This window comes from Nocardia jiangxiensis NBRC 101359, from assembly GCF_000308615.1.
Taxonomy (GTDB): domain Bacteria; phylum Actinomycetota; class Actinomycetes; order Mycobacteriales; family Mycobacteriaceae; genus Nocardia; species Nocardia jiangxiensis.
The window spans coordinates 461,374-574,903 of record NZ_BAGB01000041.1 but is presented as its reverse complement, the minus strand read 5'-3'; the positions used below and the strand labels follow the sequence as shown (position 1 = coordinate 574,903).

At 66.9% G+C, this 113,530-nt stretch carries 111 protein-coding genes, 1 pseudogene and 1 riboswitch (1 of these 113 cut by a window edge); of the genes and pseudogenes, 64 read left to right on the top strand and 48 right to left on the bottom strand.

The annotated features are described in order from the left end of the window. The first annotated feature begins 86 nt into the window (after window positions 1–86). On the top strand, window positions 87–614 hold the full coding sequence (locus tag ON40_RS16725) for a gluconokinase (protein WP_040824356.1): 528 nt from the start codon (window positions 87–89) through the stop codon (window positions 612–614). Here ON40_RS16725 and ON40_RS16720 read toward each other — a convergent pair. The 3 genes from ON40_RS16720 to ON40_RS16710 form a co-directional block, all read right to left on the bottom strand. Further along, entirely contained in the window at window positions 602–1,504 is a 903-nt protein-coding gene (locus ON40_RS16720) for a dienelactone hydrolase family protein (protein ID WP_040823439.1), read from the bottom strand. The two genes, ON40_RS16725 and ON40_RS16720, sit on opposite strands and share 13 nt — an antisense overlap. 81 nt (window positions 1,505–1,585) lie before the next feature. Then, complete coding sequence (locus tag ON40_RS16715; RefSeq protein ID WP_040823436.1) at window positions 1,586–2,002, bottom strand: MarR family winged helix-turn-helix transcriptional regulator; 417 nt, start codon at window positions 2,000–2,002, stop codon at window positions 1,586–1,588. After that, window positions 1,992–3,368 carry an MFS transporter gene (locus tag ON40_RS16710; protein ID WP_040823433.1) on the bottom strand — a complete coding sequence of 459 codons (1,377 nt, stop codon included), beginning with the start codon at window positions 3,366–3,368 and terminating at the stop codon, window positions 1,992–1,994. Before ON40_RS16710 ends, ON40_RS16715 begins: the two co-directional genes overlap by 11 nt. Before the next feature lie 182 nt (window positions 3,369–3,550). Between ON40_RS16710 and ON40_RS16705 the strand changes: the two genes are divergently transcribed. Beyond that, entirely contained in the window at window positions 3,551–4,963 is a 1,413-nt protein-coding gene (locus tag ON40_RS16705; RefSeq protein WP_051193255.1) for an amino acid permease, read from the top strand. 109 nt (window positions 4,964–5,072) lie between these two features. Here ON40_RS16705 and ON40_RS16700 read toward each other — a convergent pair whose 3' ends face one another. Beyond that, a complete protein-coding gene (locus tag ON40_RS16700; RefSeq protein WP_040823430.1) occupies window positions 5,073–5,927 on the bottom strand; it encodes an NAD(P)H-binding protein in 855 nt (284 codons plus the stop codon). A gap of 190 nt (window positions 5,928–6,117) precedes the next feature. Then, window positions 6,118–6,474 carry a hypothetical protein gene (locus tag ON40_RS16695; RefSeq protein ID WP_040824350.1) on the bottom strand — a complete coding sequence of 119 codons (357 nt, stop codon included), beginning with the start codon at window positions 6,472–6,474 and terminating at the stop codon, window positions 6,118–6,120. Window positions 6,475–6,613: 139 nt separating this feature from the next. On the opposite strand from ON40_RS16695, the gene ON40_RS16690 reads away from it, so the two are divergent. After that, complete coding sequence (locus ON40_RS16690) at window positions 6,614–6,973, top strand: ACT domain-containing protein (RefSeq protein WP_040823427.1); 360 nt, start codon at window positions 6,614–6,616, stop codon at window positions 6,971–6,973. Between the two features lie 36 nt (window positions 6,974–7,009). Here the strand turns inward: ON40_RS16690 and ON40_RS16685 are convergent, their stop codons facing one another. Next, window positions 7,010–8,365: a wax ester/triacylglycerol synthase domain-containing protein gene (locus ON40_RS16685; RefSeq protein WP_040823424.1), complete on the bottom strand. Its 1,356-nt coding sequence runs from the start codon at window positions 8,363–8,365 to the stop codon at window positions 7,010–7,012. 126 nt (window positions 8,366–8,491) lie between these two features. Beyond that, window positions 8,492–10,114: an FAD-binding protein gene (locus tag ON40_RS16680; RefSeq protein ID WP_040823421.1), complete on the bottom strand. Its 1,623-nt coding sequence runs from the start codon at window positions 10,112–10,114 to the stop codon at window positions 8,492–8,494. A 218-nt stretch (window positions 10,115–10,332) separates the two neighbouring features. On the opposite strand from ON40_RS16680, the gene ON40_RS16675 reads away from it, so the two are divergent. Further along, on the top strand, window positions 10,333–10,581 hold the full coding sequence (locus ON40_RS16675; RefSeq protein WP_040823419.1) for a hypothetical protein: 249 nt from the start codon (window positions 10,333–10,335) through the stop codon (window positions 10,579–10,581). Here ON40_RS16675 and ON40_RS16670 read toward each other — a convergent pair. Further along, a complete protein-coding gene (locus ON40_RS16670) occupies window positions 10,565–12,562 on the bottom strand; it encodes an APC family permease (RefSeq protein WP_040823416.1) in 1,998 nt (665 codons plus the stop codon). The two genes, ON40_RS16675 and ON40_RS16670, sit on opposite strands and share 17 nt — an antisense overlap. Window positions 12,563–12,944: 382 nt before the next feature. Here ON40_RS16670 and ON40_RS16665 point away from each other — a divergent pair, with 382 nt between their 5' ends. Next, window positions 12,945–14,159: a PucR family transcriptional regulator gene (locus ON40_RS16665; protein WP_040823412.1), complete on the top strand. Its 1,215-nt coding sequence runs from the start codon at window positions 12,945–12,947 to the stop codon at window positions 14,157–14,159. Window positions 14,160–14,192: 33 nt separating this feature from the next. Further along, entirely contained in the window at window positions 14,193–15,095 is a 903-nt protein-coding gene (locus ON40_RS16660) for a class I SAM-dependent methyltransferase (protein WP_040824348.1), read from the top strand. On the opposite strand, the gene ON40_RS16655 is transcribed toward ON40_RS16660, so the two are convergent. The 4 genes from ON40_RS16655 to ON40_RS16640 form a co-directional block, all read right to left on the bottom strand. Next, window positions 15,096–15,743: a hypothetical protein gene (locus ON40_RS16655; RefSeq protein WP_040823410.1), complete on the bottom strand. Its 648-nt coding sequence runs from the start codon at window positions 15,741–15,743 to the stop codon at window positions 15,096–15,098. It abuts the gene before it with no gap. Between the two features lie 119 nt (window positions 15,744–15,862). Then, a complete protein-coding gene (locus tag ON40_RS16650) occupies window positions 15,863–16,429 on the bottom strand; it encodes a TetR/AcrR family transcriptional regulator (protein WP_040823406.1) in 567 nt (188 codons plus the stop codon). Window positions 16,430–16,491: 62 nt separating this feature from the next. Continuing rightward, a complete protein-coding gene (locus ON40_RS16645; RefSeq protein WP_040824347.1) occupies window positions 16,492–16,773 on the bottom strand; it encodes a hypothetical protein in 282 nt (93 codons plus the stop codon). Window positions 16,774–16,898: 125 nt separating this feature from the next. Then, complete coding sequence (locus ON40_RS16640; protein ID WP_040823403.1) at window positions 16,899–17,096, bottom strand: hypothetical protein; 198 nt, start codon at window positions 17,094–17,096, stop codon at window positions 16,899–16,901. 435 nt (window positions 17,097–17,531) lie between these two features. Between ON40_RS16640 and ON40_RS16635 the strand changes: the two genes are divergently transcribed. After that, entirely contained in the window at window positions 17,532–17,765 is a 234-nt protein-coding gene (locus ON40_RS16635) for a DUF397 domain-containing protein (protein ID WP_051193176.1), read from the top strand. A gap of 91 nt (window positions 17,766–17,856) precedes the next feature. Next, window positions 17,857–18,747 carry a Sco1979 family transcriptional regulator gene (locus tag ON40_RS16630; protein WP_040823400.1) on the top strand — a complete coding sequence of 297 codons (891 nt, stop codon included), beginning with the start codon at window positions 17,857–17,859 and terminating at the stop codon, window positions 18,745–18,747. A 159-nt stretch (window positions 18,748–18,906) separates the two neighbouring features. Here the strand turns inward: ON40_RS16630 and ON40_RS16625 are convergent, their stop codons facing one another. Continuing rightward, window positions 18,907–19,146, bottom strand: a complete 240-nt coding sequence (locus ON40_RS16625; RefSeq protein ID WP_235747973.1) for a hypothetical protein — start codon at window positions 19,144–19,146, stop codon at window positions 18,907–18,909. 445 nt (window positions 19,147–19,591) lie between these two features. Between ON40_RS16625 and ON40_RS16620 the strand changes: the two genes are divergently transcribed. Next, window positions 19,592–20,449 carry an acyl-CoA thioesterase domain-containing protein gene (locus ON40_RS16620; RefSeq protein ID WP_063713018.1) on the top strand — a complete coding sequence of 286 codons (858 nt, stop codon included), beginning with the start codon at window positions 19,592–19,594 and terminating at the stop codon, window positions 20,447–20,449. A 20-nt stretch (window positions 20,450–20,469) separates the two neighbouring features. Here ON40_RS16620 and ON40_RS16615 read toward each other — a convergent pair whose 3' ends face one another. Continuing rightward, a complete protein-coding gene (locus ON40_RS16615) occupies window positions 20,470–21,300 on the bottom strand; it encodes a phosphotransferase family protein (RefSeq protein WP_051193175.1) in 831 nt (276 codons plus the stop codon). A 511-nt stretch (window positions 21,301–21,811) separates the two neighbouring features. On the opposite strand from ON40_RS16615, the gene ON40_RS16610 reads away from it, so the two are divergent. From ON40_RS16610 to ON40_RS16585, 6 genes are all read left to right on the top strand, one after another. Continuing rightward, a complete protein-coding gene (locus tag ON40_RS16610) occupies window positions 21,812–23,206 on the top strand; it encodes a lipase family protein (protein ID WP_040823395.1) in 1,395 nt (464 codons plus the stop codon). Window positions 23,207–23,773: 567 nt separating this feature from the next. Further along, complete coding sequence (locus tag ON40_RS16605; RefSeq protein WP_051193174.1) at window positions 23,774–24,817, top strand: alpha/beta hydrolase; 1,044 nt, start codon at window positions 23,774–23,776, stop codon at window positions 24,815–24,817. A gap of 323 nt (window positions 24,818–25,140) precedes the next feature. After that, on the top strand, window positions 25,141–26,367 hold the full coding sequence (locus ON40_RS16600; protein WP_040823393.1) for an esterase/lipase family protein: 1,227 nt from the start codon (window positions 25,141–25,143) through the stop codon (window positions 26,365–26,367). Window positions 26,368–26,500: 133 nt separating this feature from the next. Beyond that, window positions 26,501–27,499 (top strand): alpha/beta hydrolase, encoded by a 999-nt coding sequence (locus ON40_RS16595; RefSeq protein ID WP_040823391.1) that lies wholly within the window; start codon window positions 26,501–26,503, stop codon window positions 27,497–27,499. Window positions 27,500–27,744: 245 nt separating this feature from the next. Then, window positions 27,745–29,130 carry an ABC1 kinase family protein gene (locus ON40_RS16590; protein ID WP_051193173.1) on the top strand — a complete coding sequence of 462 codons (1,386 nt, stop codon included), beginning with the start codon at window positions 27,745–27,747 and terminating at the stop codon, window positions 29,128–29,130. Window positions 29,131–29,222: 92 nt separating this feature from the next. After that, the gene (locus ON40_RS16585) at window positions 29,223–29,993 is read left to right on the top strand and encodes a hypothetical protein (protein ID WP_040823389.1); all 771 of its coding nucleotides are present in this window, start codon (window positions 29,223–29,225) and stop codon (window positions 29,991–29,993) included. A 14-nt stretch (window positions 29,994–30,007) separates the two neighbouring features. On the opposite strand, the gene ON40_RS16580 is transcribed toward ON40_RS16585, so the two are convergent. Further along, a complete protein-coding gene (locus tag ON40_RS16580) occupies window positions 30,008–30,592 on the bottom strand; it encodes a TetR/AcrR family transcriptional regulator (RefSeq protein WP_040824333.1) in 585 nt (194 codons plus the stop codon). Between the two features lie 94 nt (window positions 30,593–30,686). On the opposite strand from ON40_RS16580, the gene ON40_RS16575 reads away from it, so the two are divergent. The 3 genes from ON40_RS16575 to ON40_RS16565 all read left to right on the top strand — a co-directional run bounded on the left by ON40_RS16575 (window position 30,687) and on the right by ON40_RS16565 (window position 32,572). Next, complete coding sequence (locus tag ON40_RS16575; protein WP_051193171.1) at window positions 30,687–31,556, top strand: NmrA family NAD(P)-binding protein; 870 nt, start codon at window positions 30,687–30,689, stop codon at window positions 31,554–31,556. Between the two features lie 142 nt (window positions 31,557–31,698). Further along, window positions 31,699–32,148, top strand: a complete 450-nt coding sequence (locus tag ON40_RS16570) for a MarR family winged helix-turn-helix transcriptional regulator (protein ID WP_040823386.1) — start codon at window positions 31,699–31,701, stop codon at window positions 32,146–32,148. Between the two features lies 1 nt (window position 32,149). Next, a complete protein-coding gene (locus tag ON40_RS16565; protein ID WP_040823384.1) occupies window positions 32,150–32,572 on the top strand; it encodes an organic hydroperoxide resistance protein in 423 nt (140 codons plus the stop codon). A 55-nt stretch (window positions 32,573–32,627) separates the two neighbouring features. Here the strand turns inward: ON40_RS16565 and ON40_RS55495 are convergent, their stop codons facing one another. Next, window positions 32,628–33,251, bottom strand: a complete 624-nt coding sequence (locus ON40_RS55495; RefSeq protein WP_040823382.1) for a TetR/AcrR family transcriptional regulator — start codon at window positions 33,249–33,251, stop codon at window positions 32,628–32,630. Window positions 33,252–33,327: 76 nt separating this feature from the next. On the opposite strand from ON40_RS55495, the gene ON40_RS16555 reads away from it, so the two are divergent. Beyond that, window positions 33,328–34,176, top strand: a complete 849-nt coding sequence (locus ON40_RS16555; RefSeq protein WP_040823380.1) for an oxidoreductase — start codon at window positions 33,328–33,330, stop codon at window positions 34,174–34,176. Window positions 34,177–34,407: 231 nt separating this feature from the next. On the opposite strand, the gene ON40_RS16550 is transcribed toward ON40_RS16555, so the two are convergent. Next, a complete protein-coding gene (locus tag ON40_RS16550; protein ID WP_040823377.1) occupies window positions 34,408–34,839 on the bottom strand; it encodes a DoxX family protein in 432 nt (143 codons plus the stop codon). A 96-nt stretch (window positions 34,840–34,935) separates the two neighbouring features. Here ON40_RS16550 and ON40_RS16545 point away from each other — a divergent pair, with 96 nt between their 5' ends. Next, the gene (locus tag ON40_RS16545; RefSeq protein WP_040824329.1) at window positions 34,936–35,496 is read left to right on the top strand and encodes a TetR/AcrR family transcriptional regulator; all 561 of its coding nucleotides are present in this window, start codon (window positions 34,936–34,938) and stop codon (window positions 35,494–35,496) included. 30 nt (window positions 35,497–35,526) lie between these two features. On the opposite strand, the gene ON40_RS16540 is transcribed toward ON40_RS16545, so the two are convergent. Both ON40_RS16540 and ON40_RS16535 read right to left on the bottom strand, forming a co-directional pair. Beyond that, window positions 35,527–35,964 (bottom strand): MarR family winged helix-turn-helix transcriptional regulator, encoded by a 438-nt coding sequence (locus ON40_RS16540; RefSeq protein ID WP_083895682.1) that lies wholly within the window; start codon window positions 35,962–35,964, stop codon window positions 35,527–35,529. A gap of 113 nt (window positions 35,965–36,077) precedes the next feature. Beyond that, on the bottom strand, window positions 36,078–37,241 hold the full coding sequence (locus tag ON40_RS16535) for an epoxide hydrolase family protein (RefSeq protein WP_040823374.1): 1,164 nt from the start codon (window positions 37,239–37,241) through the stop codon (window positions 36,078–36,080). Window positions 37,242–37,584: 343 nt separating this feature from the next. Between ON40_RS16535 and ON40_RS16530 the strand changes: the two genes are divergently transcribed. Together ON40_RS16530 and ON40_RS16525 are read left to right on the top strand one after the other, a co-directional pair. Continuing rightward, on the top strand, window positions 37,585–39,171 hold the full coding sequence (locus tag ON40_RS16530; protein WP_040823371.1) for a GMC family oxidoreductase: 1,587 nt from the start codon (window positions 37,585–37,587) through the stop codon (window positions 39,169–39,171). Window positions 39,172–39,583: 412 nt separating this feature from the next. After that, entirely contained in the window at window positions 39,584–41,206 is a 1,623-nt protein-coding gene (locus ON40_RS16525; RefSeq protein WP_085997734.1) for a hypothetical protein, read from the top strand. A gap of 13 nt (window positions 41,207–41,219) precedes the next feature. Here the strand turns inward: ON40_RS16525 and ON40_RS16520 are convergent, their stop codons facing one another. Together ON40_RS16520 and ON40_RS51865 are read right to left on the bottom strand one after the other, a co-directional pair. Further along, on the bottom strand, window positions 41,220–41,528 hold the full coding sequence (locus ON40_RS16520) for a hypothetical protein (RefSeq protein WP_040823368.1): 309 nt from the start codon (window positions 41,526–41,528) through the stop codon (window positions 41,220–41,222). 141 nt (window positions 41,529–41,669) lie between these two features. Continuing rightward, window positions 41,670–41,864: pseudogene (locus ON40_RS51865) on the bottom strand (MmyB family transcriptional regulator); the annotation flags it as partial. Between the two features lie 113 nt (window positions 41,865–41,977). Here ON40_RS51865 and ON40_RS16515 point away from each other — a divergent pair. After that, a complete protein-coding gene (locus ON40_RS16515) occupies window positions 41,978–42,622 on the top strand; it encodes an enoyl-CoA hydratase-related protein (RefSeq protein ID WP_051193169.1) in 645 nt (214 codons plus the stop codon). Window positions 42,623–42,735: 113 nt separating this feature from the next. Here the strand turns inward: ON40_RS16515 and ON40_RS16510 are convergent, their stop codons facing one another. Next, window positions 42,736–43,134 (bottom strand): PPOX class F420-dependent oxidoreductase, encoded by a 399-nt coding sequence (locus ON40_RS16510; RefSeq protein ID WP_040823367.1) that lies wholly within the window; start codon window positions 43,132–43,134, stop codon window positions 42,736–42,738. Between the two features lie 73 nt (window positions 43,135–43,207). After that, a complete protein-coding gene (locus tag ON40_RS16505; protein WP_040823365.1) occupies window positions 43,208–43,684 on the bottom strand; it encodes a hypothetical protein in 477 nt (158 codons plus the stop codon). A 321-nt stretch (window positions 43,685–44,005) separates the two neighbouring features. Between ON40_RS16505 and ON40_RS16500 the strand changes: the two genes are divergently transcribed. After that, window positions 44,006–45,286 carry an FAD-dependent monooxygenase gene (locus tag ON40_RS16500; protein WP_245567830.1) on the top strand — a complete coding sequence of 427 codons (1,281 nt, stop codon included), beginning with the start codon at window positions 44,006–44,008 and terminating at the stop codon, window positions 45,284–45,286. Between the two features lie 141 nt (window positions 45,287–45,427). Beyond that, entirely contained in the window at window positions 45,428–45,913 is a 486-nt protein-coding gene (locus ON40_RS16495; protein WP_040823362.1) for a DinB family protein, read from the top strand. A 12-nt stretch (window positions 45,914–45,925) separates the two neighbouring features. Here the strand turns inward: ON40_RS16495 and ON40_RS16490 are convergent, their stop codons facing one another. Together ON40_RS16490 and ON40_RS16485 are read right to left on the bottom strand one after the other, a co-directional pair. Next, window positions 45,926–46,732, bottom strand: coding sequence for an endo alpha-1,4 polygalactosaminidase (locus ON40_RS16490; protein ID WP_040823361.1), 807 nt, complete (start codon window positions 46,730–46,732; stop codon window positions 45,926–45,928). A 15-nt stretch (window positions 46,733–46,747) separates the two neighbouring features. After that, entirely contained in the window at window positions 46,748–47,170 is a 423-nt protein-coding gene (locus tag ON40_RS16485; RefSeq protein ID WP_040823360.1) for a PaaI family thioesterase, read from the bottom strand. Window positions 47,171–47,235: 65 nt separating this feature from the next. On the opposite strand from ON40_RS16485, the gene ON40_RS16480 reads away from it, so the two are divergent. Continuing rightward, window positions 47,236–47,883, top strand: coding sequence for a TetR/AcrR family transcriptional regulator (locus tag ON40_RS16480; RefSeq protein WP_063713016.1), 648 nt, complete (start codon window positions 47,236–47,238; stop codon window positions 47,881–47,883). A 104-nt stretch (window positions 47,884–47,987) separates the two neighbouring features. Here ON40_RS16480 and ON40_RS16475 read toward each other — a convergent pair whose 3' ends face one another. The 10 genes from ON40_RS16475 to ON40_RS16435 form a co-directional block, all read right to left on the bottom strand. Further along, the gene (locus ON40_RS16475) at window positions 47,988–48,518 is read right to left on the bottom strand and encodes a class IV adenylate cyclase (protein WP_040823357.1); all 531 of its coding nucleotides are present in this window, start codon (window positions 48,516–48,518) and stop codon (window positions 47,988–47,990) included. A 62-nt stretch (window positions 48,519–48,580) separates the two neighbouring features. Beyond that, window positions 48,581–49,009, bottom strand: coding sequence for a hypothetical protein (locus ON40_RS16470; RefSeq protein WP_040823355.1), 429 nt, complete (start codon window positions 49,007–49,009; stop codon window positions 48,581–48,583). Then, window positions 49,006–49,482, bottom strand: a complete 477-nt coding sequence (locus ON40_RS16465; protein WP_040823353.1) for a DUF7674 family protein — start codon at window positions 49,480–49,482, stop codon at window positions 49,006–49,008. The genes ON40_RS16470 and ON40_RS16465 overlap by 4 nt, the downstream gene beginning before the upstream one ends. A gap of 38 nt (window positions 49,483–49,520) precedes the next feature. Beyond that, entirely contained in the window at window positions 49,521–50,084 is a 564-nt protein-coding gene (cyaB, locus tag ON40_RS16460) for a class IV adenylate cyclase (protein ID WP_040823351.1), read from the bottom strand. Further along, the gene (locus ON40_RS56065; protein WP_083895680.1) at window positions 50,085–50,462 is read right to left on the bottom strand and encodes a WXG100 family type VII secretion target; all 378 of its coding nucleotides are present in this window, start codon (window positions 50,460–50,462) and stop codon (window positions 50,085–50,087) included. Between the two features lie 396 nt (window positions 50,463–50,858). After that, the gene (locus tag ON40_RS49870; RefSeq protein ID WP_083895679.1) at window positions 50,859–50,996 is read right to left on the bottom strand and encodes a DUF397 domain-containing protein; all 138 of its coding nucleotides are present in this window, start codon (window positions 50,994–50,996) and stop codon (window positions 50,859–50,861) included. Between the two features lie 114 nt (window positions 50,997–51,110). After that, window positions 51,111–51,317, bottom strand: a complete 207-nt coding sequence (locus ON40_RS16455; protein WP_040823349.1) for a DUF397 domain-containing protein — start codon at window positions 51,315–51,317, stop codon at window positions 51,111–51,113. After that, window positions 51,314–52,210, bottom strand: a complete 897-nt coding sequence (locus ON40_RS16450) for a helix-turn-helix domain-containing protein (protein WP_040824318.1) — start codon at window positions 52,208–52,210, stop codon at window positions 51,314–51,316. Before ON40_RS16450 ends, ON40_RS16455 begins: the two co-directional genes overlap by 4 nt. 922 nt (window positions 52,211–53,132) lie before the next feature. Continuing rightward, window positions 53,133–53,999: an alpha/beta fold hydrolase gene (locus ON40_RS16440; protein ID WP_040823345.1), complete on the bottom strand. Its 867-nt coding sequence runs from the start codon at window positions 53,997–53,999 to the stop codon at window positions 53,133–53,135. Window positions 54,000–54,098: 99 nt separating this feature from the next. Continuing rightward, window positions 54,099–55,457 (bottom strand): MFS transporter, encoded by a 1,359-nt coding sequence (locus ON40_RS16435; protein WP_040823342.1) that lies wholly within the window; start codon window positions 55,455–55,457, stop codon window positions 54,099–54,101. A 345-nt stretch (window positions 55,458–55,802) separates the two neighbouring features. On the opposite strand from ON40_RS16435, the gene ON40_RS16430 reads away from it, so the two are divergent. From ON40_RS16430 to ON40_RS49865, 4 genes are read left to right on the top strand one after another with little or no spacing between them, the layout of a single operon-like run. Further along, a complete protein-coding gene (locus ON40_RS16430; protein ID WP_040823341.1) occupies window positions 55,803–56,387 on the top strand; it encodes a TetR/AcrR family transcriptional regulator in 585 nt (194 codons plus the stop codon). Then, window positions 56,384–57,565: an NADH:flavin oxidoreductase gene (locus ON40_RS16425; RefSeq protein ID WP_040823338.1), complete on the top strand. Its 1,182-nt coding sequence runs from the start codon at window positions 56,384–56,386 to the stop codon at window positions 57,563–57,565. The genes ON40_RS16430 and ON40_RS16425 overlap by 4 nt, the downstream gene beginning before the upstream one ends. Window positions 57,566–57,610: 45 nt before the next feature. Further along, entirely contained in the window at window positions 57,611–58,372 is a 762-nt protein-coding gene (locus ON40_RS16420) for a glucose 1-dehydrogenase (protein WP_040823336.1), read from the top strand. A 50-nt stretch (window positions 58,373–58,422) separates the two neighbouring features. Beyond that, entirely contained in the window at window positions 58,423–59,067 is a 645-nt protein-coding gene (locus ON40_RS49865; protein ID WP_083895678.1) for a GNAT family N-acetyltransferase, read from the top strand. Here ON40_RS49865 and ON40_RS16410 read toward each other — a convergent pair. Beyond that, entirely contained in the window at window positions 58,988–59,350 is a 363-nt protein-coding gene (locus ON40_RS16410; RefSeq protein ID WP_040823333.1) for a DUF1304 domain-containing protein, read from the bottom strand. The two genes, ON40_RS49865 and ON40_RS16410, sit on opposite strands and share 80 nt — an antisense overlap. Before the next feature lie 84 nt (window positions 59,351–59,434). Continuing rightward, complete coding sequence (locus ON40_RS16405; RefSeq protein ID WP_040823330.1) at window positions 59,435–60,013, bottom strand: TetR/AcrR family transcriptional regulator; 579 nt, start codon at window positions 60,011–60,013, stop codon at window positions 59,435–59,437. Between the two features lie 129 nt (window positions 60,014–60,142). Between ON40_RS16405 and ON40_RS16400 the strand changes: the two genes are divergently transcribed. Beyond that, window positions 60,143–61,159, top strand: a complete 1,017-nt coding sequence (locus ON40_RS16400) for an ornithine cyclodeaminase family protein (protein WP_040823329.1) — start codon at window positions 60,143–60,145, stop codon at window positions 61,157–61,159. A 180-nt stretch (window positions 61,160–61,339) separates the two neighbouring features. Continuing rightward, a complete protein-coding gene (locus ON40_RS16395) occupies window positions 61,340–61,993 on the top strand; it encodes a YbdD/YjiX family protein (protein ID WP_040823327.1) in 654 nt (217 codons plus the stop codon). 12 nt (window positions 61,994–62,005) lie between these two features. Here the strand turns inward: ON40_RS16395 and ON40_RS16390 are convergent, their stop codons facing one another. Further along, on the bottom strand, window positions 62,006–63,226 hold the full coding sequence (locus ON40_RS16390; RefSeq protein ID WP_040823326.1) for an ROK family transcriptional regulator: 1,221 nt from the start codon (window positions 63,224–63,226) through the stop codon (window positions 62,006–62,008). A gap of 136 nt (window positions 63,227–63,362) precedes the next feature. Then, window positions 63,363–64,859, bottom strand: a complete 1,497-nt coding sequence (gene xylB, locus ON40_RS16385) for a xylulokinase (RefSeq protein ID WP_040824316.1) — start codon at window positions 64,857–64,859, stop codon at window positions 63,363–63,365. A 119-nt stretch (window positions 64,860–64,978) separates the two neighbouring features. On the opposite strand from xylB, the gene xylA reads away from it, so the two are divergent. The 8 genes from xylA (at window position 64,979) to ON40_RS16345 (ending at window position 73,613) form a co-directional block, all read left to right on the top strand. Then, the gene (gene xylA / locus ON40_RS16380; RefSeq protein ID WP_040823325.1) at window positions 64,979–66,145 is read left to right on the top strand and encodes a xylose isomerase; all 1,167 of its coding nucleotides are present in this window, start codon (window positions 64,979–64,981) and stop codon (window positions 66,143–66,145) included. Window positions 66,146–66,597: 452 nt separating this feature from the next. Continuing rightward, entirely contained in the window at window positions 66,598–68,052 is a 1,455-nt protein-coding gene (locus ON40_RS16375; protein WP_245567829.1) for a sensor histidine kinase, read from the top strand. Continuing rightward, on the top strand, window positions 68,049–68,459 hold the full coding sequence (locus tag ON40_RS16370) for a roadblock/LC7 domain-containing protein (protein ID WP_040823323.1): 411 nt from the start codon (window positions 68,049–68,051) through the stop codon (window positions 68,457–68,459). The genes ON40_RS16375 and ON40_RS16370 overlap by 4 nt, the downstream gene beginning before the upstream one ends. Before the next feature lie 10 nt (window positions 68,460–68,469). After that, window positions 68,470–68,841: a DUF742 domain-containing protein gene (locus ON40_RS16365; RefSeq protein ID WP_040823322.1), complete on the top strand. Its 372-nt coding sequence runs from the start codon at window positions 68,470–68,472 to the stop codon at window positions 68,839–68,841. After that, on the top strand, window positions 68,822–69,439 hold the full coding sequence (locus ON40_RS16360; RefSeq protein WP_040823320.1) for a GTP-binding protein: 618 nt from the start codon (window positions 68,822–68,824) through the stop codon (window positions 69,437–69,439). The genes ON40_RS16365 and ON40_RS16360 overlap by 20 nt, the downstream gene beginning before the upstream one ends. Then, the gene (locus ON40_RS16355; RefSeq protein ID WP_040823318.1) at window positions 69,436–70,719 is read left to right on the top strand and encodes a cytochrome P450 family protein; all 1,284 of its coding nucleotides are present in this window, start codon (window positions 69,436–69,438) and stop codon (window positions 70,717–70,719) included. Before ON40_RS16360 ends, ON40_RS16355 begins: the two co-directional genes overlap by 4 nt. After that, the gene (locus tag ON40_RS16350) at window positions 70,716–71,942 is read left to right on the top strand and encodes a cytochrome P450 family protein (RefSeq protein ID WP_040823316.1); all 1,227 of its coding nucleotides are present in this window, start codon (window positions 70,716–70,718) and stop codon (window positions 71,940–71,942) included. Before ON40_RS16355 ends, ON40_RS16350 begins: the two co-directional genes overlap by 4 nt. 75 nt (window positions 71,943–72,017) lie before the next feature. Beyond that, window positions 72,018–73,613, top strand: a complete 1,596-nt coding sequence (locus ON40_RS16345) for an AMP-binding protein (protein ID WP_083895676.1) — start codon at window positions 72,018–72,020, stop codon at window positions 73,611–73,613. A gap of 62 nt (window positions 73,614–73,675) precedes the next feature. Here ON40_RS16345 and ON40_RS16340 read toward each other — a convergent pair whose 3' ends face one another. Together ON40_RS16340 and ON40_RS16335 are read right to left on the bottom strand one after the other, a co-directional pair. After that, the gene (locus ON40_RS16340; protein ID WP_040823315.1) at window positions 73,676–74,860 is read right to left on the bottom strand and encodes an acyl-CoA dehydrogenase family protein; all 1,185 of its coding nucleotides are present in this window, start codon (window positions 74,858–74,860) and stop codon (window positions 73,676–73,678) included. A 141-nt stretch (window positions 74,861–75,001) separates the two neighbouring features. Next, on the bottom strand, window positions 75,002–75,853 hold the full coding sequence (locus ON40_RS16335) for an LLM class F420-dependent oxidoreductase (protein WP_040823313.1): 852 nt from the start codon (window positions 75,851–75,853) through the stop codon (window positions 75,002–75,004). 315 nt (window positions 75,854–76,168) lie between these two features. Between ON40_RS16335 and ON40_RS16330 the strand changes: the two genes are divergently transcribed. The 3 genes from ON40_RS16330 (at window position 76,169) to ON40_RS16320 (ending at window position 79,195) form a co-directional block, all read left to right on the top strand. After that, the gene (locus tag ON40_RS16330) at window positions 76,169–77,170 is read left to right on the top strand and encodes a zinc-binding alcohol dehydrogenase family protein (RefSeq protein WP_040823312.1); all 1,002 of its coding nucleotides are present in this window, start codon (window positions 76,169–76,171) and stop codon (window positions 77,168–77,170) included. A 114-nt stretch (window positions 77,171–77,284) separates the two neighbouring features. After that, window positions 77,285–78,175, top strand: coding sequence for an expansin EXLX1 family cellulose-binding protein (locus ON40_RS48185; RefSeq protein ID WP_157186308.1), 891 nt, complete (start codon window positions 77,285–77,287; stop codon window positions 78,173–78,175). 87 nt (window positions 78,176–78,262) lie between these two features. Next, window positions 78,263–79,195, top strand: coding sequence for an alpha/beta fold hydrolase (locus tag ON40_RS16320; RefSeq protein WP_083895675.1), 933 nt, complete (start codon window positions 78,263–78,265; stop codon window positions 79,193–79,195). Here the strand turns inward: ON40_RS16320 and ON40_RS16315 are convergent, their stop codons facing one another. From ON40_RS16315 to ON40_RS16305, 3 genes are all read right to left on the bottom strand, one after another. Beyond that, window positions 79,196–80,884 carry a bifunctional metallophosphatase/5'-nucleotidase gene (locus ON40_RS16315; RefSeq protein ID WP_245567827.1) on the bottom strand — a complete coding sequence of 563 codons (1,689 nt, stop codon included), beginning with the start codon at window positions 80,882–80,884 and terminating at the stop codon, window positions 79,196–79,198. 157 nt (window positions 80,885–81,041) lie between these two features. Then, a complete protein-coding gene (locus ON40_RS16310) occupies window positions 81,042–83,045 on the bottom strand; it encodes an SDR family oxidoreductase (protein WP_040823311.1) in 2,004 nt (667 codons plus the stop codon). A gap of 338 nt (window positions 83,046–83,383) precedes the next feature. Next, window positions 83,384–84,049: a biliverdin-producing heme oxygenase gene (locus tag ON40_RS16305; protein ID WP_040823309.1), complete on the bottom strand. Its 666-nt coding sequence runs from the start codon at window positions 84,047–84,049 to the stop codon at window positions 83,384–83,386. A gap of 723 nt (window positions 84,050–84,772) precedes the next feature. Between ON40_RS16305 and asnB the strand changes: the two genes are divergently transcribed. From asnB to ON40_RS16285, 4 genes are all read left to right on the top strand, one after another. Next, window positions 84,773–86,617 (top strand): asparagine synthase (glutamine-hydrolyzing), encoded by a 1,845-nt coding sequence (gene asnB, locus ON40_RS16300; protein WP_040823308.1) that lies wholly within the window; start codon window positions 84,773–84,775, stop codon window positions 86,615–86,617. A 242-nt stretch (window positions 86,618–86,859) separates the two neighbouring features. Next, window positions 86,860–88,452, top strand: coding sequence for an FAD-dependent monooxygenase (locus ON40_RS16295; RefSeq protein WP_051193167.1), 1,593 nt, complete (start codon window positions 86,860–86,862; stop codon window positions 88,450–88,452). 68 nt (window positions 88,453–88,520) lie between these two features. Further along, window positions 88,521–89,747 (top strand): cytochrome P450, encoded by a 1,227-nt coding sequence (locus ON40_RS16290; protein ID WP_040824306.1) that lies wholly within the window; start codon window positions 88,521–88,523, stop codon window positions 89,745–89,747. Window positions 89,748–89,771: 24 nt separating this feature from the next. Beyond that, complete coding sequence (locus tag ON40_RS16285) at window positions 89,772–90,530, top strand: TetR/AcrR family transcriptional regulator (RefSeq protein ID WP_245567826.1); 759 nt, start codon at window positions 89,772–89,774, stop codon at window positions 90,528–90,530. A gap of 34 nt (window positions 90,531–90,564) precedes the next feature. Here ON40_RS16285 and ON40_RS16280 read toward each other — a convergent pair whose 3' ends face one another. After that, window positions 90,565–91,962, bottom strand: coding sequence for a threonine/serine exporter family protein (locus ON40_RS16280; RefSeq protein WP_245567860.1), 1,398 nt, complete (start codon window positions 91,960–91,962; stop codon window positions 90,565–90,567). 261 nt (window positions 91,963–92,223) lie between these two features. Here ON40_RS16280 and ON40_RS16275 point away from each other — a divergent pair, with 261 nt between their 5' ends. After that, entirely contained in the window at window positions 92,224–94,155 is a 1,932-nt protein-coding gene (locus ON40_RS16275) for an acyl-CoA dehydrogenase family protein (protein WP_040823307.1), read from the top strand. A gap of 56 nt (window positions 94,156–94,211) precedes the next feature. Further along, the gene (locus tag ON40_RS16270) at window positions 94,212–94,853 is read left to right on the top strand and encodes a phosphatase PAP2 family protein (protein ID WP_051193165.1); all 642 of its coding nucleotides are present in this window, start codon (window positions 94,212–94,214) and stop codon (window positions 94,851–94,853) included. Here the strand turns inward: ON40_RS16270 and ON40_RS16265 are convergent. Both ON40_RS16265 and ON40_RS16260 read right to left on the bottom strand, forming a co-directional pair. After that, complete coding sequence (locus tag ON40_RS16265) at window positions 94,835–95,713, bottom strand: nuclease-related domain-containing protein (RefSeq protein WP_245567825.1); 879 nt, start codon at window positions 95,711–95,713, stop codon at window positions 94,835–94,837. The two genes, ON40_RS16270 and ON40_RS16265, sit on opposite strands and share 19 nt — an antisense overlap. Window positions 95,714–96,023: 310 nt before the next feature. Continuing rightward, a complete protein-coding gene (locus ON40_RS16260; RefSeq protein WP_040824298.1) occupies window positions 96,024–97,718 on the bottom strand; it encodes a GMC oxidoreductase in 1,695 nt (564 codons plus the stop codon). A 156-nt stretch (window positions 97,719–97,874) separates the two neighbouring features. Here ON40_RS16260 and ON40_RS16255 point away from each other — a divergent pair, with 156 nt between their 5' ends. The 15 genes from ON40_RS16255 (at window position 97,875) to ON40_RS16185 (ending at window position 112,892) form a co-directional block, all read left to right on the top strand. Beyond that, complete coding sequence (locus ON40_RS16255; protein WP_051193164.1) at window positions 97,875–98,507, top strand: CDP-alcohol phosphatidyltransferase family protein; 633 nt, start codon at window positions 97,875–97,877, stop codon at window positions 98,505–98,507. A gap of 43 nt (window positions 98,508–98,550) precedes the next feature. Beyond that, complete coding sequence (gcvH, locus tag ON40_RS16250) at window positions 98,551–98,949, top strand: glycine cleavage system protein GcvH (protein WP_040823304.1); 399 nt, start codon at window positions 98,551–98,553, stop codon at window positions 98,947–98,949. 178 nt (window positions 98,950–99,127) lie between these two features. After that, complete coding sequence (odhI, locus tag ON40_RS16245) at window positions 99,128–99,604, top strand: oxoglutarate dehydrogenase inhibitor Odhl (protein WP_040823302.1); 477 nt, start codon at window positions 99,128–99,130, stop codon at window positions 99,602–99,604. Window positions 99,605–99,617: 13 nt separating this feature from the next. After that, the gene (ftsR, locus tag ON40_RS16240) at window positions 99,618–100,418 is read left to right on the top strand and encodes a transcriptional regulator FtsR (protein WP_040823300.1); all 801 of its coding nucleotides are present in this window, start codon (window positions 99,618–99,620) and stop codon (window positions 100,416–100,418) included. Window positions 100,419–100,500: 82 nt separating this feature from the next. Then, entirely contained in the window at window positions 100,501–100,974 is a 474-nt protein-coding gene (locus tag ON40_RS16235; RefSeq protein ID WP_040823298.1) for a bifunctional nuclease family protein, read from the top strand. Between the two features lie 150 nt (window positions 100,975–101,124). Then, window positions 101,125–101,712: a MerR family transcriptional regulator gene (locus ON40_RS16230; protein WP_040823296.1), complete on the top strand. Its 588-nt coding sequence runs from the start codon at window positions 101,125–101,127 to the stop codon at window positions 101,710–101,712. A 159-nt stretch (window positions 101,713–101,871) separates the two neighbouring features. Beyond that, window positions 101,872–101,967, top strand: a riboswitch (glycine riboswitch). 163 nt (window positions 101,968–102,130) lie between these two features. Beyond that, on the top strand, window positions 102,131–104,962 hold the full coding sequence (gene gcvP, locus ON40_RS16225; protein WP_373281914.1) for an aminomethyl-transferring glycine dehydrogenase: 2,832 nt from the start codon (window positions 102,131–102,133) through the stop codon (window positions 104,960–104,962). A 279-nt stretch (window positions 104,963–105,241) separates the two neighbouring features. Further along, on the top strand, window positions 105,242–105,766 hold the full coding sequence (locus ON40_RS16220; RefSeq protein WP_040823293.1) for an MSMEG_0572/Sll0783 family nitrogen starvation response protein: 525 nt from the start codon (window positions 105,242–105,244) through the stop codon (window positions 105,764–105,766). Between the two features lie 30 nt (window positions 105,767–105,796). Beyond that, window positions 105,797–106,693 (top strand): carbon-nitrogen hydrolase family protein, encoded by an 897-nt coding sequence (locus tag ON40_RS16215; protein WP_040823291.1) that lies wholly within the window; start codon window positions 105,797–105,799, stop codon window positions 106,691–106,693. Continuing rightward, window positions 106,686–106,991, top strand: a complete 306-nt coding sequence (locus ON40_RS16210; RefSeq protein WP_040823288.1) for an MSMEG_0570 family nitrogen starvation response protein — start codon at window positions 106,686–106,688, stop codon at window positions 106,989–106,991. The genes ON40_RS16215 and ON40_RS16210 overlap by 8 nt, the downstream gene beginning before the upstream one ends. Continuing rightward, the gene (locus ON40_RS16205; RefSeq protein ID WP_051193163.1) at window positions 106,988–108,280 is read left to right on the top strand and encodes an MSMEG_0569 family flavin-dependent oxidoreductase; all 1,293 of its coding nucleotides are present in this window, start codon (window positions 106,988–106,990) and stop codon (window positions 108,278–108,280) included. Before ON40_RS16210 ends, ON40_RS16205 begins: the two co-directional genes overlap by 4 nt. Continuing rightward, window positions 108,277–109,335: an MSMEG_0568 family radical SAM protein gene (locus tag ON40_RS16200; protein WP_040823285.1), complete on the top strand. Its 1,059-nt coding sequence runs from the start codon at window positions 108,277–108,279 to the stop codon at window positions 109,333–109,335. The genes ON40_RS16205 and ON40_RS16200 overlap by 4 nt, the downstream gene beginning before the upstream one ends. A gap of 1 nt (window position 109,336) precedes the next feature. Continuing rightward, window positions 109,337–110,782, top strand: coding sequence for an MSMEG_0567/sll0787 family protein (locus ON40_RS16195; RefSeq protein ID WP_040823283.1), 1,446 nt, complete (start codon window positions 109,337–109,339; stop codon window positions 110,780–110,782). Window positions 110,783–110,907: 125 nt separating this feature from the next. Further along, window positions 110,908–111,756 (top strand): carbon-nitrogen hydrolase family protein, encoded by an 849-nt coding sequence (locus ON40_RS16190; RefSeq protein ID WP_040823281.1) that lies wholly within the window; start codon window positions 110,908–110,910, stop codon window positions 111,754–111,756. 29 nt (window positions 111,757–111,785) lie between these two features. Continuing rightward, entirely contained in the window at window positions 111,786–112,892 is a 1,107-nt protein-coding gene (locus ON40_RS16185) for an MSMEG_0565 family glycosyltransferase (protein ID WP_040823279.1), read from the top strand. 70 nt (window positions 112,893–112,962) lie between these two features. Here the strand turns inward: ON40_RS16185 and ON40_RS16180 are convergent, their stop codons facing one another. Beyond that, a protein-coding gene (locus ON40_RS16180) for a VWA domain-containing protein (protein ID WP_245567824.1) crosses the window boundary here: on the bottom strand, window positions 112,963–113,530 show its 3' end. 1,031 nt of this gene lie beyond the right edge of the window; the window shows 568 of its 1,599 coding nt (coding positions 1,032–1,599); its start codon lies off the right edge, out of view — the gene reads right to left on this strand; the stop codon is at window positions 112,963–112,965.

Below are 113,530 nucleotides of genomic sequence, written 5' to 3'. Positions count from 1 at the left end.
GTCCGATTCCGTCCGAACGCCCGGTCGTGATCGGGGGGCCGGTGCCGGGACGAGCCGGTGCGTGCGGCGTGGTTATGGTCACCCGCATGACCACATCGCAACCCCTCATCGCCGTGATGGGCGTGTCCGGATCCGGTAAGACCACGGTCGGGGAGCGACTGGCGACCGCCCTCGGCCTGGCCTACGCCGACGGCGACGATCTGCATCCGGCGGCCAATATCGCCAAGATGACGGCCGGGATCCCGCTGGACGACGCGGACCGCCTGCCTTGGCTCGACGCCATGGGCCACTGGCTGGCCGCGCACGAGGACCGCGGCGCGGTGGTGAGTTGCTCGGCCCTCAAACACGAGTACCGCGACCGCCTCCGGGCCGCGGCGTCCGGTTTGTACTTCGTCGCGCTGGACGTGCCGCGCGCGGAGCTGGTTCGCCGAATGACAACGCGCACCAGACATTTCATGCGCGTCGAACTGCTGGACTCCCAGCTGGCCATCCTGCAGCCGTTGACCGCACAGGAGTACGGGCGCACCGTCGATGCCACCCGCGACGTGGACACCGTCGTGCACGAGGTGCTCGCGGCCCTCGATCCGGGCAGCGCCGGAACTCAGCCCAGGTAACGCCCGTACCAGTCGGTGACGCGCCGCCACGCCTCCGCGGCCCCGGCGGCGTTGTAGCGCGGGCCGGTGTCGTTGAAGAACGCGTGGTCCGCGCCCTGCGCGATGAAGGTCTCGTGCGGCAGACCGGCCTGCTGCAGTGCGGCCTCGGCGGCGGGGCGGGTGGCACCGACCCGGGCGTCGAGCGATCCGTAGATCGCCAGCACCGCGGCCTTGGACCGGGACAGATCCCCGCCGGCCGGGAAGGGACCGTAGAACGGCGTGGCCGCGGCGATATTCGGCGTGCCCGCGGTGAGCAGCATCCAGGTCAGCCCGCCGCCGAAACAGAATCCGGTCACGCCCAGCTTCTTGTCCGGCACTCGGCGCGCGAGCTCCTGGACACCGGCCTGCAGATCCGCGACGAACCGGTCCTGCGGGATCTTGCTCAGCGCCGCGGTTGCCGCTGCGGGCTCGGAAAACGTTGCGGTGCCGCCCTCTTCGGACAGCAGGTCGACCGCCAGGGCGCTGTAGCCGATGCCCGCGAAACGTCCGGTGACCGAGCGGATGAAATCGGTGAGCCCGGTGTTCTCGTGGATCACCAGCACACCCCCGCGCGGGTTCTTCGCCTGCGCCCACGCGGCCTGCAGGGTGCGCCCCTGTGGGCCCGCGAAGGTGACGGCGCTGGATTCGAGCGCACCCGCCGCTCCGGGCGGACCCGAGGCGGGAGCGGCCGAGGATGTCGAATGTGCCTGGCTGCTACTCTGATTCGTCGAGCAGGCCGCCAGTAGCGCCGAGGCCGCGGCGGCCCCGAGCCCCATCATGCCCAGGCGACGCAGCGCCTCGCGTCGATCGAGGATGCCGTCCGCGTGATCGGTCGCGATCTCCTCGGCCATGTACTGCTGCAAGGGGGTCATGGGGCACACCCTATTGCGCGAATGCGGCCGCAGGTGAGTACTCGAGCTCGAGGTTTGCTGTGGACCGGATCCGCGACGGGTTCAGCGATCGAGTTTGCGCAGCAGGTCGCGCAGCGTGCGCAGGTCCGATTCCGACAGTGCGGCAATCGATTCCGGTGCGGGGTCGTGCGTGGCGAGGGCGTCGGCCACCACCTGGCCGCCGAGTTCGGTGATGGAGACGACCTTCGTGCGCCGGTTGGCCGGATCCACCGAGCGCAGCACCAGGCCGCGTTCCTCGAGGTCGTTGACCGTCACCGTGGCGGCGGGCGCGTCCATCGCGGCCGCGGCGGCTAGTTCCTTGACCGTCATCGGCCCGCAGCGCAGCTGGCGCAGGATCTTGATCCGGCTGAACGGCAGTCCCGTGCGTTCGGTGATGGCCCGCTTCCACTTGTCGCGGGTCCCGACGGTCTGCAGCAGCATCCGCCACACCTCGTCGGGAGTCGGGACGTCATCCGGCATGGGTGGGAACTTTCTGTTCGAGCAGATGGGCGACCCCCTGCTGGGAGCGCCGGGCCCAGCCGGTGCTGGCCGAGAAGCCGAGCACGATGACACCGACCGCGAGGACGGCCAGGACCCACCACAGACTCGCACCGGTCAGCAGGCCGCACAAGGCCACGCCCAGGCTGACGCCGATCTGGCGGCTGGTGGAGGCCACCGCCGAGGCCGCGCCGGCCTGATCCAGCGGCATCCCGCTCACCGCTGCGGTGGTGATCGGCGCGTTGACCGTGCCGAAACCCACGCCGAATACGGCGAACATCAGGATCAGCGCCCACACCGGCGTATCGGCGCGCAGCGTTGTCATCGCGACAGTGGAGATCGCCAGCAGGGTGCCCGCGACGACCAGCGACGGCCGGGTGCCGTAGCGGCCGACCATCCGACCCGACAGCGGCGAGCAGATCAGCATGCCCAGGGCCATGGGCAGATACAGCAGACCGGTGTGCACGGCCGAATAGTGCCGCGTCCCTTGCAGATACAGCGAGGCGCTGAACAGGAACGCTCCGAGGCAGGCGAAGGCGCACACCGCGATCATGGTCGCCGAGGCGAAGGGGAAGCTGCGGAAGAAGCGCAGGTCGACAAACGGCGTGTGATGTCGCCATTCCACGTAGCAGAACGCCGCCAGCGCGATCGCGGTGATGATCAGCATGATCGGCTTGTGCTCGATGAGCCCGAACACCAGCGTGAACATGACGACGATGGCCAGCGCCTGCCCGAGCGGATCGATGCCGCGAGCCTTGGACGCCTTGGACTCGGGCACGAACAGCGTCGTGAGCACCAGGGCGATCGCGCAGATCGGCAGGTTGATCCAGAACACCGACTGCCAGCCCAGCGCATCGATCAGCACCCCGCCCACCATCGGCCCGAGCGCGGTGGACACGCCGACCACCGCACCCCAGACGCCGACGGCGCGGGCGCGCTCGACGCGGTCGGTGAAGACGGTGGTGATGATGGACATCGCCACCGGGTTGAGCATCGATCCGCCGATGGCCTGGACGAATCGCGCGCCGATCAGCACATTGATGGTCGGTGCGAGGCTGCACAGCAGCGAGCCGATCGCGAAGATGGTCAGTCCGATGCGGAACATCCGCCGACGGCCCCACCGGTCGGCGGTCGCGCCCGAGAGCATCAGCAGACTCGCCAGAGTCAGGGTGTAGATGTCGACGATCCACTGCAACCGCGACAGCGGCGCGTGCATCTCGCCGCGGATGGACGGGATCGCGACGTTGACGATGGTGGCGTCCATCGACGAGATCAGCAGGCTCAGGCAGCACGTCACCAGCACGATGGTCTTGCCGCGCGCGCTCAACCCCGCAACAGTTGTAGGCACACAAGCATTGTGAAACTACAATTGTTCCGAATGCAATCAGTAGTTGTTATGGAGTGCACCACTGTCGCCACTGTTGTCGCGTCATGGAGTGAACCCCGCGATAGCTGCGTGGTGACAGGGTGAAACATTCGATATGGCGTACTGCGAGCTGAACGCTCGCCCGGTACGTTCATCCCATGACGATGGACCGGAGTGCGGCGCCGGGCACGGTGACCGCAGAACCCGTGGACGAGGAAGAAGGCTACAAGCGGGGCCTGAACCCGCGCACCGTGCAGATGATCGCGATCGGCGGCGCCATCGGCACCGGCCTGTTCTGGGGCGCGGGCGGCGCCATCGAACAAGCCGGTCCGGCGCTGATCCTGTGCTACCTGGTGGCGGGTGTGGCGATCTTCGTGATCATGCGAGCACTGGGGGAGCTGCTGACATATCGCCCCGTATCGGGCAGTTTCGCGGAGTACGCACACGAATTCCTCGGGCGCTTCGCGGGATTCGTGACCGGCTGGACGTACTGGGCCGTGTGGGTGAGCACCTGCATGGCCGAGATCACGGTCGCCGGAAATTATGTCCAACGCTGGTTCGCGGTGCCGCAGTGGGCGACCGCGCTGGTGGTGCTGGCCGTGCTGTTCGCGGCGAATCTGATCTCGGTGAAGTTCTTCGGTGAGGGCGAGTTCTGGTTCTCCGCGATCAAGATCTTCGCCATCATGGCGATGATCGTGATCGGCATCGGCGTGCTGGTCATCGGATTCGGGCACGCGCCGAATCCGTCCGTGACGAATCTGTGGGCCGATGGCGGGGTCTTCCCGAAGGGGCCCTGGCAGGCCCTGCTGGCGTTGCAGATCGTGGTGTTCGCCTATGTCGGTGTGGAATTGGTGGGTGTGACCGCGGGAGAGGCCCGCGAACCCCGCAAGACGCTCCGCAAGGCGATCAACACCCTGCCGCTGCGGATCGGGCTGTTCTATGTCGGTGCGCTGGTGATCATCATGTCGGTGCTCAGCTGGACCAGCTTCCATTCCGGCGAAAGCCCGTTCGTGGCGGTCTTCGAGAAGGTCGGCATCCCGGGCGCCGCCGACCTGATCAATTTCGTCCTGCTGACCGCGGCGCTGTCCTCCTGCAACTCGGGCATCTACTCCACCGGACGCATGCTGCGCAGCCTCGCGCAACACGGTGAGGCGCCGCGCGGGCTGGGTGTGCTCAGCAGTCGGCAGGTGCCGTACGCGGGCATCATCGCCTCGGCCGCGGCGATGGTGATCGGCGTGATCGTCAACGTGATCTCACCGAAGCAGGCGTTCGCCTACATCACCTCGGTCAGCACCATCGGCATCATCGTGGTGTGGGGTGTGATCCTGGTGTGCCACATGGTGTATCGCGCGCGCGTCCGGCGCGGGCAACTCCCGGCCTCGGACTACCGCCTGCCCGGTGCGCCGGTGAGCACCGTCCTGGCCCTGGCCTTCCTGGGCCTGGTCGTGGTCCTGCTGTTCTTCACCGACAGCGGTCGCACGGCGATCATCGTCGGCGTGGTGTGGACCGTCCTGGTCTGCGCCGGATATCCGGTGGTGAACAGTCTGGTGCGTCGCCGGGAATCGCTGAACGCCTGAGTTCTTCGATCGGGGCCGCCGATTCGCAGCACGAATCGGCGGCCCTTTCTCGTCTGCTCGCTCATGTCGCGGGACTCGGATTGCGCTCGAGCCCTCGCTCGGATCGGGTTCAGGCAGTAGCGAATTCGTCCCGATGCGCCCGTGCCCAGTCCCGGAAGGTGCGCGGTGCGCGGCCGGTGATCTCCTCGACGTCGGGATGCACCACCGAGGTGAACGCCTCGAGTGCGGTGGCGCGCAACGCCATCACCGCATCGGCCATCGTCTCGTCCAGATCCGCGCCCAGTAGTCCGGCCCGTGCCTCGGACGGCGTCGTCTCCGCGTAGCGCAGCGGTCGGTCGAGCACCTCGGCCAGGATCGCGGTCTGATCGGCGGGGGAGAGTGGTTCGGGACCGCTGAGCGTGCGGATCCGGCCGTCGTGGCCGGATTCGGTGAGCACCACGGTCGCCACCGCCGCGATGTCCTCGGGATCGATGACGGCGATGCGCCCCTGTCCGAACGGTGCGCGCACGGTGTCCTGCGTGCGCACCGTCCCGGCCCAGTGCAGGGCGTTGGACATGAAACCCAGGGGCCGCAACATGGTCCACGCCACCCCGCTCGCGCGCACCGCCTGTTCCCCGGCGCGATGCCAGGTGGGGATCGGATCGTCGGCGGCGGGATCGCCGGTGCGGCCCGAGGACAGTTTCACGACATGACTCACCCCGGCGTCGGCGGCCGCCCGCGCCAGGGTGGCATCGTGCGCGGCCAGATCCGGCCCGGTGGTCAGCAGGAAGACGCGATCGACCCCGGCCATGACGCCGTCGACGCTGTTCGGATCCGCCGGATCACCCCGCACGACGTCCACGCCTTCGGGGAGTGCCGCGGTTTCGGGACGTCGGGTCAGCGCCCGCACCGGCACGCCCGAGGCCAGCAGGTGATCGACCACCGCACGTCCCACGGTGCCGGTCGCTCCGGTTACCAGAATCATGGGAGAACTCCTCTGTGCTGCTCACGGCGGGTACGTCCCGCCCGCAGACCAGGTTGCCGACCGCCGCCGCATCCGGTCCACGCAGACGGTCGTTCGCCGCGAAATCCTCCGCCTCCGGTCCGAATCCGCGCCGGATCACCATCCGCTCGCCGAGCAGGAGCCGAAATCCGCCGACCCTCGCCGTGCGCGTTCAGCTCGTGACGCTGCCAGTGCCGATCGAGAGGTAGGCGAGGGTCACGACCATCAGGAACCAGCCCGCGCCCTGCCAGATCGGCCAGGCGCGATGCTGCCGCCAGACGCGGTACGTGCCGACGAACGCGCCGATCGTGCCGACCACCAGCACCAGGCCGGGACCGCCGATGATCGCCGCCTGCGAGGTGCCGTCGCAGAAGGTGCGCGGTGACGGCCCGCAGGACTCGCGCCTGCTCGCCCACTCATCGATCGCCAGGAACAGCAGCGCCGCGGCGACCAACACGCCCACGCAGTACCCGACCGCACGCCGGTACATGCCCGGATCGTGCCAGCGCTTCTCGACGTCGTCGACCATGATCACGCACCTCCTCGGGCTGTGGATCGCCGGACCGCGCGCACTCCAGTGTCGTCCACTCCACCGGTACATCCGTGCACCGGGCCCGCACCTCGGGCCGTGCGCCGGGAGCACGCGTCGCGCGGCCTAGGATGACCGGATGAGCGTCCAGCGGCTGCACGTCGTCCCTTCCCGATTCGCGGTCGAATACGTCGCGGAGGCAACGTTTCCCGAGGACGACGAGTGGATCGCGCTGGTCCGGGCTCCCGAGGGATTGACCGTGGTCCGCGATGCGCCGCCGTGGGCCGAAGGGGAGATCTGGATCGGTCTGTACGGCGACCCTGCCAGGCACGGCCGGGACACTTCCATGCCCGCCGCGGTCGTCGGACCGCTGACCGAGGCGGGCATCCCGGTCTTCGTGACCTCCACCTACCACGCGGATCTGGTGCTGGTCCCCGAACATCGCCTCGTCGAGGCCAAGGATGCGCTGGAGCAGGCCGGACACCGCATCGACGGCTGAAAGCCCTGGCGCACAACGCGTCCGCGACAGCAGATCTCAGGCGAGGGCGGCCAGCTCGGCGAAGGCCTTGCGCAGCAGGTCGCAGTAGACGTCCGGATCGGTGACGATCGCCGGATCGCAGGCCACCGAGACCGCGAAGACATCACCCGCGCCGACGAACGAGTGCGCCAGCGCGATGTCCGGATACACCGGCGGCAGCATGCCCGCGAACCGGAATCGGCTGTCCAGCAACGACAATGCGGTATCCGAATCGCAGCGGATACTCGTCAGAATCGTATGTGCCGGTGGGAGCGGCGGCGGGTCCGCGGGTGGCAGGGTGCCGAATTTCGTCCGGTACGTGCGACTGGGCATGCCGTCGATCAGCTGCAGCCGGGCCAGCTCACGGGGGCTCGACGCCGATCCGCGGCGGGCCCTGAGGGTTTCGTCCACGGCGCGGGCGCGCGCGGCGATGTCCGTCTCGCCGGGATGCAGATCCACCACGTCGGCGCCGATCCGATTCACCCCGAGCACCTGCTCGCCGGGAATCGCGATCGTGACGAAGGCCGACAGATCCTCCGGGCACGGCAGTGTGTGTTCGTCGAAATAGCGTTGCAGCGCAAGCGATATCGCTGTCAGCCCGATGGCGGTGACGGTGACCCCGGGGGTGCGCACCGACGCGAGATCGAGCGGGACGGTGCGCAGGGCACGGTCCGGGCCGATGCGCTGATTGAGCACCGTCCGGGTACGTGCGGAGATGACCGACCAATCGGCCTCGCCCTCGGGCACCGTGCGCCGACTCAGCGCGCGCGCTCCGGCCAGGAATCGCACTGTGCGCCAAGGTATCCGGATCGCATCGGCCACCACGGCGGGCCACAGCCGGGGATGTCGCGCGGCGCTGGGCTGCCCCTCGATCCGCACCGGCGCGGGGTCGGCCGCGAACAACGCCTCGCCCAGCGAGGTCATCGCCGGGCCGGCCAGCAGCGCATGGCTGGTGTGCATCATGACCACGGTGCCCGCGCCGCTCAGCGTCCCGATGCCGCGAACTCCCGGAAACACGTGCAAGCGCCAGGCGCAGACCCGCGCGTCCAGCGGCTCGGTCAGGACCTTCGCCATCCGGTCCTGGCATGCGGCCCAATCCAGACCGTCGGGATGCGTGACGACATGACTCTCGATCGAGCTGTCATCGATCGCCCAGAACGGATGCGTCAGCCCGCCCGGCGCTTCGACGATCCGCCGCCGCAACGGCTCCAGCGCCGCCGCTCGCGCACCGAAGTACTCGGTGACCTGTTCGCCGGTGGGGGCAGGGCCATCGCCACTGTCGAACACCCACCACATCGGCCAGTCGGTCATCCGGCCCGACCGCGCCAGATAGAAGAAGGCCGCGTCATTGGCCATCAGCTGTGATTCGCGCATCCGCTGCTCTCGTCGATCCTCGATTGCCCAGAACTGTAGCGTCCACGCCGGGTGCGCGAGCGCCGGGAGCACGAGACGGGCGAACGGGATGAACGGCTCTCGGGTGCGGCCGGGTATCGCCGGTGGTCAGTTCGCGCCTGCGGACGGCCCGCCGACTTCGGACGGCCGGGCCGATACCGAATGCCCGGCGCGTCGGCCGGAGAACACGCAGTCCGCGATCGACAGGCCACTGACATAGGACTCCGAACAGATCCCGATCGCGGTGCGCCCCGCCGCGTACAGACCCGGAATCGGCTCGCCCGTCGTCGATCGCACCGCACCGGTGTCCTCGTCCACGGCCAGGCCGCCGAGGCTGAACATGGGGCACGGATTGGTCAGTTTCGGCCGGACCGAGACGTCCAGCAACGTGTAAGGACCCCGTTCGATCGGATGGGTGAACTCACTCGGTTTGCCCATCGGATCGGGTTCGCCGTCTGCGATGGCCGCGTTGTGTCCGCGGATCGTCGTCGCCAATCCCTCCGGGCCGACCCCGGCGCGGCGCGCCACCTCCTCCACGGTGTCCGCGCGAATCGCCGAGGTGCGCAACAGCGATTCGGCCTGCAACCGCTGGAACCAGATGGCCTCGTCCGCCAGCTGCCCACGAGCGCGCCGCATCATCTCGGCGTCGACCAGCAGCCAGCCCTTTCCGCCTTGACCGCGGACCAGGGCGTTGCCGACCGCCGCACCGTAACGGGTCTCATCGATGAACCGCTGCCCCTGCTCGTTCACCAGCAACCCGCCGTAGAACGCACTCGGCGGCGCGATGAATCGCCACGCCGAGACGTTGTCCATCCGCTCGGCCACACCACCGGCCGCCACGCCGAGTTCGATACCGGATCCGTCGTCCCCGGTGGTGCCCAGCGCCAGGCCACCGGTGTATCCGGGCGCGTACTGCTCGAGCAGTTCCCGGTTGGCGATATAGCCACCCGCACAGAGGATCACGCCACGGTTGGCGCGAATCCGCACCTCACGCGAATACCGTCGCTCGAGCGCGTCGAGCCGACCTTCCAGCACCCGGCGCAAGGGCGGATAGTAGATGCCGGGCTTGGCGGCGATCGCGGCCATCGCGGCGAACCGCTTGCGGATCGCCGACGGCGCATCGGCCATGGTGCGCGCCCGGACGCCGATGATCCGGCCGTCGTCATCACTCTCCAGCGCCACCACCCTGGTGTGCGGGCGCAGTTCGACACCGGCGCGCATCGCGGCGCGGGCGAGCGGCTGATAGATCTTCTTGCCCGACGCGCCCTTCCCCTTCGCGCGATGTCCGCGCTGCACGGGCGGCGTCACGGCGCGGAATTCCCCGGAACATTCACTGCCGGAGTAGTACAGGTAGTACCGGTTGTCCGGATACGAGGTCTTGTACGGACACACCGACGCCTCGAACGGCACACCGTGCCCCATCAGCCACTCGATCATCTCGGGACTCGAATCGACGAATCTCCGCAGCGTCTCGGGCCGGACCGCGTCGCCGACCTCGCGGGTCAGGTAGGCGAGCATCGCCTCGGGCGTATCGCTGATCCCGGCTTCGCGCTGAATCGCGGTGCCGCCACCCGCGTAGACGATGCCGCCGGACAGTTCGGTGGCGCCGCCGCCGTTGAAGCGGTCCACGGCCAGCACCTGCGCTCCCGCCGCCCGCGCCTCCAACCCCGCACACGCACCGGCCGCACCGAAGCCGACGATCAGCACGTCCGTGGTCAGATCCCACACCATCGCGATTCCTTCTGTATCTGGAACATGTCTCCGGGCTGGTCGCCAGGGGGTGAGTGGTCAACAGGTACTGGCGGTTCGAGCATCACCGTGAACTATAACGTGTTCCAGTTTACCGGCCGATCCGGCGAACGGCGTGGCGGCGTGCGACGCAAGAGTCGCTGAGCTGGATCGGAACAGCTCGGTTGGACGGCCGACCGGCTATGTGATTGAAAGGAGTCATGGTCTGGGGGGTGCTCGTCGTCGCGGTCGCAACCGCGATTCTGTTCTCCTCCTTCTTCACCGAGACCTGGGCCCGTGAGGCCGCGCAACGTGCCGAGGCTCCCGATCTCCCGGCACACACCTACCGGTCACTGCGCAGCAGACAACGGCACATGCAGGCGGTCACCCGCTGGTTGCGGGTGGCCGCGGTGCTGTACCTGCTGATCGGCCTGTTCGCGGACTGGTTGTGTCTCACCCTGGTCCGGTGATGCCGCGACGGATCTCGCCGGGGCTGTGCTGAATTCGTTCGGATGACCGCGACCGCGACGAGCGCAGCTGATAGGGCACGCTGGTCACCATCACGCCGGGCACGAACAGCAGCCGCGCCTTGAGCCGCAGCGAACTCTGGTTGTGCAGCAGGTTCTCCCACCAGCGGCCCACCACGTACTCGGGAATGTAGATCGCGACCACATCGCGCGGACGGGAGGTCCGCACCCGCTTGATGTATTCGATGATGGGCCGGGTGATTTCGCGATAGGGCGATTCGACCACCTTCAGCGGGATCGGCACCCCCGCCTTCTCCCAGTCGCGCGTGAGCTGGCGGGTATCGGAGTCGTCGACGTTCACCGAGATCGCGGTGAGCGTGTCGGGCCGGGTGGCGCGGGCGAACTGCACCGCGCGCTGAGTCGCCTTGTGCCAGCTGGAGACCAGCACGATCGCGTGCACGCGGCCGGGCAGCGTCTCGAGCTCGTCGGGGTCGACGTCGAGTTCGGCGCGCACCCGCGAATAGTGCCGATGGATACTCGCCATGATCGCCACCAGCACCGGGATCGCGAACACCACCAGATACGCGCCGTGGGTGAATTTGGTGACCATCACCACGACCAGCACCACGCCGGTGAAACAGGATCCGAAGGCGTTGATGATCCGCCCCCGGTGGATGCGCGCGCGCTCGGCCGGCGTCTTCGCGGTGCGCAGCTCCCGGTTCCAGTGCCGCACCATGCCCGCCTGACACAGCGTGAACGAGGTGAACACGCCGACGATGTACAGCTGGATCAGTCGCGTGGTCGAGCCGTGGAAGGCGTAGATGAGCCCGCCCGCGACGACAGCCAGCAGGATGATGCCGTTGGAGAAGGCCAGCCGATCGCCGCGGGTGTGCAGCTGGCGGGGCATGTACCGGCGCTGGGCCAGGATCGAGTTCAGCAGCGGGAAGCCGTTGTACGCGGTGTTGGCCGCCAGGATCAGGATCAGGGCCGTGGTGACCATCAGGTAGTAGAACGCGATGCTGTGCCCGCCGAACACCGCCGCGGAGATCTGCGCGATGACCGTCTTCTGCGCATCGGTGTTGCAGTTGCCGGGGAAGTTGGTGATATCGCAGGTGTTCTCGGTGACCCTGGTGTGCGAGATCATCGCCAGGGCCGTCACGCCGCCGAACAGCGCGATGGCCAGCCCGCCCATCGCCGTCATGGTGCGGGCGGCGTTGAGCGCCTTCGGTTTGCGGAATGCCGGGACGCCGTTGGAGATGGCCTCGGCCCCGGTCAGGGCGGTACAGCCGGAGGAGAAGGCCCGCAGCAGCAGGAACGCCACCGCGGCCGAGGACAGACCGACCTGTTCGGGGCGGATCTCGTAATGGGCGCTTTCGGCGACCGGCGCATGCCCGGACATGGTCTGCCCCAGTCCGACGACGGTCATCACGAGCACGCCGATGACGAATCCGTAGACCGGGATGGCGAAGGTCCGGCCGGATTCCCGGACGCCGCGCAGATTCATCGCGGTCAGCAGGGCGATGAAGCCGATATTGATCGCCACCCGATACGGATTGAGGTCCGGCAGCGCGGAGATGATGTTGTCCACGCCGGAGGCCACCGACACCGCGACGGTCATGATGTAGTCGACCAGCGACGCCGCGGCGACCACGAGTCCCGCACCGGGGCCGAGGTTCTCCGCGGCCACCTCGTAGGATCCGCCGCCGGAGGGGTAGGCCTGCACGACCTGCCGATAGGACAGCACCACCACGGCCAGCAGCACGGCCACCGCCGCGGACACCCACCAGGCCAGATGCAGGTAGAGCACGCCGCCCAGAGTGAGGATCAGCAGGATCTCCTGGGTCGCGTACGCGACCGAGGACAGCGCGTCGCTCGCGAAGATCGGTAGGGCGATGCGCTTGGACAGGAGCGTCTCACCGAGTCGATCACTGCGGAACGGGCGCCCGAGGACTAATCGCTTCGCGACATCGATCGGTGAAACCACGATGAGCCAGCCTAAGCGGGAGCAGTTGCTGTTGGGAAACCGGCAGGGACGTAGATGGATAAATATTGTGGCGTGAACCGTACGGATCCTGTCGGTATCGGGTCCCTGGGTCCGGCGATTCACTATTGTAGGCCGCTCGCAGCACGGGTACCGGCCGAAACGCGGGCTGAGCTAACTTTCAGTCACTACCGCATGTGTATACGTGTATTGATTTCGGATGCGAGCTACCGCAAGACGTCGCTGAGGCCGATTGTGACCCGTCACAGACTCAGTATGGGTGGATGCACCCGGGCGACAAGGCCCGCGCTTGTCTGTTCAGGACGGAAGTATCGGCCGATACTGTAATCGGTGCGCGATTACCGCGGGCGCGGAAGGAGCCACCATGACCGTCACACCCTCGGCCGTCGATCTGACCGTCTCCGGACGTCCGGTCTCCCAGCCGCTGCAGGACGTCTGGAGCCTGTCACGGCAGATGGTCGATCACTTCATCGCCAATGTCGCTCCCTGCGGCACGCTGCCGGACGATGTCCTGCACGGCGACGTCGCCACCATCACCCGGCTGTGTGTGGAGATGACCACCAGCATGCTCGACGGCGGTGACATCGCCGCGAAGACCGAGCGGGTGCAGGCCGCGGCCGCCGAGTGGGCCCGCGAAGGCATTCCGATCGACACCATCCACCGGGCGGTGCACGAGGGCTTCAACATCGGTTTCGATCTGGTGTTCGCGCAGGCCACCGCCGAGGACTACGACACCGTGCTGGCCACCGCGCGGCGGATGCTGGAGATCCTGGGCACGCTCACCTCGACCGTCTCGGTGGCGTACGTCAAGGAGTACCGCGCGGTGGTGAGCGAACACCACACCGCGGTGCACACGCTGACCTCCGCACTGCTGGGCGGACATTCCAGCGCGACCATGGCCCGCGAATGCGGTATCGAGATCGCACCCTCGTACCACGTTCTGGCCCTGTCGATTCCGTCGCATCCGGAGGAACGCAACCCGCGCGTGGACCGGAAGGTCGTGGCCCGCCGCAAACTCCGACGGGTACAGGCCGAATTGGCCACGCGCTGCGGCGAATCGGTGCTCTCGCTGTTGAGCGTGGACGGCGGCACGGTGCTGATCCCCGGGAACACCCTGGACAGTGCGCAACTCGACGAACTGGTGACCTGCCTGTCGCGGGCCGCGCAGGTGCCGATCCGCGCCACCGCGGTGCGCGCGAAGGCCGCGGAAATCCCCGACGGCGCGGACCGCGCACACGAACTGCTGGACATCGTGCATCGGCTCGACTGTGTGGACGGACTCTACCGATTCGACGATCTGGCCCTGGAATACCAGCTCACCCGGCCCGGACCCGGCCGCGAATATCTGGGATCCCTGCTGGACCCGCTGGAGAACCACCCAGACCTGCTGACCACCCTGCAACGCCATATCGCCAACAACCTCAACCGCGGCCGCACCGCGCGCGGACTGCACGTGCACACCAACACGATCGACTACCGCCTCAAGCGTGTGGGACAGCTCACCGGATTCGATCCGAATCAGCCCTCGGGGCTGTGGTATCTACGATCCGCCCTGGTGGCGCGTAGCTATCGAGCGTAGGCACGTCCCGGCGCGATCGGTACCGTGGGGATCATGCGTACCGAGGGAGACTCCTGGGACATCACCACCAGCGTCGGATCCACCGCACTGTTCGTGGCCGCGGCGCGCGCACTGGCCGGACGGGATCCCTCGGCCCTGGCCGTGGATCCGTTCGCGGAGATCTTCGTTCGCGCGGCGGGCCCGGAGTGGTCCCCGATGCTGGACGGCGGCGAGCCCGCCGAATTGCTCGCCGAATCCGAATTCGGCCGAGCCTTCCAGGAATTCCAGGCCGCCCGCACGCGCTACTTCGACGATTTCGTGGCCGCGGCGATCGATGCGGGCATCCGGCAGGTGGTCATCCTGGCCGCGGGCCTGGACGCGCGCGCCTATCGTCTGCGCTGGCCCGAGGCCACCATCGTCTACGAACTGGATCGGCCGCAGGTGCTCGAGTTCAAACGAGAGACCTTGGCGGCCAACGGGGACAAGCCGCTCGTCGACCGCCGTGAGGTGGCCGCCGACCTGCGGCAGGATTGGCCGGGGGCGTTGCGGGAGCAGGGATTCGATCCCGCGCGGCCGACTGCCTGGCTGGTCGAGGGACTGCTCATCTATCTCCCGGCCGACGCTCAGGAGCAACTGTTCGACACCATCGATGCGCTCAGCGTCGCGGGCAGCCGGGTGGCGGTGGAACAGATGGACCCGCTCCCCGAGGAGGCGGCCGCGGCCATCGGGCAGATGCCCGACGAGACCGAGACCGGCGGCAACGGGCAGTGGACCGCGCTGATCTACAACGAACCGCGCAGTGAGGTCACCGCCTGGCTCACCGCACACGACTGGCGGGCCGAGCGGACCGATGTGCCCGATTATCTTCGGGCACACGGCCGCCCGGCGCCGAACCGGGATCCGCGGGAGGGGCTGGTGCCCGCACTGGTCAGCTTGGTGACCGGGATCCGGGCGTGATCACTTGCCGCTGGGATGGCCGACCTTCGCCAGTGCGGTGGTCCAGTCACCCGCGATGGCGCTCTGGGCGTCGGTGAGCGCGACCTTGCCCGAGCACACCAGCGAGTGCAGCTGATTCTCCACGGTGTCCTTCGGGTTGTTGGGGCCCGCACCGGGCTTGTGTCCGGGCGAGGGCGGCTCGACCCAGAGGTTGCGCGCGTCGTTGGGATCGCCGCCGAGTTCGAGTGAGATCAGGTGGTCGTATTCGGCGTCGTGCAGAGATCCGGTGTAGCCGTACGACTTCGCGTTGGCGTCCTTCTCCCGGCCGGTGATGTTCGCCGGTGGCCGGATTGTGGAGGTGTAGCCGCTACGACAGATCGTCTGTGCCTGCGTGTCGGCGGTGACCTTCGGATTGGTCGCTCCCGGAGTGCAATTCGGGTCGGGCAGTGGCTGCCCGTCCGAGGACTTCCCGAAATGACATGTGCCGGGGGCGGGTTGGGCCTGGACCGTATAGGTGCCCGACGGTCCTGGACCGGCCGGTACGGAGGTGGCGAATTTGGCGTTGGCGGGTTTGACCGCCTGGGTAACCGATTTCGTGGTCTGTGCGGAGCAACCGGCGACGAGAATCGGTACGAACAGCGAGATCATCAGGGTCTTACGCGCGAACATGAACTTCCCTCTTGCCGAAGAGCAACTGCGCCCTCATTGTGCGGTATCGGCGGGGACACGCGGCTACTGGACACGCGCTCAGTTTGCTGTGAATCGAAATTCGGTGGCCAGCACTGATTTCAGGCGTTGCTCGCGGTCCGGTCGTAGATGTCCAGCGCGAGGGAAACGGCTGCGGCGCGGCACTGTTCGTCGGTCAGCTCGACATCGCCCATCATGCCCACACTCCAGGAGATCGCCAGAAGCGCCTGGCGCGCATGGAAAATCGCCAGCGGATCGCGATCGGCGCCGGTGACGGCGTCCGCGACCTGCCGGAACTGATACCGCAGCGCCGATCCCACGCCGAGCCGCCGGAACGCGGCCTGGTTCTCGTACATGAAGCGGGTCATCTCGCGCCCGGTGTCGTGCAGCACCATCCCGTAGCGCCGCAGGATCTCTCGGCCGGTATCCCGGCCGGGCGGCTGGGCGGCGGCCCAGGTGAGGATCTCCTCGACCCTGGTCCGCAGATCGTCGGCCAGGCTGACGACGATGTCCTCCTTGGCGGGAAAGTGATAGTAGATCGCGGCCTTGGTGATGCCCAGGCGCTCGGCGATCTCCCGCACCGAGGTCTGGTCGTAGCCCTGCGCGGAGAACAACTCCATTGCCAGCGTGCGGATTCGGTCGCGGGTGTCGGTGCGCCGACCTGCCACCGTGCCTCTCCCATCATTGCTCGACGACCGGATGGCGCCGACTGTATCCGCAAGGTTGCCGGCTACGACCCCAGGAGCGAATTCATCAGGGTGCCCGCGCTGGTCGCCACGACACCGCCGATCAGCGCCCCGGCCACCATCTTCGGTGATTCGACGCGGCCGTTGTCCCACTTCTCCCAGCCGAAGCGGGCGCCGGCGAAGATGAGCGCGGCGCTGCCGGACAACAGGGCGAACCAGGTGCCGTAGTGCAGCAGTTGCATGAACTTGCTCGCCAGGGGAGGAGCCTCGGGCGTCGGATTCGAGACCTGGGCGAGAACCACTTCCTGTACAGCTGTGAGGATCATGATGCCCTCGTTCCGCGAGACCGATTCGGATGATGCGTCATATCCCATGGTAGGGCGCATCACTCGACGAATATCGCCGGAATGACCTGCTGTGGAGCAGCTTTCGCGTTTACCCGACTTGACGCTTACTCGTCGTCCAGGCCGGCGGACAGATAGGCCGCCGCGGCGATCCACTGGCGGCAACCGAGGTGGCGGTCGTGCGCGTGCAGGATGGCGCGGGCGCGGCGATAGGTCAGATCCCAGGGCTCCACGGTGCACTCGCCCGGCGGCGCCATGCTCGCGGCGCGCTCGCGGGTGCCTTGCTGCTGAATCACATATGTCATGGGACGCCTCTAGCCGTTCGCTCGTGCATTGCGGTGGCGATACTGGCGCGGGAGCCCAACTCTCCGGCGTTGTCCGGCCATGTCGTCCTGGACGAGTTTAGGACTCCGTACAGTGCAGATGCAAGTACATCTGCACTGTCGCAGGGCGGTGTTTCAGGGGCGCGAATTTTGTGAAATCTCACCCATCTGGAAGTTCACAACCGACCAACCGGTCGCTATTGCGAGAATTGTCGCAGCTCAGAAGCTATTGACATGTCAAGATCAAAACTCTTGCCGTCCTTGTCCTTTCGGTCGGGTGAACCCTCGATCCGAAGCAATCGGCGTGCTATCGTCAGATCGTCGGTTCATTTGCAAGAACATTTGCGCGAACATCTGCAAGCACCGGCAGGGCCGCCGAGGGCGGCAGGTTCGGAATCGTCTAGCGAGGAGACAGAAATGGCCGAGAGCACAGCAGCAGGCATTGGTCGCACGTCCGACCTGGCATGGCGTAAGAGCACCTTCAGCAACCCCAGCGGCAACTGTGTCGAGGTTGCCGATATGGCGAACGGCCTGGTGGCCGTGCGTAACTCCCGCGATCCGGAGGGGGCCGTATTGGTCTACACCCGTCCGGAAATCGACGCATTCCTGCGCGGCGCGAAGAGCGGGGAATTCGACGATCTGGCTGGGTGAGCTGTAGCATTACCTCGGCGCGGTGTCGGTTTGCGACGGGGTCTGGGTGGCCTGCACTGCCGTTGGTCGTCGAGCATCGGAGTGGATTTCAATGGTCGCAGAACCCGGCCGGATCGGCCGTGTGGAATCGCTTGCCGCCGAACGTGGTCCAACGGCGCTACGGATCGCGGTCGGCGGGCAGCTCCGCAAACTACGCGAGCAGGCCAACATCACTCGCGAGGCCGCCGGCGAAGCCATCCGTGGCTCGCACGCCAAGATCAGCCGACTCGAGCTGGGGCGCACCGGTTTCAAAGAGCGTGACATCCGGGATCTACTGACTCTCTACGGTGTGAACGACGCCGTGGAGCGCGAAACGTTGCTCGAACTCGTTCGCAAGGCGAACCAGCCCGGATGGTGGCATCGATACAGCGACCTTCTGCCGCCGTGGTTCGAGACGTACCTCGGTCTCGAACACGCGTCGAAGTCGATCAGAACCTTCGAAGGGCAACTCGTTCCCGGGCTCTTGCAGACCGAGGAGTACACGCGCGCGGTCGTCGCGCTCGGACACGAGAGCGTGGATACCGCGCGCCGGGTCGAGTTGCGCAAGCGTCGGCAGGAGATCCTGGATCGGCGCGGCGGGCCGACGCTGTGGGCGGTCATCGACGAGTCGGTGTTGCACCGGCCGATCGGCGGCACCGAGGTGTTGCGGGCACAGCTGGAGCATCTGGTCGAGGTGTCGTCCTGGCCGAATGTGACCATCCAGGTGCTGCCGTACGCCGCGGGCGGCAATGCGGCGGCGGGCAGTTCGTTCACGATGTTGCGGTTCGCCGAGCCCGAACTGCCCGACATCGTGTACCTGGAGCAGTTGACCAGTTCGCTGTACCTGGATCGGCAGCAGGATCTGGAGATGTACCGCCAGGTCATGGACCGGCTCAGCGTGCAGGCCGAGCCGCCGGATCGGTCGCGGCGGCTGATGGCCGAGGAAGCCGAGAAGCTGAAATAGCCGAATTCGGGCGAGCATTCCGGGTCGTACGCCCGGAATGCCCGAATGCGGTCGAACTCGCGTCGGCGGGCCCTGGATCGAACGGAAACAGTCGACGACGGAACCGTCGGTATTACTCGGCGGCCCCGTCGTCGACGGTGTACTTCCTATATATCTGTATTACTGCTTGATGCAACTGGATGCGATGCGCCAGAACGCCTCTGGCTGCAACGACGTGAAATTCCAATCGTTCATCATCGCGTGCGCGGTGCTGACGATCCGTTCGACATCGAAATCGTCACGTGTGGCCGCGCCGGTGGACTCGACCGCATCGATGACGAAACGGGTTGCGGTCTCCCGCGAATAAACATTGCGCTCGGTCCGGTTTCTATCAATGATTCCGAGCCGGCCGAGGTCCAATGGCTGGTTCATTCGAACGCCCCTGACGCCACGCCGCGGGTGGGCTGGTGACCGGAAATTGGCTCCTGGTTCACCCTACGGCTGTCTGGTAGTCCCCTGTACTGCCTTGCGGTTCGAGTCTAGGACCGTGTAGCGAGCATATGCAAGTACATCTGCAACATCGATTGTGCAGTCGCAGTGCGCGTTTCGGGTGCTGTCGGATTGCTGTTCGGCGGTGTCGTTGTCGTGCGGAGCCACAGTGACCGCATTGTTGTGTTGCTATCTGGACGCCAGTTCAAATCTGCTGCGAAATCGCTTCGGCGCCAATCTCGCGGCGCGGTGGTACGAGCATGTTCCGGCGTCCTGCGGAGGGTGCGATGAGAACACGTTTCACATGCGTGCTATATCTGCCTGAGAAGCAAGATCGGTTACGCGGTGACCGGGAGAACGGGCAGGACGGGGCGCCATGAGTGAGCTCGCGAGCGATATGTACGGCTACTTCGACGCGGTGGGCGACCGATTCGCGCCGCGTGCGATAGCGGCGAGTCAGTGGTCGGCCGAGCAGGTGGTCGGGCCGGCGCTGTGTGGGCTGCTGGCGCGGGAACTCGAACGGGCGCACGGCACGGACGGTTTCGTCCCGGTGCGGTTGACCGTCGACATGTTCAAACCCGCGCACATGCGAGAGCTCACGGTGACCACGCAGCGGGTGCGCGACGGTCGCCGCATTCGGCTCGCCGATGCCACGGTGCTGGAGGACGGCGTACCCGCTGCGCGGGCGTCGGCGGTGTTCCTGCAGCCCTCGCAGGAACCACCCGGGGTGATCTGGAAGCGCGAACAGCAACCGGTTCCGCCGCCGCTGGACATCGCGCCGCTCTCGCACGGGCCCGATGCGCCGCTGTGGCGCAGTGACGGCTCGGGTGAGTGGTCCCGCGTGCCCTCCGAGCACGAGGACGCCGGTCGCAAACGCAGCTGGCAGAACCCGGTCCCGGTGGTGGCGGGCCAGGAGCTCTCGCCGTTCGTGCGCGCCGCGATGGCCGGCGAACAGACGAGTATGGTGACCAACTGGTCCGACGCCGGGGTGGGTTTCATCAACACCGATCTGACGATGGCGCTCGCCCGCATGCCGATCGGCGCGGATATCGGCCTCGAGGCCGACAACCATCTGAGCGAGCGTGGCATCGCGGTCGGCAGCGCAACCCTGTTCGATCGCCACGGCGCGTTCGGCACCTGCATGATCACGGCGGTGGCCAATGCCGCGCGGCAGATCACCGCGAACCATCTGGACGGCGTGATCGCCGCTCGGGCGAACGGCGGTGCGGCCTAGACCCTCTCGGGCGACGAGGCTCAGGACATGGCGCGATGATCGGCCCAGCGGCGCGCCGCGTCACGCAGGCTGTGCGTCCAGACGTTCGGACGGCGATGCGCGGTGGTCTCCCATTCTGCCGCGAGCGCCGCGGAGAACGCCCACAGCTGATGCCGGGTCGCGGTGTGCCAGGCCGGGGTTCGCGCCGCCCACTGTTCGGCCTCGGCCGGTTCGTGGCCGGCCAGGATGAGCCAGACGATCCAGCACGCCGGATCGATCCAGGCGGCGCCGCGGGTGGCCCACGGCCAGTCGACCAGCCGGGCGTCGCCGTCCTCGTCGATGATGACGTTGGAGTAGTTCCAATCGGTATGCAGCAGTGTGGATCCGGCGAACAATGTGCGTTCGTCGGGGTCGGGTGCGTAGCGACCCCACCGCTGGACCGCGTCGTTGATCTCGAGGTCGGCCGGGCAGGGCAACTGCGCGAGCGCGGTCATCGTCCGGGCCGTGGCCGCGAGTTCCGCATCGATCCGGTAGTCGGCGAAATGGCCCGGAAGGTAATGGAATCCGAGCAGATCCCAGCCTCCGGCGGTAACGTGCCAGCGCATCGGCGGACCGATCGGGAACACGTAGGACCACAGGTTCGCCTCGCGGCGTTGTGACCACACCTCCGGATCGTCCAGCGGAATGCCCTTGACGAAGGTGCGTTCGCTCGCGGTTTCGATCACGGCGGCGAGATGACTACTGAATCCCGCGTTGACCGGATCCACCCGAAGGATCGGGCCGGTCAACACCTCGACCGCGGCCCGCGCGGTCTCCGGTATCTGCTCCCAGCTGTGCCGCAGCGGCGAAACCTGCACGCGATCGACTGTCACTCTCGAAGATCTACCGCGAATTCGCCACTCAGGCAAGCCAACTCCGAATCCGTATTTGCCGATGCACGATCGGATGCACATACGCTCGCTCGCCAGGTCGAGGATCGGATGATCCGATTGCTTACCTACGATTATCGCCGCAGGTGAGGGGTTTGTTAGTGCGGTCGAGGCGAAAAGTGCGACAGTACGGAAATAGCGACCGGTCGGTTGGAATCATAAAGTTTGCTGACGGTGTGCCGTGCATCGGCGCGTGCGCTCTCTGCTCCGGATATGTCCGTTGCCGCGACGGGGGAGTGCGCGCCGATGCGGCTGTGATCCCTTGCTGTAGCTGCGATTCGGCTGCGGGTGTGGCGATCTCGAACCGGACTCACCGTGCATACGATCGGAAAACGACGAGCTGGCAGGACATTCGGCCGACGTACGCTCGAACGACGCGGTGTGGCGGGCTCATTGTCGGGGATGGGTGCGCGGTTGGAAGCGCACCGGGGTGAGTCCGTCTTGGGGGTGCGTGATGCGTACTTGGCGTGTCCTGCTCATCGTGTTCGTACTGGTCTGCGGCTCGGCCACGGCCTTCGCACACGCCGGGCCGATACCTGTCGGTCCACCGAATCCGCCGGCGCCTCCGGCGATTCCGTCGCTGCCCGGTATCGATGCGGTGCAGCAGTGGATCGACGCGGTGGTGCCCGCGCCGCCGATCGTGCCGCCGTCGGATCCGATCGCGGCCCCGCCGGGTACCCCGGTGGAGCTGGCGCGACTGCAGCAGGCGGTGATGCCCTCCGACGTCGGGGATCCGATGTTCGACGGGTGGCCCGCGAACCTGGCCGCCGAGGCGCCCGGCGCGATCATCGCCGTCCGCGATGTGACCGCGACGGCGGCGCCGCTGTTGGCGGTGCCGGTGCGGCAGGTACTACTGCTGAAATTCCGGACCACGGACGCCTACGGCGGACCCTCGTTCGGCACTGCCACACTGGTGATTCCGGCCGCGGCGTGGGCCGGGTCGGGGGAGCGGCCGGTGGTGGTGAACAACCTGGCGATCGATGCGCTCGGACGCGCCTGCACCCCGGGATACACCCTGGCCCACGGCTTCAACGCGCATTCCAGCCTCGGCGACGACCTCCCGCCGACGACGCAACTGGCGGTGCTGCGCGGATACGCCGTGCTGATTCCCGATCACGAGGGACCGCGGATGGCCTATGCCGAACCGTATGTCGCCGGACATGCGGTACTCGATTCGATTCGCGCAGTCCGCAACCTGCGCCCGGAAGAATTCGGGGCCAGTCGTTTCGCCATGCACGGTTATTCCGGCGGGGCCATCGCCACGCGCGGCGCGGTCGCGCTGATCGGTTCCTACGCACCGGAATTGGCGACGGTGATCGTCGGTGCTGCGCTGGGCGGGGTGCCCGCCGACTACCGGATGCTGGCACGCAGCATGAACGCGAATCTGGCCTCGGGTGTATTCCTGGCCGCGACGTTCGGCGTGGCCAGGGAACGTCCGGAGATCCTGTCCCGGATGAACAATCTGGCGCGCTGGGCGGCGATCTCACCGTTGAAGGACACCTGCGACAGTACGTTCGGCGCGGCCGGCGTCCTGATGCTGCCCGCCGACGTGGCCGCGGACATGCCCGATGCGCTGCACAGCCCCCTGGCCGACCGGATCTACACGATCACCGCCATGAACGGGATGAAATCGCCTGTGCCGCTGTACGTCTACCAGGGTGAGCAGGAGTTCTGGATCCCGGCCGAGGGTGCTCGGGACTACTACGCACAGCAGTGCGCGCTCGGGGCGCGGGCGGTCTACCGGAGTGTGCTGGGCGAACATCTGATCGCCGACGCGCTCGGCTATCCCGAGGCCGCGGCCTGGGTCGACCAACGGCTGCAAGGGATTCCGGCTCCCGACGGGTGCTGAAACCCTGCGCATCCCGGCCGGGTTCGGGCGATCGCAATGTGGCGTCCGGGAATTCGGTGTGAAAGCGGCCGGAAACGCATCCCGATCGGCATTTGTGTGTCACCCCTAGGCGTTCGGCGGGCAATTCATGAATTGTCATCGGATCGCTGTCGTACCGCCCACGAACCCGTTCCGTAGCCGTATCGTTATCTGCACGCGGAGCCGGTGTTTGCGCGGTCGGCGCCGCGAAAAGGTGTCGGCACCGTACCCGGAACAGGAAGGAGTGCGCCGGTCCGGTCGTCACACCAGCCACCGCCGGGTGGTGCCCCGAAACCACCCACCCGGCAGCGCACGTACGCACCACGGCAACTGGACTTCCAACCCCTCCCGCCCTCCGGTGCATGTGCGGGTGGACCCGACCCGCCGGACGCAACCCTCACCCCAGCGTCCGGCGGGGCTCCGCGCCCGGTCATTCCCCTGTGACCACCGAGGATGCTTTGCCTTGCCCGAAGGAGTACGTGTGAGCACCGCCAGGACGGATCGGGATCATGCGCGCGGGCTCGTGCGCGACGTCGGTTCCGGCGTGTTATGACCGTTCGTACGTCCCTCGGTGCGGTGGCGGCGTTGCTGGCCACCGCGATCCTCGCCGCGCCCGTCTGCGCCGATCCGGTGCCTGCCGGTCCGCCCGCCCTGGGTGCGGCGTCGAGTCGATCGGCCCTGGTGCGCACCGAGACTCGCGGAGCGCACTGGGAGCGCCTGTACGTGCGCTCGGCCTCGATGCGCCGGGTGATCCCGGTCGACGTCCTGCGCGGCGCGGGCCCGGGACCGCATCCGGCGTTGTATCTGCTGGACGGCGTGGACGGCTCGCCGACCTCCGACTGGCTGACCAAGGGACATGCCGCGGAATTCTTCGCGGACAAACCGGTGGACGTGGTGCTGACCGGTGACGGCGTCGGCAGCATGTACAGCGACTGGGAGCATTACGACCGCACCCTGGGCCTGAACCGGTGGGAGACCTTCCTGATCGATGAGCTGCCGCCGATCGTGGAGTCCTATCTGCACACCGACGGTCGCCGCGCGGTCGCGGGCGTCTCGATGGGCGCGCAGGGCGCGATGATGCTCGCGCAGCGGCATCCGGGTTTCTTCCGCGCGGTCGCCGGGATCAGCGGATGTTATTCCACCGCGGACAATGTCGGCGAGGCGGTCACTCGTATCACCGTGGCCTCGCGCGGCGGAAATCCCGAAAATCTGTGGGGGCCGCCGAATTCCCCGGCCTGGCTCGCGCACGACAGCTTCCTCGGTGCGGCGACGTTGCGCGGCACCGCGATCTATCTCTCGGCCGCGACCGGTGTGCCCGGTCTGCCCGATCTCGAGGCCATCGCCGATGCGCCGAACGTGCTCGGCGCACTGCAACAGTCCGGCGGCGGCGTCGCACTCGAGGCCGGTGCGTTGGCGTGCACCGAGCGGTTCGCGGAACGTCTTGCGCAACTGCGCATTCCGGCGACGGTCGAATACGAGCCGACCGGCACGCACGCGTGGCAGTCCTTCACCGACGAACTTCCCGCGGCATGGAATGCCATTGCGAAGGCATTTCACGGTGAGGCCAGCAGAATCGCCGTCGAGGCCCGCTGAGGAGTCGAACACCGGGCGGTTGTCGCCGCGCAGGATCGCAGTGTTCGTGATTGTTTCGTGATGGGAACGGAATTCCGGTCCGGCGGGTATCGCTTCCGTCAGTGCGGTGTGCGCCGGGGCGGTCCAGCTCCGGCAATGTATTCGCCCGGGATTGTGGACTCTCACCGGCACTGCCGAGCGCACTAGTGAGATTTCGAAGAGCCCTGGTCACACCATATCGAAGCCCTGTTGCCGGACCCTAGCGTGAGCCCAGTTCGGATGCCCGCACATCGCTTCGCGGGCAACGAAACCGAGAACGTCGTGGTTCTGCAGGAAGGTTTGGAATGAGACGAACTACCCGCGCCCGGTCCTTGCGTGCTGTGGTCCTCATGGGTGTCACGCTGCTCACCGTGGGCTTCGGCTGCGCCGGGGCGAATGCCGATCCGGCGCAGGCGCCGGCTCCGGCCCAGCATCCGACCGGGCAAACGCTCGCGGACTTCATCGCCAAGGGTCTGAAGAACAAGGCCGCCAAGCCGATCGTCGACACCGGTAGTGCCGGTACGGGTTCGGCCTGCACCTCGGGCAGCGGTGCGGGGTCGGGGAACGGCTCGGGCGACTGCTACGGCGGTTCGGGCTCGAGTTCGGGTTCGCAGGGCGGAACATCCTCCGACACCGTCGGTTACGGCCCGGCGAGTACGGCATTCCTTGCTGCCTTCGGCTATTCGCTGCTGCATCCGAATGTGGCTCCGCCGGGGACCAACGACTGGAACTGCAAGCCGACCGCGCAGCATCCCGAACCGGTGGTGCTGGTGCACGGGACGTGGGAGAACGCCTACGACAACTTCGCGTACGTCAGCCAGCCGATCAAGGATGCCGGGTACTGCGTCTACACGTTCAACTACGGCGAGTCGAATCTGCTGGCCGGTGGCGGACTGGGATCGGTGCTGCCGGGCGCGAACGGCACCGAGAACATCCCGGACTCGGCCAAGCAGCTGGCGACCTTCGTCGATCGCGTGCTGGCCTCGACCGGTGCGCCGAAGGTGAACATCGTGGGCCACTCGCAGGGCGGGGCGATGTCGCGGTGGTACCTGAAGTACGAAGGCAGCGCGGCCAAGGTCGATCACGAGATGACCTTCGGCGCCACCAATCACGGCACCACGCTGGACGGTATCGGCGCACTCGGCCGGGCCATCAACAACTTCGGCATCGACGTGCTGGGCCTGATCGAGATCTTCGTCGGACACTCCGGAATTCAGCAGACCGTCGGCTCGGACTTCGTCAACAAGCTCGACGCGGGCGGCGACACCGTGCCCGGGGTGAACTACACGGTGGTGGGCACCCGCTACGACGAGGTCACCACCCCGTACAACCTGACGTTCCTGCAGCCCGGCCCGGGTGCGACGGTGCACAACATCACCCTGCAGGACGGTTGTGATCAGGACCTGTCCGATCACCTGACGATGATGTACTCCCCGCGGGTGTTGTCCATCATCCTCAACACCCTCGATCCCAGCGTGCCGTTGAAGTGCACCTTCAACCCGTGGCTGCTCGGCGGCGGCGGGAAGCTCTGACGGCCGATCCTTCCATCGTGCGTGTGCCTGCCGGGCGAAGCGAATTCCGCTGCCCGGCAGACATACGCGCGTCGCACCACCCTTTCCCGGTACGGGCCGGGGAACAGTACAGAGAGTTCCGATGATTCGAAATATGTTGCGTACCGGCGTTCTCGCGGCGGTGGTGAGCGTCGCGGCCGCCGTATCGACCGCAGCGCCGAGTGCGGCCGAGGCGCCCGACGGCTCGGCCGTCACCGGCACCTGGGCGGTGAACGCGAATACCGTTCAGCTGCGGGTGCATTCGGCGGCGATGAACACCAACATCATGGTCAACGTCCAACGACCGGTCGATCCGAAGGCGCCCGCGGGCGTGCTGTATCTGCTCAACGGCGGTGGGGGAGGGCAGGATTCGGCGACCTGGCAGCGCAATACCGATGTGCAGCGGTTCCTGTCCGGTAAACAGGTGATCGTGGTGCAGCCGGTCGGCGGCCGGTGGAGTTACTACACCGACTGGCGTGCGCGCGATCCGAAACTCGGCCTGTACGAATGGACGACGTTCCTCACCGAGGAACTGCCGCCGCTGATCGCGGCGAGCTTCGCCACGACGGGCGCGAACGCCGTTGCGGGACTGTCCACTTCGGGCACCTCGGTGCTGCAGCTGCCGATCGCGAAGCCCGGCCTGTACCGCGCGGTGGCCGCCTACAGTGGATGCGCGCAGATCAGCGATCCGATCGGCCGGGAATTCGTCAAACTGGCCGTCGAGGACTGGGGCGGCGGCGATACGCAGAACATGTACGGACCCGACGACGATCCGATGTGGGCGGCCAACGATCCGTACCTGCATGCCGCCGGGTTGCGCGGGCTCGAGCTGTTCGTCTCGAGCGGGTCGGGCATTCCGGGGATGTACGACACCTACAACGGTCCGCACATGCTGCCGGGAGTGTCCGGTTACGCCGATCAGATGGTGATCGGCGGCGTCATCGAGGCAGCGGTGAACTGGTGCACGCACAATCTGCGGACCCGTCTCGGGCAGCTCGGCATCCCCGCCACCTTCGACTTCGAACCGGCCGGCACCCATTCCTGGGGTTACTGGCAGGACGCGCTGAAGCGATCCTGGCCGGTTCTGGCGGCCGGACTCGGCGTGCCGGTGTGAACCGGCACCCCGGCGACGGGCCGTACACTCTGTGCCGTACACCTGGATGCCGGTGTTCGGGAGGGTGCGGCATTCGGAGCGGCGATGTCCGTGGAGCCGTGCTCCCGGCCGTTCCGGCCGGACCCGTCGAGGCAGGTGAGTGATACGGACGAGGTGGTCGAAGCGATGCGGACGGCGAGCGAGGAGATGGTCGCGATATCGGACAGCGCGCAGTGGAACGGCCGCGCAGGTGCGGCGGTCGCACGGTGACGGCGGGATCGGCGACGGCCTCGGCTCGGTCCGACGAGCAGGTGGTCCGTCCGGCCCTGGAGAAATTCGGATTCGCCGAATTCCGGCGCACCGCGGCCATCGGTACGGTCCTGGGCGGCTGTGTGGTGCGCCGGGTGGTGCGCGGTGGGCTGCGTAAGGCCAAGCGCCGGCACGCCATGGCCGACGGTGTGGTCGACGGCTTCGAGGCGCTCGGTCCGATGTTCGTCAAACTGGGCCAGCTGATCGCCTCCTCACCCGGTGCGTTCCCGCCCGAACTGGCCGATGCCTGTCTGCGCTGCCTGGACGATGTGCCGCCGTTCCCGGGTGTCGACGCGCGCAAGATCGTCGAGGCCGATCTGGGCCGTCCGATCGACGAGCTGTTCCGCGAGTTCGACGACACCCCGTTGTCGGCGGCCTCGGTGGCGCAGGTGCACGGGTGTGTTCTGGCCGACGGCCGTCCCGCCGTGGTGAAGGTGCAGCGGCCCGATATCGCCCGGCGCATGATCGTCGATCTGCGCGCGGCGTTCCGGCTGGCCCGGATGATGGAGCGCCGTTCGGAGAACGCCCGGGTCGCCAATGCCGGTGGCGTGGTGCGCGATCTCTACGAGACGACCGTCGCCGAACTGGATTTCCGGAACGAGGCGGGCAATCAGGTTCGCGCCCGGGAGAATCTGCGTGCCTTCGGCGACAATGCCAGTGTCGCGATTCCCGAGGTGTATCCGGAGTACTCGGGTCCGCGGGTGTTGTGCATGGAACGGATGAGCGGGCTGCCGCTGGACCGGTTCGACGATATCCGCGCGGTGCATCCGGATCCGGAGCTGCTGATTCGCCGGTTGGTCAAGGCGTGGCTGGAAAGCGTTGTGGTGCACGGGCTTTTCCACGGTGACGTCCATGCGGGCAATTTGTGGCTGCTGGACGACGGGCGCGCGGCGATGCTCGATTTCGGCATCGTCGGCACGATGTCGCCGCCGTGGCGGGATTTCGTGCGCGCGCTGTTCCACGCCAGTGCCATCGACGGCGATTTCCGGCCGGTCGCACGGGCGTTGCGGGAGCTGGATCTGGTCGAGGCGGACGCCGGTGACGATGCGACCATCGGCCGACAGCTGGCGACCGCGCTCGCGCCGGTGCTTTCGGGCAAGCTCGCCAAGCTGGATATGGGTAAGGTTGCCGCGCGGTTGATCGAATTCGGCAAGCGGCGCGGCGCTTCGGGGCCCGAGCAGCTGATTCTGATGGGTAAGCAACTCGGCTACTTCGAACGCTATGCGGTTGCGCTGGCGCCGGGGTGGCGTCTGGGGCAGGATCTGTACCTGTTCCGCAACGTATTTCCGGAAGAGGTGGCCGCCAAGGCCGCCGCGGAGGGCATCGAACTGCCTGCGGACTAGTTGATCTCCGGCCTGTCGATCCCGGTGGTGGGCTACGGTGCGTACCGGATCGATCTGCAGGCCAACCGATCATGTGCCGACGGAGGACAGCGATGAACGGGCCCGAAACCTATAGCTGGGAGATCACCTACACCAGGTTCGACGGCACCAGCCGGGTGGATCACGGTGGGGGACAATTCGGTTCGCCGGAGGAGGTCACCGGGCGCATCTGCCGCACCTTCGTGGAGGTCGGCACCGCGCTGTTCGACATCACCTGCGACGACGTCACCGAACAGCACTATCACGACGTACTGGACGCCCGGGTGGAGGACCGGCCCGATCCCGGACAGCCGTTCGAGCACCTCGGCGCGGTGATACTCGATCACGAAGGCGCGGAGCGGATGTCGCTGACCGCGCGGCTGGTCTATCGCTCGGTGACCGAGGCCGCGGTCGAGGAGTACCGGGAGCAGCTGGAGGAGTGGGAGCGCCGCGACACCGAACGCCGGGCCCGTCGGGCCAAGGCCGCCGCCGACGCGGGGCGGCCCAGCATTCAGCCGCTCGATCCGCGGTTGCGCAGCCTGATCAGCAATTTGCAGGTGGAGGCCGACACCGTCCGCGAGGAGATCTTCACCCCCGACCACTGTCGCGAGCAGCTCGCGCTGGCCGAGAACACCGTGGCCGCGGCCATGGCGGCGCAGAACGCCGCCGAGGCGGGCGGGAACGTCGCCGAGGCCGCGCACGCTCGTGCCTACATCCAGCGCTGGCGTCCGCGCATCACACGCTGGGCCAGCATGCTCGAGTTGACCACCGAGGCCTACATGGACGCCGCCGCGGTCGATGCCGAGGCCGAACGGCTGGCGAACATCCCGCCGTCGCCGGTCTGAGGGCCGCCGGAGACTCAGTGTCGTCGGGGGGTGGCTGACGAGCCGGGTGGGCGTAGGCCGTCCAGGACGATGGTGACGCGGCGGGCTCGGTCGGTGTCGTCGGGAGCGGGGTGGGCGTCGACAGCCAGGACGGCGGCGGCGATGGCGTGGACGTCGGCGAGGTCGACGTCGGCGCGGATGGTGCCCTGAGCTTGGGCTCGTTCGAGCAGGAGGGTGAGTTCGGCGTCCATCTGCCGACCGGCCTCGCGCATCTCCTCGGTGCTTCCGGCCTCCTCGAAAACCGCTGCCATGGAACGGTTGTCGCGGGCGTTGGCCACGGTGGCGGTGAGAAAGGCGATGAAGGCGTCGCCGGGATCGCGCTCGTCCCGCAGACGTCGGGCGAGCTCGGTCAGCTCGCGGAGGCGGTCGGTGATGATCGCGGCGAACAGGGCCTGCTTGGTGGGGAAGTGGCGGTGCACGGTGCCCTGGGCGACGTTCGCGCGTCGGGCGATCTCGCGCAGATTCGCCTGTGGGCCGAGGTCGTCGAAGGCGGATCGGGCCGCAGCGAGGATCTTGGCGCGGTTGTCGCGCGCGTCGGCACGCAACGGTCGATCGGTCACCGGCACACTCCGATCTGGCAACCGGGTCATCTGACCCGTATAGTTTCAACCGGGTCATCTGACCCGCTTCGTTTCGCAGAATACAGGAGTTCGCATGTTTCTCGTGACCGGTGCCGGTGGTGAACTGTTCGGTCGGCCCGTTCTGGACCAGCTGCGTCATCTGGTTCCCGAGGCGGACATCGTCGCCGGGACGCGTGATCCGGAGGCTGTCGGTGTGCGCACCGCATCCGGAATTGCCGTGCGGCGCTTCGATTTCGATGAACCGGACTCGATGGCAACCGCATTCGACGGAGTGACGGCGGTGCTGATCAACGGCACCAATTACGGCACGCCGACCCAGCATCGGGGTGTGCAGCACGCTGCGGCGATCCGGGCGGCGGTGGCGGCGGGCGTGGCACGCATCGTCTATCTGAGCTGGCCCGATCCTGAGCGGTACGCACTGCCGATGATGTCCGACTTCGCGGCTTCGGAAGCGTTGCTGCGCAACCTGTCCGCCGATGCGACGATCCTGCGCACGACGTACGGCTTGGCTCAGACGGTCGGTCGAGATGTGACGACGGCTATCGCCGTCGGAACGCTCGCGGCCCCGGCCGGACGGGCGCGCACTGCACCGGCTCATATCGATGACCTGGCCGAGGCTGCCGCTCGGGTGCTCGTCTCTGATCAGCATCGCGGCCGGCGCTACACGCTGACCGCCGCGGACAGCATCGACTGGGATGATCTGGCGAAGCTCGCGTCCACGATCGCGGCGAAGCCTGTCGGCTATCAACCCGTCGAGGACGAGCAGTTCCTGAATACGCTTGCCGAGCAGGGGATTCCGGGGGAGTTGGCCGAGGTCCTGCTGGGTGTGTATCGCGCGTTCCGCAGTGGATGGACCGGGACGTCGACCGGGGACCTCGCCGAGATCCTGGGCCGCGCGCCGCGCCCTGCTCTGGATGCCGTGTCCGCGGTTGTCTCCGGCTGACGTGATTCGGCGGCCCCTCGGGGCGGTGGGCTACGGCCGTTGTGGTGCGCGGTCGCCGCGGTGGTCTCGACACGGGCCTGGGATGGTGCGGCTTCGCAGATAATGGTTGTGCACAACTAAGTTGTGTACTACATTGTTGTGTGTGACCGATCAACTGGCTCTGGATCAGCAACTGTGCTTCGCGCTGTACTCGGCATCGCGGTCGATGACGGCGGTGTACCGGCCGAAGCTCGAGGCGATGGGGCTGACCTATCCGCAGTATCTGGTGATGCTGGCGCTGTGGGAGCAGCGCGAAGGTCGCAGCGTCGGTGAGTTGTGTGCGGCGCTGGGGTTGGATTCGGGAACATTGTCGCCGCTGCTCAAGAGGCTCGAGGCGGCCGGTTTGGTGACACGGAATCGTTCGGCGGCCGATGAGCGCCGCGTCGAGATCGAACTCACCGAATCCGGTCGGCGGCTGCGCGCCAAGGCCTGCGGTCTTCCCGCCGAGATCGGCGAGGCCGCCGGAATGTCATCGGAAGATATCGGGACGCTGTACCACCTGTTGCAGCGCCTCAACGGCGCACTGAGCGCCAACACCGCGAAGGAGAACTGAGATGCAGGTCCTGTACACGGCAGAGGCGCTGTCCACCGGCGACGGACGCAACGGCCAGACCCGCACCACCGACGGCAAAATCGATGTGGCGCTGTCGATTCCGAAGGAGATGGGCGGCTCGGGCGAGGGCACCAACCCGGAGCAGCTCTTCGCCGCCGGTTACGCGGCGTGCTTCCACTCCGCCCTGCGCCTGGTCGGCGGCAAGGCCAAGGCGAACATCGACGACTCGGCCGTCGGTGCCCGGGTCGGCATCGGCTCCAACGACGCGGGCGGTTTCACGCTCGAGGTGACCCTCGAGGTCTCCCTCCCGCACCTGACCCGCGAGCAGGCCCAGGAACTGGCCGACACCGCCCACCAGGTCTGCCCGTACTCCAACGCCACCCGCGGCAACATCGACGTCCGCGTGGTCGTCGCGGAGGACTGATTTTCGGATATTCGGGCCGCATCGTCATGGACGATGCGGCCCGTTGTCGTCGGCGTCAGGGGTTGTTGTCCGGGATGACGCGGTGCCAGATTTCGGTGCAGGTGCGGGCGGTGGTGGGGAGTTGGTCGGGGGATTCGACGGTGGTGCGGTAGAAGGTTCGTTCGGTCATCCAGCAGAGGGATTGGGCCAGGGCGGGGGCGTCGGTGGGGGCGGGGCCGTCGGGGAGGCCGGCGCGGACGAGGATCAGGGTCAGGGCGTCGCGGCTGGTGGCGATGGCCTCGGTCCACAGGTCGCCGATTTCGGGGACGAGCGCGGAATATTCGACGGCGGTGCGCATGACCGAACCGTGTTCGCGCCACATGCTTTCGGTGCCTTGCACGGCCAGGGCGATGGCCTCGCGCGGGGGTAGATCGGTGTCGGCGGTCGGTACCAGGGCGGTGGACCGGAGCTGTTCGAGGGTGCGGGCCACGAGTGCGGTGAGGACCTCGTTCTTGGAGCCGAAGTAGAAGTACAGCGAGCCGCGGGAGATGCCCGCGCCGCGAGCGATGTCCTCGACGGTCATGGCGTCGGGCCCGGGCTCGGCCAGCAGGGATTCCGCGGTATCGAGGATGGCTTTCTCGCGCAGCTCGCCCTTGCGCAGGGTGTCGCGGTGTCGTCGGCGGGACGTACTGGTGGCCATGCAGCCGAGGGTACCGTCCCGGACAGCATAATCTACGTCACGTGCAGAAAAATCAACGGTGTGTAGACTTTGCGGCATGGCGAAACTCTTTCTCATCACCGGTGTCAGCAGCGGGCTCGGTCGCGCCTTCGCCGCGGGTGCGCTCGAAGCAGGTCACCGTGTGTGCGGCACCGTGCGCAAGCCTGACGACGCGGCCGCGTTCGAGGCCCTGGCGCCGGGGCGGGCGTATGCGCGGCTGTTGGATGTCACCGACGAACAACAGGTGTTCGAGGTGGTCGCCGAGGTCGAGAACACGCTCGGCGGGATCGACGTAGTGATCGCCAACGCCGGATACGGCGTCGAGGGCGTGTTCGAGGAGACGCCGCTGTCGGTGTTGCGAGATCAGTTCGAGGTCAACGTTTTCGGGGCCGCGGCAACCATCCGCGCGGTACTGCCGGGGATGCGTGAGCGTCGCAGTGGGCACATTCTGGCCGTCACGTCGATGGGCGGGCTGATGACGGTGCCGGGGTTGTCCGCGTACTGCGGCAGTAAATACGCCCTGGAGGGGATTCTCGAGACCGTCGGCAAAGAGGTGGCCGGGTTCGGAATCCGCGTCACCGCAATCGAACCCGGTTCGTTCCGCACCGATTGGGCGGGTCGGTCCATGGTTCGCGCCGAACGTGCCATCGCCGACTACGACGAGTTGTTCGACCCGATCCGCACCGCGCGTCAGACCGCCAGCGGCAACCAACTCGGCGATCCCGTCAAGGCCGCAACTGCGGTGCTGGCCGTTCTCGATGACCCGAATCCACCGGCGCACCTGCTGTTGGGTTCCGATGCCCTGCGCCTGGTCACCGCGGGCCGCGCATCCGTCGATGAGGACATCGCGACCTGGGAGACCTTGACTCGTTCCACCGATTTCCCCGACGGTGCGCAAATCCGCTGACATGTGCGGCAAGCGCATCGCCGGCCATCCGGCAATGCGATGAACCGGGCGTAGCCCGAAGCGCGGTGCTCGCCCACCGCCGGACTGGGCACCAGGCCATGAGAGTGTCGGTGCGAAACCTCGGGCCCACGCAATCGCCAGGTGACCATCGGTCGAATCCTGTTGCCTGCGTGGGCCCGACGAGCTGCGACACCATCGGCGTGATGTGAACACCTTCTCGGAGAAGGGGATTCAGAACGCGGCGACGACGCAGGCGGCGATGAACAGAACTTGTAGCGCCGTACGTGCCGGGAGTGGAACGGTTTTCAGGCCGACGTGGGCGCGTGCCGCGCGGACATTGGCCGGGAACATCAGCACGAGTAACGCCACGAGGCAGGATGCGGCGACGGGTGCGACCGGTGGAATGAGAAGACCTGCGGCACCAGCCAATTCGAGTATTCCGGTCAAGGTGACCAGATTGGCTGCGGCGGGTAGGCGCGGGGGAACCATCTCGATGAGGGCGTCGCGCCGGGGCTGTAGGAAATGGGCGCTGGCGGTCAGGACGAACATTGCCGCGAGGCCGAGGCGGACGGCGTGCGGCCAGGAATCGAGCCAGCCCGGGAGCGGTAGGCCGACCAGGCGGGCGATGCCGCTGACGACCACGAGAACGATGAAGGGTGCCATCAGGGTCTCCTGAGTAGCCGATGAATCTTGACGCTGCCTAGATTAGGCTCGCACGCGAAACTTGTCAATGTCTAGATTGTGAGTGATGATCATCGGGTGACCAGGAACCGCTATCACCACGGAGATCTGCGGGCGGTATTGCTGGCCGAGGCGGCCGAGCAGATCGCGGCCGAGGGCATCGATGCGGTGTCGCTACGCGCCCTCGCGCAGCGCGCCGGAGTCTCGCACGCGGCCCCCGCTCATCACTTCGGCAACCGCCAGGGCATGCTGACCGAACTCGCGATCGAGGGGTTCGGCCTGCTCGCCGACGAATTACACAGTGCCGGAGCCGATTTCCGTGAGGTGGCGATCGCCTATATTCGATTCGCCCGCGTGCACCCGGGCCACTTCGAAGTCATGTTCCGCCATGACCTGCTCGACACCAGCAATGAACAACTGATCGCCGCCCGAACCCGCTCCGGTGCGTACCTGCGCGAGGGCGTCGCGGGTACCGGCGTGCCGCCCGAACGCCGCCGGGACGTGGAACTCGCCGCCTGGTCCCTGGTCCACGGTTACGCCTCGCTGTGGCGCGAAGGCGCACTGGCGGATTCGCGACTCGGCGAAGGCGACCCCGAAGAACTCGCCCGTCGCATGCTCGCGACCGTCGAATTCGGTTGAGCCACGACCGGACTGGGTATCCAGCTCCCTCTACGCCGGGAGGGCGGCCTCGGCAATCGACTGCAACGAGGTTCGCAGTGTCCGAAGGCTCCGATCGGTGAGACCGGCGAGCAGAGGGGTCATCACATCCTCGACAATGGCGTTGCAGCGTCGCACGACCTCGTCGCCCTCCGGGGTGATCCGGTGCAGAATCGCCTTACCGACGCCGGGCCTGCGCTCGAGCAGCCCTCGCTGTTCGAGGCGGGCCACCACCGCGCCCGCGGACTGATCGGACTGCCCGGTGAACAGCGCCAGCGCGTGGGTCGAGGAATCCGGCTCGGCCACGACGGCGAGCAGAATTCCCCACTGCGGCAACGTCATCCCCGCCCGAGCGAGCGCTGCTTCGCAGGCCATCTGCTTGCGCAGCTGCGCCCGCCGCAGCAGCATCGCGATATCGACACCGTTGGGCACGTTCTGGTCGGCTCTCATTCGCACAGTGTAGGACTATCTCCTACCCCTTATATAAGGACACGTATATGCGGGATCGGCTCCCGTCGGATCCGGGTGTAGCCGCGCCGCAGACGTCCGGCAACCGGTGGAAATCAGGTGCGGTAAGGGCGGAAGAAGGTGCGCAGTTCCTCCGCGTAGAACTCGGGCTCTTCGAGCGGCGCGAAATGCCCGCCGCGCGGGGCCTGGGTGAACCGTGCGAGGTTGGTGGTGCGCTCCAACCACGTCCGCGGCGCCCGGCTGATGTTGCCGGGGAACAGCGTGAAGCCGGAGGGGACCTCGACCCGGCGGGCTTGCTGCGCGGCCGGGATCTCGCCGTTCGCACGATACATCCGCATCGACGAGCCGATCGTTTCGGTGAGCCAGTAGATCGTGACGTTGGTGAGGATCTCGTCCATGGTGAAGGACCGCGAGATGTCGCCGCCGCAGTCACTCCAACCCCGCAACTTCTCGACGATCCACGCGGCGAGCCCCGCCGGGGAGTCGGTGAGCCCGACTGCCGCGGTCTGCGGTTTGGTGCGATGCATCGATATGTAGGCGCCCTCGGCCGTGCCCCAGGCTGCCATGTCCGCCATCCAGGTGCGCTCCTCGGGCGTCAGGTCGGTGGGGTCTCCCGAGTAGACCGGCACCCCCGCGTCCATGCGGTGGACGGCCGTGACTCGTTCGGGGTGGTTCAGCGCGAGGAAGTTGCTCACCGAGCTGCCGATGTCGCCGCCGACAGCGCCGAATCGCCGGTAGCCGAGGCCGTCCAGCAGCCGGGCCCACAGATCCGCGACGGCGATCGAATCGAGCGGCGGGCCGGTAGGACGGTCGGAGTACCCGTAGCCGGGCATGTCGGGCACGACCACGTCGAACGCGTCGGCGGGATCGCCGCCGTGCGCTCCGGGGTCGGTCAGTAGCGGTATGACTTTCGTGTAGCGCCAGAACGAGTCCGGCCAGCCGTGGCAGAGCGCCAGCGGCAGCACCGGGCCGACCGGATTGACGGCCCGAGCGTGCACGTAGTGAATGCCGAGCCCGTCGAGCCGGGCGCGGAAGTGCGGGAATTCGGACAGTGCCTTCTCCTGGGCTGCCCAGTCGAAGCCGTCGGCCCAGTAGGCGACCAGCTCGCGGAGGTAGGCGAGATCCGTGCCGAGTGACCAGCCGACGTCCTCGGGCGCGTCCGGCCAGCGCGTGGCCCGCAGCCGGGCGCCCAGGTCCGCGAGCGCCTCGGGGGAGGACCGGATGGTGAACGGCTCAGCAACGAACGCGGATTCGGGCACGGCTACCTCACTCCTGTGGCGTGCAGTACCGCGCGAGGCGGCACCATCGGCCCCGCCCGCGGGCTTGTCGCTCGTGATTGACCAGGGGTTCCAGGCCATCGCGGGGCAATATCTATTGGTCAGTATATACCAAGACATATATGAGGGCTGATCATGATGCGATGAACTCGCTCGCCGCATGCTCGCCACCGTCGAATTCGGTTGAGCGCCTTCACTCGAGCGGTTGGCGGGCAAGCGCTGTCGCCGCGAGCGTCGGCGAAATCGCACCGCCCGGCGTGGCGCATTCCCGCCGCGATGATGGTGAATCTCTCGTATCTTCTCACCAGGCGTACGAAAGGCGGCGATGGTGACCGAAGATGTCGGTGCGGATTATGTGATCGTGGGCTCGGGGTCGGCGGGAGCGGTGCTCGCGGCGCGACTGAGTGCGGATCCGAAGCGGTCGGTGGTGGTGCTGGAAGCCGGTAAGGCGGACAAGGACAAGTTCATTCGCATACCCGCCGGTTTCGCCAAACTGTTCCAGGGCGATTACGACTGGAACTATGCCACCGAACCGCAGCCGGGGCTGGACGGACGGTCGGTGTACTGGCCGCGCGGCAAGACCTTCGGCGGCTCCTCGTCGATGAACGCCATGATGTGGGTGCGCGGATTCGAGGCCGATTACGACGACTGGGAGCGGGCCGCCGGGCCCGACTGGGGATTCGCTTCGGCGGTAGAGCATTTCCGCACCATCGAGAACGTCGAGGGGTCCGCTCGCGACGATCACGGCATCGCCGGACCGCTGCACGTCTCCCACCAGCGCAGCCCGCGCTCGTCCACGTCGGTATTCCTGCGGGCGGTCGCCGAACGCGGCCACACCGTGGAGGAGCCGAATCTTCCTGAGCCCCAGGGCTTCACGCGGACCATGGTGACCCAGCGCGGTGGCCGCCGCTGGAGCACCGCCGACGGATATCTGCGTCCGGCGATGAAGCGCGACAACCTCACCGTGCTCGCCGAGGCGACCGCGACCCGGGTGCTGTTCGACGGGAATCGTGCTGTGGGCGTGGAGTATTCACACCGCGGATCGCTGCGGACGATCACCGCGCGCAAGGAGGTCATCCTGTGCGGCGGCGCGATCAACACTCCGCAACTGCTGATGCTCTCCGGCATCGGCGACCGCGCCCAGCTCGACGAACACGGGATCGAGGTGCGTGCGCACGCCCCCGAGGTCGGCGCCAATCTGCAGGACCACCTCACCGCGGCGCTGGGATACCGCGTGGATTCCGATTCGCTGTTCGACGCCGAGAAACCGGTCCAGCTGCTGAACTATCTGCTGCGTCATCGCGGCATGCTCACCTCCAATGTCGGTGAGGCATACGGATTCATCCGCAGCTCGGCCGAACTCGAATATCCCGACCTGGAGCTGGTCTTCGCTCCGGCGCCGTTCTTCCACGAGGGTCTCGCGGATCCCACCGAACACGCCGTCGTCCTGGCCGCGGTGCTGCTGCGCCCGCACAGCCGCGGCACGATCACGCTCGCCTCGAAAGATCCGCTGGCCAAGCCGCTGATCGACCCGAAGTATCTCAGCGACGACAGAGACCGCACCGCACTCATGGCCGGTCTGAAGGCATGCTCCGAACTGGCCGATACCGCCGCGATGCGAGAGGTGCTGCGCGGCCTGTGCTACCCGCCGGACGCGCCCGGCGCACCGGAGTCGGAGGAGACCCGGGCCAAGACCCTCAACGGCTACTCCCACACCCTCTACCACCCGGCCGGCACCTGCCGGATGGGTTCGGATGAGGGCAGTGTGGTCGATCCGCAGCTGCGAGTGCGCGGCGTCGAGGGCTTGCGAGTAGCCGATGCGTCGATCATGCCGGTCCTGGTGCGTGGACACACTCACGCCCCGACGATGTTCATCGGTTCGCAGGCCGCCGAATTGCTCACTGCCGAATAACTTTTCGCGAATCGGAGGCGATCGGCGCTTGCCGATCGCCTCGGCTCGTCGGACACCCACCCGGAGAACGGAATTCGGAAGGCCGGCGGGTGATGAACACCACATGCAGTGCCCGCGGATTGCCGGGAGCGGAACGGTTTTCCGGCCGACACCGGCGCGAACGGCGCGGGCATCGGCCGTGCCGCTGTTGGTGACAACCAAATTGACAGCTGCCCAACTGTGCATCAGGATCAATCGGAGTCCATGGACAATCGCCAGTGGACGAAGGCTGTTGCCTTCCCTGGCAACAGCTTTCGAACGTGGGTTCTGACGAATGATCGAGGTAGTGACATCTCGGCCGCAAACTTCCGCCGGGGTGTCGGAAGATGTGCGGCACGGGCGTGGCCGGTCGGGGTGGGCAGCGTTTGCCGCGGTGTTGAGCGGCGTGGCGTTGCTGGCATGGCGGGCGGCGCAGTACGGCAACTGGGTGGTGGACGATGCGGGAATCACGTTCGCCTACGCGCGCAGCGTCGCCGCAGGTCTGGGGCCGGTGCTGCAGCCCGGGGCGGAACCCGTCGAGGGGTTTTCCGATCCCACGTGGCTGCTGGTGCTCGTGGTGGGCAAATGGTGCCATCTGTTCGACTCCGGCTCTGTTTTCGGCATCCCGGACTTCGTCCTGTATCCGAAGGCGATCGGGCTGCTCTGCTGTGCCGGAATCCTCGTCGCCTGTCACTTTGCCGCGCGACGGGTGACGCGGTGGCCCGCGCTGGTCACGCTCGTCACCGCCGTTGTGCTGGCGTTGATTCCGTCGTTCGTGATCTGGTGTTTCTCCGGTCTGGAGAACGCACTGTTCGCGCTGAGCGTATGTGTTCTCGCCGTTCGCCTGTTTCTGGCGGTGTTGGATGAGCGGTTGTGGACCCCGGTGGTGGCGGTGACAGCCGGGGCGCTGGCGGCGTTCGCGGCGTTGACTCGGCCCGACGGTCTGATCTACTTGGCCGCATACCCGTTGGTTTCGGTACTTCTGGTTCGGCGTGCCACCTGGCTCACCGCACCTCGCCATGTGCTGTATTCCGTTGGGGCATTTGCGATTCCGTTCGGTGCGTATCTGGTGTGGCGGATCAGCGAGTTCGGTCGGCTCGTGGCGAATACGGCGGTCGCCAAGCACCAGTCGACGCCGACCGTGCACGATCTGACCAGGGGCATGGACCTGGTGCACTATGCGGGCACGCCGGCGGTTGTCGCGGGCGTCGGAGTGGTCGGGCTCGCCCTCGCCTGGGCGAGTAAGCGACGTGAAAGCCTTGTCGCCCTGTTGGTTCCGCTGGCGCTGGCGATCCTTTCCTACTGCGTGCTGCGCCCGGATTGGATGGCGCAGTTCCGGTTCGCCACACCGGTGTGGGCTCTGGCCGCATTCGTCGTCGTGATCTCCGCGGCGGAGGTGCTGGCCGTGCTGGGCAGGCGGGGCCGGGCACTGGTCGCGCTGGTCCTGGTCGCCGCGCTGATCCCGTCCGGTGTCGCATGGGCGGGCAATGCCGAGACCTATCGCGGCAATTCCGATGTGCCACTGTGCTGGATCGCGCTTCGATTCGGGCGTTACTTCAACGGCTACGCCGACATCCTGAGGCTGGACAAGGGCACATTGCTCGCGCCCGACATGGGCGGAAGTTCGCTGACATCGCGGCTCCGGCTGATCGATATGGCCGGACTCACCGACGCGCGGATCGCGGACATCCACGCCGGTAAGGCCGATATCAGCATGGCCGACTACGTATTCGAGGACCTCGAGCCCACTTTCGTGCACAGCCATGGAATTTGGATGCACAACGGGCTCACCATCGATCCACGGATGTCCCGCGACTACTACCGAATCCAGCAGTCCCAGGACACTTCGAGCCCCGACGAGGATTGGGTCCGCAAAGACGTCGTGCACAGTGACCGGCAACTCCAGCAACTGCGTGAGTATTCGAGCGATGTCCTTCCGCACCTGTTGCCCGACTACCAGAAGACGGGGGAGTGCGGAACGGTACTGCGACCGGGCCAGACCGTGAACGGCCGCTGATTTCGAGTGGCCGTCACCCCCACTCGATCTCGCCGAGGGCGCGGTCCATCCGCTCCGCCAGAAGCAGGAATCCTTCGCCCCACCCGCTGCTGATCGAGATCTCCTGGACCGCTCCGGTCGGTGCGAACAACAGCGATATCTGTCGCGTGGTGGCTGAATCGGGACCTGGTGGCGAGATCCTTCGGATCAGGTCGCGAAGTTCGGTGATCACCTGCGCGGGCTCGTCATGGCCCGACCAGGAGACGTCGGTATCCGGCAGCGCAACCACATCGATCGCCGTCTCCAGTATCCGCACGACCTCGTCGCGATCGATGCGATCCATGAGCCCGACCTCCGTTGTCGAAACGATTGAATCACGGAGAGCGCCTGATGGTTTGGCTGAGGTCGATAGTCGCCCGGGTCGTACAGGAGGTCGTCGAGGACAGTGCTGCGGACCTGGCTTGCAGGGTGTATCGCTCGGTGGTTATCGGCCGGTCGTCTCGATGGGGGTGGCGAGGCCGGCCAGCAGGCGCAGGGAGTTCGCGGTCCGGCTGGCGCGCTCGGCGTGGTCGACGACGAGTTGTTGTCCGGGTGAGCTTTTGATGTCCAATGCCTGGTAGGTCATCTCCAGCCGCCCGACGGCGGGGTGCTCGAAGCGTTTGGCCTCGACGGCGCGGTGTGACTGGGTGTGGCACTCCTACCCGCGACACGATCTGTTGCCGTCCTCGTGGTCCTCGGAGAGTGGAGGCATGCCATCAGGCATTCGAGTTCCATTGTCAGAGTGAGGAATCCGTGTCCGACGAATTCACGACCCTGCGAATCACGCAGGGCGGCGGCGTTGCCCGCGTGACGTTCGACAATCCGCCGATCAACCTGTTCGAGCCGGTCATGATCGCAGACTTCCGGCGGCTGCTCGACCGGCTCGCCACCGACCGCGACATCCGCGTCGTGGTGTTCTCCAGTGCCAACCCCGACTTTTTGATCGGGCACGCCGATCTCAACCTGTTCCTCGGTTCGGCAGCGAACATTCCGCCGAAACCTGTGAAGCTCAACGCATTACAGGCGCTGTTCGAGGATCTGCGCACCCTGCCCCAGGCGACCATCGCGGTGTTGGAGGGCCGCGCGTCCGGGGCGGGCACCGAGTTCCTCACCTCGTGTGACATGACGTTCGCCGCTCGCGGCCGGGCGGTGCTGAGTCAGTTCGAGGTCGCGGTGGGTGTGCTGCCGGGGGCGACCGGTTCCCAACGCCTGCCGAGGCTGCTCGGTAGGTCTCGCGCGCTCGAGATGATCCTCGGCGGTTACGCCCTGCATGCCGGGGCCACCGAGGAGGAGCTGAAGGAGATCGTCTACCTCACCACCATCCCGGGCGGCTTCCCCCGCGCGATCCAAGCCTCACAAGCGGTCACCGAGCTCCTCGCCTCCCGCCGACCGGCATGAGAATAAGCCCGGAGCCGCTCGGTTGAGCGGCTCCGGGCTTCTCCCGTCAGGAGACAGATCGCGAAGTGCTTGTGATCCATTGCCTTTCGCGACGAATCGCCTAGGTTGCTCGACTATTCGGCGCCGCGACTGGTGAAGTCGAAGGAGCCGCCGTCGATGCCCCAGGAGATGATCCGGTCGGGGCGAATGCGGATGACCGCGCGTTCCTGAGGCGGGAACGGCGGCTCCTCGTCATCGAGCGCCTCGGCCGTGCCGCGTACCTCGATGCCGCGAATCACATACGGCTCCAAGGAAACCTGTTGGTCGACGACGAACGACACCCGGCTGCCCGCCTCGACATTGCGAAACTTGCGACTGGCCCGCATCCGCATGCCTCCGATGTCGATCGTGCCGTCGGCGTTCACCCGATAGCTGGTCGGGTTGTTCTGCACGACGCCGTCGGGCGACACCGTGGCCAGCCGACCGATCCCGGCCTCCGCGAGGAACTGCTGTTCATTGGTGGTGAAGGTCATGTCGATTACTCCTCGGTGAATTCGATATCAGGTGTGTCCCGGCGATCAGCCGGAAGTTGTGGGTACTCGGAGATCAGAACAGGATCAGTGCTGCGCACAGTCCGGCGATGGCAATGAACTGCAGGGTGACCCGGTACTTCAGAATGCTGTCCCACTTGTCCTGCAGCGCACGGGCATTGGCCGGAATGATACCGCTCTGCGCAGCGGCGGTCTGCTGGGTATTGATCGGCTTGGCGATGCGGACGTAGAAGGCGAGCCAGGTCAGCAGCGCCGCCACGGTGATCCCCGCCGCGACAGCGGCCCCGGTTTGCCCGGCCAACAGCGCGATCAGCAGCGTGAGCACCGCGGTGACCACACCGCCCGCACCGAACACCGGCATGCGTCGATCGCCGTAGTAGTGACCCCATCCCGCACTCACGGTCACGGTCGCATCGTCGAGTTTGCGGTATACGGACCGGGTGATCAAGGCACAGGAGATATCGGTGCCATAGACGACGGCATTAGCGAGAACGGCGATGGCGGCGATGATCTGGCCGGTGACAACGAGCATTTCGGTTTCCCTTTCCGGAAATCTAGCAGCGCTAGAAACTAGAGCAACGGTAACACCTGCGCGCAAGCTTGTCTAGCGTTGCTAGATTTCCGATCGCTGCCGCGGGATCCCGCTCGGATCACTCAACCGCACATGCTCGTTCCGGCCCAGCGGGCGTTGTCGCCCGGGAAGCCGAGTTCGGGGTGTTCGCGGGAGCGTCCACGCGATTTCGGCTGTACCGATGAATTCTGCGTGGATCCGTAGTCGATACCGCTGAATGCACCGACAGCGGTGGGCCTGTGCTGGGAGGTTCCGGCGCGGGAGAAATACAGGGAGGCAATGATGGGCGTCGACGACTCCGAGATCCGGACGGGTGAGCAGGGGGAGCGGGTGAACGGTCCCCGCGTGTTGGTGGCGGGCGCGAGCATCGCGGGACCCGCGCTGGCCCACTGGCTGCGTCGGCGCGGAGCCGAGGTGACAGTGGTGGAGCGGGCTCCCGAACTGCGTCCGGGCGGTCAGGCGGTGGATGCGCGCGGGGTGGCCAAGGATGTCATCGTGCGCATGGGGCTGGACGCGGCGGTGCGCGCGGCCTGCACCGACACCGCCGGCGCGTGCACCGTGGACGCGGACGGGAAAGTGCTGGAGACCTTCGCTGTCGAAGACGACGGTGGCGACGGGTTCATCGCGGAGATCGAGATCCTGCGCGGGGACCTCGCCCGGGTGCTCTACGAGGACACCCGCGATGGTGTCGAGTACATCTTCGGCGACCGGATCGCCGAGCTCACCCAGGACGCGGACGGGGTCGACGTCGTCTTCGCGGGCGGCGACCGGCGGCGCTTCGAACTGGTGATCGGGGCGGATGGGCTGCATTCGTCGCTGCGAGCCATGGTCTTCGGGCCGCACGAGCAGTTTCTCCGCCACCTCGGACACGTGCTGGCCTTCTACAGTGTGCCCAACGAGTTCGGGCTGGACCGCTGGCTGCTCGAGTACCAGGAGTCCGGGCGTTCGGCCCTCCTGCGCCCCATTCAGGACGCCACCCGGGCGATGTCCATGTTCTACTTCGCCGCGGCCGACTTCGACGTCGACTACCGTGACGTCGCGGCCCAGAAGGTCCTGCTGCGTGAGCGGATGGCGGGCCTGGGCTGGTTGACCCCGGACATCCTCGCGCATCTGGACGACACTCCGGACTTCTACCTGGACCAGGTCGCCCAGGTGGTGATGGACCGCTGGTCGAGTGGACGGGTCGGGCTGCTCGGGGACGCGGCGTTCAGCTCGTCGCCGATGTCCGGGCAGGGCACCGGCCTGGCCTTGGTCGGCGCCTACCTGCTGGCCGGAGAACTGGCCGCCGCCGATTGGGATCCGGACGCCGGGTTCGCCGCCTACGAGAAGCGGATGCGCTCGTTCGTCGAGGCCAACCAGGAGATCGGCCGGTTGAACGCCCGCAGCCGCGAGCTCCCCGGGCCGGACGCCGAGCCGATCCCCGATTTCACCGGCGAATGGTTCACCGAGCTGGTCGGGCGCGCGATCAACGGCGTCGAGCTGCCCGACTACGCGGGCGTGCCGGACTCCGGAGCCCCGGCCGGATCGCCCATCACGCCGCGACCCGAGCAGCGGGTCAGCTGAGTCGGGGATGGTTGCCGCCGCGAGGCACCACAGGGTCGACGAGGCCGCATTTTGTCAGAACAGCAATATTTCGTGCCAGATCACGGTGCACCGGATGAGACTGGCGCACCGTCCGACCCTCACCCCGCGAAGGAAACCACTGTGCCAACCATCAAGCGCCGCAACGACACTCCACCACCCCGGACCGGCGGCAGCGAGGCCGAGGTGCTGCGCGGCTTTCTCGATTATCTGCGGGCCTCGATCGTCGCGAAGATCGAGGACGCCCCGGAACCGCAGGTACGAACGGCCGCGGTGCCTTCGGGCACCAATCTGCTCGGCCTGCTCCGGCATCTCACGTTCGTCGAGCGCTCGATATTTCTCGGGGACCCGGTCACCAACTGGCAGAAGACGTTCCACGCCGCACCGACCGACGCCGTGACCGACGTCGTGGCCCGCTATCGCGAGGCAGTCGGGCAAGCCAACGAAATCCTCGACCACTGCACCGATCTCGGCGCGCCGGTTCCGCGACCGGGCCGTCCCGCTCCCACCGTCCGCTGGGCACTCACGCACATGATCGAGGAGACCGGCCGCCACGCCGGCCACGCGGACATCCTCCGCGAACTGATCGACGGCACGACCGGCCGCTGACCTCATCCGGATTCAACATGTCCTGCGGACGTATTCGCTGTCGCCCGGCGCCGACACCTGCTTGTCGCGCTCGACGATGCTCAGACGATCCCCGAAACCCGAACATGCCTGGGCCAGACCGTCATCGGTGTATTCGACCACCTCCACGCGGTCGCTGAAGGCATCGGCGTAGTCGCCGCACTCGTCGTTCTCCGCGCACTCCTCGGCGACCGCGAAATCCAGCCCGTTCTGCCGGTGGTTGCCGGACAGTTCGGCGGTGTTCTTCTGCGCGATCGCCAGAGCTTTGTCGTGGGCGTGCGCCGACAACAACCGGATGTATTGCTGCGCCTCGTCCGCTGTGAGCAGGTTCTGCGATCGGGTGTAACTGTCGAAGTTGTCCGGCTCGACGCCCTGGAATCCCTTGTCGGCACACATATCGATCCAGCCGTTCACCGTGTCGGCGATTCGCTGTCGCTTGTCCGGGGTGGTCAGGTCGAGCAACGCCTCGTTCCAGCCGGGATCGATGACCACAGTGCCGTTCCCGTCGTGCAGCAACAGATTGTCGCCCCAGTCGCTCTCGGCGCCCGGCTGGGCCTGGAAGGCGTTCACATAACAGATGTTGTAGAGGCCGGCGACGGGTTCGGCCGTGTAGTCACGCGAAATGACAGTGGCTCCGGACGGCGGGCGGTATGCGGCGCCGATCTGATAATCGAAGCCGGCGTGCGGCGTCGGGACCCGCACATCCGAGGCCGTGAACCGCTGCCCGGTACATCCTGCCGCGACGACGCACGTCGCGACCACCACGGCAGCGGCAGGAACGCGAAAACGGTTGTGCCTCATGATGAATTCCTGGGATCACTCTTCTTTGGCTGCGGCGGCCGGCTGCGGGACGCGTGTCCGCACAGTTTGGATCACATGAACGCACAGCGCGCCGGACTCGTCCGCGATCTGCACGCCGACCACCACCGCGGTGCGGCTCACGCGTATCGGCGCGGCGACCGCATGCGCCGCTCCGTGGACCGGACGCAGGAAATGCGTCGTCGAATCGGTCGTCGCGGGCAGCGCCCCCGGGGCGGAATTGAGGGCGGCGCAGACTGCGGCGGCCGCGTCGGCCAACCCCATCAGGGCACCACCGTGCAGGCCACCCCCTGTTGTCGACAGTTCGACTTTGTGGGTCAGGCGGGCGGTGACCGCGGAGGGTGTGAGTTCGGAGAACTCCACTCCGAGAGTGCGGACGAACGGAGCGAGTCGGTAAACGTCCTCGGCGGTGATGGTCATGGCCGGCCTCTCCTCGTTGTAGAGACTTCACTCTACAACGAGTTCTGGAGAGTACTCTCTACAGCGTGGTGAGATTCGTACACGACACCGCGGCGATCCTCGACGCTGCCGCACGACTGCTGGCCACGCAGGGCCCCGCCGGGGTCACGATGTCCGCGGTGATCCGTGAATCCGGTGCACCGAGCGGATCGGTCTACCATCGCTTCGCCGACCGGCCGTCACTGCTGGCTGCCCTGTGGAACAGAGCCATCGAGCACCTGCACCGGGACGCCTACGTCCTGCTCGACCAGGACGATCCCGTCGAGGCGGCCGCCGCGATCGCCGGTCACATCGTGCGGTGGTGCCGGAGCAGCCCGCTCGACGCGCAGGTCCTGCTCGCCGGTGCCCACCACCTCGCTCCGCAGAACTGGCCCGCCGCCGCGCGCGAGGAGCGTGCGGCGGAAACGGCTCGATGGGATGCCGCCGTCCGCGCACTCGTGCACTCGTTACGCGACGCAACCGGATTGCCGACAGCGACGATCCTTCTCACCGTCGTCGACCTGCCCTACGCCGCGGTGCGGCGATATCTCACAGCCGACCGCCCGATACCGGCAGAACTCGACTTCCAGGTCCCCGCCATGGTCCGCACACTGCTGAACCGCCTGCCCTCCGCAGAGGACGCAGCCGCCGTCCGACAGGACTCCCAAGGGCTGCCACCAACGGCCGCGACCTAATGAATTATCAACCGCCCCTTCACATTCCGAACCGGTAAATCACGATGTCTGTGCCGGACCCGGTATTCACGTGCTGCCGCAACGTCCCTGGTCCAGAGAACTACTCAGAAACGAAGCTCGCGAACGGTGTTGAGGTCGATGCCGTGGCGGGCGTAGATCTTGATGGTGTTCTCGCCGGTGAGGTCGGATTCGCTGTAGCCGAGTTGGGCGGCGACTCGGAGCACGTCTTCCTTTGTGGCGGCTTCGATCTCGAGGTAGGGCGGGATGTGCGGCCAGGTGTCGATTTCGAGTTGTGCGCCGTCGAGGGTGAAGCTGATTCGACGGGTTTCCTGGTAGGACTTCGCCTTGAAGCCCATCAGCTCGAGAAGTTCGTTGGTGGTGGCGAAGTCGTCGACGCTCACCTCCACCTCGTTGGTGCCGTCGATGGCGTCGCTGGTGATGTGTTTGACGGCGAGTGTGGTGCTGTTTCCGTTGTCGCGCAGTCTGATCCACTTGGATTCGTCGCCGGGGGTGATGTCGTAGACGTAGCGGCGCATGAACCGTTGGCCGAGTTTGCGACCACCCTTGTCGATGATGTGGCGTTCGGTGGTCTCGGGGTCGATGTCGAGGATCTTGGCTTCGTGCTCGGTCGGCATGTTGGCTCCTGTCGGGGACTCTGGTGAATGTTATCGACCGCGCAAATGAACCATTCGGCAGATTACGGACGCCAGCCCCTACGGTTCATGCGTTCGAAGTAGGCATCGTCGGCTGCCTGGATCTCCTCCTCGGTCATCGGTCGCCGTGACGGCTCCGGATCGGTGCGATTGTTCCGTAATCGGTTGGCCTGCTGTTGGATTCGTGGGTCTGCGTTGCGCACGAGTCGTTCGACTTTGGTTCGTGCTTCGTTACGGGCTCTGCGATGGCAGTCCAACGGTGCGTTGGTCAGCTGCGTGTTGGTCCAGCGCATCGCGCCGGGTGCGATCTGCAGGTTCGTTATGTTGCCGCTGGCGTCGACTTCGACTGTCACGCCGCGTGTTTCGCTGCGACCTCGTACGGCTGACGCAGCCTTGCTCAATTGCCGACCGTTGCTGCGGATCTCGGCGATATTGCGTTCGAGGTGTTCCTCCCAATCGTCCAGGTAGCTCATGACCGCCTCAGTTTTCGGGCGATCTGCTTGACAACCTTTGGAATTGGTCGCTTCTCGCTCGCATCCGCATGGGCCTGACCGGTATAGATGCGGTAGTAGCGTGTCAGTTTCGGACCGAGTAATCGGACCACCTCCGGCTGGTCGTAGACATTTTCCACGAACGAGGTGGCGATCAGATCCGAGACCGCATTCTGTCCGTCGCCCCAGGCTTGTTCCAGCCGTGTGAGCAGAGGGTCCAGTCGCACGGCGGGATCAGCGTTCTCCCGTGCGGTGCGGCTGGTCCATCGAGCGATATCGGCCATGAGCAGGCTGGGCAGGATCTCGTCGTAGTCATGGATGTGCTCGGCGATCAGTGGGCGAATATCGGGTTCCAGTGTGCCGAGTCCTCGGATGAATGCCGCCAATTCCGGGCTGAGGCTGCGTGTCCAGGTGTGCAGCATCTCCAGGATTTCGTTATCGCTGTCTTCGCTCATGGTTCACCCAGTCCTCATGTAATTGAGTGGTTTCTGATTCACATCGATTGTTTGCGCGCTTCGGCGACCGCATCCGTGTACAGCTCCGTGGTCAACTCCCCCTTCGACACTCCAAGATCAGCCAGCACTGTCCGCAGATCGGCTAGTACCGCCTGGAGATCGTTTTCGGTTGCTTGTGTCTCCAGTTCGAGGAACGTACCGTCGATTTCAGGCACTGTCACGACTGTTGCCAGCAGATCGTGGCCCGCGCTGGCGAACCGGAAGTTCTCGCAGTGTTTTGTCAGTTCGATAACAGGTGCGTACCCGAGCCGTGTGATCATCTCCTCCAGCGGTTCTCGCTCGCTTACTACGGTCTCGAACTCGGGCTTGGAACCTGTCTCGGTGTCGACGGCGGAGTCCTTGAAGGTCAGTAGATGGCGAGTTCCGTTTGCGCCGCTGATGGTTCGCAGCCGGAACTCTTGTCCAGCTCGGCCGAGGTTGTTGTCTTCGGTGTCGAAATAGACATCCCGGTATGATTCACTTTCCGACTGGGCCAGGTCTCTCAATTTTGCTCGAACCGCATCGGGTTTCGTAAGCCTCGCCTTGTACTCTGCTTCGATCATCTATCCGGCTCCAATTGCTTCAGACGATTCGGGTAGCGCTCGATAATGCTTGCTCAAAGGTGCTGACGATCGCGTGATGTAGAACGCCTTGGTCGACATGGAGTTCGGTGACGCGGTTCTCGATCGCCCATAGGCGGCCGAATGCAGCGCCCCCGCTTCACGTTCCAGGGCTGCGATCACTTCGCGTGCGCCCTGCTCCCAATCGGACCACGCGTCCTGGTGAGATCCAGCCGCTGGTCCTGTCCACTCACTACCGATGAACCCGTGCACCTGACGCATCAGCTGGGTGAGATCGTCGCTGAATTCACGTGCCGATGACGTGAGCCAATCCGCCGCGGCGTGCACGTCGGCGGGCTGGACACCTACCCGATCTGCCATAGTTCCTCCCCTGCACGGGTACTACCGTGTCGGTGCGAATATCGGCTGCCCAGTTGAGAGTTCCCCGCTGTGCCCCTCTGAACACATTCGCGCAGTGTTTGGTCGGATCGAGCTCGGGCTAGCGCCATAGCTATCGGATAGCAGTTGGACTGGTTTCAATCTGACTGACCGCGTCGGCAATTCAACTGGGGTTGTGATTTCGGCCGATCCGAGGATCGGCGATTACCACCATAGAACAAGCGAACGCGTGTGGTCGACAGATGTCCCATATACGGATGGCGTGTTCCGGTCACCGCTGAGCATTCGGTTTCATGGGGCTCGTAATGGCACTACTCGTATTTCTACGAACCGTTTTCGACGAGATGTCTGTTTCGGGACGTTGGAACATATCGCCGTTCAGTCCGGTGGTGACGGCGTCCAATTCTTGGAATCACGCAGGCCGACTGCGCCTTTCCCGTAGAACGCAACTTCGACGCAGTCCTTGCCGCGCTCGCTGTAGTTGCTCTTGAACCATGGTGCGTCGCTGAGGTTCATCGTGCCCCCTTGGCTGGAACCTGTTGGTGTGCCTGAAGATACGACCCTGATGTAGATATGGCAACGGCCCGGTTCCGAGATGTCGGAATCGGGCCGTTGCGGTCTATTCGCTGCTCAGGACTGGTCGAACTGGCCGCCCTTGATGCCTGCGGTGAAGCCGTCCCACTCGCTCGGGGTGAAGACCAGTGCGGGGCCTGTCGGGTTCTTGGAGTCGCGCACACCCACCAGACCACCATCGAGGAAGGCCGCCTCAACGCAGTCCTTGCCGCCGCCACTGCGGCTGGACTTGAACCATTTGGCGCTCGACAAGTCGACGTTCACGCTCGAAACTCCTTCGCTACCTGCCTCAACAGGCGTTTGCTGGATGCAACGTCAAGCGACGATTGCTGGATGACGCTGTACGCCTGACGATACCTTCCCACATCCTTGGCGCGCTCCAAGTACATGTCACCAGCGTAGGACTCGATGTAGACCACGGTGGGTGACACGTCACGCCCCTTTGCGTCCTGGCCGAAGTCCAGAATGGTGAATGGGCCGGTAGGGAGACCAGCGGGAAACCCCACCTCGAACGGTAAGACCCTCACGGTCACGTTGATCGGCATATTCGCCAGGTGCAGAAGTTCATCGCGCATTACATCGGGTCCGCCGACGACGGTGCGCAAAGCGCCTTCCTGGATTATCAGTTCGATTGTGACCGGATTGGTCTTGCGAGTAATCAATGCTTGCCGTTTGGTCTTCAGTTCGATCCGGCGAGCCAACTCCTCCTCTGTGATGGATGGGAAGTAGACACGGTCGACACCGTGGGCGTATCCAGCTGTTTGGAACAGTCCACTTGGCATGTCGGGCCGAAAGATCTGAATGTGTTTGGCGCTGGATTCCATCCCTACGTAGAGATCGAAATTACCGCTGATGATGTCGTCATACGCCTGCCACCAACTCTTCCCGGCGCTCTGTTTCGCCAGGCCGATGAGTCCAGCGACCACCTCGGCATCCTCGATGTCGTAAATCCTGCACAGCGCTTCGACATCGACAACTCGCACGTTGGGGGACTTGCCCGCTTCGATACGTGACAGTTTGGACGCGGACCATTGCATCAGTGGTGCAACCTCTTCGAGTTTCAGACCGGCTCCCAACCGGTTCTCTTTGAGGTATTGGCCCAGCTGCCGTCGCGGCAATGTGGTCGAGTTGTCATCGCTGCTGTCGTTCGTCGTCACGGTCCCTCCGTTTGCATGGTGAGCGATGGCGGTTTGCACGGTGCTGAGAATCGGGTGGAACGCTGCGAACCGCTCTGGGGTTTCGGAAAATTTGCGATGCATTTGCATGGTGCGCTTGAGATCTCGGTTTGTCCAATGGTCTCCTGGAGACACCCAGGCGACAGGGAAAATGGATCGAGAAGCCACTCAACCGAATTGGCCCTCGGGTGCGGCTCGGTCCAGAGCGTACCCGAGCATGCGACGTTCGGTTCGCAGGTCGGTGAGCGAAGTGTTTCCCCGTCCGGGAACCCAAATCGACACCATGAAAAGTGAAGGGGCGGAGCCATGTTGAAATCGCGGCCGAACCGTGCATTGCCTCGGCGATCATCCGGTGCCCACCGGGCATTGCCGGTGAACTGTTCGAATGTGCGTGTTCTGATGGAGGTTGACGATCCGACGCCGGATCTGATCCGTCGTGTCCGGGATGCGTTGTGCGCGTGGGCATCCACCGAGACGGCGGCGGGGTGATGAGGCGTGGCCGAGATGCTTCCGCCGACGGATCATTCGCCACTGGCGGTGATGTCGACAGAGCTCGCGCATTGGATCATGCAGTGGCACATCGACTGTCCGGTGACCATCTGTGCGGTCAAGCGGCAGGCGAAGGCGCGGCTCGTACATGCCCATCGGCTCGTGCCTGCGGATCAACCCCACTTCGGGATGTGAGGGGAGAACGATGAGCCAGGCGGACGATCTGTGGTGCGACTGGTGTGGATGTCGCAATCGGGTGATCGAGCGATACGACGGACGTGTGTTCTGCGGTTCGGAGTGTATCCGGCAGTATCGGTTGCGGTCCGGCGATTCGGACAGCTTCGATCTTCCCGGATGTGATTGAGCGCCCGAGGGATTCGCGTGGGGGCCGGAAACGACCGGCCCCCAGCGAGATTCAGTCCCAGTCCGGTCGCGTGAGGAAGGCGAGGACCGCGCTTTCCCACGCCGCTTTCTGCTCGATCATCACCCAGTGCCCGCAGTTCGGGAAGATGTGGATTTCGCCGCGGGGGAGGGTGCGCAGGGGGAGTAGGGCCATGTCGACGGGGCTTACTCGGTCGTCGCGGCCCCAGGTGATGAGGGTGGGGGCGGTGATCTTGTGGAGCATGGCCCAGTACGGGGGCTGGTCGGAGGCGGCGGCTGCTGCGGCGGTGGCGGTCATGGCCTTGCGGCTGTACATGCGGCGGGCCGATTCCAATGTCTTCGGCTCGGTGGCCAGGGCCCAGCGTTCCTCGATCATCTCCTCGGTGACGATGGTGCGGTCGTAGACCATCGAGTGCAGCCAGCTGATCAGGGATTCGCGGGTGGGGTTGTCGGTGAAGTCCATCAGCAGGTTGATGCCTTCGCCGGGGCCGGGGCTCAGGATGTTGCGGCCGACGCCGCCGATGGTGACGATGCGGCGGAACAGATTCGGTTGTGTGATAGCGAGATTCGCGGCGACGATGCCGCCCATCGAGTTGCCGATCACGTCGACCTGTTCCAGGCCCAGCCCGGCCAGGAAACGCACCACCGCCGCGGGCGCGGCCATCATCGGGTGCTGATCGGTCGGATCGCTCACCCCGAATCCCGGGAATTCCAGTACCAGACAACGGAAATGCTCGGCGAAGACCGCGAGGTTGCCACGGTAGTTGCGCCACCCGGTGACACCGGGCCCGGAACCGTGCAGCATCAGCAGCGGCGGGCCGTCACCGGCCTCGTGATACCGCAACACTCCTTCGTCGGTGTGCAACTCCCGCAACGTGTTCTCGTATGTCAAGTCGGCCATCGCGGAGGGTCCGCCCTTTCTCACCGGTCGAGTGCGATCTCTGCGGACGTTAGGGCATGGACGGTGCGCTGGGGTAGTCGCGGTACCGCTTACCGAGACTCACCCGACCGCGATATTTCCCTCGATCCGGGCAGAGGCGTCCGACAGATCGGCATGGCGCGTCTCGGGACCGAGCAGCGCGCCGCCGGTAATCAGCACGCCGCCGAGCACGAGCAGTACGGCCGGGGTGAAATCGCGCGGTATCAGGTGTCCCAGCCAATTCTGGTAGTAGGCGTAGAACGAGGTGACCAGAAGCGGTGTGCTGTAACCGAGTCCGAAACCGGTGCCACGTGCGGCGACCGGGAAACGCTCGCACAGATACGACGGTGTCACCGCGAAGACACTTCCACCGGTCATCCGGATGACCAGCGCGACCACCACGAGTGTGAAGAATCCGCTCGACCAGCCGAGAGCCAGTAGCGCGAAGCTGCCCGCGCAGATCACGGCGACAGCCACACCGTTCCAGGCGATGAAACGTCGTCTGCCGATCCGTTCGCTGAGCTGTCCCAGGAACGGAAAGAACAGCGCGTGGATCCCCTGCGCGATGACCAGGACGCCGGTGACCTGCGTCGCGGTGAGGTGACTGTCCTCGTGCAGCGCGGTGGGCAGAATTCCCGAGGCCATACTCGACGCGAACCACACCCCGGTCATCAGCACGAATATCTGCAGGAAGTCGCGACGCTGCGACCCCAGCACGATCTCGCGAATCGGATTCTTCGCTTTCCGGGTCGACTTCCAGGCCGCCGACTCGTCCACGGACCGTGCGTAGTAGACGAGGAAGATGATCGACAGCACCGCGCCGAACCCGAACGGAATTCGCCAGCCCCACACCGTATATGCCGCATGCGGACCACCCTCGTGGGCGAATTGCAGCACCACCAGGGTCGCCACCGCGATCACGCAGTTGGCCAGTGCCGAGCCGCCGCCGATGAAACCGCCGTACCAACCGCGCCGACCCTTCGGTGATGCCTCCATGGCCAGCGGCGTCGATCCGGTGTACCCGCCACCCATGAACACCCCGTCCACGAATCGCAGCACGATCAGCAGGGCCGTGCTGGCGATGCCGATATCGGCGTAACCGGGCAGAACCGCGATGAGCGCGGTCGTCACCGTGCATCCGGCCACCGCCCAGAGCGTCACCCGCCGCCGGCCGACCGTATCGGCGAAGTAGCCGAAGATCATCGAGCCCACCGGCCGTCCGAGCAGGGTCGCGACGAAGACCAGTGCCGAGGTGACCGCCTTCGTGTTCGGCGGCATGTCGGCGGGGATGAAGTAGATCATCGCGGGCACGAGCGTCACCGTCGGCAGGTACACGTCGTACATATCGACGAAGAACCCGAACGCCGCACCGAATACCGCGTTGCGGGTCCGCCGGGATTCGAGCGCGTCCGGCGTCGGATCGCCCTGGATAGTCGACATCTTCGTCTCCTTGACCTACCCACGGGCACAACGGATCCCGCAGCCACCGGTCTGGCGTTCGAGCACTTCGCCGTGGCGCGAACGTCCCGGGCTGTCCGGGGCGACATCCCACGTGATCTACTCGATTATTGTCTAACAATCTGGTCTTCGAAGTTAACATTCATTGGTCGCAGCCACAAGACTTTCGACGGTAGTCGGCCCAATGGGTCGTGGGTGGGGTCGGCTAGCCGCGCCGCTCTCTCGAAGTTTGTCTAACAATCACGCGTTGGGTGTTAGATGATGTCCTCAGGCGGGCTGGTCAATCAGTGATTGAATCACCGTTTGAAATGTGTTTGACTCGGTGACATGGCTGAGCAGGTCGAGAACTCGGCGGGTACTCGTGAGCGGCTGCTCACCGCCGCGGAACAGCTGCTGCTGACCGGGCGGTACGACGAGGTGTCCGTGCGTGGTATCTGCGCGGCGGCGGGCGCGAATTCCGCTGCGGTGCATTACCATTTCGGCTCCAAGGAGGCGCTCGTCGCGGCGCTGATCGAGGATCGGCTCGGTGCGCTGTGGGATGCCCGGCTCACCGAGCTGGCCGCGCGGCGAGCCGGGGTGGCCGAGGTCGTGGACGCGGTGATCGAGCCGTTCGTGGAGCTGGCCGCCGATCCGGTCGGGCGGTTGCACCTGCGGTTGATGGCGCAATTCGTGCTCGGCCGCCGCCCGATGGGATTCAGTCGGCCGTGGTTCCTGCTCGACACCTGGGACGGGCTGCTGCCCGGACTGGGCGAACGCGAGAGCCGCCGCCGCTGGATGCTCGCCTTCGACCTGATCATCATGCGATTCGGCAATCTCGAATCACAGGGCTCCGACCTGTCCACGGATGCGGTGGCGACACTGCGCGACTTCGTGGTGGCCGGATTGACCGCTCCCACAGGAGAAGAACGATGAACGACATCTTCACACCCGCGCAACTCGGTCCGATCACGTTGCGCAACAGGGTGATCAAGGCCGCGACCTTCGAGGGCCGCACGCCGGACGCCCTGGTGACCGACGAGCTGATCGACTTCCACCGTGAAATCGCTTCCGGCGGTGTCGGTATGACGACCGTCGCCTACTGCGCCGTCGCTCCGGGCGGTCGCACCGACCGGCATCAGATCTGGATGCGCCCGGAGGCGCTGCCCGGACTGCGCAGGCTCACCGATGCGGTGCATGCCGAGGGCGCGGCGGCCAGCGCTCAGCTCGGTCACGCCGGACCGGTCGCGAACGCCGCGTCCAACCGAGTGCCCGCCCTGGCGCCCAGCCGGATGTTCAGCCCGCTGGGTATGCGGATGATGAAGGTGCCCGACGAGTCGGAGATCGCCGAACTCGTTGCGGCACATGCCGATGCGGCCCGCTATGCCGAGCAGGCCGGATTCGACGCGGTGGAGATCCACTTCGGGCACAACTATCTGGCGAGTTCGTTCCTGAGTCCGCTGCTGAACCGGCGCAAAGATCGGTACGGCGGATCCGACGAGAACCGCGCCCGGCTGGCGCGCGAGATCGCCCGTGCGGTCCGCGACGCGGTGGGCGGGCGGCTGGCGGTGACGGCCAAATTGAATATGGAGGACGGCGTGCGCGGCGGTTTCGGCCTGGCCGCGTCACTCCAGGTCGCCGCCTGGCTGGAACAGGACGGCTGCCTGGACGCGCTGGAGCTGACGGCCGGAAGTTCGCTGCTCAATCCGATGCTGCTGTTCCACGGCGATGCGCCGCGCGCCGCGTTCGCGAAGACGCTGCCGGTGCCGACGCGATGGGGTTTTCGCGTGGTGGGCAAGAAGTTCCTGCGCGAATACCCGTATCGCGACGCCTACCTGCTGGATCTGGCCCGGCAGTTCCGCCGCGAGCTGTCGCTGCCGCTGATTCTGTTGGGCGGCATCACGAATCTGGAGACGATGCAGCTCGCGCGGGCCGAGGGCTTCGACTTCGTGGCCATGGGCCGCGCACTGCTGCGGGAACCGGATCTGTTGCGCCGCATCCAATCCGATCCCGCGACCCGATCGGCGTGCATCCACTGCAACGAATGCATGCCCACCATCTACACCACCACCCGCTGCGTACTGCGGCTGGAGCAGCCCGCATCCGCGGACTGACCCGACGAGACTTCACCCGACCGACCGAACGAGGAGTTTGCAACTGTGGCAGGACGATTGACCGGACGTATCGCGCTGATCACCGGCGCGGCCGGGGGGATGGGCGCATCGCATGCGCGCGCCTTCGTCGCCGAGGGCGCGGCAGTGGTGCTGGGCGATATCGCCGACGATGCCGGTGAGCGGCTGGCGGCCGAACTCGGCGAGCGAACCGTCTTCGTGCATCTCGACGTGACTCGCGCCGATGACTGGGCGGCGGCGGTCGAGACCGCGGTCGAGCGGTTCGGCGGCCTCAACGTCCTGGTCAACAATGCCGGTCTGCTGGACGGCGGCCCGCTGGGCGTCTACACCGAAAAGCAATGGGAGCGTGTACTTTCGGTGAATCTGACCGGACCGTTCCTCGGTCTGAGCGCGGCCCGGGACACGCTGGTGGACTCGCGTCCGGCGTCGGTGATCAATATTTCCTCCGCCGCGGGGATGCAGGGCGTCGCGGGGATGCACGCGTACACCGCATCCAAGTTCGGCGTGCGCGGGCTCACCAAATCCGCTGCGCTGGAACTGGCTCCGCACGGCGTGCGGGTCAACTCGGTGCATCCGGGCGGCATCATGACGCCGATGATCGGGGCTCCGGTTGCCGAGCCGGGTGCCGCCCCGGCCGTGGATCGATCGGCCAATCCGCTCGCGCGCCTGGGTCTTCCCGAAGAGGTGACGAGTCTGGTGGTCTTCCTCGCCTCGGAGGAGTCCAGCTACTGCAACGGTTCGGAATTCGTCGCCGACGGCGGTATGACCGCCGGGTCGAACTTCGGCTGATCACCCGGGGTCGCGACGGCACGGACCGGCGGGCCTGCGATGATCGGCGCATGACGATCCGAGTACGCCGATCGGGACCGGACGATCGCGCCGCGATACTGCGCCTGATGGCAGCCGCGCGTGGCGACGGGCTGTCGCCGGACGAGCGGGCCGAGCGCGGCTTCGTGCAGGGCACGATGGACGAGGCGGTGCTCGCCCGGTTCGAGGCCGGGACGGGCGTATTTCTTGCGGAGGAGGGCGATCGGCTCGCGGGGTTCGCGATGACCTCCGGAGCCGTCGATCCGCCCGACGGCCCGCCGCGTCGCACCCTCGAGGCTGCGCGGGCGGCGGTGGGTGACCAGCGGATTTTCCTCTACGGCCCGGCTGCGGTCGACCCGTCCTTCCAGGGACGTGGAGTGCTGAGCCTGCTGTTGCGGGAACTCGGTGCGCAGTTGCGTGACCGGTTCGATCTGGGCGTTGCCTTCGTCGAGGACGCGAATCGGAAATCGCTTGCCGTGCACCGCCATTACGGAATGACCGAGGTGCCCGGATTCAGCGTCGGCGAGCGGCGGTATCACGTCTTCACCTTCGAGCCCGCGCAGTTCGCGCTGCCGGAGGCCAAACGAAGCTTCGGTCTCAGCCCGCCAGCAGCACCGCGATCAGGGATATCGCGCCGGGCAGCGCCTGAACCAGAAGGATGCGCCGCCCGGCGGTGAAGCCGCCGTAGAGTCCCGCGACCACGACGCAGGCGGTGAAGAAGATCGCCGCGTCATGGCCGACCGGGTCGCCGGCGATCAGACTCCAGATCAGGCCCGCGGCCAGAAAGCCGTTGTAGAGGCCCTGATTCGCGGCCAGCACCTTGGTCTGCTCGGCGAATTCGGCGGTGCTGCCGAACGAGGCCCGCACGCGCGGGGTGGTCCACAGGAACATCTCCGTGATCATGATGTAGATGTGCAGGACCGCGAGGAGTCCGACCAGGATATCGGCCACGATGCGCATGCGGGGATGCCTTTCTCACAGAGTTCACCCGTCTCGGATGACAGCATGCCGGGTCGGTGAATGCGGTGCGGGAAGGCTCGCCGTTCAGTCGCGGACCGCGCCGGGTTCACGGGCGGGCAGGCCGCGCAGCAGAGCGTCGAGGAACAGTTCGAAGCGGGGGGCGCGCTCGCCCAGATCGAGCGGATTCTCCTGGGCCGCAAGCCAGCTCACCACTGAGGTGATGAAGATGTACCAGCTCTGCTCGGCCAGTTCGGGAGCCAGGCCTGCCTCGGTGAAGGCGGTGATCACCGCGGCGCGGATCCGGCCGAAGGATTCGGTCGTGTGCCGGTGCGGCCGGGCGATGCGGGTCGCGTAACCGGGGACCGCCAGGAACTGGTCGTGCATGGCCCAGGCGACCCGGGCGAGCCAGGGGCGCCACTGTTCGCCCCGCGGACCCTCCGACGGCAGGATGCGATCGATCAGCACCTCGCTGACCAGGTCGAACAGCTGATCTCGATTCTTCACCCAGCGATACAGCGCGCCGTGGGTGACTTCGAGGCGGCTCGCGAGTTCGCGCATCGTCAGGGTGTCCAGGTTCCCGGCGGACAGGGCAGCGTCGACGATCTGCTCGCAGCTGATCTGCGCGGGACGGCCCGGAGGGCGGGTTGTCGCGGAATCGGCCATGTCAGGACCTTACGAGACGGGTGGAGGGGTGCGTCACGCGCACATTAGTGACCAATGGTCACTAATGATGATAGGCTCGAAATCGTCCCGCCGGGACGCGGGGGATCGAGTCGTTCAGCGAGGTGAACCATGGAATCGGTCGCGATGCCCGAAGGTGCGACGCTGCTGTTGAGTGATGAGCAGGTGCGCCGGGCCTGCGATATGAAGACGCTCGTGGATACGGTGCAGGAGGTGCTGCGGGAGGCTGCTGGACCCGAGGTGGATCTGCCGCCGCGCGCCGATCTGGGGATCGAGGGGACGTTCTTCCGGGTACTGCCTGCCATCCACGGACCGGCCGGGGTGCTGGGGCTGAAGATGTTCCATGGCTCGTTCGAGCGCGGTGTGCGATATCTGTTGCTGCTCTGCGATATCGAGACCGGACAGACCCTCGGCGTACTCGACGCCGCTTATTTGACCGCCGCCCGGACCGGGGCCGTATCCGGGGTGGCGACCAGGCATCTGGCCCGCGCCGATGCGGATGTCGTCGGCGTGATCGGGTCCGGACTGGAGGCCGAGACGAATCTTGCGGCGGTGGCGTCGGTGCGAAAGATTCGGCGGGCCAGGGTGTTCAGTCCTCGCTCGGCTCGTCGAGAGGCGTTCGCGGCGCGGATGAGTGCCGAGCTGGATATCGATGTCGTGCCTGTCGGTGCTCCATCGGAGGCTGTGGCGGGAGCGGATATTGTCGTGGTCGCGACGAATACCGGACCGGGTGGGGCGGTTGCGTTGCGTGCGGAGTGGCTCGAACAGGGGCAGCATGTGATCTCGATCGGATCGACTCTTCCTGCGATCCGGGAGCTCGATGCCGAGGTGTTCCGGCGAGCAGGAAAGGTCGTATTCGACGTTCCCGCAAGCACTGTCGCCGCATCGTCGGGTGATGTTTCGGACTGGAGCGCAGATGATCCGAACCGCGTGACGACCGTACCGACGCTGACCGAGTTGCTGCGTGGCGAGACACCGGGACGCTCCGGATCCGACGACATCACGGTCTTCAAATCCATCGGGTCCGCGGTACAGGATCTCGCCGCCGCTGTCGCGGTGTGCCGAACCGCTCGCACCGCCGGTCTCGGCACCGTGGTCTCCGGACTGGCATCGCTGAAAACCTTTTGAATGCAGGTGGTCTCGGAACCGCGGCCGTTCGATGACGCCTCTGATGCGACAACTGCACTCGGACAGTGAGTGTGACAACCGGGCTCAGCGTTGCCTGCCGGTGTCACCGCGCTCCGATATGCTCGGCGAGATCGAGCGGTGTCGAGACGAACGCGTCGGGCCAGGGAAAGGAACGCCGTCATGTTCGAACGCGCAATACAGAAGTCTGTCGAATTGCTCTTGCGCGGCGGGACCGGGGTGCAGGCGCCGTTGGCGGCGAAATATGTCGACCGGATGCGGCGGCGGCATCCGGACCGTTCGCCCGAGGACATCGAGAAGCGGCTGGAGTCGAGGTATCTGATCGTCGTCACCGCCAGCGGCACCATCGCGGGCCTGTCGGCCGTGGTCCCCGGGGTGGGCACGCTGATCGGATTGGCGGCCAGCGGAATCGAATCCGTCTTCTTCCTGGAAGCCTCCGCGCTGTACGCCGCGTCGGTGGGTGCCCTGCACGGTATGGAATCGATGTCGCCGAACCAGCAGCGCGCCTTGGTCGTCGGTGTCGTGCTCGGTGAGAGCGGCACGGAGATCCTGGGCAAGAACGCGAGTCAGTCGGCCAGGGATTGGGCCGATATCGTCGCCGACAAGATCCCGGTCGTGCGCAATGTCGACAATGCCATGGCGAAGAAGTTCATCGTCCAATTCATCCTCAGACGCGGAGTGCTCTTGTTCGGCAAGGCGCTGCCGATCGGAATCGGTGCGGCGGTCGGAGCCGCGGGCAATCTGGCTTTCGGCAGAACCGTGGTCGCCAATGCGCACCGCACATTCGGCCCGGCCCTGTCGACGCAGCCGGAATGACCTGTGCCGGTACTAACCGAGGGCGGCCGGATTTCGCAGGATCTCCCGGATCGTGTGCAGGGCCGCGCCGAGGATCGGGCCACGTCGGCCCAGCGGTGAGGCGGTGACCGTCTGCACGTCGAAAGGTCTTACGGTGAGCCGGGTTTCGAGCTGTCGGCGAATGCGCGGCAGCAGCCAGGCGCCGAGTTCGGCGTAGGCGCCACCGAGAATCACCGCGGCGGGGTCGAACAGGCCGATCGCACCGGCCAGCGCGATGCCCAGTGCGTCGCCGGCGCGTTCGATCGCGTCCAGCGCGCCCGGATGTCCGGCGCGGGCGTGTTCGGTCAGGACGGTGACCGGGTCGGTGGCGGTCGGTTCTGGCAGACCGGCCGCATGCAGGACCGCCTCCTGATTCGCGTACAGCTCGAGGCAGCCGCGGCTGCCGCAGGTGCAGTGCGGTCCGTCCGGATGGACCGGCATATGGCCGAGTTCTCCGGCGAAACCACGTGATCCGCTGTAGAGCCGTCCGTCGATGACCAGGGCCGCGCCGATTCCGGCCTCGGCCGAGACGTGCAGGAAATTGGCGGGTGCGTGCGCGGTCCACAGTTCGGCGAGGGCTCCGAGATTGGCCTCGTTCTCCAGTTGCGGGGTGTCGGGGCCGGGCCAGAGCGTCGCGATCGGCACGTCGTGCCAGCCGAGATTCGGTGCGTGCGTGAGCATTGCGGGTCCCGGGCCGGACAGGCCGGGCGCCGACAGCATCGGAGACAGCGGGCGCAGTCCCGACGATTCGGCCTCGGTCCGCGCCTCGGTGGCCAGATCCGCCAGTGCGGCAAGGACGTCGGCGGGATCGCGGTGTGCGTTGGCGCGTTCGACGCGTCGCCACACTCGCACCTCACCACGCAGATCGACGACGCATGCGCCGAGGTGGCCGACTCCGATCTCCAGGCCGAATCCGGCGGGGCCGCTGTCGTTGAGCGTCAGTGTGCGCCCGGGACGTCCCGCGCGTCCCGAGGAGGCCGTGGGGCCCTCGCGGACGAGTTCGGCGGCGATCAGCTCGTCGACCAGGCTCGAGACCGCCGCGCGGGTCAGTCCCGTGCGGGCTGCTACGTCCGCCCGGGAGAGATCGGTGTGCGTGGCGACGATCCGCAATACCAGTGCGAGGTTGTGCCTGCGCATGCCGAGCTGTGAGGCAGCCGGGCCGGGAGTAGAGGTATCGGCGAAATGTGCAGTGCCGCTGTGCCGTACGGCATTCATTCCGTGCATGTTCGGTCGTGTGCCGCTCACGAGGCGTCCGCGATCGGGCGGGGCCGCGGGGCTACCGCCTGCGGTCGCGGGGATGTGTTGCCGAAGGTCGGGCGTGGCGTGTGCGTCCGCGAGTGCGGGTGGCCGATCATTCGGCGCTCACCGGAGTGGATGGGTGTGGTGCGGGGGTGTCGAGTAGCGGGGTGGCGGCTGCGAGGGTTTCGGCGAGCTTTTCGCAGGCCGCGACGTCTCGCGGAATCGGTTCCAGCAGTGGGCCTTCGGCGGTGCCCCAGCGGCGCGCGACCGCGTAGGGATCCTCACCGGTCAACAATGCTGCGGCTTGCGCGGCCGCGCCGAGGGCGACCAGTTCCCCTGCGGGCGGGATGCGAACCGCGCGGCCGGACAGGCGCAGGACCGTCTGCTGCCAGGCCGTTCCGCGTGCGCCGCCGCCGATCAGGAGCAGCGGGGCGTCCTGGTCCGGCGATGTTCTGGGCGTGGCATCCTGGTTCGCCGGTGTAGCGGGACCGGATGCGACGCCGGGTGTCAGAACCGATTCGAGTGCCGCGAGCAGGGAATACACCGCGCCGTCATAGGCGGCCTGCAATACCTGACCGGGAGTCGTGTCGTGGCGCAGACCGTGGATCAATCCGCTCGCGGAGGGCAGGCGGGGAGTGCGCTCGCCGTCGAGATACGGCAGGACGACCGCGCTGCCGCCCGGTTCCACCTGCTCCCGGTCCAGGCTCAGCAGCGTCGCGATGCGGTCGATTGCCTGGGTGCAGTTCAGTGTGCACGCCAGCGGCAGCCAGTCGCCTCCGGCGTCGGCGAATCCGGCGACCACGCCGGTGGGATCGCACGGGCGGACGAGGGTGCGGGCGTACACGGTGCCGGAAGTGCCCAGGCTCAGTACCGGTGTGCCCGGCTCCAACCCGAGGCCCAGTGCTGCGGCCATATTGTCGCCGGTGCCCACCCCGACCGGGATTCCTTGCGGTACAGGACCATTCGTGCGTGACAGGCCCACCGCGCGGTCCGGCGGCGCGAGGGCGGGAAGCGTCGCGGAATCCAGCCCGATCGCCGCGAGTACCTCGTCGTCGTATCCCGAGGGTGACCACCAGGCCGTGCCGGAGACATCACCCCGATCGGTCGCCCCGACGCCGGTGAGACGCTCGGTGAGGTAGTCGTGCGGAAGACGCACGGCCGCAACATTTTCGGCATTGCGCGGTTCGTTCTCGCGGAGCCAGGCCCACTTGGCGGCCGTGAACGAGGCGTTGGGCACCGAGCCCGTGCGTTCGGCCCACCACTGCGCGCCGAATCGTTCGACGAGCGCCGCGGCCTGGGGTGCGGAACGCACGTCGTTCCACAGTAATGCGGGACGAACCGGCTCGCCCGAAGCATCCAAGGTCACCAGACCGTGCTGCTGACCGCCGATCGACATCGCCTCGGCCCGTGCGGCATACCCGGTCTCCTCGACGGCCGCGCACAGCGCCGACCACCACTGCCGCGGATCGCTCTCGCGCGCCTCGCCCCTACTGACCGTATGCGGTGCGCGCCCCTGGCCGAGTACCTCGCCCGAGTCCATATCGACCGCCAGCGCCTTGGTCGCCTGCGTCGAGCTGTCGACGCCGATGACGACGCGTTGAACAGCCATGATCACGCTCCTGCCGTGCTCGTGCGGACGGTCTTCCCATCCCGGTCACCGCCCACTATATTTGTTTTTCGACTTTACAAATAGGGATTCCCGATCCCGCGCAGAGTTCGGAGCCGCCCATGAGCAGGTTCACTCCCACCCCCGCCGACCGCTTCACCTTCGGCCTGTGGACCGTCGGCTGGCAGGGTCGCGACCCGTTCGGCGATGCGACGCGCCCGGCCCTGGATCCGGTGGAATCGATCGAGCGCCTGGCCGAGCTGGGTGCGTACGGCATCACCTTCCACGACAACGATGTGATCCCGTTCGACGCCTCGGAATCCGAACGCGCGCAGATCATTACGCGCTTCCGTGCGGCGCTGGACAAGTTCGGCCTGGCCGTGCCGATGGCCACCACCAATCTGTTCACCCACCCGGTGTTCAAGGACGGCGCGTTCACCGCCAACGATCGCGATGTGCGGCGATATGCCCTGCGCAAGACCCTGCGCAATATCGATCTGGCCGTCGAGCTGGGTGCGTCCACCTACGTCGCCTGGGGTGGTCGGGACGGGGCCGAATCCGGCGGGGCCAAGGACGTTCGACTGGCGCTGGATCGGCTGAAGGAGGCGTTCGACCTGCTCGCCACCCATGTTCGCGAACAGGGCTACGACCTCCGCTTCGCCATCGAGCCCAAGCCGAACGAGCCGCGCGGGGACATCCTGCTGCCGACCATCGGCCACGCGCTGGCCTTCATCGACGAGCTGGAATTCCCGGAACTGTTCGGCCTGAATCCCGAAGTGGGACATGAGCAGATGGCCGGATTGAATTTCCCGCACGGCATCGCCCAGGCGCTGTGGCACGGCAAACTCTTCCATATCGACCTCAACGGCCAGACCGGCCCGAAATACGATCAGGACCTGCGTTTCGGCGCGGGGGATGTGCGTCAGGCATTCTGGCTGGTGGACCTGCTCGAGCGCAGCGACTATCAGGGTCCGCGCCATTTCGATTTCAAGCCCGCGCGCACCGAGGATTTCGCCGGGGTATGGGCCGCGGCGGCCGGATGTATGCGGAACTATCTCATCCTGGCCGACCGCGCCAAGGCATTCCGCGCCGATCCGGAGGTGCAAGAGGCCCTGCGGGATTCGCGCGTGAACGAGCTGGCGGTGCCCACCGCGGCGGACGGTCTGGCGGGGCTGCTGGCGGACCGCGCCAGCTTCGAGGAGTTCGATCCGGAGGCCGCGGGACGGCGGGGAATGGCCTTCGAGCGGCTCGATCAGCTGGCCCTGGAGCATCTGCTCGGTGCTCGCTGACCGGGTGCGCGGCGACCGGATGCCGGTGTGATGCGCGGGTAACTTGCGTGCGTGTGCGGCTCCCCGGAGGGGTTGCACACGCACGTCCGCGAGGCGGGTGGCCGACCGGCGAGCTGCGCTGTGCCACACCGTGATCGGCGTGTGATTGCGGCGTTATCGGCGTGAATCGGGCATATCGAACGAGAGGTGAAGATGTTCGGATGTCCTAGGTTTTCTGCGTGAATCCTTGGGGTACTTATGGTTCAAACTTCAAGACGAATCTTTCATCCGGCGGGCAATGCCGGATCGTAACTCGACCGAGTCGGATCTCGTCGGGTGGCGGCGTGCTGCCCGTCGGGTTATGCTGCTGCGCGTAATGAATCAGGGTCTCTAACAGGGGATTCGGGTGTATACGGGGTGTACGCCCGGGCTGTTTCGTTTAATGGTCGGTTACGAAACGGAAAGTGCAGAAGTTGGCCGTATCAGTAAATCCGCAGAGCGGTCAGGCTGCCGGTTCCGGCAATCGAGATCTGCGTGCGGCCGGGGGTGCGTTCGGCGCGTGCGCGGTCGTCGCGGCGGTCGCGGTGCTGGGAGCGGTGTTCGTCACGCCCGTCGACGAGCGTGTATCGATGGCGATCGGTTGTAGTGCGGCTGCTGTGGTGGTGTGCGCGATCGCAGCTACCGGGGTGTATTACGCGGCGCAGGCGCGCCGGTACCGGGCGCTGGCCGAGGAGGCCGAGCGGACTCTCGAAGCGGTGCACCGGGAGGCCACCGCGCGGGTCGGCGCTGTGCGCGAGGAACTTTCGGCGCAGCTGGTCGCGGTGGGTGAGGATGCCGCCCTGCGGATCGAGGCCGCCGAGCGGGCCGTGGTGGACCGGGCCGCACAGGTGCGGCACAGCGACCGCCGCCGCGCCTCGGCACTGGCCGCCTTCGCGGGCGCGGCCGGGCGGATGCAGGCCATGACCACCAGCATGCTGGCCGAACTGCGCGAGATGGAACACCGTCACGGCGAACCGAAGGTGCTCGCCGACCTGCTGCAACTGGATCACCGCACCGCGCAGGCCGGTCGCCTCGCGGACAGCATCGCGGTGCTCAGTGGTGCGCGCACCGGACGACGGTGGGCCAAACCCATTGCGATGGAGTCGATTCTGCGCGGCTCGATGGGCCGGATCGCCGGATATCAGCGAATCCGATTGCGCGTCATCGCCGATATCGGCGTCGCCGGGCACGCGGCCGAGGGCGTGATGCACGCGCTGGCCGAACTGCTGGACAACGCCTGCAACTTCTCCCCGCCGACGACCGAGGTGCACGTCTACGCCGCCGAAGTGCCTGCGGGCATGGTGGTCACGATCGAGGACAGCGGTCTGGTGATGAGCGAGTCCGCGCTGCGTCGCGCCGAGGAGGCGGTGGCCGGCGCCGGACCGGGGGAGCGCTCGGATCTGTCCTCGCTCACCGGAACTCGGCTCGGTCTCGCGGTGGTCGGCCACCTGGCTCGCAAGCACGGTCTGCGGGTGTCCTATCGGCCCTCGGCGATCGGTGGCACCGCGGTGGTCGTGGTGGTGCCGCGCGATCTGATCGTCCGGGTGGATCGCGGTGCACCCGCGGCGGTCTCGATCGCCTCCTCCCGCGCCGAATTCCAGCAGCTACCCGCCGCGCGGTCGGATACCGCCGCGCATGCGCTCGCGCCGGCCGCGGTGTCGGCCGAGACCGCCACGGCCCCAACCGCATCGCCGCTGCCGAAACGACGCAAGGGCAGCACCATGGCCGCCGTACATCCCGAGGGGCCGGGCGAGCCCGCCGAGCCGCCGAGCGTGCCGGTCTCCCGGCCGCTGAAACCCTCTGCGCTGGGGGCATTCCAGCGCGCGATCAGCGGGCGCGACACCGCGGTCACCACCACCCCGTCCCCGACCGTGGAGAACGAACCATGACGACATCCGCGCCGTCCCAGCTGGGCTGGCTGCTCGAACAGCTGCTGTCTCGCACCCCGCAGGCACGTCATGCGCTGCTGCTGTCCAGCGACGGGCTCAAGATGTGCCATACGCCGGAGCTGTCCATCGACAAGGCCGATCAACTGGCCGCCATCGCCGCGGGTATCCAGAGTCTGTCGCACGGTGCGTCGGTCGAATTCGGTGACGCCAAAGGCGGTGTGCGCCAATCGATGACCGAATTCCACGGCGGAATCCTGTTCATCGTGCAGTCGGGGCTGGGCACGCATCTCGCGGTGGTCGCGAACGAGGAGGCCGACGCGGGTCTGGTCGGGCACAACATGGCCGAACTGGTCGAACAACTCGGCCACCATCTGGTGGCCCAACCGCGCAACGGGGGGACAGCGTGAGGTATCCGCGATGAGCAGGTCTGTCCGGGACGAGGGGCCCGATCGGCTCTATACGCTCACCGGCGGCCGCAGCAAACCCGATTCCGACGCGTTCGACCTGGTCACCCTCGTGGTCAGCGAATGCGCCCCCACCCCGGGCATGCAATCCGAACACGTCGCGATCCTGGACATGTGCCGGGCTCCGACCGCGGTGGTGGAGATCGCCGCCGAACTGCGTCTGCCGGTCGGCATCGTCACGATCCTGCTGTCGGATCTGCTGCACGCCGGTCGGATCACCGTGCGGCATCCGTATTCCGGCTCCACCGACCGCGATGCGGGGTGGACCGGGGTAGCCGATGCCTCCACCCTCGAGAAGGTGCTTGTTGGACTCCGCAAACTTTGATCAGCCCGCCCGTTCCGACGCGCCGCTGCAGGACACCGCGCAGCACGGGCTGAAGATCGTCATCGTGGGTGGTTTCGGGGTCGGCAAGACCACCATGGTGCGGTCGGTCAGCGAGATCCGGCCGCTGGACACCGAGGCGACGATGACCGATACCGCAGCGGGCGTGGATGATTCGTCCGCCGTGCCCGGAAAGTCGACCACCACGGTGGCTTTCGACTTCGGCCGCATCACCATCGATGCCGAACATGTGCTGTACCTGTTCGGCGCACCCGGTCAGGAGCGGTTCTGGTTCCTGTGGGACCGGCTGTTCACCGGTGCGCTCGGCGCGATCGTGCTCGTGGACCCCAACCGGATCGCCGACTGCTGGTACGCGATCGACCGGCTCGAATATCAGCGCACGCCGTTCGTGGTGGCGTGCAACGACTTCGGCGCCCGATTCACCGATCCCGAGGAGGTGCGCGCCGCACTGGACCTGGATCCGCACGTGCCGCTGGTGCAATGCGACGCCCGCTCCCGAGATTCGGGCAAGCAGGTCCTGATCACCCTCGTCGAGCATCTCTACGCAGGTGCCGTCCCGACCCCGGAGTCCGCGCCATGACAACGCCCGAAGCCGGATACGACCACATCGGCGGCTGCCCGGTGCACCCGGAGTCCGCGGTGGTGCCCCTGAGCGGGCCGCGGTTCCACACCGACCCGCATCGGCTCTACGAGGAGATGCGCAGTGCGCACGGGCCGGTGGTGGCGGTCGAGTTGGCGGGCGGGATTCCGGCGTGGCTGGTCATCGGCTACCGGGAACTGCATCAGGTGACCAGTGATCCGGATCTGTTCCCGCGCAACGTCGCACTGTGGAATCAGTGGCCGAACATCCCGCCGGACTGGCCGTTGTTGCCGATGGTCGGGCAGCCGATTCCCTCGATCTACTTCACCGCGGGCGCGGAGCACCGTCGGCACGTGGCGATGGTGGAACCGGCGCTGGAATCCATCGACCCGTTCGAATTGCGCAGTACCTGTGAGGATCTCGCCGATCGGATGGTCGACGTCTTCTGCGGGCGCGGCGAGGCCGAGCTGGTCTCCGAATTCGCCGAGCCGCTGCCGGTGCTGGCGTTGGCGCGGCTGATGGGCTTCTCCGACGAGGAGGCTCCCGAACTCGCGTGGGCGATGAAGACCCTCGCCGACGGCGGCGTTCAGGCACAGGCGGCCTATCAGCGGTTCACCGAACTCGCGCACGGCCGGGTGCATCGGGAACGAGAACGTCCGGGCCACAACATGATCACCGCGATGCTCGAATTCCCGGAGCCGTTCACCGACGAGGAGTACGGCTACGACGTGCAGGCGGTGCTGGCCGCGGGACATCTGACCACGGCGGACTGGCTGATCAACTCGCTGGGCCTGATGCTGACCGACGAGCGTTTCGCCGTCGCGTTCGGTGGCGGGCGGCGCAGCGTGGACCAGGCCATGAACGAGGCGCTCTGGGAGGACGCACCCAATCAGATCCTCGCGGGGCGTTGGGCTTCACGCGATACCCGGTTGGCGGACAAGGTGATTCGCTCCGGAGACATGCTGCTGCTGGGTTTGGGCGCGGCCAACGCGGATCCGCACGTGCGCGCGCATCTGGGTGAGGGCGCGGATCTCGTGCACGCGGGCAACAGTGCGCATTTCGCGTTCAGTCATGGTGAATACCGCTGTCCGTTCCCGGCGCAGCAGATCGCCGAGATCATCGCGCGGACCGGTATCGAGGTGCTGCTGGATCGGCTGCCCGATATCGATCTGGCGGTTCCGGCGCACAACCTGGTGCGCAGGCCCTCGCCGTTCCTTCGTGGAATGTCCTCGCTCCCAGTCAATTTCACACCGGTTCGTGCAGTCGGAGGTATTTCGTGAGCAAACAATGCCCGCTCGTCATCGACCCGATGATCGGCGATCTGGCCGGAGAGACCACGCGATTACGCGACGAGGGTCCGCTGACTCGCATCGAACTGCTGGGCGTCCCGGCCTGGACGGTGACCGATCATCAGATCGCCCGGCAGCTGCTGGTCGATCCGCGGCTGGTCAAGGACATCGGATCCTGGTCGCTGTGGAACTCCGGCACGGTCACCCGGGAGTGGCCGCTGATCGGCATGATCGACGCGGGCCGATCGATGTTCACCGTCGACGGACCCGAACATCGCCGGCTGCGGATCAAGACCACCCAGGCGCTCACGCCGCGGCGGCTCGAGGCGTTGCGGCCCATGATCGAACGATTCACCATCGAACTTCTGGATGATCTCGCCGCGGCGGGGAGTGGCGGCGAGATCGTGGATCTGAAGGCGGTTTTCGCCTATCCGCTGCCGATGCGCGTGATCAGCGAACTGATGGGCGTGGATCGCGCGGATCATCCGATGCTGCTCGAGCGGTGGAAGGCGTTCTTCTCGCTGCTGACCCCGCAGCAGGAGCGACTGCGGATCATCGAGGAGATGGTCGGGTACTTCACCGCCATGGTGCGCGAGCGCGTCGCGCACCCCACCGACGATCTGACCAGTGCGTTCATCCAGGCCGACGAGGGTGGTGAGCCGCTGACCGAGGAGGAGATCGAGGGCAATCTGCGCGCCCTGATCGCCGCCGGGCACGAGACCACGGTCAGCCTGATCATCTCCGCCGTGCGCGCGCTGCTGACCCATCCCGATCAGCTGAAGCAGGTGCGCAGCGGCGAGATCGAGTGGAAGCAGGTGATCGAGGAGACCCTGCGCTGGGATGGTCCGGTGATCCACCTGCTCATGCGGTTCGCGACCGAGGACATCGCCGTGGACGACACCGTGATCGAGAAGGGGGAGGGCGTGGTCATGTCGTATCGTGCGATCGGCCGCGACCTGGCGGTGCACGGTGCGGACGCCGACGATTTCGACATCACCCGCCCGACCGCGCACCGCAACATCTCCTTCGGCTACGGCCCGCACATCTGCCCGGGTGCGGCCCTGGCCCGGCTCGAGGCCGCGATCGCCCTGCCCGCGCTGTTCGAGCGTTTCCCGGATCTGGACCTGGCCGTTCCGGTCGAGGAACTGCACAATCTGCCGGTTCTCACGCAGAACGACGTGGCCGGACTTCCGGTGCGGCTGGCTGCTGTCTGAGCGGTTCCGCTAGGCAATTTCTATAACGTGTTCTAACTTGGAGGTGTCCGGTACCCAGCGAAAGGCGCATGACCGATGGCACCTGTCATCCCGCAGCACGACGAGCTCGACTACCTGCACCGTGAACCGCTGCCGGTCGACATCCTGATCCGGTCCCTGGATCGCTATGCCGATCGGACGGCGATGTACGTCGGGGACGCCGAGCTCACCTACCGGCAGGTCCGCGATCAGATCAGCCGTTTCACCCAGGCGTATGCGGCCCTGGGCATCGCAGCCGGTTCGGCGATCGCGATTCTGTCCGCGAACCGGCCCGAGGTGCTGATCGCGCAGGGCGCCAACGCGTTGTCCGGCATCCGGTCGATGGCGTTGCATCCGATGGGGTCGCTGGAAGATCACGCCTACGTGCTCGAGGATGCGGGCATCGACACCCTGGTCTACGACCCGAGCGCCTTCGAGGAGCGGGCCGCCCAGCTCGCCCCGCGGGTTCCGGGCCTGAAAAATCTGCTCGCCTTCGGGCCCACCGAGGCGGGCACCGATCTGCTGGCCGAGTCCGAGAAGTTCGAGCCGCAGAAACTCGTCGGCCCCACCACGAGCCTGGACGATGTGTTCAGCCTCGCGTACACCGGAGGCACCACCGGCAAGCCCAAGGGCGTGCAGATCAGCAACCGCGGCACCGCGACCATGCTGCGCATCCAGATGACCGAATGGGAATGGCCCCGCGAGACCAGGTTCCTGGTCTGCACGCCGCTGAGCCACGCGGGCGGCGCGTTCTGGAATCCGACGAGTATGCGCGGCGGTTCGATCGTGGTGCTGCCCGGATTCAATCCGGAGAAGCTGTGCAAGGCGATCGAGAAGTACAAGATCACCGCGACGATGCTCGTGCCGACGATGCTCTACGCCCTGTTGGACTACCCGGACCTGGACAAGTACGATCTGTCGAGCCTGGAGACCGTCTTCTACGGCGCCTCGGCCATCTCCCCGGCGCGGCTGGCCGAGGCCGTCGAACGGTTCGGCCCGATCTTCTTCCAGTTCTACGGTCAGGCCGAATGCCCGATGGCGATTTCGGCGCTGCGCAAGGCCGATCACGATCTGAGCCGCCCCGAGCGCCTGTCCAGCTGCGGGCGTCCGGTGCCGTGGCTGCACGTGGCGCTGCTGGACGACGAGGGCAACGAGGTGCCCGACGGCGAGCCCGGTGAGATCTGCGTGCGCGGTCCGCTGATCATGCAGGGCTACCTGAACAAGCCCGAACAGACCGCCGAGGCAACCAAATTCGGCTGGCTGCACACCGGTGACGTGGCTCGCAAGGACGACGAGGGCTACCTGTATATCGTCGATCGCAAGAAGGACATGATCGTCTCGGGCGGATTCAACGTCTTCCCGCGTGAGGTCGAGGACGTGCTGTCCGCGCATCCCGCGGTGGCCGCCGCGGCGGTGATCGGTGTGCCGGACGAGAAGTGGGGCGAGTCGGTCACCGCGATCGTGGTGCTGCGACCCGGTAAAACGGTGGCGGTCGAGGAGTTGCAGGCGCTGGTCAAGGAGCACAAGGGTGCGGTGTACTCGCCCAAGACGGTCGAGTTCGCGGACAGTATTCCGTTGAGCCCGTTGGGTAAGCCGGACAAGAAGGCGTTGCGGGCGCGCTACTGGGAGGGCACCGGACGTCAGGTCAACTGACCGTCGCTGACCGGAACGACTGTGCGCCCGTCCGATTCGGACGGGCGCACAGTCGTCGGATCTCAGATCATCGCTCGCAGTGGGCCTTCGGGCTCGACGCCCATGGAGGTCAGGGCGACCGAGTGGTACAGCGATCCGGGAGTGTGGATGGCGTGCTGCAGGCCGACGTGGGCGTCGCGCCAGAAGCGTTGCAGCGGAGTGCGTTTGCGGGCGGCGTTACCGCCGGAGCGGGCGAAGATCTCGTCCACCGCGTCGACCGCGCGCCAGGCGCTGCGAACCTGGTTGCGGCGCACCAGCGAACGGTCCTCGAAACTGATCGGTTTGCCCGCGTCGGCCAGATCGTAGAGTCGGCTCACACCATCGATGAGCTGGGTGCGCGAGGCGGCGATCTCCGCGGCCGCCTCCGAAATCGTCGACAGCACATAGGGATCGTCCTTGACCCGGGTGCCCATCGCATTGACCCGCTCGCGCTGATAGTCCAGATGCGCGGCCAGGGCGCCCTCGCAGATGCCGATCACCGCGGAGGTGATGCCGAGCGGGAACATCGCCCAGAACGGGAGTTTGTAGAGGGTTTCGGTGCGCCCGGCGCGTTCGGCGGCGAGTTCGCCCTCGGCGACCTCGGTGGAGTCGATCGTGCGGTAGGCGGGCACGTAGGCACCGTCCACGACGACGTCCTTGCTGCCGGTGCCGCACAGGCCGATCACGTCCCACGAGTCGTCGATGATCGTGTAGTCCTTGCGCGGGATCACCACGTGGATCACCTGCGCAGGCGCGGTCGGTGCGCCGTCCGCGGTGCACACCAGCGCGCCCAGCACGACCCAGTCGCAGTGGTCGGTGCCCGAGGAGAAGTTCCAGTGGCCCTTGACGATATAGCCGTCGTCGGTGATGGTCGCGGTGCCCTGAGGCGCGTATGGGGAGGCCATCCAGGTGTCCGGATTCTCGCCCCACAGCTCGTTCTGCAGGCGGCGGTCCAGTAGCGCCATCTCCCACGGATGTACGCCGCCGACCCCGCACACCCAGCCGGTGGAGCCGCACCGCTTCGCCACGGCCATCACGGCCTCGGCGAAATCGCGGGGATGCGCGGCATATCCACCGAATTCGGCGGGTTGCAGCAGGCGCATCACGCCGGCCTGGCGGACCAGCGCGACGCTCTCGTCGGACAGCTTGCCCCCGCGCTCGGTCGCATCGGCGGCCGCGGCGAATTTCCCGGCCACCTCCTCGACTCGGCGAACCACCTCGTGCGACATCCACGGACCTCCGAAACTGCTGTCGTTGATGTCCCCACTCCGTAGTGAGGACCTCTTCGACGGTAGGCCGGAATCGCGGTGGTCACGATGGTCGTGCCCGCTCATCGGACATGCGCCGGCGCGGGGGCCGGCTCGTTCGGGCTAGGACTTCAGCAGTCCGGAATCGCGGATCGCCTCGGCGAGCGGTTCGAGCACCGCCGGATCGTGCGGGGTGGGGATGTAGATGATCGCCAGCTCCAGGCCCTTTTCCTCGAATGCGGCGATCTGCTCCAGGAATTGCGGGTAGCTCTGACCGGGCTCCAGCCGCTGATGGGCGGACAGGGTGATCTCGGCCGGATCGCGGCCGATATCGGCGCAGTGCGCGGCGAGCACCTCGCGCTTGTGGGCGAACTCCTCGGGTGTTCCGCCGACGAAGTTCCAGTGCTGGGCGTACCGGGCGGTAATGCGCAGGGTGCGCTTCTCGCCGTTACCGCCGATGCAGATCGGCGGGTGCGGCTGCTGCGGGCCCTTGGGCTCGTTGCGCGCGCCCTTCAACTGGTAGAACTTGCCGTCGAAATCCGTTGTCTCCTGGCTCAACAGGCCGATCAGAACCTGGCATGCCTCCTCGAAGCGGTCGAGTCGCTCACGGACGGTGCCCAATTCGATGCCGTACGCGCCGGACTCCTCCTCGTTCCAGCCCGCGCCGATGCCGAGTTCGAGCCGCCCGTCGGAGATGATGTCCAGTGCCGCAGCCATATTCGCCAGTACCGCGGGGTGCCGGTAGTGGATTCCGGTCACCAGCGTGCCCAGTCGCAGACGCGTGGTGGCCTGGGCCAGAGCGGTGAGAGTCGTCCAGCCCTCGAGGCAGGGGCCGGTCGAATCGGAGAAGATCGGATAGAAGTGGTCGAAGGTCCAGCCGGACTCGTAGACGTCGATCTGGTCCGCGGCCCGCCAGACCGCCAGCATGTCGGCCCAGGTGGTGTTCTGCGGTGAGGTTTTGAAGGCGAATCGCATGGGTGCAACGCTACGATCTGGAGTGTGCTCGAAGTCAAGCGGCCAGCGGAAATGCGTCCGATCGGCCGTGCGGACGCAGCATGAGCGGGTCAGGGCCGGAGGCGGCAGCGGAGCGTCACCACGTAGGCCCCCCGCTCATGCCAGATGGACGCAGCATGAGCGGGTCAGGGCCGGAGGCGGCAGCGGAGCGTCACCACGCAGGCCCCCGCTCATGCCCGATGGGCACAGCATGAGCGAGTCACGTGCACAGCCGAGCGGAAGCGAGGTGAAGCCATGAGTGAGTCGAGGAGTCGACCGGCGGCGGATGCGAGCGGAATGACCGCCTGGCAGGTCACCCGGCCGGGGCCGATCTCCGGCGCACCGCTGACTCGGGTTCGGGTAGCTGTTCCGGAGCCGGGTCCGGGTGATCTGCTGGTGCGGGTGCTGGCCTGTGGGGTGTGCCGCACGGATCTGCATGTGGCCGAGGGGGATCTGCCGGTGCACCGGCCCGGGGTGGTACCCGGGCACGAGATCGTCGGCGAGGTGGTCGCACGCGGCGCGGAGGCCACCGAGGAATTCGTGGTCGGGGATCGGGTGGGCATCGCGTGGTTGCGGCACACCTGCGGGGTGTGCCGGTTCTGCCGTCGCGGCGCGGAGAATCTGTGTCCGCGATCGCGCTACACCGGCTGGGACGCCGACGGGGGATATGCCGAATTCACCACGGTGCCATCCGATTACGCGCACCCACTGCCGTCCGGGTACACGGATGCGGAGTTGGCGCCGCTGCTGTGCGCGGGCATCATCGGATATCGGGCGTTGCAGCGGGCCGCGCTGCCCGAGGGCGGGCGGCTGGGTATCTACGGATTCGGCGGTAGTGCGCATCTGGCAGCCCAGGTGGCGCTGGCGCGTGGGGCGGAGATACATGTCATGACACGAGACCGGGCCGCGCAGCAGCTGGCCGTGCAGCTCGGGGCGGCCTCGGCGCAGGGGGCTGCCGATCCGCCGCCGGTCCCGCTGGATGCGGCGATCCTGTTCGCGCCGGTCGGCACTCTGGTGCCGCCGGCCATGGCGGCGCTGGACCGCGGTGGTGTGCTGGCGATCGCGGGCATCCATCTCAGTGACATTCCGGTGCTGAACTATCAGCGTCACCTGTTCCAGGAGAGGGAGATTCGGTCGGTGACGGCCAATACCCGCGGTGATGCCCGCGAATTCCTGACCTTCGCCGATGCGCATCGGCTCGAGGTGACGGTGCACCCGTACGGGTTGGACGCTGCGGACCGGGCGCTCTCGGATCTGGCAAACGGAAAGTTTGCGGGAGCCGCTGCACTTATTCCCTGACACGCCGGTGACACGCCGAGTAATGCAGGTAGAGTTTGTGATTCACCCACTTTGTCTCAGTATCTGATGCTTTGCTGGAGAGATACACGGCGAGTAGAGGGTGGAGGCGGGTCGATGCATCGGGTATCGCAGCAGGACCATGCTCGTAGCGTGCGGCCGTGGTTGTGGGCGTCGCTGATCGCAGTGACGGTGATCGCGGCCGCGGTGTGGGCGGTGCGTCCGGATCCGACGGGCTGCCGGACCGCCGCGTCGGATGCGGGGCTGCGACCGGCCACCGTGAGTATGCCGAGAACGCCGGTGTCCCAGTGGATTCCGATCACCGAACGGGTCGATCCGCCGGTGCTCGCGCAGGCGCGGTACTACACGTTCAGACCGGACGTGGCGTGTTCGTTCCCTGATCTGCCCTCGGACGGTTACTACGTCGGGGTACCGACGGACGAATACGACGGCAGCGCGGCCTGCGGCGGATACGTCGACCTGTACGGTCCGCTGGGGTCGGTGCGGGCGCAGATCGTGGACCACTGCCCGGGATGCGGTGCGCACCAATACGATCTGAGTGCCGCGGCCTTCGCGCGGATCGCCGATCCGGGCTCGGGCGTCGCGCAGATCGGCATCGGCCGGGTACACAACCCGCCGCCTTCGCCGGATCTGGTGTACCGGATCGAGGAGGGCTCCTCGGCCGATTGGCTGGGCATACAGTTCACCGATACCGGAAATCCGTTGAGCCGGGTGGAGATTCGTCCCATGGCGGGAGGTGGCGGGCATATCCTGACGCGGCGCCCGGACAACTTCTGGACCATCTCCGGCGCCGGAGATGGCCCGTTCACCGCCCTGGTCACCGATGCGGACGGTCATCAGGTCGTCGTGCCGGGAATCGTCGTGGATCCGGGGCGTTCGCAGCACACCGGTCGCAGTCTCTACGCACTTCCCGCGCAGGTTCCAGCGGCCACCGTCTCGCGGCCGATGTCGTCCGCGGTGACTTCCGCGGTGGCCGTCTGCTCCTGAGCCGGGCATATCGGCCCGCCGGGCGTATGCGATCATCGGGTGGAACACGTTCTCATCCGTCGCGGGCAGTGCACCAGGAGGCAGCCGATGGCCGATCCGAACGCGGCGAACCGGCAGGCGGGCGCGCGGTTCTCGGCGGCGAGGCCGCTGCGACGTCGGCTGGGCGGCCGGGTCACCCGGCTCGATCGGGTGCCCGCCGGGACGATGGTGGAACTGCCCGGCCGCGGCCGGACCTATCTGGTCGACATTCCGGGCCCGGCCGGTGCGCCGACGCTGATTCTGTTGCACGGCATGGTCACCACCGCGATGCTGAACTGGTTCCCCGCGCTCGAGGAACTGTCCCGCGCGTATCGCGTGGTGCTGTTCGACCAACGTTGGCACGGGCACGGAATCCGTTCGCCCCGTTTCGATCTGGACGACCTGGCCGAAGACGTGATCGCGGTCGCGGATCTGGTCGGCGTCGAACGCCCGATCCTGGCCGGATACTCCATGGGCGGTATCGTCGCCCAGCTCGTCGCACACCGGTTTCCCGAGCGGGTCGGCGGTATCGTGCTGTGCGCCACCACGTATCGCTTCCGGGAGACCTTGCGCGAACGGGCCTTCCACGCCGGTCTGGGCGCATTCGGACGGCTCACCGCCGCGACGGCGTCGCGCCGGGTGGCGAGCACCGGTGAGCATCTGCCCGGATTGCCCCAGATCTCCTGGGAGACCGGGCGATTGGATCGCTGGGCCCGCTCGGAGATACGCAGCGTGAGCAGCTGGGGAATGACGCAGGCCATCGCCGAACTCGGCGCCTTCGATGCCTCCTCCTGGCTCGGCACACTGAAAGTGCCTGCGGCAGTGGTGATCACGACGCGCGATCGGGCGCTGCCGGTGCATCGGCAGCTGGAGATGGCCAAGCTGATCCCGGGTGCGGAGATCTTCCTGGCCAGGGCCGGGCACGCGGCCTGCGTCCTGGAGGCCGACATCTTCGTCCCCGCCCTGCTGGACGCCTGTGCCTCGGTGGCCGCCCGGCTGTGATCAGCGGCGCTGCACGCGGCTCGTCGGCGGTTCGATCTTCGCTCGGTCCGCCAGATAGGCGTTGAAGGCGGCCAGATCGTCCGGACCGACGGCGCTCTGCTGTCCCTGAGCGAAGACGCTGAACCCGTCCCCACCCGAGGCGAGGAAGTTGTTCGTCGAAACCTGGTACACCGCACGGGGATCCAGGATCTGCCCCGCGATCCGCACGGTGTCGTCGAGGATCTTGTGGCCCGTGGGCGCGGAATCGGAATAGGAGTAGGTGATACCGGCCACCGACAGCACACCGGGCGTGGTCTTGTTGTCCCACTGCTGCTCCAGCAGATGCAGGATCTGCTCGCCGGTCAGGGCCACGGTCACCACCGCATTGCCGAACGGCTGGACCGTGTACGCCTGTTCGTAGGTGATCGCACCGCCGCTCAGATCCGCCCGCACGCCACCGGGATTCATGAATGCGGCCACGGCGTGATCGGGCGCCATGGCCGCGAGCATGGCGTCGGCGATCACATCGCCGAGGGGTGAATCCCCGCCCGGGGTGGGCTCGTTGGACAGCGGCCCGGCGCTGGTCCCGATCACGTGCGCGGCGCGCGGGCGGGCCTGATCGGCGAAGAAACCGACGAGCTTCGCGGCGGCCGGATCGGCGGTCACGGTCCGGGTGACCACGCGATTGACCGCCTTCGCATCGACGGTGCCGTCGTGGAAGCGCAGCGTGACGTCGGTGATCAGGCGGCCGTAGGACGCGGCCTGGGTGACCACCTTGCCCGCGATGGTGCAGTTGTAGGCCAGATGCGTGTGCGCGGTGAACAGCACCTTCACCCGGGGATCGATGTGGTTGGCCAGGGCGGTGACGTTCGGGCTGATATTCGCGCAACCGTTGTAGTCGATCGCCGCGCCGTGCGTCTGCTGCGCGCCGCCGTCGTGTACCAGCGCCACCACGGTTTCCGCACCCGCGGCGACCATCTCCGGGACGTACTTGTTCACCGCGTCGGCCTCGTCACCGAAGGTGTAACCCCGGATGGCGTCGGGCATCACGATATCGGCGGTCGCCGGGGTGACGGTGCCGACGACGCCGATCTTGTGGCCGCCCACCTGCAACATCGTCCACGGTTTCAAACCGGGCGGCAGCTGACCGTACGCATCGGTGACGTTGGCCGCCAGATAGGGGAATGCGGCTCCGGTGAAGGGCTGTCCGGGGGAGCAGCCGTCGGCCGCGCAACCGCCCTCCTGCAACCGCGTCAATTCGGCTGTGCCGTGGTCGAATTCGTGATTGCCGACCGCGGATGCGGCCACCCCGAGCGAATCCAGGTAGTCGATGGTGGGCTCGTCGTGGAACAGCGCCGAGACCAGCGGGCTGGCGCTGACATTGTCTCCGGCGGACAGGATCGCGCTGGCCGGATAGGCCGCCTTCAGCTTCGCCAGGTGCGTGGCCAGATATGCCGCGCCCCCCGCCTGATACGCGCCGACGTGCCCGTTGCTCCCGTCGGGCGGTTCCAGATTGCCGTGCAGATCGTTGATGCCGAACAGATGCACCTCGCCGGGCTGCGCCGCGGGCAGATCGTCGGTGGACACCAGCGGCACCGGGTTGGCATGCGAGGAGTTCGACGGTGCGGTACCGTGACCCCCGCAGCTGACCATCAACACCACGCCGATGACGGCGATCATCGCTTCGATCAGGCGGCGACGCAGCTTCATAACCCTCGACTCTGGCAGACCGACACTGCGTGCTGGCTGCGCTCGGGTGAATTTCCGTCGCAGCCCTTGCCCGCAGTGTGATTGTGCCAGAGCGAATCCCGTGCGAAAGCGGTATCCGCTCCGACGTGACCGGTCACGTCGGAGCGGATACCGGGTCTCACCAGTGCAGACCGGGAATCCGGTTGGTGATGCGAGTGGCCGGGCCGGGCATTCCCATGAGTGGCTGCACGATCGGGGCGAGGGCCAGCAGTGGGTTTCGGCTTTCGGCTCCGCTGGTGTCCGGACGCTGCGCACCCGGCTTCGCCGCCGCCGACTCACCGAACATCCGGAAACCGCGGTGCAGGATCGCCTTCTTCACCGAGGGCATCACCGTGTCCACGACCTGGGCGAAGGTGCCGATCGGGGTGTCGATGCGGGCCGGACGTTCGGTCAACGCGCGCACCACGATCGCCGCGGCCTGATCGGGGGTGTGCACGGGGAGGGAGCGGTACAGGTCGGTCGGGGCGATCATCGGGGTGCGCACCAGCGGCATCCGCACCGAGGTGAAAGTGATTCCGGCATCGGCATTCTCCACCGCAGCGATCTCACTGAACGTGTCCAGCGCGGATTTGCTCGCGACGTACGCGGCGAAACGCGGCAGTTTGGTCTGCACGGCGATGGAGGAGATGTTGACGAAATGCCCGAACCGGCGTTCGCGCATCGCGGGCAGCACCGCCAGGATCAGCCGCACCGCGCCGAAGTAGTTCACCGCCATGGTCCGCTCGAAATCGTGCATCCGGTCGGTGGAGTTGAGCACCGAGCGGCGGATCGAGCGGCCCGCGTTGTTGACCACGTAGTCGATGTGGCGGTGGTCCGCGAGCACCTGCTTGACCAGCAACTCGACCGCCTTCTCGTCGGTGATGTCGCACGAGTACGCCTGTGCCGCACCACTGTTCGCGCGGACCTCGGCCGCGGCGGCTTCGAGCTCGTCGGTGCTGCGGGCGGCCATCAGCACCGTGGCCCCGCGACGGGCGACCGCATGCGCGGTGGCCAGGCCGATCCCCGAGGACGCGCCGGTGATCAGCACGATCCGTCCGCGCAGCGGGTCGCCGTCGGTGCGGCGCGCCCGGTCCGGGTCCAGGCGGCTGCGCCAGAACTCCCACAGCGTCCCGGCATACTCCTCGAACGCGGGCGGGGTGATGCCGCGCAGCTGGGCGCGGGTGGAATCGGAGACGAATTCCGAGGCGAACGTGACGTGCGGCGCGACCTCGGCCGGAATACCGAACTGCTGCAACAGATAATCGCGTAACTGCGGTAGGCCCGGGACCTTGCCGAACATGGTCAACGCGCTCTGGCTGCCGGGTAGTGTGCCCAGTCCGGCGGGTGCGCCCGCGGCGCGGGCCAATGCGGCGTAGACCTCCGCGAACGGCTGCGGTTCCGGGTTGACCAGGTGGAAGGTGCGGCGGTTCAGGCCGGGGCGGCGGATCAGTTCGCCCATGGCCGCGGCCACGTAATCCACCGGAACGATATTGGTGCAGCCCAGATCCGGCAGCATCATCGGCAGTTCCGAGGGCAGTGCGGCCAGCCGGGCGATGGCGGAGAAGAAGTAGTAGGGCCCGTCGATCTTGTCCATCTCGCCGGTCGTCGAATCTCCGGCGATGATGGCCGGGCGATAGACCCGCCAGCGCAGCCCCTTCGTTTCCCGGACCAGTTTCTCGGCCGCGAATTTGGTTCGGTGGTAAGGAGATTCGAGGTTCTGGCCGAGATCGAAGTCATCCTCGAAGAACTGGCCGCGATGATCGCCCGCGACCGCCACCGACGAGACGTGGTGCAGCATCGCGCCCAGTCCGGTGGCCAGCTCGATCACCTCGCGGGTGCCCTGGACGTTGGCGGCGTAGGCGGTTTCCTCGTCGGCGGTCATGTCGTAGAGCGCGCCGAGGTGGATCACGTGCTCGGCCGGCGGCGGATCATCGTGCAGCCCAAGGTTTTCCGCGGTCAGATCGCCGATCAGCGGGAAGACCCGGTCGGTGGCCTGCCAGTCGAGCGCCAGTTCGGCGAGCTTGGCCGCGGAAGCCTCGCGCACCAGGATGTGGATCACCGCCTCGGGATCACCGGTGAGCAGATTCTGAACTACCCGGCGTCCGAGAAATCCGGTGCCGCCGGTCACGATATACGAAACCATCGCCCCTCCTGCATGTCGAACATTGTGTGGCGCAACAACTTCGGCTGCGCATGGCACTGTTCGTCCGACATTCGCCGGTGGATGCGGACGTGAGATCGGCCGCTGACGGACTGCTTCGCTAGCAGACGTTGTGGCCCAGTAGGAACACCGTCGTGCCTAACTGGTGAGTAACTTTAGCGGGCATGCCGTTGTCTCCGCAACCAAACGGCGCCCTCCGTGGTGTGTGACGTATCACCACGTGAGGGCGTCGATTGATATCTGTGTCAACGGTTTTCAGATAACTCTCGGAGGGGTTGGTTATCTGTGGGCATCCCGCACCGCGGATGCGTGCGGTCGGCTCAGCCCTGCCGTCGGGTCGGGAATTCCGCCGCCAGTTCGCGGAACATCGCCGAGTTGAAATCGAAGGCGCGCTGACATTCGCCCAGCACCCGCTGCTTCTCGAGATCGTCCACGGCCAGGGCATCGAGCAGTTCGCGATATTCGCGCTTGAACGCCGCCGGGTTCGGAATCTGGTCGAAGACGTAGAACCGGACGCCGTCGCCACGCTTGGGTAACTGCCACAGCTTCTCGGCGGTCCCGCGGATGACCTGGCCGCCGGACAGATCCCCGAGGTACCGGGTGTAGTGGTGTGCGACATACCCGGCGGGCCACTGCCGTGCGCATTCGCGCACCCGTTCGGCATAGGCGGCGGTCGCGGGCAGCGGATCCAGATCCTCGCGCCAGTCCGCGCCGCCGAGATGCGCCAGGTCGTCTTCCAGGTGCGCCACCCGCGCCAGCTCGGGGCGGACGAACGGCCCGGCGACCGGATCGGTGGCCAGTGCGTCGCAATGCTCCTCGAGCGCACTGTAGACATGCCACAACTGCCCGGTGTACCGGTAGAACGCCGCGACCCCCAGCCCGCCGCCGAGCATATCGCTCATGAACGTGGAGTTCTCCGCATCGGCATGTTGCCGCTCGGTAGCGGTGCGGATCTGCGCGGAGAAGGGAGTAGTGGTGTCGGGCATATGCTGCTGTCCTCGCTTCGTTCCCGGGCAACGCTCCGGCCTACTTTGGGTTACCTAACTTCCCACTGACGATACCTGGTCGACGGCTTCGTCGAATCAAACTTTCGGACGAGAACGGGTCGTCCGGGGGATGCGTGTCCGGTTGTGCATGGGTGCGCGGCGTCGGGGTCTTCCCGGGCGACGGGCGACGGTCGGTGACAGTGCTCGGTGGGAGCGGACCGGAAAGTGGCGCTCGGACTGCTTCGTCCCGGGGCGACGGTCGGCTCGACGCCTCGGCTCTGTGGCGATCCGGCCCGTCCGCGGGTTCGTTGGTGAACCGGGCGCGTTGGGTGGATGTCGACGTCGTCATCGTTCCGACGACCGGCGGCACGTCGGATGTCGGGATCGCTGTGTGGCGCGAATCGAGCTGTGTTGCAACGCGTATGGCGTTGACAGGTTAAGTCCGCATTGCCGTGGATGTTCGATTTGTCGGCGATGTCCGGTGATTCGGGCGATGTAGCACGAAAGTGCTTTTGCAGCAACGTGAATCGTCCAGGACTCGGCCGTTTCGGTTGTGGGAATCGGCATTCGGCGAGGTCGGTGGGCCGGGAATCGCGACGCGCCCGGAGGGCTGCGACACGGCTCAATTCTTTCTGGCGACGAAGGTCTAGCGGCGGCGAATGTTGGCGTGTTACAACGGAGTTACGTGTAGTTATCGTTGCTAACTAATTGGAGGGCGTGAACATGTGTGGAATCGCGGGCTGGGTGTCGTTCGACTCCGACCTGACCCAGCAACAGCGTGTCCTCGACGCTATGACCGAGACCATGGCCTGTCGCGGGCCCGACGGGCGGGGCACGTTCGTGCGGACACACGGTGCGCTGGGGCACCGCCGCCTGGCCATCATCGACCTGCCCGGCGGCACCCAGCCGATGAGCATCAACACTCCCTCCGGCGACATCGGCATGGTGTACTCCGGCGAGACCTACAACTTCCACGAGTTGCGCGCCGAGCTGACGGCGCTGGGCCACACCTTCCGGACCGACAGTGACACCGAGGTCGTGCTGCACGGCTACCTGCAGTGGGGCGAGTCGGTGGTCGATCACCTCAACGGCATGTACGCCTTCGCGATCTGGGATCAGCGCACCGAGAAACTGGTGATGATCCGCGATCGCATGGGGATCAAGCCGTTCTACTACTACCCGACACCGGACGGCGTGCTGTTCGGCTCGGAGCCCAAGGCGATCCTGGCGAATCCGCGCGCACGCAAGGTTGTGGACAACGACGGACTGCGCGAGCTGTTCGCGTTCACCAAGCAGCCGAAATGGTCGCTGTGGAAGGGCATGTACGAGGTCCTGCCCGGCACGCTGATCGCGGTGGACCGCAACGGAATTCACGAGCGCACCTACTGGCGGCTGGATGCGGTGGAGCACACCGACAGCCAGGAGGACACCGTCGCGAAGGTGCGCGAGCTGCTCACCGACATCGTGGACCGTCAGCTCATCTCGGACGTACCACGCTGTGTATTGCTGTCCGGCGGACTGGATTCCAGCGCCATCACCGGTCTGGCCGCCACCCGGCTGGCTCGCGACGGCGAGCAGCTGCGCACCTTCTCCGTCGATTTCGCCGATCAGGAGGAGAATTTCGTCCCCGACGAGATGCGCGACACCCCCGACTCGCCGTACGTGCGCGAGGTCGCCGCACTGGTCCGCTCCGCGCACGAGGACGTCGTGCTCAATCCGTCCGAACTGTCGGATCTGACGGTGCGCCGCGCGGTGATCACCGCCCGCGACATCCCGGCGGGGCTCGGCGATATGGATTCCTCGCTCTACCTGCTGTTCAAGGCGATTCGCGCGCAGTCGACGGTGGCGCTGTCGGGTGAGTCGGCCGATGAGGTGTTCGGTGGTTACCGCTGGTTCCACGACGAGGTCGCGTTGAAGGAGGAGACCTTCCCGTGGCTGGCGTTCAACAACTCGATCACCGGCGAGGGGCGCTGGCAGATGCTCGAACCCCAACTGCGCGAACGTCTTCAGCTGGAGAACTTCATCTCCGATCAGTACGCCTCGGCGGTCGCGGAGGTGGAGCACCTCGATGGTGAGTCCGAGGTCGAGCACCGCATGCGCACGGTCTGCCACATGCATCTGACGCGTTTCGTGCGGGCGCTGCTGGACCGCAAGGACCGCGCGTCGATGGCGGTCGGACTCGAGGTCCGGGTGCCGTTCTGCGATCACCGGCTGGTCGGGTACGTCTACAACACGCCGTGGTCGCTGAAGACCTTCGACGGCCGGGAGAAGAGTCTGCTGCGGCACGCCGCGAAACACGTTCTGCCCCAGTCGGTCGTCGAGCGCGTCAAGAGCCCCTACCCTTCGACGCAGGACCCGGGATACGCGGCGAACTTGCAGCAGCTGGCGAAAGAGATTCTGACCGAGAAGGATTCGCCGGTGTTCGGGCTGGTGGACCGGGCGTGGTTGCAGAATGCGGTGACCCAGGATCCGCTGCGGATGGACGCGATGACGCGCGGCAACCTGGACCGCACCGTCGACCTGCACACCTGGCTCGACATCTACTCGCCGGAACTGCAGCTGGACTGATCGAGTTCGACTCGCTCGCCCCGGGACCGGTGTCCCGGGGCGAGCTGTTTCGATGGGTCTTGCGAACCGTGTCGGCGGCGCGCGGGAACCGGTGGCGGGTGCGTCAGTGACTCGTAGCGGACTTCCGCTGCAAACTCACCTGTGCGGGTGGATTCCGCCGAACAATCAGCCATCGATGACGGTTTCGAACGGCACATCGCGTCCGGCTGGAGTCATTCTCCGCCCGCCAACACCATGGTCACATGACCATCGAACAGCGGGCCGATATGCCACGAACCCCCGTCCTGATCGTCGGCGGGAGCATCGTCGGGGCATCGGCCGCCCTGTTTCTGGCCGCACGCGGCATCGTGCCCGTCCTGGTCGAGAAACACGTGGGCATCTCGAAAAGACTGCGTGCCAAGGTTTTCTACCCGCGCACGATGGAGGCGTACCGCTCCGTCGGTGCGGACAAGGACATCTACGCGCGCCAGGCAGCCCTGCCGCCGGCCGATCACGCCGCGCAGGTCACCTCCCTCGCCGGGCCCGAACTGCGTCGCTGGCAGCTGCCCGCCGCGGCGGATATGACCGCGGTATCGCCTTGTCCGAGTGCGCTTCTCGCGCAGTCCGAGGTCGAGGAGGTCGTGCGCGTGCACGCCCGCGCCGCGGGCGCCGACCTGCGGTGGGGACACCGCCTGATCGGATTCGAGGACCGCGGCGAGCAGGTGTGCGCGCGGATCGCCGATCCGGACGGCCGGGAGTATCGGCTCGCCGCCGAATATCTGCTGGCAGCGGACGGGCAGGCGAGCGAGGTGCGCGAGCGGCTGGGTATCGGGCGAATCGGCGAGCCGACGATCGCGCACGTCATGGAGATCGGGTACACCGCGGATCTGCGTGCGGTGCTGGCGGGACGTCGGCTGGCGATGGCGTGGACGGAACTGCCCGAACGGGCGTACCTGACCTGGAGTACGGGATACGACCGAGGCGTGGTCTCGGTGAACTACGACCCGGGCCGCACCGGCCCGGCATCGTTCGACGGTCCGCGCAACGCCGCGCTGGTCTCCCGCGCGCTCGGGATCCCCGCCGCGCAGCTGTCGATCACCGGCGCGCGGTCGTGGCAGATGGGTGGCTGGGTGGCCGAGAGATACCGTGCGGGCCGGGTGTTCCTGCTCGGTGACGCGGCGCACGTGACCCCGCCGGCCGGGGGCTTCGGCGCGAACGTCGGTATTCAGGACGCCTGTAATCTCAGCGCGAAGCTGGTCTCGGTCCTGCGCGGCGACGCCGATCCGGCTCTGCTGGAGGACTACGAGCCCGAGCGGCGCGCGGTGGGGGAGTCGACGGTCGCGCAGGCGATGGCACGCGCCGGACACGGCTCCGGGACCGAAACGCTCAGTGAGGCCGCGGTGGCGATCGGCTATCGCTACCCGATGTCCGGCGTGGACCCGGCCCTGCCCTCGGCCGATGAACCACAGCGTTGGCGCGGCGAGCTCGGCACCCGGCTGGTGCACCGGCCACTGCCCGACGACCCCGGCAGTTCGACGCTGGACCTGGTGCGCGAGGGCCGCTACCTGCTGCTCGTCGGAGCGAACGGCCGCCCGTGGCTGCGCGCAGCACGCGCACTCGACCGGTACGGCGCATTCCTGGATGCGGTCACCGCGCCCGCCGAATTCACGGCGGGCCAGGAGGATTCGCTCGGCATCGGCGATCGCGGCGCACTGTTGGTGCGACCGGATCATGTGATCGCCTGGCGCGCGGACGAAGACGGCGGTGACGCGGTGGCCAGGTTGTCCGCTGCCGTCTGGCGCGTGCTGACCCACCGCTTGCCGTACCCTTCCGAACGAAAGGTTTACGGAGTTTAATAATAGGTGTTCACAAAATCGGTGTGGTGTGGTTCACTCATCCGGAACGTGTTCCAAAGGAGGTACCCGTGTCCGCTCCGTCCCTGTCACACAGCTTCGACTTCACCGATCCGGACCTGCTCGCCAGCCGTTTGCCCGTCGCTGAGTGGGCGGAGTTGCGGCGCACCGCTCCGGTCTGGTGGGTCGAGCAGCCCCACAACATCGCCGGCTTCGGCGACGATGGCTACTGGGTGGTCAGCAAGCTCGACCACATCAAGGAGATCTCCAAGAAGCCCGAGGTGTTCTCCAACTTCGAGAACACCGCCGTGATCCGCTTCTACGAGGACATCGCCCGCGAGGAGATCGACATCCAGCGCGGCATGCTGGTCAACCAGGATCCGCCCTCGCACGACAAACTGCGCCGGATCATCTCCCGCGGATTCACCCCGCGTGCGGTGGAGAGCCTGCGCAACGCCCTGCGCGAGCGCGCCGAGCGCATCGTGCACGAGGCCAAGCGCAACGGCGGCGGCGACTTCGTCACCGAGATCGCCTCCGAACTGCCGCTGCAGGCGATCGCCGAACTGCTCGGCGTCCCGCAGTCCGACCGCGGCAAGCTGTTCGAGTGGTCCAACACCATGATGGGCTACGACGACCCGGAGTTCGGCGGCGACCACAAGATGGCCACCGCCGAGGTGATGGGCTACTCCTGGAATCTGGCCGAGGAGCGGCGCGGCTGTCCGGCCGACGACATCGTCAGCCAGCTGGTCACCGCCGATATGGACGGTGAATCCCTCGGCTCGGACGAATTCGCCTGGTTCGTCATCCTGCTGGCGGTCGCGGGCAACGAGACCACCCGCAATGCCACCACGCACGGGATGAAGGCGTTCGTCGACTTCCCCGAGCAGTGGGAGCTGTACAAGGAGCAGCGGCCGCGCACCGCGCCGGACGAGATCGTCCGCTGGGCCACGCCGGTCATCGCGTTCCAGCGAACCGCCCTGTCGGACACCGAGATCGGCGGGCAGCAGATCACCAAGGGACAGCGCGTCGGGTTGTTCTACGCCTCGGCCAACTTCGACGAGGAACGGTTCGAGAAGCCCTTCGAATTCGATATTCTGCGCGAGGAGAATCCGCACGTCGGGTTCGGTGGCACCGGCACCCACTACTGCGTCGGAGCGAACCTGGCGCGCCTGCAACTGGACCTGATTTTCAACGCCATCGCCGACGCGATGCCGAACCTGCGGCAAATCTCCGAGCCGGTGCGGCTACGCTCAGGGTGGCTGAACGGAATCAAGAGCTGGCAGGTTGCTTACGAATGAGCGGTCGGGCCCGGAGGAGGTAACGTGCCCAACCACAACGGGCCCCGGTCGATCAGTGGGCAGGTCACCCGTGTCCCCGCACGCCGGGGCCGCGCGCCCGCGGTGAGTGACACCGACATCCGCCGGGTGGCCAGATCCCTTCTCGCGGAACAGGGCCCGGAGGCGGTGACCCTACGCGCGATCGCGCGCGCCCTGGGTATCACCGCCCCGGCACTGTACCGCTACTACGCCTCGCGCGAGGATCTGGTCGCGGCCCTGCGCCGCGACATCTGCGCCGATCTGGCCGAGGAACTCGCCCAGCAGGTCGCCGAACTGCCCGACGACGGCGTCGTACAGCTCCTGGCGGTCTGCCGGGGCTTCCGGCGCTGGGCGCTGGATCACGCACCGGAATTCACGCTGGTGTTCGCCTCGCCCGCCGGGGAGAACGCCAGTGCCATGCGGCAATTCGACGAACCCTTCGGCCGAATCTTCCTGCAGGCGGCCGGTCTGCTGCTGACCACCTACGACATCGTGACCCCGTCGCCCGAGGTGATCCCGGAGGCGTTGTGCGCGGATCTGAAGCGATTCCAGGCCGATCTGCTCGAGGTACTGGCCGAATCGGGTCAGGAGTTCCCGGCCGAGAAGCTGGATCTGGGCGTCACCTACCTGATGACCACCTTCTGGGCGCGCATCTACGGGCACGTCACCCTGGAGGTCTTCGGCAATTATCCGATGGCCGTGAGTGATCCGGACATTCTGTTCGACGCGACGCTCGAGGATCTGGCCCGCAGCATCGGGGCGTGAGTCGCGCTCCGCGGCAACCGGATACGCGACCTGCTCACTTCGGCGGCACGATCGGCATCTCGCCGGTGGCGAACGTCGGCGGATGAATCCCGCGGAAGCGCAGCAGAATTCGCGGCCGACGCAGGAATCGCGCACCCCACTCACCGAGCGTGACCCCGGCCGCCAGCGCACAGCCGACGCCCAACGCGGCGAGTAGTTGATTCAGGCCCGTGGCCTGCTGGCCGTTGAGCAACGCCGAAAGACCCCGGTAGATACTCAGACCCGGCAGCAGCGGAGTGATCCCGGCGACCGCGACGACCAGCGGCGGCGTCAGCGCACGACGGGCCATCAGACCACCGGCCAGACCCACCACGCAAGCCGCAACACCCGATGACATCACCGGCCCGAAATGGTGCCCGTGCATCAGCTGATAACACAGTGTCGCCACCGCGCCACTGGCCGCCGCGGCGGCCAGCGCGCGACGTTCGGCATAGCACGCCAGCGCGAAGGCCAGCGAGGCCACGGCCCCGGCGAGGACCTGCAACGGCAGAGCGGAGATGGGGGAGGAGGAATTCATATCGATCGGGGCCATCTTCACGTGCAGCGCATCGGCGCCCCGCAGTGCCAGGGCGACCCCGGCGATGATTCCGCCGGTCATCATCAGCAGATCCAGCATGCGTGCCGCCGCGGTGATGGGTGCGCCGGTGATCGCGTCCTCGACGGAACCGACGAGCTGTAATCCACTCAGCATCACGGTGATTCCGGCCGCGACGACTAGCGACTGGTACTTCTCCGTGCCGTAGGCGGCCAGGGCGATCGCGGGCAGGGTCGCGATCGCACCGCCGACGATCGCCTGGAAGAACGAGGGCAGCCCGCGATAGTTCAGTGCGCGGTTGGTGCGGTCGATCACGCCGGTCGCCACGAAACTGGCCGCGGCCGTGATCGCGCCGCCGCCCAGCAGCAGGCCGATCGAGGCCGCCAGCAGAGCCCAGCCGCCGGTCGCGACCCAGCGGTTGTAGGGGTGCGGTGCCGAGGTGAGTTCGTCGAGTGCGGCGTGCGCGTCCTCCGGCGGCACCACCTCGCGGCGGATGCGGCGGGTGAGCCGGTCGACCGCGGCCAGGCGGGTGAAATCGAGCGTGCGGTAGTTGACCACCCGCATGGTGGTCGCGGGCGGCATGGTCGGGCCGCGGTCGGCCGAGATACGGATCGAGTTGTAGGTGACGTCGATATCGCAATTCGCCAAACCGTAAGTGGCGGCGATGAATTCGATCTGCGTGGTGGTGTCGGTGACGGCGGTGCCCGAGGCCAGCACGACCTCGCCGACCCGTTCGGCCAGCTCCATCACCTGTGTCACGGTGGCGTCGTCGGACAGGTCGATCGGCCGCAGCGGTGCGGGCGCGGTGACCACGGCATCCACCGTGGCCTTGCGCTCGGCGACGATCCGGTCCGTCACCCAGTCCAGGGCGCGCCGCCAGCGCGGATGCGCCTTCGGCTGATCCGGTTCCTCGGCGGCCTGCGCCTCGATCTCCTCGCTCACGGCGTCACCTCGCCGATGTTCGTGGTCGATGGTTGCCTCTCGTACTCGTTTTCACACCGCAGGGTCTCGCTCACACAGTGCAAGGTAGAGGGTCCGGGCCCCTCGTGTCAGCTCTGGCAGCGAAGCGGTGAGCGTGGTCACGGGGCGGTGCCGTGAACGGGTCGTTAGGGTCGGGGCATGGCATCTCCCGGGAATCAGACAGCGGACATCCTTCGTGCGGCGCTCGACGGCCCCTGGCGCGATGTGCGTGAGCAGGCCCGGCCGCGACTGGACGACGAGCGGCTGTTCGGGGATCCCTACCTGGACTATCACGCGGCGCGGGACCGGGTGCTCGAACAGATGCGGCTGGTCTCGAAATTCGGTCTGGCCGAACGTGGATTCCGGCGCGAGCACGGCGGCACCGCCGATCCCGGCGGCGCGGTGACCGGGCTGGAGATGCTCGCCTACACCGATCTGTCGCTGTGGGTGAAGAGCGGCGTGCAGTGGGGTCTGTTCGGCGGCGCGGTGGAGAATCTGGGCACCGAACGGCATCGCGACGTCGTCACCCGGCTGATGTCGCTGGACCTGCTGGGCTGCTTCGCCATGACCGAGTCCGGGCACGGCAGCGATGTGGCCCAGCTCGAGACCACCGCCACCTACGATCCGGCGACCGAGGAATTCGTCGTGCACAGCCCGACCGAATCCTCCCGCAAGGACTACATCGGTGGCGCGGCCGAACACGCGCGGATGGCGGCGGTGTTCGCCCAGCTGATCACCGACGGCGAGGGCAGGGGCGTGCACTGCTTCCTGGTGCCGCTGCGCGACGCCGAAGGTAACGATCTGCCGGGCGTGACCACCTCGGACTGCGGGCTCAAGGGCGGCCTGCCCGGCGTCGACAACGGCCGCATCCGGTTCGACCACGTCCGCATTCCGCGCGAGAACCTGCTCAACCGGTACGCCGACGTCGCCCCGGACGGCGCGTACAGCTCCGATATCGAGAATCCGAGCCGCCGATTCTTCACCACGCTCGGCACGCTGGTGCGCGGGCGGATCAGCGTCGGCGGCGCTGCCGCGGCGGCCGCGCGCGTCGCGCTGAGCATCGCGGTCCGGTACGCCGAGCAGCGACGTCAGTTCGACGATCCGGATACCGGTGAGGAGGTCGTGCTGCTGGACTACCGCAGCCATCAGCGCCGGTTGCTGCCGCATGTCGCGCGGGCGTTCGCGCTGTCCTTCGCGCAGAACGACCTGGTCCGCCGGATGCATCTGGTGCAGACCGGGCAGGATCTGGATCCCGGCGCACAGCGCGCCCTGGAGAAGCGCGCGGCCGGATTCAAGGTCGCGCAGACCCGGCACGCCACCCGGGCCATCCAGGAATGCCGCGAAGCATGCGGCGGCGCAGGCTATCTCACCGAGAACCGGCTGGTGACGCTGAAGGCCGACACCGATGTGTTCACCACCTTCGAGGGCGACAACGTGGTGCTCACCCAGTTGGTCGCCAAGGAACTGCTCACCGCCTACGCCGACGAGGTGCGTGATCTGGACGCGCTGGGCTGGGTGCGTTTCGCCGCGACCATGGCGCGGGACGTCGCTCGGGAGGGTTCCGGTGTGCGCCAACTGATTCAGCGACTGCGGGACCGCGGCGGCGATTCGGTCGACGACGGGGACCTGTCCCGTCGCGCGGTGCAACTGCAACTGTTCGCCGACCGTGAGGACTATCTGGTGCGCACGGCCGCGCACCGGTTGCAGGCCCGCGCCGAGGAGACCGGACCGTTCGAGGCGTTCGACAACGCCCAGGACCACATCCTGCTGGCCGGTGAGGCGCATATCGAGCGGCTCGTACTCGAGGCGTTCATCGAGGGCATCGCCGACATCGAGGACGAGCAGGCTCGCGCGCTGGCCGATTCGGTGTGCGACCTGTACGTCTACTCCTCGCTGGAACAGAACCAGGCCTGGTACATCATGCACCGGTTCATGTCGGTGGATCGGGCGAAACAGGTGCGTCGCGGAGTGAACGAACTGGTCGACCGCCTGCGCCCGCACGCGCTGACCCTGGTCGAGGCGCTGGGCGTGCCCGAGAGCACGCTGCGCGCCGCCATGCTGGACGATGCGAGCGTGCATCAGGGGCGATAACCGGGCCTCGGCGGCGGCACACGGCGGAGCGGACCGGCGCGGATAAGGTCGGTGCCGTGAAAAGCGCGTCCGCTCTGCCGTCCTATCGGATCGTTCCGCTCGCGACGGTGGTGATCCTCGGCGTCCTCGTCACCGTCCTGCTGCCACTGGCCTTTCCGGCCGGTGGCGGGCCGACCGGATTCGATCGAGTCGTGGACGACCGGATCCACGCCACCCTGGACACGCAGCACACCGTCTACGGGATACTGGTGACGCCCAGCGACGCGCCCGTCGTGCTGGCCGTCCTGCTGCTCGGGGTGCTGTGGTACGCGTGGCGACGGGACTGGTGGCGAGCCGGATTCCTGTTGGTGGCACCGGAACTCGTCGTCGCGATCAACACCTACGCGCTGAAATATGTGTGGCACAGGCAGCTTCACCACTATCTCGCCTACCCGAGCGGCCACACGGTGCAATTCATCGCCATCGCAACGGCTTTCGTGCTGATCGTGCCGACGCCACGGCTCCGGATCGGCACGACGGGCCTGGCGGTGGTGCTACTGGTGGCGATCGCGATCGGCATGGTCGGCTTCGGCTACCACTATCCGACCGACGTGCTCGGCGGCACCGCCACCGCCATCGCCCTGGTGACCGCGATGTACGCGGCGCTCCCGGGCACGCTGCGCCGCGGTGCGAATCCCGTTCAGCCCGGGGCGAACTGAACGACGGCCGTGATCACGAACCACAGCAGCCAGGCCACCGCGACGAGCATGCCCAGCGTGAGCAGCACCCGCATGCCCCCTTGGCGCAGATCCATTTCGCCGGGCTCGTTGGGGTACAGCTTCCACGGGCTGTACCAGGGCATGGCCATCGTGGTCGGTCCGGCCGCGAACTCGTCGGTCTGAGTCATCTCCTCGCGGAACGCCTCGGCCTGCGCCTGCTGCGGCCCGCCGCGCCACAGGGTGGTGTCCACCGGACCGCCGAAACCCTCGGCGACCAGATCCTGCGGCGAGGGCAGATAGGGGAGCAGATTCAGGGCGCGGAAGCCCAGCGCCACCTCGTTGGTCGTCCACTGCGCGCGTCCCATGGAAGCCATGGTGTCGAGATAGTCGGCCAGATGCCGCTGGTGGTCGCCGATCACCACCTGCAGTCCGGGATCGTCCCAGAGTTGCCGCAACCGCACATTCGAACCCTGCGGCGGCACCACCAGCACGAGGCCCTGCACCACGCGCTGGCCGAGGCCGCGTTCGGCCAGGAACGCCTGTAGCGCATAGGTGTGCCTACGCGAGGAGTCGATCGGGTTGCGCCGGCCACCCTCCAGGGAGACGACCTGGCTGCCGACCCGCCAGGGACCGTCCAGCGGCACCTCGAGTTCCCCGGACACCTGTTCCACCAGCGCCTCGGCCTCGATGACCACGCAGCTGGTCGGGGTCCACACGATCGCGTCGAACTGATGCAGCTGCTTGTCGTGGAACAGACTGCAGTTCACCATGGCGACGCCGTGCGGATCGCTCGGCCCCTTCCAGGTGCGCAACCAATCGATCAGCACCCGCTCGGCGAGCGTCCCCGCGGAGTTCTGCACGCGCACGAGCATTGGCGACCCGCCCTTCTGTAATTTTGGCCTCTGCTTCGCTCCGGCGGGTATTTCGGCGCCCGAATGGCTCGTCGTGCAGCCCTCGAGACTCGGCCTTCGGCCATGCGCTTCGAGGACTGAACGACGAGCCGCGCCGAAAAACTTCGGGTTGGCGTATTCGGCCCGACTGTTCCGGCGCACGGAGATGCTTCGCCGCTGGGCGCGTTCGCTGTGGTTGGGAGAGCACGCATCTCACCGTCAACAGGATAGTCGGACCCGCCGGATCATGGTCGAACTTACTCGCACGGGAGTGTGTCGCTCAGGCGATGGGGACGGTCGGGTCGGCCGGAGTGATCGGCAGTCGCAGTGCGCCGGGAGCCCAGACCGGGACGGACGGCTGGATCGGGGCGACCGGTTCGATGCGCCGGTACGCGCGGCCCAGGGGCGGGCGCGGATCGGGGGCGCCCTTGTTGGGCCAGAACGCCATCGCGCGTTCGGCCTGTGCGGTGATGGTCAGCGACGGGTTCACGCCCAGATTCGCGGTCACCGCCGAGCCGTCGGCGATGTGCAGGCCCGGATGTCCGAAGACGCGCTGGTACGGGTCGACCACGCCGTCGTCGGGGGTTTCGCCGATGACGCAGCCGCCGATGTAGTGCGCGGTCGCCGGGATGTTGAACACATCCATCACCAGGCCGTGCACATCGCCGTCGACCTTCTCGCCGAAGCGGCGGCCGACCTCGTGCGCCATCGGGATCCAGGTCGGGTTGGGTGCGCCGGTGCCCTGTTTGGTCTTGAGCCTGCCCCAGCGCCGGAACGAGGTGAGCGAGTTGTCCAGTGACTGCATGACCAGCAGGATCACCGACTTCTCCGAGGCGTGCCGGGCATTGAGGCTGCGCAGGAACACCATCGGCTGGGTGAACATGGCCAGCAGGAAGCGCAGGAACCGGAACGCGCCGCCGTCCACGATCGGCACCGACATCGGGAACAGCGCGTTCTGCCCCTTGCCGTAGTGGCAGACCTCGATGTGGGTGTCCGGCTCGGGATGGATCGAGGAGGTGATCGCGATGCCCTCGGCGAAATCACGCCGGTCGCGGCTGACCACGTTCAGAATCGCCTCGGAGTTGCTGCGAGTGAGCTCGCCCAGCCGCGGGGACAGCTTCGGCAGTACCTTCTCGTCGCGCATCTTGTGCAGCAGCTTCTGCGTGCCCAGCGCGGCCGCGGCGAAGACCACCTGCTCGGCGGTGAAGGTCTTGCGCTGCTTGCGAATCCAGCGATCCGAGCGGCCGGTCTCGATGGCGTAGCCGCCGCCGATCATCGGCCGGACCTTGCTCACGGTGGTCAGTTCGAAGATGTGCGCCCCGGCCTCCTCGGCCAGGTACAGGTAGTTGGTCGGGGTGGTGTTCTTGGCGTTGTGCGGGCAGCCGGTGAAGCAGCGCGCGCAGTGCACACAGCCGTTGCGGCGCGGTCCGGCCCCGCCGAAGTACGGATCGTCGACCTCGGCGCCGGGATCGTCCTCGTTGAAGAAGACCCCGACGTTGGTCGGATGGAAGGTGTCCGAGACGCCCAGATCGTCGGCGATCGCGCGGATGACCTCGTCGGCGGGGGTCGTGCGCGGATTCGGCGCCACGCCGAGCATGCGCTTGGCCTGGTCGTAATAGGGCGCGAGCTCACTGCGCCAATCGGTGATGTGCGCCCACTGCCGGTCCTCGTAGAAGTTCGGCAGCGGCTCGTACAGGGTGTTGCCGTAGATCAGCGAACCACCGCCCACCCCGGCCGCGGAGAACACCGCGCACTTGCCCAGCACGCTGATCCGCTGCGGCCCGGTCAGACCCAGTCGCGGGGCCCAGAGCGACTTGCGCACATTCCAATTCGTGTTCGGAATGGCCTCGGCGGGCCAGCGGCGACCGGACTCGAGGACGGCCACCCGGTACCCCTTCTCGGTCAGCCGCAGCGCACTCACGCTCCCGCCGAACCCGGAGCCGATCACTACGACGTCGTAATCGAAGTCGGGCATGGTCTTCCTCTCGAACGAGCACATCGCATGAAACGCTTTCGCCGATCATTCTCCTCACCCCGCCCGACGGCCCGGAACTCGGCCCGCAACATCTCCGGTACCCCCTCCGGCGTGCCCGAATGGCGACGCCGGGCCGATTCGGGTAAGCAACAGGCTGTGACGAGCCAATCCGGTGGCGCCCCACCGGCCCCGCGGCGCGAGGACCGCATCCTCACCCTGCCCAACGCGCTCAGCGCGCTGCGGCTGATCGGGGTTCCGGTCCTGCTGTGGCTGCTGCTGGTCGTGAAAGCGGACGGGTGGGCGTTCGCGTTGCTCATCGCCAGTGCCGTCACCGACTATCTGGACGGCAAACTCGCTCGGTTGCTGGATCAGTACTCACGGCTGGGCGCACTGCTGGACCCGTTCGTGGATCGGCTCTACCTGGTGGCCACGGTGCTCGGACTGATGGTGCGCGGGATCCTGCCGTGGCCGTTCGTGGTGGTGCTGATCGGGCGCGATCTGATCCTGGCCGCGGTCCTGCCGATCTACCGCCGCAGGCGCCTGGATCCGCCCGAGGTGATCTATCTCGGCAAGGCCGCGACGTTCGCGTTGATGTCGGCGCTGCCGTGGTTGCTGGCGGGCCGGATGCACTGGCCGCTGGCAGGTTTCGGCCGTGCGTTCGGCTGGGCATTTCTGATCTGGGGTACGGCGGTCTATATCTGGACGGGACTGCTCTATCTCGGCAAGGCCCTCGCGGTTGCCCGGACGATACCGGCCACTCCGCGTGATTCTCCCCAACGATTAGAGTGATCGCCACGCCCGTGAAAGGACGCCCCGTGAAAGGACATGAGCATTGACCGCCCTTCCCGAGGATCTGCGCTACACCGAGGAGCACGAGTGGGTCCGGCGCACGGGCCCGACCCGGGTGCTGGTCGGCATCACCGACTACGCCCAGCAGCAACTCGGCGACATCGTGTTCGTACAGTTGCCTGCGCTGGACAGCGATGCCCCGGCCGGTGACAGCATCGCGGAGGTGGAATCCACCAAGAGCGTCTCGGACATCTACTCCCCGCTGAGCGCGAAAGTCGTTGCGGTGAACGAGGTTCTGGATTCCACGCCGGAGACCCTCAACAGCGATCCGTATGGCGAGGGCTGGATGTTCGAGCTCGAGGTTCCCGACGCCGCGGCACTGGATGCAACGCTCGGTGAACTGCTCGATGCCGCAGGTTACCAAGGAGTTATCGGGGGCTGAAGCGGCCTTCACAGTTCTACCTGCACGGGATCGCCCTGGCAGGGTACGGTCAAAGCCAACAGATGTGCGGGCGACCGGTGCCGCAATGTCCAAGGGCGCGACAGCCGGTCGCGCTGGGTGATGGCAATGCCGGAATCGGATGCTTGTACGGATAATCGGTTCGAGGAGGAGAGCAAGGGTGAGCGAGAACAAAGACCCGGGTTACGGGGAGAGCGCGGCCGAGACGACGTCGGTATTCCGCGCTGACTTCCTCAACGAGGTCGACGCGTCGCGCTCCGGTGAGCAGACCGGCGAACAGCCGGTGCAGGGTGTCGAGGGTCTGCCCGCGGGTGCTGCCCTCCTGGTGGTCAAGCGCGGCCCGAACGCGGGTTCGCGATTCCTGCTGGATCAGCCGACCACGTCGGCGGGGCGTCATCCCGACAGCGACATCTTTCTCGACGATGTCACCGTCAGCCGGCGGCACGCGGAGTTCCGTCAGGACGACGACACCTTCCAGGTAGTGGATGTGGGCAGCCTGAACGGCACCTACGTCAATCGCGAACCGGTGGACTCCTCCGAGCTGCAGAACGGTGACGAGGTGCAGATCGGCAAGTTCCGGTTGGTGTTCCTGACCGGTCCGCGGCCAGCCGCGAGCGATGCGGCAGGCGCACTGTAGGAGCCGGTACGAGATGACAGGCGCTGCGCAGTGGACCCGCGGAGGGATGTCGATCGGCTCCGTGCTGGATCTGCTGCGTCCGGATTTCCCGGACATCACCATCTCCAAGATTCGCTTCCTCGAATCCGAGGGGCTGATCAGCCCGGAGCGCACTCCTTCGGGTTATCGCAGGTTCTCGGTCGCGGATGTCGAGCGGCTGAAGTTCGTCCTGACCGCACAGCGCGATCAGTATCTGCCGTTGAAGGTGATCAAGGAGCAGCTCGAGGCGATCGACAGCGGTGCCGCGACGCTCGGGGTGCGCGAGGCCCGCGCCCGAGCGGACGGGGCCGACGGACCGGGGAGTGCGCCCGAGCCCGTGCGCCCCGGCAGCGCCCTGTCCCCGCCCCGGCGCCTGGGCGTCGTGCCCGGTGAGGTGACACCGGACGAGCTCCGGTTCGACAGCGAAATCCGTATCGCCCGTGCGGATCTGATCGAGCAGGCCGGTATCGATGAGAAATTTCTCACCGAGCTGATCCGCGCGAATCTGATCACCCCGGGCGCGGCCGGATACTTCGACGCCGAGGCCGTGACGCTGGCGCGTGCGGCCAAGGCGATGAGCGAATTCGGTTTGGAGGCTCGGCATCTGCGGGCCTTCAAACTGGCCGCCGATCGCGAGGCCGCGATGATCGCTCAGATCGCGGCCCCCATCGCCAAGAGCCGGGACGCCGACGCCCGCGCCCGCGCGGAGGAGACGGTGCGCGAACTTGCGGCGCTCTCACTCACGTTGCATACGAGCCTGGTGAAGACGTCGGTGCGCGCTGCCCTCGGCGGCTGAAATCTTCGCCTAGACTCGGTGATACGGCCGGTTTCGTAGTGGCACGCTGGACGGCCGCGAGTATGGGAGGCAGTGGCGAGTCATGACTGAAATGCGTGTGATCGGCATCCGCGTCGAGCAACCTCAGAATCAGCCCGTGCTGTTGCTCCGTGAGGTGGCCGGTGACCGGTACCTACCCATCTGGATCGGCCAGGCCGAGGCCACGGCGATCGTCCTCGAGCAGGAGGGCGTCACGCCCATTCGCCCGCTGACCCACGACCTGATCAAGATCCTGATCCACGATCTGGGCCATACCCTCAAGGAAGTCCGGATCGTCGATCTGCAGGAGGGCACCTTCTACGCGGACCTGGTGTTCGAGAACGATCTGCGGATCTCGGCGCGGCCCTCGGATTCGGTTGCCATCGCACTGCGGGTGGGTTGCCCGATCTATGCCGAGGAGCCGGTGCTCGAGGAAGCGGGGTTGGTGATGCCGGATGAGCGTGAGGACGAGGTCGAGAAGTTCAAGGAGTTCCTCGAATCGGTCTCCCCGGACGACTTCAAGGCGACCGACAGCTGAAGCCGGAATGTGCTCTCGACCTCTAGTAGAGGTCGAGAAACACGCGGTGCGCGGAGTTTGGTTCCATGCCTGTGCTGCCGAGACAATCGAGGGAGTAGCCTCGACAGTTAGGCCGTTGTTCTCTTCGGCGATGCAGTGAGGGAGTAGTCAGTGGGAGACCAACCGCAGCAGACATCACAGGCGCGGCCCGCCACAGTGGTGCAGCCAGGACTGTTCCCCGACGACACGGTGCCCGACGACCTAGTGGGTTATCGGGTGCCGAGTGCCTGCCAGGTGGCCGGTATCACCTATCGGCAGCTGGACTACTGGGCCCGTACCGGCCTGGTCGTCCCGTCCATTCGCAGCGCCACCGGTTCGGGTAGCCAGCGGCTGTACTCGTTCAAGGACATCCTGGTTCTGAAGATCGTCAAGCGACTGCTCGACGCGGGCATCTCGCTGCAGAACATTCGTATCGCGGTCGACCACCTGCGCAGTCGCGGAGTCGAGGATCTCGCGGGTATCACCCTGTTCTCCGACGGCGCGACGGTCTACGAATGCGCCTCGCCCGAGGAGGTAGTCGATTTACTGCAGGGCGGGCAGGGCGTGTTCGGCATCGCGGTCAGCGGTGCGATGCGAGAGCTGACCGGCGCGATCGCGGCCTTCCCGGCCGAGCGGGCCGAGAGCCACACCGCCTCCGAGCGTCCCGAGGACGAATTGGCGTTCCGCCGGAAGGTGCGCGAGAACCGCAAGACCGGGTAGAGATCATCCGAGAGTTCGGCGAGCCCCGTGACCACGGTCGCGAGGCTCGTTCGTGTCTCCGGGGCTTTCAGATCGACGCGGCGGTCATTGTGTCCTGTGTCGCAGCTGGTCGGCCGGAAACACAGACGATACACAGGGGCCACTAGACTGGCAGTGCGCCAATGCCGTGCGGGAGAGTTCCGGGTTTCGTCCCGGGCGCCGAAGGAGCAGCACCTCCCCGTCAATCTCTCAGGCACAAGGGACCGTGCGGGCAGTGGGCGCCTCTGGAAAGAGCTGGCCGCACACAATGCGGACCAGCCGCCCATGGGGAAAAGGTCCGCCGCGCGCGTGCCCCGAATCTCTCAGGCGCCACGACAGAGGGGGAGGGCCCGACGTTGTCGACCCGCCCGTCGACGCCGCCCGACCCCTGGGAGTTGCCGTGACCCGTCCCTTCGCCGACCGTCATATCGGTCCCGACTCCGCCGACCTCGCCGAGATCCTCGACGTCGTGGGCGTGCGTTCGCTCGACGATCTGGCCGGGCGCGCGGTCCCCGCCGCCATCCTCGACCCGGCCGCCGACACCGGCCTGGGCGTACTGCCCCCGGCCGCCTCCGAACACGAGGTGCTCGCCGAACTGGCCGAACTGGCCCATGCCAACACCGTCGCGACCTCGATGATCGGGCTGGGGTACTACGACACGTTGACCCCGCCGGTGCTGGTGCGCAATCTGATCGAGAATCCGGCCTGGTACACCGCCTACACGCCGTATCAGCCGGAGATCAGCCAGGGGCGGCTCGAAGCGCTGCTGAACTTCCAGACCATGGTCTCGGACCTGACCGGCATGGAGGTGGCGAACGCGTCCATGCTGGACGAGGCGACCGCCGCGGCCGAGGCGATGACGTTGCTGCGCAGGGCGAATCGGGCGAGCAAGTCCGCGCGGCTACTGATCGATGCCGACCTGTTCCCGCAGACGCGCACCGTGCTGTACACCCGCGCCGAACCGCTGGGCATCGAGATCGTCGAGGCGGATCTGAGCAGTGACATGCCCACAAGCCCGCCCCGGTTGCCGGAGGGTGAATTCTTCGGTGTGCTGGTGCAGACGCCCGGCGCGTCCGGCCGCATCGTGGACTGGACCGCGCTGATCGAGGCCGCGCACGAGCGTGGCGCGCTGGTGGCGGCCGGTGCGGACCTGCTCGCGCTGACGCTGATCACGCCGCCGGGGGAGCAGGGCGCGGACGTATGTTTCGGCACCACACAGCGTTTCGGGGTGCCGCTGGGATTCGGCGGGCCGCACGCCGGATATCTCGCGGTGCGTACCGCCCACGCGCGCCAGCTGCCCGGCCGCCTGGTCGGAGTGTCCGTCGACGCCGACGGCAGCACCGCCTACCGGCTTGCGCTGCAGACCCGTGAGCAGCACATTCGCCGGGAGAAGGCCACCTCGAACATCTGTACCGCCCAGGTGCTGCTGGCGATCGTGGCCGCCATGTACGCCTCCTATCACGGCGCGGACGGGTTGCGGGCCATCGCGCGTCAGGTGCATCGGCACGCCGCGGATCTGGCCGCCGGACTCGGGGAAGCCGTTGTGCACGAACGGTTCTTCGACACCGTGCTGGTGCGGGTGCCCGGCGGCGCGGAGGCCGTGGTCGGCAAGGCACAGGGCCGCGGAGTGAATCTGCACCTGGTCGACGCGGACCATGTCTCGGTGGCGTGCGATGAGGCGACCACCGCCGAACATATCGGTATCGTGCTCGAATCCTTCGGTGCGACAGCGGATTCGGATCGCGCGCCGGTGCCCGGCATCGAGGACCGCCGGTCGGAGTATCTGACGCATCCGGCCTTCACCCGGTACCACACCGAGACCGCGATGCTGCGCTATCTGCGGCAGCTCTCGGACAAGGATATCGCGTTGGACCGCAGCATGATTCCGCTCGGATCGTGCACCATGAAGCTCAACGCGGCCGCGGAGATGGAGCCGATCACCTGGCCCGGTTTCTCCCGTCTGCACCCGTACGCCCCGGTTCAGGACGTGCCCGGCATCCTGCGGGTGATCGAGGATCTGGAGAGCTGGCTCGCGGCCATCACCGGATACGACCGCGTCAGCCTGCAGCCCAATGCGGGAAGTCAGGGCGAATACGCCGGGCTGCTGGCGATCCGGCGCTACCACCTCGATCGTGGTGACGCCCGGCGTGACACCTGCCTCATTCCCTCCAGTGCGCACGGCACCAACGCCGCGTCGGCGGCGATGGCCGGGCTGCGCGTGGAGGTCGTGAAGTGCCGCGAGAACGGCGATGTCGACCTGGACGACCTGCGTGCCAAGATCGCCGATCACGCCGATCGGCTGGCCTGCATCATGATCACCTATCCGTCCACGCACGGTGTGTACGAGCACGAGGTCGCGCAGCTGTGCGCCCTGGTGCACGATGCGGGCGGTCAGGTCTACGTGGACGGGGCGAATCTGAATGCCCTTGTCGGACTTGCCCGTCCGGGCCGATTCGGCGGTGACGTCTCACATCTGAATCTGCACAAGACCTTCTGCATTCCGCACGGCGGCGGCGGTCCGGGCGTCGGCCCGGTCGCGGTGCGCGAACATCTGGCGAAGTATCTGCCCGGTGATCCGCTGGAGACGGGTTCGCACGCGGTGTCCGCGGCCCGGTACGGTTCGGCCTCGATTCTGCCGATCACCTGGGCCTACGTCCGGATGATGGGTGCGGACGGTCTGCGCCGTGCCACCCTGACCGCCATCGCGTCGGCGAATTACCTTGCGCGGCGGCTCGATTCGCACTTCCCGGTGCTGTACACCGGTTCGGACGGCGTGGTCGCCCACGAATGCATCCTCGACCTGCGCGAGATCACCAAGCGTACCGGCGTCACCGTCGACGATGTGGCGAAGCGGTTGGCGGACTTCGGATTCCACGCGCCCACGATGAGTTTCCCGGTCGCGGGCACGCTGATGGTCGAGCCCACCGAGAGTGAGAACCTCGAGGAGTTGGACGCCTTCATCGATGCGATGATCGCCATCAAGGGCGAGATCGATCAGGTAGCCGCGGGCGTCTGGCCTGTCGCGGACAGCCCGCTGCGCGGCGCCCCGCACACCGCCGCCTGCCTGGTCGGCGAATGGACCCACCCCTACAGCCGCGAAACCGCGGTCTACCCACAGGGTCTGGGTGCGGCCCGTGCCAAGATCTGGCCCTCGGTGCGCCGCATCGACGGCGCCTACGGCGACCGCAATCTGGTCTGCGCTTGTCCGCCGCTGGATGCCTACACCGACTGATCGAGCACACCCGGCGCCTCTCCGGTTCGCGGCCTGCGCGGCGCAGCCCGCGTCATTCGGCCGGAGAGGGCCTGGGGCACACCATGTTACAGAATTCGGTGGGGCATTTATTCCATCGGTAACCATTGCGCAACACGGCGAGCGTGAAATCTAACTGTAGCCGGAACAGCTACAGTATCGGATCGTCCCGCGGTCCGGATTCGTCTCCGCAACGACGCGTGGTCCGATATTCCCCGACGGCAATTGTAGTGCCGTTATCCACCATTCCGGGAGTGCCCCATGTCCGTATTCGACGCCACCATCACCGAGAATATCGAGAAGTCCCTCGCCGAGATTCCGCACCCGTCGCTGCCCGCCGGTTCGAATCTGTACGGCGGCACGAAGATATTCCCCGACTACCAGGCCGAGAACGGGGAGAGCTATTTCACCCTGGTCCACGGTATCGCCCACGAATCCTCGGTGGCGTTCGTGGCGGTTCTGCAGGCCACCCGTGCACTGCGGAAGGGTTTCGAGTCGGCGATCTATTTCTACGGACCGGGTGCGCTGAACTGCCTCGCCACCCGAGGATTTCCGAAGACCGGTGATTCCGGATTCCCCGGTGAGCAGAATATCAACGACGCGTTGGCGACCTTCATCGCCGAAGGTGGCACGGTGTTCTGCTGCCGATTCGGCCTGGCCCTGCACGGTGCTCGCGAAGAGGATCTGATCACCGGTGTCGTTCCGGCGCATCCGCTGGACGTGCAGGATGCGGTCATCCACTACGCGCGCAAGGGCGCCATCATCAATTCCACCTACATGGTGTGATCCCGCATTTCTTCGGTAACGAGGTACAACATGGTCACCATCGGATCGGTTGCCGCCAATTTCACCCGGGATCTGGAACAGAATTTCGCCACCATCGCCGATTTCGTCACGCGGGCCAGGCGTCGCGGTGTGGATTTCCTGGTCTTTCCCGAGGCCGCGATCGGCGGCTATCTGTCCAGCCTGGGCAATCACGGCGATACCGTCAAGACCACGACACGCTCACTGCCCCCGGCGATCCGGCTCGACGGCCCCGAACTCGCCCGGGTCCGCGAAATAGCCGGTGACGTGATCGTCGCGATCGGTTTCTGCGAACTCGGCGAGGACGGCGAAACCCGGTACAACGCGGCGGTTCTGCTGGACGGAGAACGGATCTACGGCAGCTACCGCAAGGTGCATCAGCCATTGGGCGAGAACATGTCCTATGCGGCCGGTGACGGTTACGGCATCTTCGATACGCCGGTCGGGCGGATCGGCTTGCAGATCTGCTACGACAAGGCATTTCCCGAAGCCGCGCGCATGATGGCGCTGGGCGGAGCGGAGATCATAGCCAGTCTGTCGGCATGGCCGGCGGCCCGCACCGCCACCGCGGAGAATCTGCAGGACGACCGGTGGACCTACCGGTTCAATCTGTTCGATACCGCTCGGGCATTGGACAATCAGGTGTTCTGGGTGGCCTCGAATCAGTCGGGCAGCTTCGGTTCGCTGCGATACGTGGGCAATGCCAAGATCGTCGACCCGGGCGGCAACGTCCTGGCCACGACCGCCCTCGACAGCGGACTGGCGGTCGCCGAGGTCGATGTGGAAGGCACGTTCACGGCCATGCGAGCGGGGATGTTCCACCTGCGGGATCGGCGGCCCGACGTATACGGACCGCTGGTCGCCGACGACACCGCAGCCGCTGCGTGGCGGGAGATCGCGCATGCCTGAAATGACGTTCACCGTCCGGTGGCCCGAGGGCGCACCGGTGGGCTACTACTCGCCGAGCCTGGTCGTTCACGACTTCCTCACGGCCGGAACGCAATACACCGTCGGCGACTTCGTGCACCGGTCCGTCACCGCACTGGACCACGCGACCGAGCGGGTGCGGGCGAAGTTCGGGTTCGCCTGCACCTCGGCTCGGGCCACCGCGGAGCAGATCCGGTTCGCCGCAAGCGCTTTCCCGGCGGACGCGTTGGTGGAGATCGTGGCACTGGAACCGCCGCTGCCCGAGAAGGCGCCGTCATGACCACGGCGGCGAATCACGCTCCGGTCGTGGTGGTGGGCGCGGGGCAGGCCGGACTGTCGGTCAGCTGGTATCTGGGCCGGGCCGGGATCGAGCATCTGGTGGTCGAATCCGGGACGCCCATGCACGCCTGGGCCGACACTCGTTGGGACAATTTCACACTCGTCACGCCGAACTGGCACTGCCGACTGCCCGGCTACGGCTACGAGGGCGGCGATCCGGACGGTTTCATGACCCGGGACGAGGTGGTGGATTGGCTGGCCGGATGGCTGGACACCTTCGATCCGCCACTGCGCACGCATACCAAGGTCAGTCGATTACGTTGTACTGCAGACGGTTTCGAACTGACGCTGGAATCGGCGTCCGGTGTCGAGTCGCTCCGCTGCGCACAGGTGGTCGTGGCGACCGGCGGATATCCGCTGCCGATCCTGCCGCCGTTCGCCGCAGCGATCGATCCCGCTGTCGCGCAGCTGCATTCGGAGCAGTACCGCAATCCGGAGCAGTTGCCCGACGGAGCCGTGCTGGTGGTCGGCACCGGGCAGTCCGGTGCGCAGATCGCCGAGGATCTGCATCTGGCGGGGCGGTCGGTGCACCTCGCCGTCGGCGGCGCACCGCGGGTGGCGCGGCGCTACCGTGGCCGCGACTGCATGACCTGGCTCGCCGACATGGGCGTGTACGACACACCCGCCCAGCAGTATCCGGGCGGTAAAGCGGCACAGGAGAAGACCAACCACTACGTCACCGGCCGCGACGGCGGCCGGGACGTGGATCTGCGCCGCTTCGCCGTCGAGGGAATGACGTTGTACGGCACGCTCATCGGCGGCAAGGACACCGAGCTGGCATTCGCTCCCTCGCTGACCGCGGCACTCGATCGGGCCGATTCGGTGTACAACTCGATCTGCTCGGATATCGATCGCTACATCGAGGACACCGGGATCGACGCGCCGCCGCGGTCCCGCTACGAGCCGGTCTGGGCTCCCGCCGCGGATCCGACCGGGCTCGATCTGGCCGCGGCGGGAGTGCGAAGCATCGTGTGGGCCATCGGGTATCGGCCCGACTACCGCTGGATCGAGGCGAGCGCATTCGACGGAGGCGGTCGTCCGATGCAGACCCGCGGCATCACCGAGGTGCCCGGGTTGAGCTTCGTCGGTCTGCCCTGGATGCACACCTGGGGTTCGGGACGTTTCCTGGGCATCGACCGGGATGCGCGACACGTAGCCGAGTCCGTCGTCACCACGCTGTCCTCGGCAACGGTGCCGGATGCCCTGCCCGAGAACGGAGTTCGATTGTGAACACCCCCTCGACCCGAGTGGATCTGACGCTCATCGGCATTCGCGGCACGCCACCGGTGCACCGCACCGGAGGCGCCGGGCCGAGCGACGACGGTCACCTGCTGATCGACGGTCTGCCCGCCGCGGTGCCGCGAAATCCGGACAGCCCGTACGTCTTCGACGGAGACCGGGTGTTGTTCGACGGCACCGATACCGGCGTCGAGGTTACCGCCGTGGAACGGCCGCGGTTCTACGATCGGACCACGGCCACCGGCGTGCCCTACGAGAAGATCGCGAAGCTGCACGGCCGCAGCGTGCTCGCGACCACGGTGCTGCAGACCTGCATCCGATACCGGGAGGATCAGCGCTGCCGATTCTGCTCGATCGAGGCATCGCTGCGTGCCGGAGCCACCACCGCGGTCAAGCAACCCGTTGAACTCGCCGAAGTCGCCCGTGCCGCAGTCGATCTGGACGGCGTGACCCAGATGGTCATGACGACCGGCACTTCGGCGGGTCCGGATCGCGGGGCGCGTCATCTGGCCCGATGCGTGCGCGCGGTGCGGGCGGCGGTTCCGGATCTGCCGATTCAGGTGCAGTGCGAGCCGCCCGCGGATCTGTCGGTCCTGACCGACCTGCGCGCTGCGGGGGCCGATGCCATCGGTATCCATGTCGAGTCGCTCGACGACGCGGTGCGGCGGCGGTGGATGCCGGGCAAGGCGACCGTGCCACTGGCCGAGTACCGCCGGGCCTGGAGCGAGGCGGTCCGGGTGTTCGGACGCAACCGGGTGTCGACCTATCTGCTGGTCGGCCTCGGTGAGGATCCGGACGAATTGATCTCCGGGGCAATCAAATTGGCGGACTCGGGGGTGTATCCGTTCGTGGTGCCCTTCCGTCCGCACGCGGGCACCCTGGCCGTCGACGTCGACCGGGCGACGGCGCCGGATCCGGCGGTGCTGGAACGGGTGACCCGCGCGGTGGCGGATCACCTGCTGCGCATCGGAATGCGTGGATCCGCACAGCAGGCGGGCTGCGCGGCCTGCGGAGCGTGCAGCCTGCTTCAGGTGATGGGAGCCTGACATGCTCGACGGCACTTCGTATTCGGCTGTCTCGGCAGCGCCCACTGCGGCTCTGTCGATCCTGGCGGGGGAGCCGCCCGCCCGGCGACCCGAATTCCTCGTCACCGTGGCGGACGCACGCACCCGGCGGGACCATCTGCGTCTGCGTCACCGCGAATTCGTCGAGCGGCAGCGGCTTTTCCCGCGATCGGATCTCGACGAGTTCGATGCCGACCCACAGACGATCACCCTCGTCGCGGTGGCACCGGACGGTGTGGTGCTCGGCGGAGTCCGGCTGGTCTCACACCGCGACCCGGCCACCGGAGCGGATATCGGCTGGTGGTCGGGGAGCAGGCTCGCGGTCGTGGACACCCGGCACGCCCGGGGAATCGGTGCGGCACTGGTGCGTGCGGCGTGCGCGCACGTCGAATCGGCCGGTGCGCTGCGTTTCGATGCCACCGTGCAGGACCGTCACGTGGCCCTGTTCCGGCATCTGGGTTGGGACGAAACCGGTCCCGGGCCGGTCGTCGGCGGCCGCGCGCATCGCCGCATGCGGTGGCCGGTGGGGCTCGTGCGGCGAGCGGTCGAGGCCACCAAGGCCCCGCTGGGGACGCTGCTCACACCGCTGCTGCGGCACCCGGATGGACTGGGCCCCAAGGGTTTCCGGGGTGACGACGGCGCCCCGGTGCCGGGGACGGACGTGATCGCGGCGTGCGATGCGATTCTGCCGTCGATGGTCGAACGCGATCCGGAGTGGGCGGGTTGGTGTTCGGTGCTGGTGAACGTCAACGACCTCACGGCCATGGGTGCGCGCCCGGTCGGTCTGCTCGATGCGGTGGCCGCACCCACCGCGGGGCACCTGGACCGGATCGTGCGCGGTCTGGCCAGGGCCGCCGACGCCTGGGACGTGCCGGTCCTGGGCGGGCATACCCAACTCGGCGTACCGGCGGCGTTGGCGGTCACCGCGCTCGGGACGACGCCTGCGCCGGTGCGGGCGGGCGGCGGAAAAGTCGGGGACCGGGTCTCGCTGATCGCCGACCTCGGCGGTGAGTGGCGGCCGGGATACCGAGATCGGCAGTGGGACAGTACGAGTCGGCGCGGCGGCGGCGAGCTGCGGGGTATGGCGGAGGTGATCGGGCGGCTGCGTCCGGCGGCGGCGAAGGATGTCAGCATGGCGGGCCTGGCCGGAACACTGGGCATGCTCGCCGAGGCCTCCGGCACCGGGGCCGAACTCGACATCGCGGCGATCCCGCGGCCCGCCGGGGCCTCGATGGGCGCGTGGCTCGGGTGCTTCCCCGGGTTCGCCATGATCGTCGCCGATCCCGAACCCGTGCACACGATTCCGGCCCCGCTCGCCGCCGCGCCGTGCGGACGGCTGACCGCGGAACCGGGCGTCCGGTTCCGCTGGCCGGACGGAACGATCACGGTGGCACTCGACTCCGGCGTGACCGGTCTCGGTGCGGCCTGACCCGGCCGGATGATCGACCGCCGGGCCGTCGACGCTGCTGGAGGAGTGAACGGCGGAGCGCAATGGTGGGGCAGGATGATCGACGGGAGTCGGTCGGACGACGCTGCCGGACGAGGAGTGCGGATATGACGATGGTGACACTGGGCGCGGTCGCGGGCCACTTCGGCCGCGATCTGGAACGCGGGCTGGACAAGGCGCTGGGGCTGATCGAGGCCGCCGTGCGCGACGGCGTCGACCTGCTGGTGTTCCCGGACGCGGCGCTCGGCGGATACCTCGGCGACCTGCGCAGTCCGGCGCTGGACGACCTGCCCCCGGCACTCGATCCGAACAGTCCGCAGATCGCCGCCCTGATCGCGGCGGCCGGTCCGGTGACGGTATGCGTCGGATATGCCGAAGCGGCCGGTGACCTGCGGTACAACACCGCGGTCTGTCTGTCCGGGGACGGAGTCCTGGGCACCCACCGCAAGGTTCATCAGCCCGCCGGGGAGCATCTGGCGTATGCGGCGGGGGACGTCTTCGGCGCGTTCGACACCCCGGTCGGTCGGCTCGGGATGTTGATCGACTACGACAAGACCTTTCCGGAGTCGGCGCGGTCCCTCGCCCTCGACGGCGCGACCGTCATCGCGGCGCTGTCGGCCTGGCCCGCCAGCGTCACCGATCGCTCGGCGCGGCTGCCCGCGGACCGTCAGTCCCGGCTGTTCGACCTGTACGACTGCGCACGAGCCGCCGAGAACCAGGTCTTCGTGGTGTCCTCGAATCAGACCGGGGTGCAGGGCGAGCTGCGGTTCCTCGGCCAGGCGAAGGTGGTCGGTCCGGGCGGCGACATTCTCGCCACCACCAGATCCAAGGGCGGGCTGGCCGTGGCGACTGTCGACGTCGAGGCCGAGATAGTCCGGGCGCGCCGGGTTCTCGACCACCTCGCCGAGCGCCGGACCGATACGTATCTGCTCGAATCACCCTCTCGCACCAGGTGATTCACCGCTGAGCCAGGAGGAGGCATGCCGTGCGAGTGGCCCTGCTGACCTATTCCACCAAACCGCGCGGTGGTGTGGTGCACACCCTGAACCTGGCCGAGGCGCTGACCGATCTCGGTGTGGAGGTGACGGTCTGGTCGCTGGCGCGCGGTGGTGACCAGGGGTTCTTCCGCGCGGTGGACGACCGGGTGCGACTGCGGCTGGTGCCGTTCCCGGAGGTGCCGGGTGAGCAGGTCGAAGACCGGATCGTCCGCTCCATCGAGGCGCTGCGGGACAATTTCTCCGCCGCCGAATACGACGTGGTGCACGCGCAGGACTGCATCAGTGCGAACGCGGTCGGCCGATGCGTGCGCACGATCCACCATCTCGATCACTTCACCACTCCGGTGCTGGCGCAGTGTCACGAGCGGGCGATCGTCACACCGTACGCGCGGATCTGCGTATCGCGGGCGGTCGCGGACGAGGTGCGGGCCGGGTGGGGATTCGAGCCGACGGTGATTGCGAACGGGGTGCGGGCCGACCGGTTCGCCGCGGCCGCCGCGTCGACGCCGCGGGCCACCGCGGCCCGGCAGCGGTGGCGAGATCGCCTGGGGCCCTACGTTCTCGCCGTCGGCGGGATCGAACCACGCAAGGGCAGTATCGATCTGCTCGAGGCATATCGGCTGCTGCGTCGGCGTCGCCCGGACCTGGCCCTGGTCTTCGCCGGTGGCGAGACCCTGTTCGACTACCGCGACTATCGCGCGGAATTCGACCGCCGCCGTGCCGAATTCGGGATCGAACCGGTAGTACTTGGTTCCGTCGCCGACGACGATCTGCCCGCGCTGGTCGCTGCCTGCGACGTCTTCGCCTTCCCGTCCGTGCAGGAGGGATTCGGCCTGGCCGCGATGGAGGCGCTCGCCGCTCGCCGTCCCGTGGTGGCACGTGATCTACCGGTGCTTCGGGAAGTGTTCGGCGACACCGTCGGCTATGCCGTGGACGTCGCCGACCTCGCGGATCGACTGGCCGAGGCCCTGGTCGCCGATTCGGCCCGCGCCGCAACGGGGTTCGCGCTCGCGGCCGCGCACACCTGGGATGCCGCGGCCCGCGCACATCTCGACTTCTATCGCACGCACGCGTTGTCCGGAGCCGCACCCTGACCCGCCTGGCCCGACGTCTCGTCGGCGGATGTGCCCGGGGCGGTGGTCACCGGCGACGACACATCGATGGTCAGGGGGTGGTGAGGGCCTTGTTGACCGCGGTGCCGAAGGACAGGTCGTCGGAGGTGGTGACCTTCGTGTAGGTGCCGCCGGTCTTCTGGGCGAGGGTTTGCAGGGTCGTCGCGCCCTGGCCGCCGATGACGATGACGTCGACGCGGACGTGGTGGGCGGTGTCGGCGGTGAGGTCGGAGATCAGCTGCTGGCCGGTGACCGAGGAGTTGTCGTTCGGGCCGCCGGTGATCAGCAGGACGGAATTGGTTCGGCCCGAGGCGTATCCGCTCACCGCGCTCTTGTAGGCCGCCTCCAGCGCCGGGTAGGTGTGGTCCGACTGGGCACTGGTGACCGAGATATTGCCCAGTGCCTGAGCCAGTTCGGAACGATGCTGGTCGGTCAGCGGCCCGGTCTTGGAGACGATCCGGTAGGGATTGCCGCCGGTCTCACCGGCGTAGGTCCACACGCCCACGCCGAAGTCGGCGGGCATGGTGTCCAGGGTGGACTCGACGGCTCCGATGGTGTTGTTCAGCCGCGTCATCGAGCCGTCGTTGGCGGCCATCGCCGCGGAGGTGTCGATCAGCACC

Excerpts from the sequence above, each read along its gene's own strand:
- ON40_RS16425 (WP_040823338.1), top strand. The coding sequence starts at position 56,384 with ATGAACGACATCTTCACACCCGCGCAACTCGGTCCGATCACGTTGCGC.
- ON40_RS16530 (WP_040823371.1), top strand. The coding sequence starts at position 37,585 with ATGGTGACCGAAGATGTCGGTGCGGATTATGTGATCGTGGGCTCGGGG.
- ON40_RS16275 (WP_040823307.1), top strand. The coding sequence starts at position 92,224 with ATGGCATCTCCCGGGAATCAGACAGCGGACATCCTTCGTGCGGCGCTC.
- ON40_RS16400 (WP_040823329.1), top strand. The coding sequence starts at position 60,143 with ATGGAATCGGTCGCGATGCCCGAAGGTGCGACGCTGCTGTTGAGTGAT.
- asnB (WP_040823308.1), top strand. The coding sequence starts at position 84,773 with ATGTGTGGAATCGCGGGCTGGGTGTCGTTCGACTCCGACCTGACCCAG.
- ON40_RS16330 (WP_040823312.1), top strand. The coding sequence starts at position 76,169 with ATGACCGCCTGGCAGGTCACCCGGCCGGGGCCGATCTCCGGCGCACCG.
- ON40_RS16685 (WP_040823424.1), bottom strand. The coding sequence starts at position 8,365 with ATGCGCGAATCACAGCTGATGGCCAATGACGCGGCCTTCTTCTATCTG.
- ON40_RS16235 (WP_040823298.1), top strand. The coding sequence starts at position 100,501 with ATGACTGAAATGCGTGTGATCGGCATCCGCGTCGAGCAACCTCAGAAT.
- ON40_RS16640 (WP_040823403.1), bottom strand. The coding sequence starts at position 17,096 with ATGACATATGTGATTCAGCAGCAAGGCACCCGCGAGCGCGCCGCGAGC.
- ON40_RS16680 (WP_040823421.1), bottom strand. The coding sequence starts at position 10,114 with ATGGTGTGGGATCTGACCACGGACGTGCTGATCGTCGGCTTCGGTGCG.
- xylA (WP_040823325.1), top strand. The coding sequence starts at position 64,979 with ATGAGCAGGTTCACTCCCACCCCCGCCGACCGCTTCACCTTCGGCCTG.
- ON40_RS16505 (WP_040823365.1), bottom strand. The coding sequence starts at position 43,684 with ATGCTCGTTGTCACCGGCCAGATCATCGCCGCCATCGCCGTTCTCGCT.
- ON40_RS16365 (WP_040823322.1), top strand. The coding sequence starts at position 68,470 with ATGAGCAGGTCTGTCCGGGACGAGGGGCCCGATCGGCTCTATACGCTC.
- ON40_RS16215 (WP_040823291.1), top strand. The coding sequence starts at position 105,797 with ATGGTCACCATCGGATCGGTTGCCGCCAATTTCACCCGGGATCTGGAA.
- ON40_RS16260 (WP_040824298.1), bottom strand. The coding sequence starts at position 97,718 with ATGCCCGACTTCGATTACGACGTCGTAGTGATCGGCTCCGGGTTCGGC.
- ON40_RS16295 (WP_051193167.1), top strand. The coding sequence starts at position 86,860 with ATGACCATCGAACAGCGGGCCGATATGCCACGAACCCCCGTCCTGATC.
- ON40_RS16715 (WP_040823436.1), bottom strand. The coding sequence starts at position 2,002 with ATGCCGGATGACGTCCCGACTCCCGACGAGGTGTGGCGGATGCTGCTG.
- ON40_RS16575 (WP_051193171.1), top strand. The coding sequence starts at position 30,687 with ATGTTTCTCGTGACCGGTGCCGGTGGTGAACTGTTCGGTCGGCCCGTT.
- ON40_RS16585 (WP_040823389.1), top strand. The coding sequence starts at position 29,223 with ATGAACGGGCCCGAAACCTATAGCTGGGAGATCACCTACACCAGGTTC.
- ON40_RS49865 (WP_083895678.1), top strand. The coding sequence starts at position 58,423 with ATGACGATCCGAGTACGCCGATCGGGACCGGACGATCGCGCCGCGATA.
- ON40_RS16660 (WP_040824348.1), top strand. The coding sequence starts at position 14,193 with ATGCGTACCGAGGGAGACTCCTGGGACATCACCACCAGCGTCGGATCC.
- ON40_RS16725 (WP_040824356.1), top strand. The coding sequence starts at position 87 with ATGACCACATCGCAACCCCTCATCGCCGTGATGGGCGTGTCCGGATCC.
- ftsR (WP_040823300.1), top strand. The coding sequence starts at position 99,618 with ATGACAGGCGCTGCGCAGTGGACCCGCGGAGGGATGTCGATCGGCTCC.
- ON40_RS16335 (WP_040823313.1), bottom strand. The coding sequence starts at position 75,853 with ATGCGATTCGCCTTCAAAACCTCACCGCAGAACACCACCTGGGCCGAC.
- ON40_RS16630 (WP_040823400.1), top strand. The coding sequence starts at position 17,857 with ATGGTCGCAGAACCCGGCCGGATCGGCCGTGTGGAATCGCTTGCCGCC.
- ON40_RS56065 (WP_083895680.1), bottom strand. The coding sequence starts at position 50,462 with ATGGCAGATCGGGTAGGTGTCCAGCCCGCCGACGTGCACGCCGCGGCG.
- ON40_RS16665 (WP_040823412.1), top strand. The coding sequence starts at position 12,945 with ATGACCGTCACACCCTCGGCCGTCGATCTGACCGTCTCCGGACGTCCG.
- ON40_RS16220 (WP_040823293.1), top strand. The coding sequence starts at position 105,242 with ATGTCCGTATTCGACGCCACCATCACCGAGAATATCGAGAAGTCCCTC.
- ON40_RS16355 (WP_040823318.1), top strand. The coding sequence starts at position 69,436 with ATGACAACGCCCGAAGCCGGATACGACCACATCGGCGGCTGCCCGGTG.
- ON40_RS16405 (WP_040823330.1), bottom strand. The coding sequence starts at position 60,013 with ATGGCCGATTCCGCGACAACCCGCCCTCCGGGCCGTCCCGCGCAGATC.
- ON40_RS16430 (WP_040823341.1), top strand. The coding sequence starts at position 55,803 with ATGGCTGAGCAGGTCGAGAACTCGGCGGGTACTCGTGAGCGGCTGCTC.
- ON40_RS16705 (WP_051193255.1), top strand. The coding sequence starts at position 3,551 with ATGGACCGGAGTGCGGCGCCGGGCACGGTGACCGCAGAACCCGTGGAC.
- ON40_RS55495 (WP_040823382.1), bottom strand. The coding sequence starts at position 33,251 with ATGGCCACCAGTACGTCCCGCCGACGACACCGCGACACCCTGCGCAAG.
- ON40_RS16465 (WP_040823353.1), bottom strand. The coding sequence starts at position 49,482 with ATGAGCGAAGACAGCGATAACGAAATCCTGGAGATGCTGCACACCTGG.
- ON40_RS16370 (WP_040823323.1), top strand. The coding sequence starts at position 68,049 with ATGACGACATCCGCGCCGTCCCAGCTGGGCTGGCTGCTCGAACAGCTG.
- ON40_RS16440 (WP_040823345.1), bottom strand. The coding sequence starts at position 53,999 with ATGGCCGACTTGACATACGAGAACACGTTGCGGGAGTTGCACACCGAC.
- ON40_RS16510 (WP_040823367.1), bottom strand. The coding sequence starts at position 43,134 with ATGACCTTCACCACCAATGAACAGCAGTTCCTCGCGGAGGCCGGGATC.
- ON40_RS16390 (WP_040823326.1), bottom strand. The coding sequence starts at position 63,226 with ATGAATGCCGTACGGCACAGCGGCACTGCACATTTCGCCGATACCTCT.
- ON40_RS16435 (WP_040823342.1), bottom strand. The coding sequence starts at position 55,457 with ATGTCGACTATCCAGGGCGATCCGACGCCGGACGCGCTCGAATCCCGG.
- ON40_RS16205 (WP_051193163.1), top strand. The coding sequence starts at position 106,988 with ATGACCACGGCGGCGAATCACGCTCCGGTCGTGGTGGTGGGCGCGGGG.
- ON40_RS16475 (WP_040823357.1), bottom strand. The coding sequence starts at position 48,518 with ATGCCGACCGAGCACGAAGCCAAGATCCTCGACATCGACCCCGAGACC.
- ON40_RS16345 (WP_083895676.1), top strand. The coding sequence starts at position 72,018 with ATGGCACCTGTCATCCCGCAGCACGACGAGCTCGACTACCTGCACCGT.
- ON40_RS16550 (WP_040823377.1), bottom strand. The coding sequence starts at position 34,839 with ATGGCACCCTTCATCGTTCTCGTGGTCGTCAGCGGCATCGCCCGCCTG.
- ON40_RS16195 (WP_040823283.1), top strand. The coding sequence starts at position 109,337 with ATGCTCGACGGCACTTCGTATTCGGCTGTCTCGGCAGCGCCCACTGCG.
- ON40_RS16600 (WP_040823393.1), top strand. The coding sequence starts at position 25,141 with ATGAGACGAACTACCCGCGCCCGGTCCTTGCGTGCTGTGGTCCTCATG.
- ON40_RS16485 (WP_040823360.1), bottom strand. The coding sequence starts at position 47,170 with ATGACCATCACCGCCGAGGACGTTTACCGACTCGCTCCGTTCGTCCGC.
- ON40_RS16605 (WP_051193174.1), top strand. The coding sequence starts at position 23,774 with ATGACCGTTCGTACGTCCCTCGGTGCGGTGGCGGCGTTGCTGGCCACC.
- ON40_RS16490 (WP_040823361.1), bottom strand. The coding sequence starts at position 46,732 with ATGAGGCACAACCGTTTTCGCGTTCCTGCCGCTGCCGTGGTGGTCGCG.
- ON40_RS16565 (WP_040823384.1), top strand. The coding sequence starts at position 32,150 with ATGCAGGTCCTGTACACGGCAGAGGCGCTGTCCACCGGCGACGGACGC.
- ON40_RS16675 (WP_040823419.1), top strand. The coding sequence starts at position 10,333 with ATGGTCTGGGGGGTGCTCGTCGTCGCGGTCGCAACCGCGATTCTGTTC.
- ON40_RS16190 (WP_040823281.1), top strand. The coding sequence starts at position 110,908 with ATGACGATGGTGACACTGGGCGCGGTCGCGGGCCACTTCGGCCGCGAT.
- xylB (WP_040824316.1), bottom strand. The coding sequence starts at position 64,859 with ATGGCTGTTCAACGCGTCGTCATCGGCGTCGACAGCTCGACGCAGGCG.
- cyaB (WP_040823351.1), bottom strand. The coding sequence starts at position 50,084 with ATGATCGAAGCAGAGTACAAGGCGAGGCTTACGAAACCCGATGCGGTT.
- ON40_RS16540 (WP_083895682.1), bottom strand. The coding sequence starts at position 35,964 with ATGAGAGCCGACCAGAACGTGCCCAACGGTGTCGATATCGCGATGCTG.
- ON40_RS16395 (WP_040823327.1), top strand. The coding sequence starts at position 61,340 with ATGTTCGAACGCGCAATACAGAAGTCTGTCGAATTGCTCTTGCGCGGC.
- ON40_RS16645 (WP_040824347.1), bottom strand. The coding sequence starts at position 16,773 with ATGATCCTCACAGCTGTACAGGAAGTGGTTCTCGCCCAGGTCTCGAAT.
- ON40_RS16720 (WP_040823439.1), bottom strand. The coding sequence starts at position 1,504 with ATGACCCCCTTGCAGCAGTACATGGCCGAGGAGATCGCGACCGATCAC.
- ON40_RS16695 (WP_040824350.1), bottom strand. The coding sequence starts at position 6,474 with ATGGTCGACGACGTCGAGAAGCGCTGGCACGATCCGGGCATGTACCGG.
- ON40_RS16320 (WP_083895675.1), top strand. The coding sequence starts at position 78,263 with ATGGCCGATCCGAACGCGGCGAACCGGCAGGCGGGCGCGCGGTTCTCG.
- ON40_RS16310 (WP_040823311.1), bottom strand. The coding sequence starts at position 83,045 with ATGGTTTCGTATATCGTGACCGGCGGCACCGGATTTCTCGGACGCCGG.
- ON40_RS16555 (WP_040823380.1), top strand. The coding sequence starts at position 33,328 with ATGGCGAAACTCTTTCTCATCACCGGTGTCAGCAGCGGGCTCGGTCGC.
- ON40_RS16520 (WP_040823368.1), bottom strand. The coding sequence starts at position 41,528 with ATGGATCGCATCGATCGCGACGAGGTCGTGCGGATACTGGAGACGGCG.
- ON40_RS16410 (WP_040823333.1), bottom strand. The coding sequence starts at position 59,350 with ATGCGCATCGTGGCCGATATCCTGGTCGGACTCCTCGCGGTCCTGCAC.
- ON40_RS16655 (WP_040823410.1), bottom strand. The coding sequence starts at position 15,743 with ATGTTCGCGCGTAAGACCCTGATGATCTCGCTGTTCGTACCGATTCTC.
- ON40_RS49870 (WP_083895679.1), bottom strand. The coding sequence starts at position 50,996 with ATGAACCTCAGCGACGCACCATGGTTCAAGAGCAACTACAGCGAGCGC.
- ON40_RS16500 (WP_245567830.1), top strand. The coding sequence starts at position 44,006 with ATGGGCGTCGACGACTCCGAGATCCGGACGGGTGAGCAGGGGGAGCGG.
- ON40_RS16610 (WP_040823395.1), top strand. The coding sequence starts at position 21,812 with ATGCGTACTTGGCGTGTCCTGCTCATCGTGTTCGTACTGGTCTGCGGC.
- ON40_RS16305 (WP_040823309.1), bottom strand. The coding sequence starts at position 84,049 with ATGCCCGACACCACTACTCCCTTCTCCGCGCAGATCCGCACCGCTACC.
- ON40_RS16635 (WP_051193176.1), top strand. The coding sequence starts at position 17,532 with ATGGCCGAGAGCACAGCAGCAGGCATTGGTCGCACGTCCGACCTGGCA.
- ON40_RS16470 (WP_040823355.1), bottom strand. The coding sequence starts at position 49,009 with ATGAGCTACCTGGACGATTGGGAGGAACACCTCGAACGCAATATCGCC.
- ON40_RS16700 (WP_040823430.1), bottom strand. The coding sequence starts at position 5,927 with ATGATTCTGGTAACCGGAGCGACCGGCACCGTGGGACGTGCGGTGGTC.
- ON40_RS16620 (WP_063713018.1), top strand. The coding sequence starts at position 19,592 with ATGAGTGAGCTCGCGAGCGATATGTACGGCTACTTCGACGCGGTGGGC.
- ON40_RS48185 (WP_157186308.1), top strand. The coding sequence starts at position 77,285 with ATGCATCGGGTATCGCAGCAGGACCATGCTCGTAGCGTGCGGCCGTGG.
- ON40_RS16340 (WP_040823315.1), bottom strand. The coding sequence starts at position 74,860 with ATGTCGCACGAGGTGGTTCGCCGAGTCGAGGAGGTGGCCGGGAAATTC.
- ON40_RS16595 (WP_040823391.1), top strand. The coding sequence starts at position 26,501 with ATGTTGCGTACCGGCGTTCTCGCGGCGGTGGTGAGCGTCGCGGCCGCC.
- ON40_RS16210 (WP_040823288.1), top strand. The coding sequence starts at position 106,686 with ATGCCTGAAATGACGTTCACCGTCCGGTGGCCCGAGGGCGCACCGGTG.
- ON40_RS16315 (WP_245567827.1), bottom strand. The coding sequence starts at position 80,884 with ATGAAGCTGCGTCGCCGCCTGATCGAAGCGATGATCGCCGTCATCGGC.
- ON40_RS16690 (WP_040823427.1), top strand. The coding sequence starts at position 6,614 with ATGAGCGTCCAGCGGCTGCACGTCGTCCCTTCCCGATTCGCGGTCGAA.